This window comes from Paenarthrobacter sp. MSM-2-10-13, assembly GCF_011605365.1.
Classification (GTDB): Bacteria; Actinomycetota; Actinomycetes; order Actinomycetales; family Micrococcaceae; genus Arthrobacter.
Genome location: NZ_JAAOXO010000003.1, coordinates 57672 through 173014 on the forward strand (window position 1 = coordinate 57672; position 115343 = coordinate 173014).

104 protein-coding genes and 2 tRNA genes (2 of these 106 cut by a window edge) are annotated in these 115343 nt (G+C 62.7%); 40 read left to right on the plus strand and 66 right to left on the minus strand.

Going from position 1 to position 115343, the window contains the following annotated elements; genetic code table 11:
- The 7 genes from HAV21_RS08625 to HAV21_RS08655 form a co-directional block, all read right to left on the minus strand.
- On the minus strand, positions 1-2286 hold the 5' portion of the coding sequence (locus tag HAV21_RS08625) for a LuxR family transcriptional regulator (protein WP_166841415.1). The gene continues 375 nt to the left of window position 1, outside the view; only the first 2286 of its 2661 coding nucleotides appear in the window; its start codon is at positions 2284-2286; the stop codon falls past the left edge of the window.
- A 41-nt stretch (positions 2287-2327) separates the two neighbouring features.
- Positions 2328-5060 carry a LuxR C-terminal-related transcriptional regulator gene (locus tag HAV21_RS08630; RefSeq protein WP_243753191.1) on the minus strand — a complete coding sequence of 911 codons (2733 nt, stop codon included), beginning with the start codon at positions 5058-5060 and terminating at the stop codon, positions 2328-2330.
- Positions 5061-5201: 141 nt separating this feature from the next.
- Positions 5202-5786: an aminoacyl-tRNA hydrolase gene (gene pth / locus HAV21_RS08635; protein WP_142939831.1), complete on the minus strand. Its 585-nt coding sequence runs from the start codon at positions 5784-5786 to the stop codon at positions 5202-5204.
- Between the two features lie 119 nt (positions 5787-5905).
- Positions 5906-6481 (minus strand): 50S ribosomal protein L25/general stress protein Ctc, encoded by a 576-nt coding sequence (locus HAV21_RS08640; protein ID WP_142939832.1) that lies wholly within the window; start codon positions 6479-6481, stop codon positions 5906-5908.
- A gap of 319 nt (positions 6482-6800) precedes the next feature.
- The gene (locus HAV21_RS08645) at positions 6801-7781 is read right to left on the minus strand and encodes a ribose-phosphate diphosphokinase (RefSeq protein ID WP_011774071.1); all 981 of its coding nucleotides are present in this window, start codon (positions 7779-7781) and stop codon (positions 6801-6803) included.
- A 2-nt stretch (positions 7782-7783) separates the two neighbouring features.
- Complete coding sequence (gene glmU, locus HAV21_RS08650; protein WP_166841417.1) at positions 7784-9277, minus strand: bifunctional UDP-N-acetylglucosamine diphosphorylase/glucosamine-1-phosphate N-acetyltransferase GlmU; 1494 nt, start codon at positions 9275-9277, stop codon at positions 7784-7786.
- Positions 9278-9400: 123 nt separating this feature from the next.
- A tRNA-Gln gene (locus HAV21_RS08655) sits at positions 9401-9472 on the minus strand.
- Positions 9473-9761: 289 nt separating this feature from the next.
- Between HAV21_RS08655 and HAV21_RS08660 the strand changes: the two genes are divergently transcribed.
- The gene (locus tag HAV21_RS08660; RefSeq protein WP_142939843.1) at positions 9762-10361 is read left to right on the plus strand and encodes a TetR/AcrR family transcriptional regulator; all 600 of its coding nucleotides are present in this window, start codon (positions 9762-9764) and stop codon (positions 10359-10361) included.
- A 105-nt stretch (positions 10362-10466) separates the two neighbouring features.
- Positions 10467-10883 carry a VOC family protein gene (locus tag HAV21_RS08665; RefSeq protein ID WP_142939834.1) on the plus strand — a complete coding sequence of 139 codons (417 nt, stop codon included), beginning with the start codon at positions 10467-10469 and terminating at the stop codon, positions 10881-10883.
- A 211-nt stretch (positions 10884-11094) separates the two neighbouring features.
- On the opposite strand, the gene HAV21_RS08670 is transcribed toward HAV21_RS08665, so the two are convergent.
- From HAV21_RS08670 to HAV21_RS08690, 5 genes are all read right to left on the minus strand, one after another.
- Positions 11095-12924, minus strand: coding sequence for an ABC-F family ATP-binding cassette domain-containing protein (locus HAV21_RS08670; RefSeq protein WP_166841418.1), 1830 nt, complete (start codon positions 12922-12924; stop codon positions 11095-11097).
- A gap of 51 nt (positions 12925-12975) precedes the next feature.
- On the minus strand, positions 12976-13968 hold the full coding sequence (locus HAV21_RS08675; RefSeq protein WP_166841419.1) for a 4-(cytidine 5'-diphospho)-2-C-methyl-D-erythritol kinase: 993 nt from the start codon (positions 13966-13968) through the stop codon (positions 12976-12978).
- The gene (gene rsmA, locus HAV21_RS08680) at positions 13965-14846 is read right to left on the minus strand and encodes a 16S rRNA (adenine(1518)-N(6)/adenine(1519)-N(6))-dimethyltransferase RsmA (protein WP_142939837.1); all 882 of its coding nucleotides are present in this window, start codon (positions 14844-14846) and stop codon (positions 13965-13967) included. The genes HAV21_RS08675 and rsmA overlap by 4 nt, the downstream gene beginning before the upstream one ends.
- Positions 14847-14872: 26 nt before the next feature.
- Entirely contained in the window at positions 14873-16042 is a 1170-nt protein-coding gene (locus HAV21_RS08685; RefSeq protein WP_142939838.1) for a resuscitation-promoting factor, read from the minus strand.
- 290 nt (positions 16043-16332) lie between these two features.
- Complete coding sequence (locus HAV21_RS08690; RefSeq protein WP_142939839.1) at positions 16333-17229, minus strand: TatD family hydrolase; 897 nt, start codon at positions 17227-17229, stop codon at positions 16333-16335.
- A 197-nt stretch (positions 17230-17426) separates the two neighbouring features.
- Here HAV21_RS08690 and HAV21_RS08695 point away from each other — a divergent pair, with 197 nt between their 5' ends.
- The 3 genes from HAV21_RS08695 to HAV21_RS08705 are packed head-to-tail and all read left to right on the plus strand — an operon-like array spanning position 17427 to position 22499.
- Entirely contained in the window at positions 17427-18515 is a 1089-nt protein-coding gene (locus HAV21_RS08695) for a MoxR family ATPase (protein ID WP_142939840.1), read from the plus strand.
- A 13-nt stretch (positions 18516-18528) separates the two neighbouring features.
- A complete protein-coding gene (locus HAV21_RS08700) occupies positions 18529-19992 on the plus strand; it encodes a DUF58 domain-containing protein (protein ID WP_166841420.1) in 1464 nt (487 codons plus the stop codon).
- On the plus strand, positions 19989-22499 hold the full coding sequence (locus tag HAV21_RS08705) for a DUF3488 and transglutaminase-like domain-containing protein (RefSeq protein WP_166841421.1): 2511 nt from the start codon (positions 19989-19991) through the stop codon (positions 22497-22499). Before HAV21_RS08700 ends, HAV21_RS08705 begins: the two co-directional genes overlap by 4 nt.
- 137 nt (positions 22500-22636) lie before the next feature.
- On the opposite strand, the gene HAV21_RS08710 is transcribed toward HAV21_RS08705, so the two are convergent.
- Positions 22637-24118: an NAD-dependent succinate-semialdehyde dehydrogenase gene (locus HAV21_RS08710; protein WP_142939845.1), complete on the minus strand. Its 1482-nt coding sequence runs from the start codon at positions 24116-24118 to the stop codon at positions 22637-22639.
- A gap of 160 nt (positions 24119-24278) precedes the next feature.
- Positions 24279-25148 carry a 16S rRNA (cytidine(1402)-2'-O)-methyltransferase gene (gene rsmI, locus HAV21_RS08715; protein ID WP_208096577.1) on the minus strand — a complete coding sequence of 290 codons (870 nt, stop codon included), beginning with the start codon at positions 25146-25148 and terminating at the stop codon, positions 24279-24281.
- 133 nt (positions 25149-25281) lie between these two features.
- On the opposite strand from rsmI, the gene HAV21_RS08720 reads away from it, so the two are divergent.
- From HAV21_RS08720 to HAV21_RS08745, 5 genes are all read left to right on the plus strand, one after another.
- Positions 25282-27120 carry a phospholipid carrier-dependent glycosyltransferase gene (locus HAV21_RS08720; protein ID WP_166841422.1) on the plus strand — a complete coding sequence of 613 codons (1839 nt, stop codon included), beginning with the start codon at positions 25282-25284 and terminating at the stop codon, positions 27118-27120.
- Positions 27121-27133: 13 nt separating this feature from the next.
- A complete protein-coding gene (locus HAV21_RS08725; protein WP_166841423.1) occupies positions 27134-28966 on the plus strand; it encodes an AMP-dependent synthetase/ligase in 1833 nt (610 codons plus the stop codon).
- Positions 28967-29119: 153 nt separating this feature from the next.
- Positions 29120-29590: a hypothetical protein gene (locus tag HAV21_RS08730; protein WP_142939848.1), complete on the plus strand. Its 471-nt coding sequence runs from the start codon at positions 29120-29122 to the stop codon at positions 29588-29590.
- Positions 29591-29603: 13 nt separating this feature from the next.
- Positions 29604-30287, plus strand: a complete 684-nt coding sequence (locus HAV21_RS08735; protein WP_142939849.1) for a hypothetical protein — start codon at positions 29604-29606, stop codon at positions 30285-30287.
- 669 nt (positions 30288-30956) lie between these two features.
- A complete protein-coding gene (locus HAV21_RS08745) occupies positions 30957-31847 on the plus strand; it encodes a sporulation-delaying protein SdpB family protein (protein ID WP_223942608.1) in 891 nt (296 codons plus the stop codon).
- Between the two features lie 54 nt (positions 31848-31901).
- On the opposite strand, the gene HAV21_RS08750 is transcribed toward HAV21_RS08745, so the two are convergent.
- Together HAV21_RS08750 and HAV21_RS08755 are read right to left on the minus strand one after the other, a co-directional pair.
- Complete coding sequence (locus tag HAV21_RS08750; protein WP_347877626.1) at positions 31902-33077, minus strand: TIGR01906 family membrane protein; 1176 nt, start codon at positions 33075-33077, stop codon at positions 31902-31904.
- A 139-nt stretch (positions 33078-33216) separates the two neighbouring features.
- A complete protein-coding gene (locus tag HAV21_RS08755) occupies positions 33217-34212 on the minus strand; it encodes a stage II sporulation protein M (protein WP_347877627.1) in 996 nt (331 codons plus the stop codon).
- A 106-nt stretch (positions 34213-34318) separates the two neighbouring features.
- Between HAV21_RS08755 and HAV21_RS08760 the strand changes: the two genes are divergently transcribed.
- A complete protein-coding gene (locus HAV21_RS08760; RefSeq protein WP_166841424.1) occupies positions 34319-35122 on the plus strand; it encodes an RDD family protein in 804 nt (267 codons plus the stop codon).
- Positions 35123-35166: 44 nt separating this feature from the next.
- Here the strand turns inward: HAV21_RS08760 and HAV21_RS08765 are convergent, their stop codons facing one another.
- The 5 genes from HAV21_RS08765 to HAV21_RS08785 all read right to left on the minus strand — a co-directional run bounded on the left by HAV21_RS08765 (position 35167) and on the right by HAV21_RS08785 (position 39799).
- Positions 35167-35988: a pentapeptide repeat-containing protein gene (locus tag HAV21_RS08765; protein ID WP_166841425.1), complete on the minus strand. Its 822-nt coding sequence runs from the start codon at positions 35986-35988 to the stop codon at positions 35167-35169.
- 187 nt (positions 35989-36175) lie between these two features.
- Positions 36176-37396 carry an Ig-like domain-containing protein gene (locus tag HAV21_RS08770; RefSeq protein WP_243753192.1) on the minus strand — a complete coding sequence of 407 codons (1221 nt, stop codon included), beginning with the start codon at positions 37394-37396 and terminating at the stop codon, positions 36176-36178.
- Between the two features lie 131 nt (positions 37397-37527).
- A complete protein-coding gene (ahcY, locus tag HAV21_RS08775) occupies positions 37528-39006 on the minus strand; it encodes an adenosylhomocysteinase (RefSeq protein ID WP_166841427.1) in 1479 nt (492 codons plus the stop codon).
- A gap of 42 nt (positions 39007-39048) precedes the next feature.
- Positions 39049-39267 carry a Trm112 family protein gene (locus tag HAV21_RS08780; protein ID WP_142939858.1) on the minus strand — a complete coding sequence of 73 codons (219 nt, stop codon included), beginning with the start codon at positions 39265-39267 and terminating at the stop codon, positions 39049-39051.
- Positions 39268-39421: 154 nt separating this feature from the next.
- Positions 39422-39799 (minus strand): DUF3499 domain-containing protein, encoded by a 378-nt coding sequence (locus HAV21_RS08785; protein ID WP_250821481.1) that lies wholly within the window; start codon positions 39797-39799, stop codon positions 39422-39424.
- A 164-nt stretch (positions 39800-39963) separates the two neighbouring features.
- On the opposite strand from HAV21_RS08785, the gene HAV21_RS08790 reads away from it, so the two are divergent.
- A complete protein-coding gene (locus HAV21_RS08790; RefSeq protein WP_142939859.1) occupies positions 39964-40482 on the plus strand; it encodes a metallopeptidase family protein in 519 nt (172 codons plus the stop codon).
- A gap of 116 nt (positions 40483-40598) precedes the next feature.
- On the opposite strand, the gene HAV21_RS08795 is transcribed toward HAV21_RS08790, so the two are convergent.
- From HAV21_RS08795 to HAV21_RS08805, 3 genes are read right to left on the minus strand one after another with little or no spacing between them, the layout of a single operon-like run.
- Entirely contained in the window at positions 40599-42302 is a 1704-nt protein-coding gene (locus HAV21_RS08795; RefSeq protein ID WP_166841428.1) for a DUF5719 family protein, read from the minus strand.
- Entirely contained in the window at positions 42295-45690 is a 3396-nt protein-coding gene (locus tag HAV21_RS08800; RefSeq protein ID WP_166841429.1) for a glycosyltransferase family 2 protein, read from the minus strand. Before HAV21_RS08800 ends, HAV21_RS08795 begins: the two co-directional genes overlap by 8 nt.
- An 11-nt stretch (positions 45691-45701) precedes the next feature.
- On the minus strand, positions 45702-46244 hold the full coding sequence (locus HAV21_RS08805) for a WhiB family transcriptional regulator (RefSeq protein WP_142939862.1): 543 nt from the start codon (positions 46242-46244) through the stop codon (positions 45702-45704).
- Between the two features lie 376 nt (positions 46245-46620).
- Here HAV21_RS08805 and HAV21_RS08810 point away from each other — a divergent pair, with 376 nt between their 5' ends.
- Positions 46621-47316, plus strand: a complete 696-nt coding sequence (locus HAV21_RS08810; RefSeq protein WP_166841430.1) for a TIGR03089 family protein — start codon at positions 46621-46623, stop codon at positions 47314-47316.
- A gap of 2 nt (positions 47317-47318) precedes the next feature.
- On the opposite strand, the gene HAV21_RS08815 is transcribed toward HAV21_RS08810, so the two are convergent.
- Positions 47319-47885: a GtrA family protein gene (locus HAV21_RS08815; protein WP_166841431.1), complete on the minus strand. Its 567-nt coding sequence runs from the start codon at positions 47883-47885 to the stop codon at positions 47319-47321.
- 180 nt (positions 47886-48065) lie between these two features.
- Between HAV21_RS08815 and HAV21_RS08820 the strand changes: the two genes are divergently transcribed.
- The 5 genes from HAV21_RS08820 to HAV21_RS08840 are packed head-to-tail and all read left to right on the plus strand — an operon-like array spanning position 48066 to position 53693.
- Positions 48066-49253 carry a 5-(carboxyamino)imidazole ribonucleotide synthase gene (locus HAV21_RS08820; protein WP_166841432.1) on the plus strand — a complete coding sequence of 396 codons (1188 nt, stop codon included), beginning with the start codon at positions 48066-48068 and terminating at the stop codon, positions 49251-49253.
- Positions 49250-49813: a 5-(carboxyamino)imidazole ribonucleotide mutase gene (gene purE / locus HAV21_RS08825; protein ID WP_166841433.1), complete on the plus strand. Its 564-nt coding sequence runs from the start codon at positions 49250-49252 to the stop codon at positions 49811-49813. The genes HAV21_RS08820 and purE overlap by 4 nt, the downstream gene beginning before the upstream one ends.
- Positions 49814-49827: 14 nt before the next feature.
- Positions 49828-51450 carry an LCP family protein gene (locus HAV21_RS08830; protein ID WP_166841434.1) on the plus strand — a complete coding sequence of 541 codons (1623 nt, stop codon included), beginning with the start codon at positions 49828-49830 and terminating at the stop codon, positions 51448-51450.
- Between the two features lie 53 nt (positions 51451-51503).
- Complete coding sequence (gene manA / locus HAV21_RS08835) at positions 51504-52754, plus strand: mannose-6-phosphate isomerase, class I (protein WP_166841435.1); 1251 nt, start codon at positions 51504-51506, stop codon at positions 52752-52754.
- A 3-nt stretch (positions 52755-52757) separates the two neighbouring features.
- Positions 52758-53693 (plus strand): peptidoglycan bridge formation glycyltransferase FemA/FemB family protein, encoded by a 936-nt coding sequence (locus HAV21_RS08840; RefSeq protein WP_142939869.1) that lies wholly within the window; start codon positions 52758-52760, stop codon positions 53691-53693.
- A gap of 151 nt (positions 53694-53844) precedes the next feature.
- Here the strand turns inward: HAV21_RS08840 and glpX are convergent, their stop codons facing one another.
- On the minus strand, positions 53845-54867 hold the full coding sequence (glpX, locus tag HAV21_RS08845) for a class II fructose-bisphosphatase (protein WP_187697249.1): 1023 nt from the start codon (positions 54865-54867) through the stop codon (positions 53845-53847).
- A gap of 200 nt (positions 54868-55067) precedes the next feature.
- On the opposite strand from glpX, the gene HAV21_RS08850 reads away from it, so the two are divergent.
- The 5 genes from HAV21_RS08850 to HAV21_RS08870 all read left to right on the plus strand — a co-directional run bounded on the left by HAV21_RS08850 (position 55068) and on the right by HAV21_RS08870 (position 60506).
- Positions 55068-55769, plus strand: coding sequence for a DUF4245 domain-containing protein (locus HAV21_RS08850; RefSeq protein ID WP_223942082.1), 702 nt, complete (start codon positions 55068-55070; stop codon positions 55767-55769).
- A gap of 68 nt (positions 55770-55837) precedes the next feature.
- Positions 55838-56452: a carbonic anhydrase gene (locus HAV21_RS08855; protein ID WP_142939872.1), complete on the plus strand. Its 615-nt coding sequence runs from the start codon at positions 55838-55840 to the stop codon at positions 56450-56452.
- A gap of 87 nt (positions 56453-56539) precedes the next feature.
- The gene (locus HAV21_RS08860; RefSeq protein ID WP_166841437.1) at positions 56540-57967 is read left to right on the plus strand and encodes a class II fumarate hydratase; all 1428 of its coding nucleotides are present in this window, start codon (positions 56540-56542) and stop codon (positions 57965-57967) included.
- A gap of 185 nt (positions 57968-58152) precedes the next feature.
- On the plus strand, positions 58153-58839 hold the full coding sequence (locus HAV21_RS08865) for a TetR/AcrR family transcriptional regulator (protein ID WP_166841438.1): 687 nt from the start codon (positions 58153-58155) through the stop codon (positions 58837-58839).
- Complete coding sequence (locus HAV21_RS08870) at positions 58836-60506, plus strand: MDR family MFS transporter (protein ID WP_166841439.1); 1671 nt, start codon at positions 58836-58838, stop codon at positions 60504-60506. Before HAV21_RS08865 ends, HAV21_RS08870 begins: the two co-directional genes overlap by 4 nt.
- A gap of 2 nt (positions 60507-60508) precedes the next feature.
- Here the strand turns inward: HAV21_RS08870 and HAV21_RS08875 are convergent, their stop codons facing one another.
- Together HAV21_RS08875 and HAV21_RS08880 are read right to left on the minus strand one after the other, a co-directional pair.
- A complete protein-coding gene (locus HAV21_RS08875; protein ID WP_142939876.1) occupies positions 60509-60985 on the minus strand; it encodes an NUDIX domain-containing protein in 477 nt (158 codons plus the stop codon).
- A 126-nt stretch (positions 60986-61111) separates the two neighbouring features.
- Positions 61112-61663, minus strand: coding sequence for a prepilin peptidase (locus HAV21_RS08880; RefSeq protein ID WP_166841440.1), 552 nt, complete (start codon positions 61661-61663; stop codon positions 61112-61114).
- 61 nt (positions 61664-61724) lie between these two features.
- On the opposite strand from HAV21_RS08880, the gene HAV21_RS08885 reads away from it, so the two are divergent.
- Entirely contained in the window at positions 61725-62486 is a 762-nt protein-coding gene (locus HAV21_RS08885) for a hypothetical protein (protein ID WP_166841441.1), read from the plus strand.
- A gap of 32 nt (positions 62487-62518) precedes the next feature.
- Positions 62519-63163 (plus strand): GNAT family protein, encoded by a 645-nt coding sequence (locus HAV21_RS08890; protein WP_166841442.1) that lies wholly within the window; start codon positions 62519-62521, stop codon positions 63161-63163.
- A gap of 127 nt (positions 63164-63290) precedes the next feature.
- Here HAV21_RS08890 and HAV21_RS08895 read toward each other — a convergent pair whose 3' ends face one another.
- Together HAV21_RS08895 and HAV21_RS08900 are read right to left on the minus strand one after the other, a co-directional pair.
- A complete protein-coding gene (locus HAV21_RS08895) occupies positions 63291-64685 on the minus strand; it encodes a PhoH family protein (protein WP_142939880.1) in 1395 nt (464 codons plus the stop codon).
- Positions 64686-64922: 237 nt separating this feature from the next.
- On the minus strand, positions 64923-65684 hold the full coding sequence (locus HAV21_RS08900; RefSeq protein WP_142939972.1) for an isoprenyl transferase: 762 nt from the start codon (positions 65682-65684) through the stop codon (positions 64923-64925).
- Between the two features lie 150 nt (positions 65685-65834).
- On the opposite strand from HAV21_RS08900, the gene HAV21_RS08905 reads away from it, so the two are divergent.
- The gene (locus HAV21_RS08905) at positions 65835-66476 is read left to right on the plus strand and encodes a hemolysin III family protein (RefSeq protein ID WP_166841443.1); all 642 of its coding nucleotides are present in this window, start codon (positions 65835-65837) and stop codon (positions 66474-66476) included.
- 7 nt (positions 66477-66483) lie between these two features.
- Here the strand turns inward: HAV21_RS08905 and HAV21_RS08910 are convergent, their stop codons facing one another.
- Both HAV21_RS08910 and mca read right to left on the minus strand, forming a co-directional pair.
- Positions 66484-66768 carry a hypothetical protein gene (locus HAV21_RS08910; RefSeq protein ID WP_166841444.1) on the minus strand — a complete coding sequence of 95 codons (285 nt, stop codon included), beginning with the start codon at positions 66766-66768 and terminating at the stop codon, positions 66484-66486.
- A 106-nt stretch (positions 66769-66874) separates the two neighbouring features.
- Entirely contained in the window at positions 66875-67780 is a 906-nt protein-coding gene (mca, locus tag HAV21_RS08915; protein ID WP_166841445.1) for a mycothiol conjugate amidase Mca, read from the minus strand.
- A gap of 73 nt (positions 67781-67853) precedes the next feature.
- On the opposite strand from mca, the gene HAV21_RS08920 reads away from it, so the two are divergent.
- Entirely contained in the window at positions 67854-68312 is a 459-nt protein-coding gene (locus HAV21_RS08920) for a DUF4307 domain-containing protein (protein ID WP_142939884.1), read from the plus strand.
- 154 nt (positions 68313-68466) lie between these two features.
- Entirely contained in the window at positions 68467-68961 is a 495-nt protein-coding gene (greA, locus tag HAV21_RS08925) for a transcription elongation factor GreA (RefSeq protein ID WP_142939885.1), read from the plus strand.
- Positions 68962-69116: 155 nt separating this feature from the next.
- Here greA and HAV21_RS08930 read toward each other — a convergent pair whose 3' ends face one another.
- The 4 genes from HAV21_RS08930 to HAV21_RS08945 form a co-directional block, all read right to left on the minus strand.
- A complete protein-coding gene (locus HAV21_RS08930) occupies positions 69117-69734 on the minus strand; it encodes a rhomboid family intramembrane serine protease (RefSeq protein WP_142939886.1) in 618 nt (205 codons plus the stop codon).
- Between the two features lie 14 nt (positions 69735-69748).
- The gene (gene ilvA, locus HAV21_RS08935; protein ID WP_142939887.1) at positions 69749-70987 is read right to left on the minus strand and encodes a threonine ammonia-lyase; all 1239 of its coding nucleotides are present in this window, start codon (positions 70985-70987) and stop codon (positions 69749-69751) included.
- Positions 70988-70990: 3 nt separating this feature from the next.
- Entirely contained in the window at positions 70991-72271 is a 1281-nt protein-coding gene (locus tag HAV21_RS08940; protein WP_142939888.1) for an AI-2E family transporter, read from the minus strand.
- Positions 72272-72376: 105 nt separating this feature from the next.
- Entirely contained in the window at positions 72377-73345 is a 969-nt protein-coding gene (locus tag HAV21_RS08945) for an aldose 1-epimerase family protein (RefSeq protein ID WP_166841446.1), read from the minus strand.
- Positions 73346-73425: 80 nt separating this feature from the next.
- On the opposite strand from HAV21_RS08945, the gene galT reads away from it, so the two are divergent.
- From galT to HAV21_RS08960, 3 genes are all read left to right on the plus strand, one after another.
- Entirely contained in the window at positions 73426-74574 is a 1149-nt protein-coding gene (gene galT / locus HAV21_RS08950; RefSeq protein ID WP_166841447.1) for a galactose-1-phosphate uridylyltransferase, read from the plus strand.
- Entirely contained in the window at positions 74571-75731 is a 1161-nt protein-coding gene (gene galK, locus HAV21_RS08955) for a galactokinase (RefSeq protein ID WP_166841448.1), read from the plus strand. Before galT ends, galK begins: the two co-directional genes overlap by 4 nt.
- A 63-nt stretch (positions 75732-75794) precedes the next feature.
- The gene (locus tag HAV21_RS08960; RefSeq protein WP_166841449.1) at positions 75795-77033 is read left to right on the plus strand and encodes an acetyl-CoA C-acetyltransferase; all 1239 of its coding nucleotides are present in this window, start codon (positions 75795-75797) and stop codon (positions 77031-77033) included.
- 103 nt (positions 77034-77136) lie between these two features.
- Here the strand turns inward: HAV21_RS08960 and HAV21_RS08965 are convergent, their stop codons facing one another.
- Entirely contained in the window at positions 77137-78048 is a 912-nt protein-coding gene (locus tag HAV21_RS08965) for a Bax inhibitor-1/YccA family protein (protein ID WP_142939893.1), read from the minus strand.
- Positions 78049-78360: 312 nt separating this feature from the next.
- Between HAV21_RS08965 and HAV21_RS08970 the strand changes: the two genes are divergently transcribed.
- From HAV21_RS08970 to HAV21_RS08985, 4 genes are read left to right on the plus strand one after another with little or no spacing between them, the layout of a single operon-like run.
- Positions 78361-79758 (plus strand): branched-chain amino acid ABC transporter permease, encoded by a 1398-nt coding sequence (locus HAV21_RS08970; RefSeq protein WP_142939894.1) that lies wholly within the window; start codon positions 78361-78363, stop codon positions 79756-79758.
- A gap of 9 nt (positions 79759-79767) precedes the next feature.
- Positions 79768-80736, plus strand: coding sequence for a branched-chain amino acid ABC transporter permease (locus HAV21_RS08975; RefSeq protein ID WP_142939895.1), 969 nt, complete (start codon positions 79768-79770; stop codon positions 80734-80736).
- A complete protein-coding gene (locus HAV21_RS08980; RefSeq protein WP_142939896.1) occupies positions 80733-81716 on the plus strand; it encodes an ABC transporter ATP-binding protein in 984 nt (327 codons plus the stop codon). The genes HAV21_RS08975 and HAV21_RS08980 overlap by 4 nt, the downstream gene beginning before the upstream one ends.
- Positions 81713-82486 carry an ABC transporter ATP-binding protein gene (locus tag HAV21_RS08985; protein WP_017198706.1) on the plus strand — a complete coding sequence of 258 codons (774 nt, stop codon included), beginning with the start codon at positions 81713-81715 and terminating at the stop codon, positions 82484-82486. Before HAV21_RS08980 ends, HAV21_RS08985 begins: the two co-directional genes overlap by 4 nt.
- A gap of 79 nt (positions 82487-82565) precedes the next feature.
- Here HAV21_RS08985 and HAV21_RS08990 read toward each other — a convergent pair whose 3' ends face one another.
- From HAV21_RS08990 to HAV21_RS09110, 25 genes are all read right to left on the minus strand, one after another.
- Positions 82566-83504 (minus strand): lipid kinase, encoded by a 939-nt coding sequence (locus HAV21_RS08990; protein WP_166841450.1) that lies wholly within the window; start codon positions 83502-83504, stop codon positions 82566-82568.
- 123 nt (positions 83505-83627) lie between these two features.
- A complete protein-coding gene (locus HAV21_RS08995; protein WP_142939898.1) occupies positions 83628-84983 on the minus strand; it encodes an ABC transporter substrate-binding protein in 1356 nt (451 codons plus the stop codon).
- Positions 84984-85206: 223 nt separating this feature from the next.
- Positions 85207-85280 (minus strand) — tRNA-Leu (locus HAV21_RS09000).
- A gap of 21 nt (positions 85281-85301) precedes the next feature.
- Positions 85302-86222, minus strand: coding sequence for an N-acetyltransferase (locus HAV21_RS09005; protein WP_166841451.1), 921 nt, complete (start codon positions 86220-86222; stop codon positions 85302-85304).
- Positions 86223-86327: 105 nt separating this feature from the next.
- Positions 86328-87782: an FAD-dependent oxidoreductase gene (locus HAV21_RS09010; protein ID WP_142939900.1), complete on the minus strand. Its 1455-nt coding sequence runs from the start codon at positions 87780-87782 to the stop codon at positions 86328-86330.
- 38 nt (positions 87783-87820) lie between these two features.
- Positions 87821-89227, minus strand: a complete 1407-nt coding sequence (locus HAV21_RS09015) for a S8 family serine peptidase (RefSeq protein ID WP_142939901.1) — start codon at positions 89225-89227, stop codon at positions 87821-87823.
- Positions 89224-90189: a Ppx/GppA phosphatase family protein gene (locus HAV21_RS09020; protein ID WP_142939902.1), complete on the minus strand. Its 966-nt coding sequence runs from the start codon at positions 90187-90189 to the stop codon at positions 89224-89226. Before HAV21_RS09020 ends, HAV21_RS09015 begins: the two co-directional genes overlap by 4 nt.
- The gene (locus HAV21_RS09025) at positions 90186-90869 is read right to left on the minus strand and encodes a DUF501 domain-containing protein (protein WP_347877629.1); all 684 of its coding nucleotides are present in this window, start codon (positions 90867-90869) and stop codon (positions 90186-90188) included. The genes HAV21_RS09020 and HAV21_RS09025 overlap by 4 nt, the downstream gene beginning before the upstream one ends.
- 69 nt (positions 90870-90938) lie before the next feature.
- Positions 90939-91745 carry a septum formation initiator family protein gene (locus HAV21_RS09030; RefSeq protein WP_166841453.1) on the minus strand — a complete coding sequence of 269 codons (807 nt, stop codon included), beginning with the start codon at positions 91743-91745 and terminating at the stop codon, positions 90939-90941.
- Positions 91746-91893: 148 nt separating this feature from the next.
- Positions 91894-93174, minus strand: coding sequence for a phosphopyruvate hydratase (gene eno / locus HAV21_RS09035; protein WP_142939905.1), 1281 nt, complete (start codon positions 93172-93174; stop codon positions 91894-91896).
- A gap of 116 nt (positions 93175-93290) precedes the next feature.
- Positions 93291-93980, minus strand: a complete 690-nt coding sequence (locus tag HAV21_RS09040) for a MazG nucleotide pyrophosphohydrolase domain-containing protein (protein ID WP_166841454.1) — start codon at positions 93978-93980, stop codon at positions 93291-93293.
- Positions 93958-95100 (minus strand): adenosine deaminase, encoded by a 1143-nt coding sequence (locus tag HAV21_RS09045; RefSeq protein WP_142939907.1) that lies wholly within the window; start codon positions 95098-95100, stop codon positions 93958-93960. The genes HAV21_RS09040 and HAV21_RS09045 overlap by 23 nt, the downstream gene beginning before the upstream one ends.
- 28 nt (positions 95101-95128) lie before the next feature.
- Entirely contained in the window at positions 95129-95821 is a 693-nt protein-coding gene (locus HAV21_RS09050; protein ID WP_142939973.1) for a DedA family protein, read from the minus strand.
- 192 nt (positions 95822-96013) lie between these two features.
- Positions 96014-96664: a DedA family protein gene (locus HAV21_RS09055; RefSeq protein ID WP_142939908.1), complete on the minus strand. Its 651-nt coding sequence runs from the start codon at positions 96662-96664 to the stop codon at positions 96014-96016.
- Positions 96665-96753: 89 nt separating this feature from the next.
- The gene (locus tag HAV21_RS09060) at positions 96754-98064 is read right to left on the minus strand and encodes a thymidine phosphorylase (protein ID WP_166841455.1); all 1311 of its coding nucleotides are present in this window, start codon (positions 98062-98064) and stop codon (positions 96754-96756) included.
- Positions 98061-98465, minus strand: coding sequence for a cytidine deaminase (locus HAV21_RS09065; RefSeq protein WP_142939910.1), 405 nt, complete (start codon positions 98463-98465; stop codon positions 98061-98063). The genes HAV21_RS09060 and HAV21_RS09065 overlap by 4 nt, the downstream gene beginning before the upstream one ends.
- A gap of 2 nt (positions 98466-98467) precedes the next feature.
- The gene (locus HAV21_RS09070; protein WP_166841456.1) at positions 98468-99757 is read right to left on the minus strand and encodes an ABC transporter permease; all 1290 of its coding nucleotides are present in this window, start codon (positions 99755-99757) and stop codon (positions 98468-98470) included.
- Positions 99754-101109 (minus strand): ABC transporter permease, encoded by a 1356-nt coding sequence (locus tag HAV21_RS09075; RefSeq protein ID WP_166841457.1) that lies wholly within the window; start codon positions 101107-101109, stop codon positions 99754-99756. The genes HAV21_RS09070 and HAV21_RS09075 overlap by 4 nt, the downstream gene beginning before the upstream one ends.
- On the minus strand, positions 101102-102619 hold the full coding sequence (locus tag HAV21_RS09080) for an ABC transporter ATP-binding protein (RefSeq protein ID WP_142939913.1): 1518 nt from the start codon (positions 102617-102619) through the stop codon (positions 101102-101104). The genes HAV21_RS09075 and HAV21_RS09080 overlap by 8 nt, the downstream gene beginning before the upstream one ends.
- A gap of 134 nt (positions 102620-102753) precedes the next feature.
- The gene (locus HAV21_RS09085; protein WP_166841658.1) at positions 102754-103821 is read right to left on the minus strand and encodes a BMP family ABC transporter substrate-binding protein; all 1068 of its coding nucleotides are present in this window, start codon (positions 103819-103821) and stop codon (positions 102754-102756) included.
- Between the two features lie 283 nt (positions 103822-104104).
- A complete protein-coding gene (locus HAV21_RS09090; protein ID WP_142939914.1) occupies positions 104105-105124 on the minus strand; it encodes an NADP-dependent oxidoreductase in 1020 nt (339 codons plus the stop codon).
- On the minus strand, positions 105121-105552 hold the full coding sequence (locus tag HAV21_RS09095) for an organic hydroperoxide resistance protein (protein ID WP_142939915.1): 432 nt from the start codon (positions 105550-105552) through the stop codon (positions 105121-105123). The genes HAV21_RS09090 and HAV21_RS09095 overlap by 4 nt, the downstream gene beginning before the upstream one ends.
- 54 nt (positions 105553-105606) lie before the next feature.
- Complete coding sequence (locus HAV21_RS09100) at positions 105607-106041, minus strand: MarR family transcriptional regulator (RefSeq protein ID WP_166841458.1); 435 nt, start codon at positions 106039-106041, stop codon at positions 105607-105609.
- Between the two features lie 121 nt (positions 106042-106162).
- Positions 106163-107368 carry an amidohydrolase gene (locus HAV21_RS09105; protein WP_166841459.1) on the minus strand — a complete coding sequence of 402 codons (1206 nt, stop codon included), beginning with the start codon at positions 107366-107368 and terminating at the stop codon, positions 106163-106165.
- Between the two features lie 110 nt (positions 107369-107478).
- Positions 107479-108612: a mannose-1-phosphate guanylyltransferase gene (locus tag HAV21_RS09110; RefSeq protein ID WP_142939918.1), complete on the minus strand. Its 1134-nt coding sequence runs from the start codon at positions 108610-108612 to the stop codon at positions 107479-107481.
- A 254-nt stretch (positions 108613-108866) separates the two neighbouring features.
- Between HAV21_RS09110 and sdhC the strand changes: the two genes are divergently transcribed.
- The 5 genes from sdhC (at position 108867) to HAV21_RS09135 (ending at position 113333) form a co-directional block, all read left to right on the plus strand.
- The gene (sdhC, locus tag HAV21_RS09115) at positions 108867-109247 is read left to right on the plus strand and encodes a succinate dehydrogenase, cytochrome b556 subunit (protein ID WP_011773978.1); all 381 of its coding nucleotides are present in this window, start codon (positions 108867-108869) and stop codon (positions 109245-109247) included.
- Between the two features lie 3 nt (positions 109248-109250).
- Positions 109251-109727, plus strand: a complete 477-nt coding sequence (locus HAV21_RS09120) for a succinate dehydrogenase hydrophobic membrane anchor subunit (RefSeq protein ID WP_142939919.1) — start codon at positions 109251-109253, stop codon at positions 109725-109727.
- 100 nt (positions 109728-109827) lie between these two features.
- Entirely contained in the window at positions 109828-111627 is a 1800-nt protein-coding gene (sdhA, locus tag HAV21_RS09125; protein ID WP_142939920.1) for a succinate dehydrogenase flavoprotein subunit, read from the plus strand.
- Positions 111627-112409 (plus strand): succinate dehydrogenase iron-sulfur subunit, encoded by a 783-nt coding sequence (locus HAV21_RS09130; RefSeq protein ID WP_142939921.1) that lies wholly within the window; start codon positions 111627-111629, stop codon positions 112407-112409. Before sdhA ends, HAV21_RS09130 begins: the two co-directional genes overlap by 1 nt.
- A 147-nt stretch (positions 112410-112556) precedes the next feature.
- A complete protein-coding gene (locus HAV21_RS09135; RefSeq protein ID WP_166841460.1) occupies positions 112557-113333 on the plus strand; it encodes an alpha/beta fold hydrolase in 777 nt (258 codons plus the stop codon).
- Positions 113334-113386: 53 nt separating this feature from the next.
- Here the strand turns inward: HAV21_RS09135 and HAV21_RS09140 are convergent, their stop codons facing one another.
- The 4 genes in view from HAV21_RS09140 to trpS are tightly spaced (at most 13 nt apart) and all read right to left on the minus strand, a layout consistent with a single transcriptional unit that may run on beyond the window.
- Positions 113387-113539, minus strand: a complete 153-nt coding sequence (locus HAV21_RS09140) for a glycine zipper domain-containing protein (protein ID WP_166841461.1) — start codon at positions 113537-113539, stop codon at positions 113387-113389.
- A gap of 13 nt (positions 113540-113552) precedes the next feature.
- Positions 113553-114638, minus strand: a complete 1086-nt coding sequence (locus HAV21_RS09145) for a YihY/virulence factor BrkB family protein (protein ID WP_166841462.1) — start codon at positions 114636-114638, stop codon at positions 113553-113555.
- A complete protein-coding gene (locus HAV21_RS09150) occupies positions 114565-115242 on the minus strand; it encodes a 2'-5' RNA ligase family protein (protein ID WP_166841463.1) in 678 nt (225 codons plus the stop codon). The genes HAV21_RS09145 and HAV21_RS09150 overlap by 74 nt, the downstream gene beginning before the upstream one ends.
- Before the next feature lie 4 nt (positions 115243-115246).
- Positions 115247-115343: the final stretch of a tryptophan--tRNA ligase gene (trpS, locus tag HAV21_RS09155; RefSeq protein ID WP_166841464.1), read on the minus strand. It continues 1028 nt past the right edge of the window; the window shows 97 of its 1125 coding nt (coding positions 1029-1125); the start codon falls outside the window, past its right edge; it ends in the stop codon at positions 115247-115249.

Genomic DNA, 115343 nt, shown 5'->3' on the forward strand with positions numbered 1-115343 from the left:
CAGCCCTTGGCCCTCACCGCGCAACTGCGCCGCCGCCAGGGACTGCCAGCCGGTTGCCCAGCTTCCTGCCATCGACGACGCCGTTTCCTGGATTGACTCCAAGGCCTGGACGTCCCCGGCTTCAGCCCTGAGGACCAGGTTTTGGAGCAGAATGCCCGGCAGCCGATGAAGATGACCCGATTCCGGTAGACCACTAAGTTTCGGCAGCCCGGTGCCCTTGCTGAGAAGTTCCTCGCCAGCAAGGCGGAACAGCTCCGCAAGGGCCTCAACGTAGGCACCACCGGCGGCAGCACCACACTGCTCGCTCTCCAGTCGGCTGGCCAGCGATGCGTTGCCGGACCTGGCCGCCGCGTAGAAGGCAAGGGCCGTTCCAAGGCTTCGCAGCTGCAGCGGGTCCCTGACGCGGAGAGCCTCGACGGCGGGCGTCAGCAGTTCCTCGGCCTTCTCCAATCGGCCCTGACGCAGCAATGACAAGCCTTTGAGCGCCTCAAGATCACCGCCAAAATAGATCAGCCCCCTGGCCGTGGCAGCACCGTACCGGTCCAGGGCAGTCCCGGCTGCCTCCCAGTCTCCAGCCTCCAAGGCGGCAAGCGTGTAGCGCAGCAGCACGAAGTCGCTGATGTAGAGAATCTCATGGTGGTGCTCGTCCAACAGCAGCAAAGCTTCACGCCCGGCGTCCAGCGCCTCCACGGCTTGGCCCTCCACCGTCAACAGCTCGCACTGCATCGCACGAAGGAATATCCGGTTCAGGGCAAGATCGGGGCCATCCGTTGCAAACTTCTCGGCAAACCGGTCCAGGCCCTCGCGGAGTTCCTCGTAGTGGCCGTCACTGGCCAGGACCGCCAATTCCACTGCCCGGACGTGCCCTTCGACCCGTTGGAGCACAGAATCCGACGACTCCCGCTCACCCATCAGGGCTTTTGCCGCGGCCCAGGCATCAGCCACAATGTCAGCCGGCGAGTCTCCCGCGGCGGCGCGCGCGGCAGCCCACAGCAGGCCTGCGCCCACGGGGCCGGCCGCGTCAGCATCCAGGAACCCGGAACCTTCCTCCAACAGTCGGACGGCACCGCGGTAGTCGCCGTCGTTGTATTTGACCATGGCCATGACGGCGCGTGCCCGCGGGCGCAACTCCTCCGAGCGGACCTTGGCAGCCGCCGCTAATGCCAGCGGGTACTGGAGCGTCTTGGCGGCCAGGAAGGCTGCCTGCAGCAGCCGTTCATCATCGACGTCGGCACCACAGTCCAGGGCCCAGCCCACCATGCGCAGCAGGCCCTCCTCCGTGGACGGTTCTCCTGGAAATTGCTGCACCATGCGCTGGCGGATCTGCAGGCTGCGGGCGGGCGAAACGATCTGCCGGAGCGCCTCACCGTACATGGGGTGCCACATCCTGAGGGGCCCGCCGGGTCCGTTGGCAGAGACCACAAGCCGGTTATCCATCAACGCCCGTACGGTGTCCCTGCCTACCAGCGTATCCAACACCGCGGCGGGGACGGGCTCGGATAAGGCAATGACGTACATCGCCTCCCGTTCGGCTTCGCTGGTACGCAGGACCCTGTTGCGGACTACATCAGCAAGGCTTTCCCCGTCCCCGGAAAGTGCACGGGTCAGGAGCCACACTCCGTTCCGACGGACCAGGTTTCCATCAGTCCTGGAGTCCTCCAGGAGGCAGTGAAGCAGCAAGGGGTTGCCCTCGGACATGGCGTGCAGGGCTTCGGCCGCACTGGACATGACCGCTCCCCCAAGGGTCTTTTCCGCCAGCTCCGTAACAGTGACCTGATCCAGCGGATGGAGCTCCAAGCGCTCTGCCAATCCGTCATACCAGAGTTGCAGCAACGCCGCAGGCAAGCCGGGCCTGGGCCTGCTGGTGGCTACCAGCCGCGCCCATCCGGCGGTGACCAGCTCGGCCAAAATCTGGGTGCTACCTTCATCGAGATCGTGGGCATCGTCCACGATCAGCAGCAGGCGGGCACCTTCCCCGCCACGCCGTTGCTCGAACTGGGACCAGAACTCACGCAGGATCGCCACAGGCGAGGTTGCCTGCTCCACGGGAAGATCCAGGAGATAGGGAGCCAGGACTCCATAGGGAACCGCGGACAAAGCAGGGCTCCCGTGAACCTGCATCACCACCATCTCCCCAGCCAGGCGGGCGGCGATTTCGGCTGCCAGGGCGGTCTTGCCAATTCCGGAATCGGCAACCAGAAGCACAGCCCCGGCGCCTTCCTGCCTCAGGATCTCCATGGCCAGTTCGAGTTCCGCGTCCCGGCCTACAAGGTGCTCAGCCCTCATGGGCAACCCGCGCCGGGGCTACGGAAGTTGCACGCCGCAGTTCACAGCAGCCCATTGAGCTCGCCCCGAGACGATACGCCGAGCTTGGTGAACACCTGGTACAGATGACCTTCTACAGTTCGCACAGACACCCCAATATCCATCGCGATTTCGCGGTTGCTGACACCCTTTCCCGCGAGTTTAGCAATCTGGCGTTCCCGTTCGGTCAATACCGGCGCGTCGCTGCGTGGCTGGATCGGTAACGCCGGGACGGAATGCTCCAACCTTTCGAGCCGCAGCTGTGCCGTTCGGGCCGCCGTGGTCTCGCCGGCGTCCCTGGCGAAGTCAAGCGCCATGGCCACGCAGCGGGCTTCAACCACCAGCAGATCCAGTGCCGCTGCGGCGTCTGCTGCCGCAAGCAGCGAGCGCGAGCTCTTCGTCAGGGCGCCGCGTGCAAGGTCACCGGAGATCTTGGCCAACGGTCCTTGGCGTCGGCCGGCAATGTCTTCCAGCAGCCGGTATTCCTCATCCGTGCCTTCCACTGTGGCCCCAAAAAGGTTGATGCCGGCGGTGGTGAACCGCTGCTGCTCCATGTCGTTCCGCACCCGGGCCAACAGACGTTGCTTCACGTCCGGGTCTCCCATCCAGCGCCCGGCCATCTCTGCACAAAACTCAGCCACGGATTCGGAGAAGAAGGTCCCCACTCCCCTGCAGGTGCGGAACAAGTCAAGGTATCGGCCGGCCTCCACGGAATTGCCCAATTGAGCATAGGCAAAAGCGGTGGCTGCGTAAGCAACCTTGTTCATGTTCATACTGGGCCGCAGTTCGAGCTGGGCGACGGCCGATCGCAGGGGTTCAATTGCGCTGGCTGGCTTACCTGCGTATGCGAATGCGAGCCCAATTCCCAGTTCGGTGAGCGCGCCCCTGTATTGGAGGCGTGAGGAGCCCGAGGGCGTGCGGCGCATCAGTTCGATACATTTGCGCCATTGGCCGGACAGCAGGAGCACCAGGAACGCATGCTTGGCGAAGGATTCCTCCAACTGTGCCGGGCGGTCCACGTCCCCCAAGTGCCGTGAAACGGTTCGAGCAAGTTGTTGCGCCTCCAGTTCCCTGCCCAGCATGCAGCGGGCCTCAATCAGGAAGAAGGAGGATTTGAGCCAGTGTTCAGGGTCCTCCGAGGAATCCTTGGCCTGCTCGGCTTCCAAGTCCTCAATCATGGCGGCGTACTCACCAGTGAAGGTTTTGTACTCGTAATTACATAGCTGCAGGCGGTTACGCGCCTTTGCCATGGCCTGCGCGGGATAGTCCTTGGCCTTGGATTCGAGCGTCTCCAAGCAGGCGGCGATCACTCCCGGCACCATACCGGACCGTCCGTCGATCCACGTCATTGCCTGGCATTTTGCTGCGGTGACTTCAGCGAACTCCAAGGGGTCCAAGGCACTCATGCGGGATTCGGGCACTTCATCCAGGGCCTGGGCCGCATGCAGTGGCAGGTCCAGCATAAGGTAGGCCGCAGCCTTCAGACGCTGTCCGGGCACCCATTCACTGTCCTGAGGGTCCAACGACAGGGTGCATTGGATAGCGAAGTTGGGATCGTAGTCATCCAACGCCGCCCGCCCGGCCGCAAGCGCATGCGCGGGCGACGGCGCCGGCTCATCCTCGGACGCGTGCATCCATGCCGCATAGCTCAAGAGATCCTGCGGCGCCAAGGCCTGCAGCTCGGGTTCTTTGGGACCGTGCAGCATCAGGCGCAGCTCACGCATGCGGCGGGTGCTCAGCCAACCCCGGACAACTTCTCCTACATACGGGTCCCGGAGCGAGACCCAGTGCTCACCGGTCTTTTCTATCGTCAGCAGTGCCGCCTCTTCCATGTCCACCAGGACGTCGGCGCCGAAGATCGCTGCAAGATCCAGTAACGTTGCGCGCTGCGCGCAGGCCAGGATTTCGACGACGGTCCTGCTGGCTTGCGGTTCGCGCGCCAGCCTGGAACGGACAAAGTCCTCCACCACCGTGGCACCCTCAAGATTGATCCGATCACGCAGTGTCCAGACGGAGTCGTTGAGGACCAGGTTGCCCGAATGCCGCTGCTCCTCAAGAAGAGCATGCAGGAGCATGGGGTTGCCGCCCACGGCCGAGTGCAGCGAACCCACCAGGGTTGAAGAAACGTAATGGCCTAGAACCGAGCCGAGGACCTGTTTGGTCTGTTCCTCGCTGAGGGTGTTCAGATGAACCTCGCCCAGCACTCCTTCAAGGACCAGCCGGTGGAAATCGGCGGGGAGGTCACTGGCGCGTTGGACGGTGGCGATGACTTTTGCGGTGCCGGTAGCCATAAGGTTCAGCAGCACCCCGGTGCTCATGGGATCCATGCCGCCGGCGTTGTCCACGATGAACACGGTCTCCCGGCCGGCGGCCTCTGACCTGATCAGGTTGGTGACCGCGTGCAGTATGCCGGTGGGCGAACCCACGGCCCCCGAAGGCAGCCGGGCAAGCAGGAAGCCAAGGCATCCGTAGGGGGTCTGACCGCTGGCTACAGTGTTACGCAGCTGGAGGCTGTGGACTTTGGGGCCGAGTGAGGACACCACGGCCCTCGCCAGGCCCGACTTTCCGATCCCCCGCTCCCCCGTGAGGACCACGCCGTAGGAATCGGGTGATTCCAGATGCTTGCCCGCCTTGGACAAATCGTGGCTCCGGGCCAACAGCGACCATGTTTGACGGTCTGTTGGGCCGCCCAACAGATCGGGAGCCGCAGCCCTCGCTGCGCCTCCACCGCTCCTGTTTAGCAACTCCGCCGACATCCGCATCCTTAGCTACACATTCGCGGTAGTCCCCCACCGCTTACCTGCGTACCATGCACACTACCGTCGGGCGCCCGCAGTTTGTAGGGCTAAAGGTCCTCGGGACCGTCAGGCTTTCCTCAGGCTTTCCTCAAGATTTGCTCAAGCTTTGGCGGGGTGGTGCTTCTGTTGCGCCGCGAGCAGGCCCTGGTCCATGAGCAGTTCCACGGCGTCAGCTGCCTCGTCCAGGAGAAACGGCAGTTCCTTCTTCTCCGCGGTAGCGAAATCGCGGAGAACGTAATCGGCTGTCTCCATCCGTCCTGGTGGCCGGCCAACGCCTACTCGGACGCGCAGATAATCCTTGGTGGCGAGTGCTTTTGAAATGTCCCGCAGGCCATTGTGGCCGCCCTCGCCACCGCCAAGTTTTAGCTTGACTGTGTTAAAAGGGATATCAATCTCATCGTGGACTGCGATGACATGGTCCGGGGCAATGTCAAAAAAGTTGCACAGTCCTGCAACGGGTCCACCAGAGACGTTCATGTACGTCATGGGCTTGGCAAGCACCACGCGAGGACCCCCGATACCGAGTCGCCCCTCAACCACCTGGGCCCGGGCTTTGTGCACCTTGAACTTCCCACCCATGCGGGAAGCAAGTTCATCCAGCACCATCTGGCCAACATTGTGCCGATTGTTGCTGTACTCACTGCCGGGGTTGCCGAGGCCAACAATCAGCCAAGTGTCAGTCATGGTCTCATCCTAGGAGTGTGTGCGGGTTCAGCCGAAACGGTGGACGGCAAAGAAGAAAGTGGCCGGGAACCCAAGGGTGCCCGGCCACTGAACGGCGTAAGCCTCAAACAGTCAGAAGACTACTCGGCAGCAGCTTCCGTGTCTTCTTCTTCTTCCGAGCCAGCGGCTTCAGCGATGCGGACAACCAGGGTGTCGCCTTCGGTGAGCAGGGTGGAACCCTTCGGCAGGACCAGGTCAGAGGCGTGGATGCTCTCGCCGGCCTTGAGGCCTTCGATGCTGACCTCGACGGCGGTGGGAACGTGGGTTGCTTCAGCTTCGAGGGAAACCGTGGTGGCTTCGAGGCTGGCAACGGCACCCGGAGCAACTTCACCGGAAACGTGGACGGCGATGTCGACGGTAACCTTCTCGCCGGCCTTCACGGTCTGGAGGTCAACGTGCTCGATGATCTGCTTTACGGGATCGCGCTGGATGTCCTTGACGAGCGTGAGGTGCTGCTCGCCGTCGACGTCGATCGCGAGGAGGGCGTTGGAAACGCGCACTGCCAGCGTGGTGGCACGGCCCGGCAGGTTGATGTGGATCGGCTCTGCGCCGTGACCGTAGATGACAGCCGGGATCTGGCCGGCCATACGTGCACGGCGGGCGAAACCCTTGCCGAATTCGGTGCGCAGTTCTGCGGTGAGCTTCTGCTCAGACATGTGTACTCCTTGATTACTGTGTCACCCGGAAAGTCCGGGCTGGTCTATCAGCAAGGGCGGAGGTCTGGAGATCTTCTACGCCCGGCTGAGATCGGCCGCCGAGCAGCCGTTCCGCCTGTGTTGAAGGAGATGCAGACCCAGTCGATAACGGAGACTCGCAACCCTGATCCACATAATGCGGACCGGATGTGCTCTCCCTCGCCAAGGTATCCCCAGAAGTTTAGCAGCGGATCGCACTCTTTCTGAAAACGACCAAAGAAAACGGGCCACCCGCACGCCCGAAGGCGGCAGATGGCCCGCTTAAGTCAGCAGTCCGGCGTTAGGCTTTGCCGTCGAACAGGCTGGTGACCGAACCGTCGTCGAACACTTCACGAATGGCGCGCGCAATCAAGGGAGCGATCGACAACACCGTCAGCGACGGGAAGCGCTTCTCAGCCGGGATGGGCAGGGTGTTGGTAACCACAACTTCACGGGCACCGGAGTCGGCAAGGCGCTGGGCTGCGGGATCGGAGAAGACAGCGTGGGTGCAGGCAATGATGACGTCCTTGGCACCGGCGTTTTTCAGGACCTGGACGGCACCGGAGATAGTTCCACCGGTGTCGATCATGTCGTCGATCAGCACGCAGGTGCGTCCCTCAACCTGGCCAACAACGGTCTTGGAAACGGCCTGGTTGGGGACGGTGAGGTCGCGGCTCTTGTGAACAAACGCGAGCGGGGCGCCGCCCAGGCGCTCTGCCCACTGCTCTGCAACCCGGACTCGGCCGGTGTCCGGGGAAACAACAGTGATGTTGTCAGCTTCCACCTTGGTGCGGATGTAGTCAGCCAGCAGCGGGATGGCCATCAGGTGGTCAACGGGGCCGTCGAAGAAGCCCTGGATCTGCGAGGTGTGCAGATCAACGGACATGATGCGGTCCGCGCCGGCAGTCTTGTAGAGGTCGGCAACCAAGCGGGCGGAGATGGGCTCGCGGCCACGGCCCTTCTTGTCCTGGCGGGAGTAAGGGTAGAACGGGGAAACTACCGTGATCCTCTTGGCCGAGGCCCGCTTGAGGGAGTCGATCATGATCAACTGCTCCATCAGCCAGTTGTTCAACGGAGCCGGGTGGGCCTGGATGACGAAGGCATCGGTGCCACGGACGCTCTCGGCCGAACGGACGTAGATTTCCCCGTTGGCGAAGTCGTAGGCGTCGATCGGCAGGAGCTCGGTCTCCAGCTCCTTCGCGATTTCCTGCGCCAGCTCCGGATGCGCCCTTCCGGCGGCGAGAATCAGTTTCTTCTCGCCGTGTGCGGTAATTTCGCTCATGCCTATTTGCCCTCTTCTGTGGTTGCCGGGGATTGTGAGGATGTGGAGGCGGACGTCAGCTCGTGCGCAGCCTCAGCCAGCTTTGCGGAGTCAGTGCCCGGACGGTTGGCAATGACCCAACCTTCAGCGTTCCGCTGTGCGGCCAGGCTCAGGGCCAGTGCGCCCGCGGGAACATCCTTGCGGATGACGGCCCCGGCGCCGCTGTAGGCTCCGTCGCCCACGGTCACGGGAGCTACGAAGACCGTGTTGGAACCTGTACGGACGCCCGAGCCGATCACCGTGCGGTGCTTCTTCTCGCCGTCGTAGTTGGCCGTGATGTTGCCGCAACCGATGTTGGTGTCTTCGCCGATCTCGGCATCACCGGCATAGCCCAGGTGGGACAGCTTGGAGCCGCGGCCAATGGTGACGTTCTTGGTTTCGTAGAACGCACCGATCTTCCCGGTCTCGCCAAGGACAGTGCCGGGGCGCAGATAGGTGAAAGGCCCCACGCTCGCCTTGGCGCCAATCGTGGAACCGGATCCGTGCGTGCGGATCACCTTCGCACCCTCACCCACGTTCACGTCGGTCAGCGTCGTATCGGGACCCACGACGGCGTCACGCGCCACTGTGGTTGAACCGTGCAGTTGCGTGTTGGGCAGCAGGCGGACGTCTTCGTCAAGGGTGACGGTGGCGTCGATCCACGTGGTGGCGGGGTCCACCACGGTTACCCCTGCGCGCATCCAGGATTCGATGATGCGGCGGTTGTGCTCGGCACCCAGGGCAGAGAGCTGGATGCGGTCGTTCGCCCCTTCAACCTGCCAGCGGTCTTCAGTGACGACGGCGGCCACCCGGCCGCCTGCGTCGCGGGCCAAGCCCAGGACGTCAGTTAGGTACATCTCGCCCTGCGCGTTGTCTGTGGTGACCTTCGCCAGGGCAGTGCGCAAAACGGCGGCATCAAAAGCGTAGATGCCCGAGTTGACTTCGCGGATGGTCCGTTCGGTTTCGCTGGCATCCTTGTGTTCGCGGATACCGGTGACGGTTCCGTCGTCGGCGCGCAGGATCCGGCCGTAACCGGTGGCGTCGTCCAGCACTGCGGTCAGCACTGTGACAGCGTTGCCCTCAGCCTCGTGGGTTGCCACCAGTTCGCCAAGGAGCTGGCCAGTCAGCAGCGGAACATCGCCGTAGGTGACCACTACCGTGCCGGAAAGCTCGGCGTCGGCATCCAAGGCCTTGAGCGCTACTTCCACTGCGCGGCCGGTGCCGGGAACGTCGTCCTGGTCAACAATCAGCGCTTCCGGGTCAAGCCCTGTGACATGCTCGGCTACGCGGTCACGCTCATGGCGGACCACCAAGGCCAGCTTCAGGGGATTAATGGCACGTGCGGCAAGAAGAGCGTGGCCCACCATGGAGCGGCCGCCGATTTCGTGAAGGATCTTGGGAGTCCGCGACTTCATGCGCGTTCCGGCACCTGCGGCCAAAACGATCACCGCTGCGGGACCGATGGTTTCGGGGCTCACGTACTGGCTCTCCTTGCTCGGTATGTCCCGGGTAACCCGGCTTCGGAATGCTGCAATCCAACAATGGACCCAGGCACCGTGAGAGCCGCTACAGGTACAGAGAAGGAGCGCATTTTCCGACCGTTCCGCCCATAGGATTCGAACCTATACTCCACGGCTCCAAAGGCCGGGGTGCTGCCATTACACCAGAGCGGACCGTGCATGCTTTCGTCCCCCGAATCTTGCGGCCCGGAGGGTTTCCCGGATCACCGGGATGCACACACAAGAAACTAGTTTGCCATGACCACCCTGTGCTTCGCGACTTGACCGCCCCGCGTCTGCTCCGTGACTGGTTCCTCCACCCTCAGGCAGCCCGCCCATCAGCCCTTCCCCAGCCTACTTAGGGCATGATGGTCAGGTGAGCAACCGCACTGAACTCCCCCGGCCGGCTGCTGTGTCCGAGGCCGCAGCACGCGCCACCATTGCTCCGGCAGCGCGCGTACGAATGACCGGGCAGCAGCGCAAATCACAGCTCATAGGCATAGGACGCGCACTCTTCGCCGCCCGGGGCCTGGACGGCACCACCATCGAGGAAATCGCCGCCTCAGCCGGCGTTTCAAAACCCGTGATCTACGAGCACTTCGGGTCCAAGGAAGGCCTGTACCGGCAGGTGGTGGAGACCGAGTTCCGGATCCTTTTGGATTCCATCACCGAGGCCCTCAGCACTGAAGCCAAGCCCCGGGTACTGGTTGAACGCGCCGCCCTGGCCCTTCTGGGATACATCGAAGACCGCACGGATGGTTTCCGGATCCTCATGCGTGATGCCCCGCCCTCGCAGCCCGAGGGCGCCTTCTCCACTCTGCTCTCCCACGTCACCGCCCGCGTGGAACATCTTCTCTCCGACGAATTCGCGCGCCGTGGATTCAGCGCTTCAGACGGAGCAATGTATGCGCAGATGCTTGTCGGTATGGTGGCGATGACCGGCCAGTGGTGGCTCGACAGCCGTACGCCGGACAAGCGCGCCGTTGCCGCGCACCTGGTCAACCTGGCTTGGAACGGCCTGACCGGGCTGCAAAAAGAACCCGGGCTCCGCAGCGAAGGCTAGGTCTATTCCGCGCCCCTTACACCCAACCGTCTCTCACATCCCACCCCCAAAAACCCAACCGTCTCTCACATCCCTCGCGCCCTGGCACTTTTGTAAGCTTGGTTCATGACGGCGCCCCAGCTCTACATCAGTTTTCCCGGCTCAGCTCGAGATGCTCTTGGCTTTTACGCCGAAGTCTTCGGTGGTGAACTGTCCCTGCATTCGTACCGGGACTTTGGACGCACGGACGGGCCACCGGAAGCGATTGCCCACGGAGTCCTCAGCGGAGTCGTCTCCCTCAGCGGATCTGACGCAGCGGCGGGCGAGAAGACCGTACAGATCGAAGGGGCCATGCTCTCGTTGCTTGGAGCAGCCGATCCCCACGTTCTCCACGAATGGTTCGACAAACTCGCCGAGGGCGGCCGGATCGTGGACCCGCTCGCGCCAAAACCGTGGGGTGCATCAGACGGCCAGGTTGTGGACCGCCACGGCCTGCGCTGGCTCATAGGCTACGAGCCGGCGTCGTCAACCGACGGGATGTGAGAGAAGGATCGCCCCAAACCCGCGGGATGTGAGAGAGGGATCGCCCCAAACCCGCGGGATGTGAGCGAGCGTTGGTAATCGGCGGTCAGTGGCGTTTCGCGAAGGAGCGCATCGCGGCGCATCGGGAACCGTAGGTCGCCCCGCGACCGCAGGAGCCCCTATGCGTCGTGTCTAAGCGACGGCGAAACGGCACTGACAGGCCGCAGCACTCCTACTCGCCGAGGATTTCGGCGGCCTCCAGCCACTCCAGCTCCAGGCCCTCTTTCTCCTCGAGCAGCTCCTGCAGCTTGGCGTTGAGCTCCCCCAGGGCATCGAAGTCGCCGGATTCGGACTTAGCGGCCATCTGGGTGTGGAGCTTTTCTTCCTGCTGTGAGATCTTGCCGAGCTGACGGTCGATCCTGTTAAGGTCCTTGCGGGCTTCGCGCTTTTCGGCTTCGCTGGCACCGGAAGAGGCGGCAGTGGACGAGGACCCGGTAGCGGCTGTCGGAGCACCGGAGCCGCCCCCAACGGCGCCCGAGGCCAGTGCAGCTTCACGCAGTTCCAGGTATTGATCCACGCCGCCGGGCAGCCCACGGAGTTTGCCGTCGCCCAAGAGTGCCATCTGGTTGTCGGTGACACGCTCCAGCAGGTAACGGTCGTGGCTGACCACCACCAGCGTTCCCGGCCAACCATCCAGAACGTCCTCGACGGCGGCAAGGGTGTCGGTATCAAGGTCGTTGGTGGGCTCGTCGAGCATCAGTACGTTGGGCTCCCCCACCAGCAGGCGCAGGAGTTGAAGCCGCCGGCGCTCACCGCCGGAAAGGTCCGAAACGGGGGTCCACTGCTTCTCTTTGGTAAACCCGAGTTGCTCCACCAGCTGGCCGGCGGTGAATTCCTTGCCGCCCACACTGAAGGACCGCTTCTCGCGCTCGATGACCTCAATGACGCGAAGATCGGAGACGTCGTCCAGTTCCTTAACGTCCTGGGTCAATACGGCCGTGACCACAGTCTTACCGCGCTTGACCTTGCCCGAGCTCGGTTGGATTTCGCCATTAAGCAGTTTCAGCAGGGTGGATTTGCCGGCGCCGTTGACGCCCACCAGCCCCAGCCGTTCGCCCGGGGCCAGACGCAACGTGATGTTGTCAAAGAGCTTCTGCCCCACGTTGCCGTCCAGGAAGTCCAGCGTCACGTTCTCAAGGTCAAGCACATCCTTGCCCAGGCGTGCGGTGGCCATTTTACTGAGGGCAACGGAGTCGCGGGGGTCGGGAACATCGGCAATGAGGTCATTGGCAGCCTCGATGCGGAACTTGGGCTTGGCGGTTCGGGCGGGAGCGCCGCGCCTCAACCACGCAAGTTCCTTCTTGACAAGCTGCTGGCGTTTGCTTTCGACGACGGCGGCGGTGCGGTCGCGCTCGGCGCGCGCCAAGACGTAGGCGGCGTACCCGCCGTCGAACATGTCCACCATGGCGTCGTGGACTTCCCAGGTGTAATTGCAGACTTCGTCCAGGAACCAGCGGTCGTGGGTAACTACGAGGAAGGCGCCCTGGTTGGCGCGCCAGCGTGTCTTGAGGTGCCGGGCCAGCCAGGCGACCCCTTCGACGTCGAGGTGGTTGGTGGGTTCGTCCAGCATGATGACGTCGTGGTCTTCGATGAGGAGCTTGGCCAGCGCGACGCGGCGCTTCTGGCCACCGGAGAGGGCGTGGACGTTGGCGTGCCAGTCCACATCGCCCACCAGTCCGCCCATGACTTCGCGGATCTTGGGATTGGCCGCCCATTCGTGGTCCGCGCGGTCGCCGACGATCGCAGCGCCCACTGTCAGGTCGCCGTCGAGCACGTCGCCCTGGTCCAGGTAGCCGACGTTGACGTCCCCGCGCTTGGTGACGCGACCGGAGTCCGGCGTCGAGCGGGAGGCGAGCAGGCGCATGAGCGTCGATTTACCGTCGCCGTTGCGGCCCACCATGCCGATGCGGTCGCCATCCTCCAAGCCTAGGGTGACGCCGTCGAGGACAGTGCGGGTCGCGAACGAAACGGTGAGGTTTTCGCCGCCAAGCAGGTGGGCCAATGGGTACTACTTTCTACTGCTGGAATGCGGGGGTACGGGAGCTGGAGGGTACTAAAGGAGGGTATCGGAGATGATCCGGGCGCCGGGAACCGGACCGTGTACGGCCAGGGCATTGTGTCCACGGTGGCCAAGCTCTTCAGCAAGAACCGCGGCTGCGACGGAATCCCGGGCAAGCAGCGCGATGGTGGGACCGGAGCCTGACACCATGCCGGCGAGGGCGCCTCGCGCTTCGCCCAGCCCAATGGTGTCGCGAAGTTGGGGGGCGAGCGTGATGGAGGCCCGCTGGAGGTCGTTGATGAGCACGCGGCTGAGGGTTTCGGGATCGCCGTTCCGCAGGGCCTGGAGGATGGTGGGGTCAACATCAACGGGCTCCGGAATCTCGACGCCTTCGGAATCCCGGAGACCGTCAAGGGTGCGGAATACGTCAGGTGTGGACAGCCCGTAGTCGGCAAAAACCAGCACCCAGTCCATTTGTGCCTTGGCCAGTGCGGGTGAGAGTTCGTCTCCCACACCAAGCCCGACGGCGGTGCCGCCCAGGAGCGAAAACGGAACGTCCGCGCCCAGCTCGGCCGCCAAATGCGCGAGTTCCTCGCGTGAGAGGCCGCTGTTCCACAGTGCGTCGCACGCCAACAGGGTGGCTGCGGCATCTGCGGAGCCGCCGCCCATTCCACCGGCCACGGGCACACGTTTGGTGATTTCCAAGTGCACGCCTGTTGGCTTTTCAGACACTTCGGCCATGATGGCTGCCGCTTTGTAGGCGAGGTTGCGTTCGTCCAAGGGGATATCCACACCGTCAAGGTCCAGTGTGCTGTCCGGGCTGATGCTGACGGTGATTCCTGGAGTCTCTGTACTTGTGGCAGCCACTTCCTCATACAGAGAGACGGCCAAGTACACGCTGGCAACCGAGTGGTAGCCATCAGGCCGCAACGGGCCTACGCTCAGGGAGACGTTGACTTTGCCCGGGGCTTTGACCCGAACTGTGCGGGCGTGGAAGCGCTCCCCCACGAACGGGAGGCTGCTGGGTTTGCGGCCGCCCGGGTTCATGCGCTCACAGGGTGGCGGGCTTCGGCGATCTTGACGTAGGCGTTGATGTCCAGGACCTCGCCGCGTGCGGTGGGGTCAACACCGGCGGCAACGAGGCACCGTTCGGCTTCGGAGGCGCTCCCGGCCCAACCGGCAAGTGCTGCTCGCAGTGTCTTCCGCCGCTGCGCGAAGGCTGCGTCAATGACAGCGAACACTTGTTCACGGGTTGCATGCGTTTCCGGGGGGTCGTGCCGGGTGAAAGCCACCAATCCTGAATGGATTTTCGGTGCCGGCCAAAACACGTTCATTCCGATCACACCCGCCTTGCGCATGTGCCCGTACCAGGCAGCCTTGACCGACGGAACACCGTAGATCTTGGAACCCGGCGTGGCGGCAAGACGGTCGGCAACCTCGTCCTGCACCATGACCAGGCCGTGCTGGAGGCTGGGGAAATGCTGCAGCAGGTGAAGCACCACGGGCACAGCCACGTTGTAGGGCAGGTTGGCCACCAACGCGGTGGGAGGCAGGGGCAGTTCGGTGACCTTCATGGCGTCCGAGAGCACCAGGTGGAAGTTCTCTTCCGCCTCGGGACGCCAGGCCCGCACGGTCTCGGGCAGTTTTTCCGCCAAGACGGGGTCGATTTCGACGGCGACCACGGTCTTGGCTGCGTCCAGCAAGCCGAGCGTCAGGGAGCCAAGGCCGGGGCCAACCTCCAGCACGGTCTCACCATCGGCTATGTTGGCAGCGGCCACGATCCTGCGGATCGTGTTGCCGTCGATCACAAAGTTCTGCCCCAGCGTTTTGGTGGGGCGTACACCGATTTCTTCGGCGAGCCGTCGGATATCTGTGGCACCCATCAAAGGCGCGACGGCGGCGGGTTCGGAATTCGGTTCAGTCACCTAGGTATCGTATCGCCTGTGCGGGGTCAGGCCGCGTGGGCGCATCCCCAGTCGCTGAGGCCGTTCTTTGCGTAGAGGCGGTTTGCGATGTCAATCTGCTGCGCTTTGGTGGCCAGGCTGGCGTTGGGAGCGTAGGCTCCACCACCGTTTGCCAACCAGGTGGGGCTGGAGAACTGCAGTCCGCCGTAGTAGCCGTTGCCGGTGTTGATGGACCAGTTTCCGCCCGATTCGCACTGCGCAATCCTGTCCCACATGGCTTCGTTCGGGGCGCCGGTGGGGCCGCTGGCTGCGGGTGCCGCTGCGGCGGCTGCTGCCTGGGGAGCGGGAGTGGCAACGGGACGGGCCTTGGTGCCGACGCTGATCTTCTCGGGAACCGGCTGGGTGGCGACGTTGCTGGAGACCAGGGTGCGGGAAGCTTCACGGCCGTCGACGAGGACAAGCTTGAAAGTCTTGACCAACGATCCTGCCACGCCTTCCTGGGTCACCTTCTCTTCGCCTTTGAAGAGCTCCGCGCTGTCGCTCTTCACGCTTTCGAAGGGAACTTCTTCTGTGGCTTCGGCGGTCTTGCTGGTGTCCACGCGGGAGACCTTGATTACCATGTCCTGGACGATCGGAGCATTGCCGGGCTGGGAGATGTGGTCGTTGGCGCCCACAGTAATTCCGGTCTCCTTGAGCACGGTGGCGACGTCGGCCGCCGTCGTGGTGGTGCTGGTGTCCTTGCCGTCAGCTACGACGCTGATGGTCTTGGGCGTGGAGATGGAAACGAACGAGCCGGTTACTTCCAACGACGCTTCCTTGGGCTGGGAGATTTCGGAGGAACTGGCTACGCCGAGCTCGCTCACAAGGCCTGCAACATCAGGGGCCGTGGTGTTCACGGTCTTCCGGGCGCCGTCCAGTTCGATGGACACGGCCTTGGCCAGGTTGACGTTCACCACTGAACCGTTGTCGACCTTCGCGTCGAGGGCCGGCGAAACGCGGTCCGCGTCCTTCAGCTCGACCTTGGCTGCCTTGACCACTTGGTCAACAGTGCCGCCAAAGGTCTGGATGGAGCTCACTTTGCCGTCCACGTTGAGGGTGACGGTCTTGTTGTTGCCCACGAAGGCCACAACACCAACCACCAGCGCCGCGACTACCAGCAACTGGGTACCTACTTTGAGGAAGCTGAACTTGCCATCCGTTGTGAAGAACTTGATCACGATCGCCCATTACTCTCAGACCATCCGGGCACGGGGAAAAGCGCAAAAGTAATGCCGACCGCAAAACATCAGGGCCAGGCAACACGCCTGGTCCTGCTCTTGCTGCCGGCATCTGCGCCGCCAAAAAACATTCAACTGATTGCCCCGGAATGAACCGACGCAGTTGTCCGAAGGCCTTCCCCGACCCCGGCTACTTGTTTAACACAGTAACCGATCCGTTATAAACGAACCAAGAAACGTGCATACCGGGTATCCAGCCGGGCTGCTGAACCTGGACGCAAAAGGGCCGTTTATGCCCAGGATCCGTAGGCATTCAAGGTATTTTCGGCCAGGCGGGAACAAAGTTCGGACAAGTCATCTCCTGTCACGTCCGCCATGGACCGGACCGTGTAGGGCACCATATAGCTGGCATTTGGCTTGCCACGGTGGGGATGGGGTGTGAGGAACGGTGCATCGGTTTCCACCAGAATCCTGCTTGGCTCGGCGATGGCGAGGGCGGCGCGGAGGTTCCCGGCATTCTTGAACGTCATTGTCCCGGCGAACGACATGTACCATCCGTTCCGGTTGCATATCCGGGCGAGTTCTTCATCTCCGGAGAAGCAGTGGAAAACCACACGCTCGGGAGCGCCTTCTTCGCGCAGAACCTGGACGACGTCGTCGTGGGCGTCGCGGTCGTGAATCTGCAGCGTCAGGTCAAGCCGTTTGGCGATGTCGATGTGGCGGCGGAACGAGTACCGCTGATGCGCCAGTCCTTCACCGTGGGTCCGGAAGAAATCCAACCCTGTCTCACCGATGGCCCGTATCCGCGGATGCCGGGCCAACTCCTCGATCTCGGCGAGCGCGGATTCCAGCTCCCCGCGGGCCGCGTATTCGGGGGCGTCGTTGGGGTGGATGGCCACGGCGCCCAGTAGCCGGGGATCAGCGTCCACGGCCTGCACTGTGAATCGTGACGATTCGAGGTCGCAACCTACCTGCACGGCTCCCTGCACGCCCACCGCTTCTGCGGAGTCCATGGCATCCCTGACGGAGACCTCGATCAGTCCGTGCCTGAAGTCCAGATGTGTGTGGTTATCCATGACGGCTACGGGGAGGGGCTCCGGTGCCGGCGGGTATTCCCGGCGGGAATCTTTTTCTTCTGCTGCATCGGATGGCGCCCTGTAGGGTGCTGGGGCGAGGGAGTTGCACATGCTTCCACCTTAATCGGACTGCGGTCCTCCTTGGGCAACCACCAAGTTGTACACACTAAATTCCACATGGCACATAAATTCCGGAGCACTATGTCAGCGGCGGCCAATGTCTAGGTAGTCTGGAACGGACAAGCGGTCAACAACAACAGCGTTTAGCGAAGATTGCTGTTGCCGAGGCCACGGCTGAAGGGCGATTCATGGAGTCCAAGCAACAAGTCACCGTTGAGCCTCCGCCCGTCCAGGGCGAGGCTTACAGCACCCTGCCACAGGATGGTTCCGGGCTCAACGGGCATAGGCCGCAGGTCATGGACGCGGAACGGTTCCACGATGCCAGCCAGCGCATCCTGGGTTCCATCAATAAGGTCATAGACGGCAAAGCGGACGCGGCAAAGCTCGCCCTGACGGTCCTCCTGGCCCAGGGTCACCTTCTTTTGGAGGACGTCCCGGGCGTGGGCAAGACCCTGTTGGCCAAGACGTTGGCGAGGAGTGTGGACTGTACGGTCTCCCGAATACAGTTCACCCCTGACCTGCTTCCCTCCGATGTCACTGGCGTGTCCATCTACAACCAGTCTTCCCGGCAGTTCGAGTTCCGCCCCGGAGCCGTGTTCGCGAACATCGTCATCGGTGACGAAATCAACCGCGCTTCGGCCAAAACCCAGTCCGCGCTGCTGGAATGCATGGAGGAGCACCAGGTAACCGTGGACGGCCATTCCTACCAGCTGGGATTGCCCTTCATGGTGGTGGCCACACAGAATCCCATCGAAATGGAAGGCACCTACCCGCTTCCTGAAGCCCAGCGTGACCGCTTCATGGCTCGGATTTCCATGGGCTACCCGGACAAGGACGCCGAAATCGAGATGCTGGAGACGCATCAGGCGTCCTCGCCCTTGGTAAACGTGACTCCCGTGGTGACCGCTGCCGATGTTGCTGCCATGATTTCCACGGTCCAGCAGGTGTACGTCTCCACGGCCATCAAGGAGTACACGGTGGCCATTGGACGGGCCACCCGGGACAGCGCACGCCTTCGCCTGGGCGCCAGCCCTCGGTCTTTGCTGCAATTGTTGCGTGCTGCCAAGGCCACGGCAGCTTTGGATGGCCGCGATTTTGTCCTCCCTGATGACGTGGTGGACGTTGCCGAATCGGTGCTGGCCCACCGGATCATCCTGGATCGCAAGGCCGCGAGTTCGGGCGATACTCCACAGAGTATTCTTCGGGGCATCTTCGCTTCCCTGCCCGTTGCCCAGGAACCGCCCGGCGCATGGCGCAGGGACAGGCATAGCGTTTAGGAGACACGCCCCAATGGCGCTCATGGATCGGCTTCCCAAGCATTTATTCACCAACCGTGGCTGGGGACTCCTGGCAGCCGGGGCCCTTTCCCTGGGGTGCGCCTACGTCATGGGAAGGCGCGATCTCCTGTCCTTGGCGGTCCTGCTGATTCTCCTGCCATTGGTGGCGCTTGCCGGCGTCCGGGTACTCAAACCAAAGTTCCAGGTGTACCGCGAGTTCAACCCGTCCACGGTGGAGACCTCAAGCACCACCACTGTTCGCCTGGCCATTGCCCGTTCTTCATCTGCCACGGGGCAGGTCATCATGGAGGAGCAGTTGCCTCAGCGTTTCGGGGAGCCTCCCGCTTTCCGTTTTCCGGCCAGGTCAGCGTCAGGTGGCACCAGCCGCTACGAGTATCACCTTCGCTCGGGCAAGCGTGGACAGTTCCGGATCGGTCCGGTCACGGCAGAGTTCAGTGACCCGTTTGGTTTGTCTTTGCGCAGGCACGCAATTGACGACGGCGACCTCCTGACCGTGACGCCTGCCGCCGTCGAACTTCCCGTCACGGGCCTGGCCGGGGCGCGGGGCAATGACGGCGTGACGGCAACCCGCATCCGGGCCAATCCCAGCGACGACGACATTATGACCCGCGAGTATAGGCATGGGGACCCCATGCGACGCGTTCACTGGGCCGCTACGGCCCGCCATGGCCAGCTCATGGTCCGTCAGGAGGAGTCGGTAACCACACCGGAAGCGACTCTCATCCTTGACCAAAGGTTCACCGCCTTTGCCTCCGGAAACGGCTCCGTGTTCGGAAGCCGTGACGAAGATTCGGATTTGGTCACCAGTACCAACTTTGAGTGGACAGTTACGGCAGCGATGTCGATCGCCGCACACTTGGCGGAACGAAGTTATTCGTTGCGGCTCCTTGACTCGTTCGGTGGGCCGGCGTTCCACCGTTCGAGGTCGGCCGCGGATCCTGATGCGGAGGAGTTCTCGGGTGCGGGCGGCCTTCAGGCAATCGCCGAGGCTTTGGCGGCCGTGGAGCTGAGCGGCCCCCGGCACGTCAGGCCGGATCACCACCGGGCCGAGAACGGGGACCACAAATCCGGTCCGGAACATAAAGAGGGCACCTCCGGCGCAGCGGGCGCGGAGACTGCGGATTCTCCGTTCAACGACCACCTGATGGACAAACTCTCGGCGCATCGCCTGCGCGGTCCCCTGCTGGCCTTGGTGGGCAACCTGACACTCGCAGAAGCACGGGCGCTCGCTCCCGCGGCCGGGTATGGCGCCAATGCTTTCGCCATGGTGGTGACCGATGCTTCGCGTAACACCGACCAAGTATTGGAGATCCTGCGCCTGGCAGGTTGGAGAGCTGCGGCAGTCACCTCAAAGACCCGGCTGACCTCAGCCTGGTCTGCCTTCGACGAGGGCGGAATCGTGGCGGCAGCCGATGCCGCCATGGATGTCCGGCGTGGAGCGGCGGTGCCCCGATGACAGCTACATCACACCAAGGCTCCCCCAAAGCGCCGACTCAACCCGGCGGTCTTTCCGGCACACCCGATTCCGGCAAGCCCGCACCCGGCAAGCCGCTACGGCCACGGGCCCCGGGGGCCGGACCATACCCGTGGGTCATGGCGGGATCAGTCTCAGTGGCCGTTCTTGGCGCTGCCCTGTCCCTGAATGGAGTCCTGAGGGGCTGGGCCTGGTTCATGCCGCTGATCACCACCGTGGTGGTGGTCGCACTGACGCTTGCTGTACTCCGAGCGCTCCGTGCCCAGCCGTTGTTGGTCACTTTGGCCTCATTTGCCTCGTTGGCCGGCATCCTCAGCTTCATTTTCTGCCGCCAGGAAAGCCTGGCGGGGTTCATCCCCACCACCGGAACCTTCACCGCCGTCGGACGCCTTATCAAACGGGCTGCAGAGACAGTGGTGTCCGAAAGTGCGCCTGTGGCACCCAACGCGGGGATCGTCTTTGTCCTCTGCGCTTGCCTGGGCCTCTTGGTGATCTTGATCGATGCCCTTGCCGTTCCCCTGTCCATGCCGGCCGCCAGCGGCATTGGTCTCCTGGCTGTCATGGTGGTCCCGGCAACCATCAAACCCCAGAGCGTGGGCGTCGCCGGATTCATGGGCGCGGCCGTGGGCTACCTGCTCATCCTCGGGTGCAGCCACTGGTTCGCCCCGGATGCGAGGTTGCAGTCGGGTTCAGGACGCGGAGCCGGGCAGTTCAGGCGCTCGGTGGTTACAGGCGGCCTGGCACTGGCCTTGACCATGACCGTTCCTGTGGTGATTCCCGGGTTCGAGACCGGCACCTTTCCGCAGGGCTCCCGGCTGAGCCCCTGGGGAACCTCCAATGGGCTCAACCCCATGATCACTTTGGGCAACAGCCTCCGCAGCCCCACCGGTTCGGGACGCATCACCTATGCCACCAGTGCCAGCGCTCCCCTGTACCTCCGCTCCGTGACGGTGGAGAACTTCGACGGCGAAACCTGGGCCCCTGATGATCGGGGGGCGGGTCGCCGGGCGGGCGTGGACAGGATCGAGACCGGATATGCGATCCAAGGCGAGGTGGTCAACGCGGTCACGTCGGTCAATGCGGGCCTGTTTTCCAGCCCTTACCTTCCTGCTCCATTTGCCCCCGCCTCAGTAAACGGCCTTAACGGACGATGGACGTGGGATCCATCAACCTTGAGCATCATGAGCACGGAGACCACCACCCGCGCGCAACGGTATGTGGTATTCTCCGCAGCTCCCAAGATCACTGCGCAGTCCCTATCTCAGGCCAATGCCGTTCCGCAGGATATCTCCGAGGACTTCCTGAGGGTCCCCGGGAACCTTCCGGATATCGTGCGCCAAACGGCTGATACCGTCACAGCATCGGCTGGCAGCAATTACGCCAAGGCGCTGGCCATCCAGAAGTACTTGCGTTCAGGCGAGTTCACTTATTCACTTCAGGCTCCCGTCCAGAATGGCTATGACGGCAACGGCCTCTCGGTCCTGGCCGACTTCCTTGCAGTGAAGAGCGGCTATTGCGTCCACTTTTCCTCCGCCATGGCGGTCATGGCACGGGCTGAAGGCATCCCCAGCAGGATTGCGGTGGGCTACGCGCCGGGCCGCCTCACGGGTGAATCGGTGGCCTTGGTGGGTCAGGGATCCTTCCCCGAATACGAGGTTGACGCCCGGGACGCGCACGCGTGGCCTGAGCTGTACTTCGAGGGCCTGGGCTGGGTCCCCTTCGAGCCGACACCGTCCCGCGGCGTTCCTCCGGACTACGCGACGGAAAGTTCGGTAGCCGGCAACTTGAGCACCAACGCGGATGAGAAAGAGGTGCTTACCACCCCCGCCCCCGCTCCCACCCCAGCTGCCCCACTCCCTGGCTTGAATACGCCTGCCGCAAGTTCGGCCGCAGTGAACCCGTGGCCAGCGATCGGCGCCGCAGTGGCCGGGGTCCTGGTGCTTGCTGGATTCCTGTGGTCGCCGAGGTTGAGCCGGACGGTGCTCCGGCGACGCCGGCTCAGCCAAAAGCCTCCGGCCGATTCCGACTTCCCGGGCTATAAGGATCCTGCCCCTGAACTGGCCTGGGCGGAGTTGCAGGATCTCTCCACCGACTACGGCGTGCCGTCAACGCCCAGCGAGACGCCGAGGCATTTCTCCGCCCGGCTGCGCTCCAGCTCCGCCTTGGGGGTCGCGGGAGGACTCGACGACGCCGCGCATGAGGCAGTCGCGTCCCTCACCTCGGACTTCGAACGGCAACGGTACGGCCGAACCATGATGATTGCGCCGTCAGCGGCCGCCCGGATCGCTGTCGTTCGCGAATCGTTGCGGAACAATGCCCGCTGGTTGGTCCGCTTCCGCGCGGACTGGCTGCCGCCGTCGATGATGCAGCGTTGGGTGCATGCCCTCGGCGCACCGTTCCGGGCTGTTGGAAGGTTCGGCACGGCAACGGGGCGGGCGATCGCTTTTTCCTGGCGCAGGCTCAAAGGATTGCTCCCCCAGCGCCGCTAGGTACGGGACCGCTGACCCGGATTCAGACGCAAAGGGCCCGACGCCGGAACTTGTGGTTCCGGGGCCGGGCCCCTGCATGTGTCAACCGTTCTTGTTGCGAGAGCGGCGGACCGGGCTCCTTGGTGGAAAGAGCAGCATTAGTCGGCGTACGGGTCCGCGATACCTACGTACTGGGTGTAGAGGTACTCTTCGATGCCTTCGGAGCCGCCTTCGCGGCCCAAGCCGGACTGCTTGACTCCACCGAACGGCGCGGCGGCGTTGGAGATCACACCGGCGTTGAGGCCGAGCATGCCGGTCTCGATCCTTTCGCTGATGCGCAGGCCGCGGTTGAGGTCCTTGGTGAAGACGTAGGCAACCAGGCCGTATTCGGTGTTGTTGGCCAAGCGAACAGCGTCGTCTTCGGTGGAGAAGGTGATGATGGGCGCTACCGGTCCGAAGATCTCTTCCTGCAGAATGCGGGCATCGGCGGCAACGTTCTTCAGCACGGTGGGCTGGTAGAAGTAACCGGGACCGTCGACGGCGGCACCACCGGTGACTGCTGTGGCACCTCCTGCTACGGCTTCGGAAACCAGGGCGTGAACGCCGTCGCGGGCCTTGCCGTCGATCAGCGGGCCAACCTTGGACTCCGGCTCGGTGCCGCGGGCGGTGGTGAGTGCGCCGATCTTGGCGGCGAACTTCTCCGCGAAGGAATCGGCGATGGACTCGTGCACAATGAAGCGGTTTGCTGCGGTGCAGGCCTCGCCCATGTTGCGCATCTTCGCGGCGATGGCACCTTCAACGGCCTTGTCCAGGTCCGCATCCTCGAAGACCACGAACGGGGCGTTGCCACCCAGTTCCATGGAGGTGCGCAGGACCTTGTCCGCGGCTTCACGGATCAGGGCCTGGCCCACCGGGGTGGAGCCGGTGAAGGAGATCTTGCGGAGACGGTCATCCTTGATCAGCGGGCCCGTGACAGCGCCTGCCGTGGAGGTCTGGATGACGTTCAGGACACCGGCGGGAAGGCCGGCTTCCTGCATGACCTGGGCGAACAGGAGGCTGGTCAGCGGGGTCAGGTTTGCGGGCTTGAGCACCATGGTGCAGCCGGCTGCGACAGCTGGGGCTACCTTGCGGGTGGCCATGGCCAGCGGGAAGTTCCACGGGGTGATCAGCAGGCAGGGGCCCACCGGCTTCTTCTGCACCAGCAGGCGGTTCTTGCCATCAGGTGCTGCGGAATAGCGGCCGGACACGCGGACAGCTTCTTCCGAGAACCAGCGCAGGAATTCGGCACCGTAGGTCACTTCACCACGGGCTTCGGCCAGGGGCTTGCCCATTTCCAAGGTCATCAGCAGCGCGAAGTCTTCGGCACGCTCAGTGACCAGCTCGAAGGCACGGCGCAGAATCTCGCCGCGTTCGCGCGGTGCGGTGCGTGCCCAGTCAGCCTGGGCGGCAGCAGCGGCGTCGAGGGCGGCAGCGCCGTCTTCAGCACCGGCATCGGAGATGCTGAGCAGGACCTTGCCCGTCGCCGGGTCCTCAACATCAAAGGTCTTTCCGGAACCAGCCGGGCGCCACTGACCGTTGATCAGCAGGCCGGTAGGGACGGAAGCCAGCAGTTCGCTTTCGCGTTCAACCGTGACAGTCATGGCGACTCCTTCGTCTTGGGTGCTTTGGAGAATTGCACCACAGGGGTTCGTTGCCGGAAGTGGCTTGAATTACTGCCACGGTACTGCCCCACGAGAAGCAGTGTCTACGCCTTCACGCACTGCCACATGGTCGTCGATTTGTGCAGGTGCACAGCATAGGTCAGCGCGCTGCTAGTACCGCTGAGTAGAGCTCCCGCTTGCTGACCCGGGCCTCCTCGGCCACTGCGGCTACGGCCTCCTTCAACCGGATGCCTTGCGAAATGAGCTCGTTGACCGCTGCGACGTGGTCCTCCGGCTTGCCGGGTTCCTGTTCGGGCGCACCGGCCACCACAACCGCGATCTCGCCACGGACCTCGTTGTTCTCTGCCCACTGGAGCAGTTCACGCAACGTGCCGCGAATGACTTCTTCATACGTCTTGGTCAGCTCACGGCAGACTGCCACGCGGCGATCGGCCCCGAAACGCTCATGAAGTGCCCGCAACATGACCTCAAGCCTGTGCGGGGCCTCAAAGAAGACCATGGTGCGGCGTTCGTCGGCCAGGTCTGCAAGGCGTGAGTTCCTGTCCCCCGACTTTCGCGGCAGGAATCCTTCAAAGCAGAAACGGTCGGTGGGCAAACCGGATAGCGCCAGCGCCGTCAGTACCGCGGAAGGGCCGGGAACCGCCGTGACCGTCAGCCCGGCAGCAACCGCACCCTCCACCAGACGGAAGCCGGGGTCCGAAACTGCGGGCATCCCGGCGTCGCTGACCATCAGGATGGTCTTGCCAGCGCGGACGTGGTCCAACAGTTCACCGGTCTTGGCTACCTCATTGTGCTCGTGGTAGCTGATGACGCGTCCCTTGACTTCAACCCCAAGGGCAGTGACCAGCCGGTGCAAACGGCGGGTATCCTCTGCGGCCACGATGTCCGAGGTGCCAAGGAGTTCAACCAAACGCGCGGAAGCGTCCCCGACGTTGCCTATGGGTGTTGCCGCCAGGACAATCCTGCCCACGCCGGGAGTTGCGCCCGAGGCAGTAGCCGCCTCTTCCAGGTTCTCGTTGAAGGGAGCTTCGTCAGGGGTGCCGCGTTGTTCGTCCACCTGCCAAGCCTAATACCGCGCGGGGTTCAGGGTTGCAGGCGCGGGGTTCAGGGTTGCAGCAAGGATGGAAAGGTAGCATGGGCGGGTGAACCAGTCGCCCGTTCCTGCCACCGCTTCCGGATCCCCGGCAGCGTCCCCAGCGAGCCCGGAACCTGAAGACTCCAAGGCCGCGGAGAACAACGGGCAGTCGGACACACCGAAACCCGCAGGCACGTCGCGCGCCCATCCGGAAGAAGCCCCGCCCGCTGAGACCGGGCCCAGCCGAGGACTGCCCGGCCGGGGTGTGCCCGGCCGAGGCCTGGAGGGGCACCGCTGGATCGCACGGCCGTCCGAGGCCTACACTGCCGCGGCGCTGAAGGAACGTCTGATCGGCGCAACCCAAAGCTGGCGGGACTACCCGGCGTCCCTGCGCTTATGGTTTTGGCTGATCCCTACCCTCACGGCAATCCTGGGCGGCATTCTCCGCTTCTTCCGCCTTGATGCCCCGCACAGCCTGGTTTTCGATGAAACGTACTACGTCAAGGACGCCTACTCCTATGTGGTGAGCGGCTACGAACGCAGTTGGCCGGCCAACGCCAATGACTCCTTCATCGCCGGCAACCCGGATGTTCTCCTCAACACTCCCGAGTACGTTGTCCACCCACCGGTGGGCAAATGGATGATCGCGTTCGGGATGTGGCTGTTTGGCGGCGATAACCCCTTCGGCTGGCGGTTCAGCGCAGCTCTGGCGGGCACGGTGACGGTCTTCCTCGTTTCGCTCATTGCACTGAAGCTGTTCCGCTCACACACCCTCGGGGCGGTTGCCGGTCTCCTGCTGGCCATCGACGGCCATCACCTGGTGCTTTCCCGGACGTCCCTGCTGGACGTGTTCCTGGCCCTGTGGATCCTGGCCGCTTTCGGCGCCTTGCTCATGGACCGCGACGACGGCCGACGCCGTTTGGCGTCACGGCTTGCCGCGCAAGCGGCTGCTTCGCCGGGCGGCCTACCCACACCCACCCAGCTGGTCACCGGTCCCTGGCTGGGCATGCGGTGGTGGCGGCTGGTTGCAGGGCTTTGCCTCGGCCTTGCCGTGGGCACCAAATGGTCTGCCCTGTTCTTCGTCGCGGCTTTCGGCATCATGACCGTGCTGTGGGATCTGAACGCCCGCCGTGTCGCCGGGATCCGGAGCTGGTTCAGTGCCGGCATCATCAAGGACGGCCTGCCGGCATTCGTGACCATCATTCCCATCGCTGCAGTCACCTACGTGGCCACGTGGACGGGCTGGTTCCTCTCGAAAGACGCCTATTACCGGCAATGGGCTGCCACCAACCCTGCCCCGGGCTGGGATTGGCTGCCCAACTCCGTGCGCTCCCTGGCCCACTACCACCTTGAAGCTTACAAATTCCATCAGGGCCTGAGCTCGGACCATCCGTATGAGTCCAGCCCCTGGACGTGGCTCATCATGGGCCGTCCCACCTCGTTCTACTACCAGACTCCCAAACCGGGCACTCCCGGCTGCCTGGCTGAGACATGCTCTTCGGCCATTCTGCCCGTGGGTAATCCGGTGGTTTGGTGGGGTGGAACCATCGCGTTGGTGATCCTCTTGTTCTGGTGGGCGGGCCGCCGCGACTGGCGGGCCGGTGCCATCCTCGCCGGCGTGGCAGCCGGGTACCTTCCATGGTTCATGTACCCGGAACGCACCATGTTCATCTTCTACGCCGTGTCCTTCGAACCCTTCCTGGTTCTGGGCCTGACATATGTGTTGGGGTTGGTGCTGGGACGCAGCAGCGACCCCGTCTGGCGGCGACGGTCCGGCCTCTACATTGTGGCTCTGGTCATGGTGTTAGCCGTGCTGGCAACGGCATTCTTCTATCCGGTGCTCACGGCGGAGGTCATCAGCTACCAGGAGTGGCGGATGAGAATGTGGATGCCATCATGGATCTAGGAGGAGTCAAGTAGTGAGGGAAGCAAGCACGGACCTTCTGGTCGAGGCGGACCCGGATACCAACGTGACGGACCTTCTTCTGGAACGCTGCCATAAGGATCCGTTCGGAAACCTGTATGCGCATAACACGGCGAACGGTTGGTTGAACGTCTCCGCTGCGAGGTTCCTTGGCGATGTTACCGCCCTGGCCAAAGGCTTGATCGCAGGAGGACTCAACCCTGGAGATCCTGTAGCGGTGTTGTCCCGCTCAAGCTTTGAATGGACTTTGGTGGACTTCGCCATCTGGATGGCCGGCGGAGTCACGGTGCCCATTTATGAGACGTCGTCGGCAAGCCAGATCGAGTGGATCCTGGCCGATTCCGGAGCCCGACGCATCTTTGTGGAGGACGCCGCCAAAGCAGATCTCGTCCATACACTGGTGGAGCACTCTGCCGTCCTGGGCGAGGACCCCGTGGCCATCATTCGGATGGAGCACGACGGCGACGCACCCAACCTGACCAGCGTCTCCGCCGTCGGGATCGGCGTCATGGACAACGAACTGGAACGCCAGCGCAGCGCAGCGAACCTGGCCAGTGTCGCCTCCATCGTCTACACCTCCGGAACAACGGGCAAGCCCAAGGGCTGCGAAATCACCCACGGAAACTTTGTCCTCGTGGCGCGGAACGTCATCCCGTTCCTCCCCGAGCTCCTCATGCAGCAAGGCGCGCGGACATTGATGTTCCTGCCCTTGGCGCACGTCCTCGCCCGCGCAGTCCAGGTAGTCTGCCTCACTGCCGGCATTACTCTGGGACACAGCGCCGGCGCCAATGGACTAATGGCAGACCTGGGATCCTTCAAGCCCACTTTCCTGCTCGCCGTACCGCGTATTTTCGAGAAGGTCTACGCCGGCGCCAGCCACAAAGCGGCCATGAGCGGAAAATCCGCGCTCTTCTCGGCAGCGTCCGCCACCGCGGTTGAGTATTCGACGGCGGTGGACCTCGCCGCCCGTGGCGAGGGGCAGGGGCCGGGTTGGCTTCTGGGCATGAAGCATTCGTTGTTCAACAAACTCCTCTACCCCAAGGTGAGGGAGCTGTTCGGCGGCAATGTAGGTTACACAGTTTCCGGTGCCAGTCCCCTGAGCCTGCGGGACAACCACTTCTTCCATGGAGCCGGTGTTCCGGTTCTTGAGGGCTATGGGTTGACGGAGACTACTGCGCCCTGCACGGTCAACACACCCACTATGTCCCGGATCGGGACCGTGGGGATTCCGCTTCCGGGGACCACCATCAGGGTGGCCCGGGACGGGGAGGTGCTGGTCAAGGGCATTGGTGTCTTCAAGGGCTATCACAACAATGAAGAGGCCACCCGGGGTGCCTTCGTTGACGGGTTCTTCCGCACGGGAGACCTGGGCGAACTCGACGCCGACGGCTTTCTGACCATCACCGGACGGAAAAAGGACCTCTTAGTGACCGCCGGAGGAAAGAATGTGGCGCCGGCTCCGCTGGAGGAGAAACTGCGCGAACACCCCTTGGTGGGGCAGGCCGTGGTGGTGGGCGATGGCCGGCCGTTCGTCGCCGCATTGCTTGGCCTGGACCCTGACGGGCTTGCTGACTGGTGCGCGGAGAACAAGGTGGCAGCCATGTCCCCCGACGAAGCCGCCGCTGATGACCGGGTGAAGGCAGCGGTTCAGTCTGCAGTGGACGAGGCCAACAAACTCGTCTCGGCTGCTGAATCCATTAAGAAGTTTGCCTTCATCACGGCGGAGCTCAGCGTCGAGTCCGGGCACCTGACGCCCTCGCTCAAACTGAAGCGGGCTGCGGTGCTCAGCGACTTCTCAACGGCAGTGGAGAAGCTGTACGAGAAGTAGCGCACCACCTAGGTAGCTCCGGATCACCACCTAGTCCTTCCAACTCAGCACCTAATTCGGCGCCAATCACCACCTAGTTGGACCGATTCCCCTCTAGGTGGCGTTGTTGTCCCCGTAACGTTTCCTCACGAACCAACGTTCAAAGGGGAACTCATGTCAGATCCATCGGCTGGGCCGGCTCGGGCACTCTACTACTCCCGGGTGCGGGCAACACTGCTGCCTCGTTACATCGGGCTCACGATCATAGCGGTCGGCATGCTTTTCGTAGCCCTGTCAATGGCTCAGCAACGCGTCGACTTACTCGTCCTTCCGATCATCTTCTTTCCGCTGGGATCATTTATCGGCTTCATGACGGTGACGGTGAAAGTCGATCTCCAAAACGTCGTGATCACCTTCTGCGACATCGTCAAACGCACCCTACCAAGGGCAGGAATTGCAATTGTGACCACTGATAAAACGGCCGGTCCCAGCGGCTACGGAATCCGATATATGGGACCCGGCGTGGTCGGTTATCTCGTGGGCGGTCCCGAGGTCAATATCGAGACGAAGTCCGGCAAAACCTTCATCGCCAGCACGGACCGTCCCGACGAGCTCATTGCTGTTCTAACCGAAGTAAGCAACTAAAGAGGAGAAGCAATTGTCGAATCGAACTTGGCCATTGTCAGCAGGAGCTGTGGCACTGAGCGCAGCCCTCGCCCTAGGCACGAACGGGGTCGCAACAGCAGCACCCCCAGAAACCCACGCCGTCACGCGCCATATAGTGAAGGATGCTACGTCCGAGGGCAAAGCGCTCTTCAAGGCCATCTACTTTGGCGTGGGACCGCAGGTAGCTGAGGTTCGGGAGAAGCTGGCCGACGACTCCTACGTGTCCTTCACACAGACCGCGTCGAGCCAAGAGGGACAGGATCTGGCAGCGGACGCGGTTGTGGCTGCTATCGAAGCCAAGAATCCCAAATTCTTCGGAACCTTCCACGCAGCCCTGATCAGTGGGGACGTCCTGCGGGTTGATGCAAAATTCAAGCAAGTCCAGAAGGTCATGACGGACCTCCTGAAGTCCGAGCCACAGCAGGTTACGGCATTGGCAAAGTCAGACACCGCGAATCCGTTGGCGGCCGTACCCGTCTTCATTTGGGCCGCAGCTGTGTGGGATGTCGCTGCGGCGGTCAACTACGCTGTCGGTGTCAACGTTGCTGTTGCCGCTGCAGCCGTCGTCGTGGTGTACGCCAAGGTCGCTTTCTGGCCCTCAAGCGCAACCACGGGTTCGCAGCTGGAGAGTGAGAACAGCATCTCCCAATTCACTGCCGCTCTTGCGCAGGACTGATCCGGCCGCGATTGATGACCTGCGAACAAACCGTTGAGGGTGTCCCCGCTACTGGCCGGACACCCTCGACGGGACCATACGTCCTACCAATTCATCTGCTGGCCCCGACGGCCGGCCTTCTGCTTCTGGGAGCATACTCCATCTTTTCGTCCATACCGTCAACGATCCTGACTCTGCCCTACCTGGACCAAATAAAACCGAACGCCGTGTCAGCTATGCCTCAGGGGTGGGCCTTTTTCTCCAAGTCGCCCCGCGATCCTTCCGTTGCTCCTTACCGCGAGGATGCCAGTGGCTCTTTGGAGTCGCTCAGCCGACTCCCAACCACCCGCGTCGAGAATCTCTTTGGTGTTAGCAGGGAAGGTCGCGCCCAAGGCGTTGAGGTCGCTTTGATATCCAGCGGATCCGAGGCCGGAAATTGGATGGATTGCTCCAGCCCTGTAGTTCAGGAATGCGTGGAACTCCTGCGTGACGCACCCTCGATTGCGGTAACCAATGCTGTTGCCTCGCCCACAGTCTGCGGTGATGTGGTGCTTGTGCAAACCACGCCGGTGCCTTGGTCATTCAGGCACCAAACGTTACTGAGGGATAGGGCCGATAAGGCCGTTAAGATGCGTGTGGACTGTCATGGTCGTTAGGCTCCCAACCATCGTCGCGATCCCGCGAATAGCAATGCCATTGGTCTGGTCCCCGTTCTTGGGAATTATACGAAGCCTTTTGGCAGTGGGAACCATGCTGACGTTGGTTTTCACGAGCAACGACGCACTATTCAGGCCGGTTCTTGGTGTGGGCGATTATCCCCTGTGCCGCGGCGTTGAATCATTGGGCTTGTTCTGTGTCATTCCGCGTGAGCAACTGGGTCTATCCAAAGTCCTGGGGATCTTTATCCTGTTGCTGGTGATCTCCGGAGTCTTGCCCCAGCTCACCGGTGTCCTGCACGCATGGGTAGCCTTCAGCGTTGCAACGGGCATCTCAATTCCGGACGGCGGCGACCAAATTACGTCGAACCTGGCACTACTACTAGTTCCTATCTGCCTCACGGACCCGAGGATGAACCACTGGCGCAGCGCCCGCTCAGGAGTCCGATTGTTGGCATCCCGGGCTGGAACGGCCGGAGTTTCCCTACTGGCCCTGAAGTTGCAGGTCTCTATCCTCTACTTCTATTCAATGACGGGGAAGATATTCCAAACCGAGTGGGCGGAAGGGTCTGCCCTCTACTACATCGGATCTGGCTTTTTCGGCCCCTCGGGAGCCCTAAAGGACGCTTTCGGCCTGCTGACGGACAATCCCGTGGTATCCCTTGGCATGTCGTGGGGCGCACTCCTGATCGAATTGATGCTCGCCGTTACGTTGCTGACCCCCGACAAGTTCCGCCTCGCCTGGTTCGCTCTGGGCGGTTCGCTCCATGCAGGAATCGCGCTGTTCCTAGGGATCTGGAGCTTCCAAGTAGCTATGCTGGCTGCCCTGTCCCTCCTTACGATTCCGGCTACGTCACCGGTCTATTCGGCAGGATTCCGCCTTCGTCACTTCAGGTTCAAGACGGCTTTCGTAGGGACTCGATAATCCCGAACGAATGCAAACCGGAAATTGGCGGCTTAGTGTCCGTTTAGCTGGCCCCTAACGGCGGGATTCCGAGACTTCCTGGCGAAGGCCAGACGACTCCGACTCCTCGTCTGCTTCCCGCGCGGAAGGTTCAGCCTCGTCCGCGGCCTCCTGCTTGTCCGCAACGCCGCGGCGCCGCTTGGTGGGCCATGTCAGGATGAACGTGACCGTAGCCGCCAGGAATACCAGAGCGCCGATCACAATGCCCGCGTCAATCCAGAACTGGCCCGGGAAAAGCCGGATGAGGGTGTCTTCCAGCGCGAAGGTCCATGTTCCGTTGGCAAAGAAAATCCGGTGGAATTCCGTGAAGAACTGCTGCCAGCTCAGGGCGGCCAGGACAGCTAGACCAATGATGATGACCAGCGTGACAATGGATCCGGCAAAGAGACCTCGACGGATCCCGCCATTGCTCCGCTTACGCAAATACAGGATGGCGATGATGCTGAGGATGATGAGCAGGAGCCCTGCCCCGAAGGAGGACAGGATGACCAGCTTCACGTCGGCCATATGGGAAACTTCGCTGTCCGTGAAGAGCTTCTCCCCGTCCTGATTAACCAAGCCTCCCAGATACCGGGGGCCGGCCCAGTTACTGAGGTAGTCCACAGCGTACGAGCCGTACGTCATTCGGTCGTCAGTGCTGAAGCCGTATCCGTCGCCGGGGAAACCCGGACGGTTGTACTCCACCCACAGGAACAACGGACTGGTGACTGCCCGGACGGCGAGCACCAGGAGAATGATCGGGTACGAAATGGCCAGCAGCACCTGAAAAACCCGAGGCCCTATTGGCTTCACCTTTGCCGCTTGCTCGCGTTCGGCGTTCCGTCGCGCCACTTCGTCTTCCGGCGGGCGGACCTGAAGGGCCGACGTCGGCAACGGTTCAGAATAGTGCGCCGGCGCCTTGCTGGTGGAGGCTTCGGCAAGGGTGTCCGCGAACAACGGGGTTTCAGTACCGGCGTCGGCAGCTTCAGCAGCTTTGCGGTCCGCGCGGCTACCGGGCTGGCCCTTAGCTGGCGTCGCAGTTGAATCAGCTGAAGATTTTGCTGCCACGGTGGTGGCTCCAGTGGTGGCTGCAGGAGTGGCCTCGGTGGCGCCGCCGGACGTTTTTGGCTTCATCCAGTCGAAGGCCGGTTCGTTGGGGTCCTCGTGGACGGCCGTGTCCGGTTCTTGTGGTTTTTGGCTCTTGTCGCTCACAGCGGGTTCACTTCCGTAGGCATCCACCGGCGATTGCTTGCGGCCGGCTCTCTTGTCTGCATTCGAGCCTACCGCCCGGCCTTACAGAGACACGCGGTGCCACCCCGGCTGCGACCAGATTGAAACGCAACTGTAAGCTCTACGCTGCGATGCTGCGGTACCCGGCGTCGTTGGCATCCATGTCTCCCGTGACGCCCCCGCGGACGGCCTTCCCGCCCAGGACCAGCGTGTACACCCAGTAGCCTGCCAACACCAAGGCGCCGATAGCGATCTTGGCCCATACGGGCAGGGAACTCGGGGTCACAAAGCCTTCCACAATGCCGGAGACGAGCAGGACGAGCACCAGCCCCAAGGCAATGGTGATCAGGGAACGGCCCTCATCAGCCACGGCCTGCAGCCTCGTCCTCGGGCCCGGCCGCACCATGGCCCAAAAAATCTTGAGCCCCGCAGCACAGGCGATGAAAACGGCCGTAAGTTCCATGAGACCGTGCGGAAGGATGTAGCTGAAGAAAATGTCCATCTTCCCCGTCGCAAGGAAAAGTCCCGCAGCGATTCCCAGCCCCTGCGCGTTCATGAACAGGATGAAGGGCACCCAGAATCCGGTAACGCCGAAAGCCACGGCCTGAGCTGAGATCCAAGCGTTGTTGGTCCACACTGCGCCGGCAAAGGAGGCTGCCGGATTCTCGGAGTAGTAGTCAATGAAGTCTTCCTCCACGTACTGCTGCACTCTGGCGTCACTGGAGGCCACAGCCCTCAATGCCTCCGGTGAGGTGCCAATCCACAGTGCATAAGCACCCGCCACCAGGACAAAGGCCAGCCCGCACCACAGGGTCAGCCACCGGATGCGGTAAAACGCCGCAGGAAGTGAAATGACGAAAAACCGCGCCAGATCCTCCATGAAATTCGAGCGGGCCCCGGTGAAACGCGTCCGGGCCTGGGCCAGCGCTGCGGACAAGGATGCGGACAATCCCGTCTCCGGTGCCACAGAACGGATCAAGGAAAGATGCCCGGACACCGTCTGGTAAAGGCGCAGAAGTTCGTCCGCCTCGGCACCCGTCAGCCTGCGCTTGTGCGCCAGGAAATGAAGCCGCGACCATTTGTCTTCATGTACGGCCGAGAAGGCATCAATGTCCACGCCACCACCCTAGCGCCTGTATCCACCGTGCGGTCAGCCCCGCCGCTAGACTCGTTGATGCGGGCGATCACAGCGCCCACAGAATTGGCAAAACTTGGGGGCAGGCATGAGTTCAATCATCACAGGCGAGGCAGTAGTCCTCGAGCTTCGCCCCGCCTCCTTTGCCGCGCGGGCCCTGGGCCTCATCCTGGATGTCATCTCCCAGGTGGTCCTCGCAATACTCCTAATCATCCTCATCGCCTCAGCCTCCCGGGACCTTGACGATGCCGCCATCCGAGCACTGATCCTCAGCAGCGTTGTGTTCTCCGTGGTCATCGTCCCCGTCACGGTGGAGACCCTGACCCGCGGGCGTTCCTTGGGAAAGCTCGCAACAGGGCTACGAATAGTCCGCGACGACGGCGGGTCCATCCGCTTCCGGCACGCCCTCATCCGCGGGCTCCTCGGATTCCTGGAGATCTACCTGACCTTCGGCGGCCTCGCAATCGGCGTGGCACTCTTCAACGACAAATCCAAGCGCCTCGGGGACATCGTTGCAGGCACCTACTCCCTCCGGCAACGAGTACCCTCAAAGCCCCGGATCATTCCCGTAGCCCCGCATCATCTTCAATCATGGGTGGCCATGGCGGACATCGGCAGGGTACCGGATGCCACCGCCCGACGGGCTGGAACCTTTGTACAGCAGGCTTATCTCATGGCCCCGGCCTCGCGCGTCAACATGGCCGCATCGCTCGCATCCGAACTCGCAAGGTACGTGGCACCACCCCCGCCAGCGGGCACCATCCCCGAAGACTACATAGGCGCAGTCCTCGGGGAACGGCGCAACCGCGAACTCATCCGCCTGCGGCAAGCGGAACAGCGGAACGCAACCATAGGCGAGCGACTCAGGAAACTGCCGTTCACTGACAGTTAGCGCCCCGCTACCGACTGACGCCGGGCGGCCGCCACCCGTTTGGCTCACCAGTGATCCGGTTTTGTGAGTCTTGGGGGTAGGAGTGTGTGGGGGTCGCCTTCGGCGGCGTTGATCTGCGGTTGGGTCACATAGAGCGCCCTGGAGAGGTCCGCTCCGTGAAGCTGTGCTCCGCGAAGGTCAGCTCCCAGGAGGTCTACGGCGGTGAGGTCTGACTTCCTCAGATTGGCTCCGATCAGGTACGCGCCGCGGAGATCTGCTCCGCAGAGGCGCTGGTTGGCAAGGTTGGCGCCCATCAGGTCGGCACCTGGCTGGAGGCCGCCGTCGGGCGTTTGCTGGTCTTCTGCGCCGTAAGAGGCGCGGGCGTCTTCGCTGACCTCCATCAGGAGCGCCCGGACCTGCCTGTGGAGTGTCTCGACGTCGGTGGCAAGGACCGTTGACGCGTCACCTTGGGCGGCGGCTACTACGCCCTCAGACAGGTGGTCCGCCGCGGCCGCGAGCTCGGGATCGAAGGTCCGTTGCCGGGCCTCAGCCAGGTACCAGAGCATCTCGTGGAGTTGCCTGACTACTTTGAACACCGCGAACATCGAGGACATGGATGAGGGATCCTGTGTCCAACTGGTCCCGGCGAAAGTGTGTTGGGAGACCACTTGGCCGGCACCGAAACAATCAAAGACCGTGCAGCCGCGGAAGCCCCGGGGCCGTAAGCGTTGGTGAATGGTGCAGGAAAAGTCGTCCGCCATGTTCGGGCACGGCGAAGCGGCAGGTTTGTCGATCGCAAAGTCAGCCGACCGGGCAAATCCGAGCGCGGTACAGCACAGGGCGAAGCAGTTGCCGCAGTCCGGGGTGAGGTTTGGTGAAGGTCTCATGCATACTCCAGGTGAAGAGAATAGGTCCGGTGGAAGGAGCCGGGGAACCCATCAACGGGTTCCCTAGGGGGACACCCGCAATCACCATGGAGGGCAGCGCAAAGAGCGGGGCCGACGAACCGTCAGCGCTGGAGAAATGGGTCAAAGCGCGCAGGAAAGAATCACTGCAATGATGTTAACAGCTGTACTAGCGTTGAGCGTAGCTCGCCCAGGGTATGTTCCAGTCTCCAAAGCCTTCCAGCGGTTCCACTGCCGGTGCTCCGGTGTTGAGGATCTGAACGACGTCTCCGGTCTTCATGTTGTTGAAGAACCATGCAGCGTCCGCAGGCAACAGACCGACGCAGCCGTGCGATACGTTGGCCACACCAATAGAGCTCCACGCGGCTTCGAGAGCCTGGTGAACGTAGACACCGGACCACGTCAGGCGGTTGGCGTATTCAACCACGAGCGGCGGGTAGTATCCCTTGTCTCCAGGCTTCAGGCCGATGGTGCCGGCGTTGAAGTTGGAGTGGCGTTCTTGCTCCATGATGACCGCGTAGCCGGTGGGCGAAAGCCAGTCTTCCCCGCCCAGTGAGACGGGGGCGGTGTGGACCAGCTGGCCGTCGGAGTACACGTTCATGGTCTTGGTTTTGTCGTCTACTACGGCCACACGCTGCGGGCCCGTAGTGAACGTTGAGACGACGTCCGCGTTGCCGATCATGTTATTACCGAAATCGACGCCCAGGAGTTTCATGTCCACGGTGACGGTGGTGCCTGAAGCCCAGAAGGCCTCCGGACGGATCCTGACTTTCTTGTCTGAGTACCAGTGCCAGGCCACAGGCTGACCGGATGAGACGGTAATGGCAACCCGCTTTTCCATGGCCGCTTTGTCCACTACGGGCTCGCTGAAGTTGATTTCAATAGGCTGCCCGGAGCCAGCCGTGGTGCCGTTGCGGGGGTAGATGGACGCGTCGGCCTCGTAAGCTGCGGAAACAGTGGTGAAGGTCTGTGACTTTTTGGTCTCTTTCCCCGCAGTATCAACCACGGTGAAGGAGTAGTTGTATTGGGTTTTGAACTTCAGGACTTCCAGAGTGGTCCAGGTGCTGCCATCAGGGCTGGTCTTGCCTTGCACAGGTGCCCCGCCGCTAACCGGCGCCAGCACCACGTCCTTCAGCTTGCCGTTGACCGCTTTGATCTGGGGTCCCACCACGGGGTTCCACTCCACAGCGCCATCCAGCGGGGTGATGCCCAACTCCACGGGTTTGGCCTCGGCGGTGGGAGCAGGCGAGGGCGCAACGGCCGCTCCTTGCGGAGAGCCTGCCAGCAGTCCGGGCACCGTGACCACGCCGATTCCGCCCACCACAAGTGCTGCGCAGACTCCAATGATGGCAAGGATCTTGCCCTTTTTCCGTGTGGCGACTTCCGTCATGGTTCCCGTCATCCTGTCCCCCGCAAGCATTACTGAACACCCAATTCTAGCCGAAAGGCCGGACACGCTGGTCGCGTGTCCGGCCTTTCACCATCGATTTGGGTATTGCCGGCACCGGCAAGCAGTGAAGCCTAGTAGCGGTAGTGCTCCGGCTTGTACGGCCCTGCAACGTCCAGGTCGAGGTAATCAGCCTGATCCTTGCTCAGTTCCGTCAGCTCAACGCCCAAAGCATCCAAGTGGAGTCGCGCAACCTTCTCGTCAAGGATCTTCGGGAGGACGTAGACCTGATTCTGGTACTCGCGCTCTCCGGCCGGCTGGTCCTTCTTCGTCCAGAGTTCAATCTGCGCAATGGTCTGGTTGGCGAAGGAGTTACTCATCACGAACGACGGGTGGCCAGTGGCATTGCCAAGGTTAAGCAACCTACCCTCGGACAGCACAATGATGGAACGCTCCGAATCCGTGCCGGCCTCGAACACCCATTCGTGCACCTGCGGCTTGATCTCAACCTTCTTGACGCCCGGAATCCTTGCAAGCCCGGCGATGTCGATCTCGTTGTCGAAGTGGCCGATGTTTCCAACGATTGCCTTGTTCTTCATGCCCAGCATGTGCTCGGCCATGATGACGTCCTTGTTGCCCGTGGTGGTGATGAAGATGTCACCTTGGGCGAGCACCGTCTCCAGCTTGGCCACCTGGTAGCCGTCCATTGCAGCCTGGAGGGCACAAATGGGATCAATCTCTGTGACAATGACCCGGGAACCCTGGCCGCGCAACGCCTCGGCGGCGCCCTTGCCGACGTCGCCATAGCCGCAGACAACCGCAACCTTGCCGCCCATGAGGACGTCCGTAGCCCTGTTGATGCCGTCCGGCAGGGAGTGACGGATCCCGTACTTGTTATCGAACTTGCTCTTGGTGACGGAGTCGTTGACGTTGATGGCCGGGAACAGCAGCTTGCCCTGCTCCGCGAGCTGGTAGAGGCGGTGCACACCGGTGGTGGTTTCCTCGGTGACGCCCTCAATACGGGCTGCCAGGCGGGTCCACTTCTGCGGATCAGCGGCAAGGGTCCTGCGCAGAAGATCCAGGATGAGGACGTATTCCTCCGGATCATCTTCAGCGGCAGTGGGGACGGCACCTGCAGCTTCGAAGTCGACGCCCTTGTGCAGCAGCAGCGTGGCGTCGCCGCCGTCGTCGAGGATCATGTTGGGACCCAACTCCGGGTTGGCGTCAGCGCCGGGCCAGGTGAGGATCTGCTCGGCAGTCCACCAGTACTCCTCAAGGGTTTCGCCCTTCCAAGCGAAAACCGGGACGCCCTGCGGGTCCTCGGGCGTGCCCTTACCAACCACGACGGCGGCCGCGGCTTCGTCCTGGGTGGAGAAGATGTTGCAGGAGGCCCAGCGAACTTCCGCACCCAGGGCCGTGAGGGTTTCTATGAGCACCGCGGTCTGGACCGTCATGTGGAGGGAACCGGCGATCCTTGCGCCCTTAAGTGGCTGGGAGGCACCGAACTCCGCGCGGAGCGACATAAGGCCCGGCATTTCGTGCTCGGCTAGACGGATCTGGTGGCGGCCGGCCTCGGCAAGAGTGATGTCAGCCACTTTGAAGTCAAAAGTCATGAAAGTCCTTAGGGGTACCGTGCGGATGTGGAAGAAGGCGCGTCAGGCCTTGGAATCGTGCTGGCCCGACGTTGCCGCATTGGCGGCGGCCAGCAGTTCCGGTGGCAGGAGCAACGGGATGCCGTCCTCAATGGTGTAGCGGAGCTTTACGCCGTCCGCAGCGGCGTCGGTGGAAACCAACTCATCGCCCTCCTGGACCAGCGGTGACCCCGTCACGGGGCAGCGCAGGATGGACAACAGTTCAGGACTGACCTTTGGCATGAATGATGCTCCCTGGGTGGCGCCGGCATGGCGCCGCTGGCGGATATATCTGCAGATTCCAGACTACCGCGCAGGGAGATCGTGTTTTGATCCCGACGACGAATTGCGTCCAGAGCCCGGGAAGCGTGGCACGGAAAGCGGGTGGCGTGAACGATTAAGTCGGTTCCCGGAGGATCCGCAAGTGCCCGCGGCGGGTGCCCTCGGCGCCGGCGGGCGGCTCCATCTGGGCGTGGTTTTGCCGGGCAGGAGTTTCCGCAGGGGCTGAGGCCGCCTCCCGGACCGCGTTGGCAAGTGCCAGCAAATCATCCGGACCCGGTTCCTGCGGCGTTGTGGGCATGGCCAGACGCAGGACTTCCCAGCCACGCGGAACCGTCAGGGACTCTGCATGTTGGGAGCAGAGATCGTAGGCGTGCGGTTCTGCGTAGGTGGCCAGAGGCCCCAGGACTGCGGTTGACTCTGCGTACACGTACGTCAAAGTAGCCACCGCGGACTGGCGGCAGGCTGATCTGGAACACTGACGAATGGCACCCACAACATCCCAGATTAGCGCCAATGGGCGGCTATATTCCGCATTGATGGTCCGTGCCCCGCCAACTGTGCCGAGCATCAAGTGAGAAGTCTCCGGCGTATCACCCGACGCGGCGCGGTGCGGGCCATGAGGTCGCGCTGGCGGTTCCTCGGGACTAAAGTCGATATATGCAGTCACAGCCACATGTTCCCGGGTTCAATATCCGGTGGACTGACGCCGATGGCGATCAGGCCCAGGAACACGCCGGTTCGGAAGTTCGGGGCTTCCGGCGACGCCGGCGCAACCGGCACGGACGGGGACTGCGCGGAGAACTGATGCTCCCCAACCTCCCTGGGTTCCGCACCCGCGCGGAGCGATTCGATGACATGGTGCTGGACTCCGCGGAGCGGCTCCAGGACATGTGGGGCAAGCAACTGGACGGTGTGCTCTTTGCCGTGGACGAAATCCCGCCCAACCTTGAACAGCTTGTCGCCCTGGGAAATACGGCCCCATTGGGCTCCTACACGCCCGGTGGCCGTGGCGAGGCACCCATGATCACGGTGTACCGTCGCGTGGTTGAACAGGGCGTTTCCACCCGTGAGGAACTACAGGACCTCGTCCACGACGTCGTGGTGGAGTACACGGCCGAGATGCTCGGCGTGCCGCCTGAGACCCTGGACCCGGTCTACCGGCGTCGATACCAGTGACGACGGAATAACACCGACGCCGGCAGGCGGGTCATGCTGTCAGCTGGGTCGTGCTGTCGGGCGATTCACATTGTCGGGCGGCTCATGCGATAAGTGCTGTTGCCTGCAAGGTGTGCCTAGTAGCCGACCGAGACCGGCACCTTCTGTAGCCCTGAGGCCGCATCCTGAATTGCCACGACCGAAACGTCTGTGCGTCCTTGTTTTCCGAGTACCAGCGCGCCGTACACCGGATCACCCGACGCGGACACCACATAACCGGCCACCACGGAGTTGCCGGACTTCTCTGGTAGCTCGATCATGGAGGTGGTCCCGCCGGACATATCCACGTCAACGGACTTGCCAACCTTTCCGTCGGCAGTCACCGGAGCGTAGCTGACTGTGCCTCGCCCTTCAGGGACACCAAAGCTCAGGAACTTCTGCCCGCCCCTGGGAACGGCCACCAAGTGCTGGCTACCGAGGCGGGCCGACGACGGAGACCAGGCTAAGTCCGTTGCATCTTCGGCTTTGGTTCCACGGGTGACCCTCGCTGATGCCAGGAAAGAGACATCCGAGCTGGCCCTGACGGTATAGCTGCCGGCTGGGACGCCGTCAAGGTTGAGGGTGGCCACCGTCCCGCCTTTGACCGTCACCACTCCCCCGTTGGGAATTTTGCGTTCTCCGTTGGCACCGTAAAGGCTGACCTGCACCACGGCGTCAGTAGAACCGGGTACGGCGATCTGAAGCGCCGGAACGGCATCCGCGAACCCCGGCTTCGCGGCCAGGGTTTTGACGCCAGACGGGTCTTGAATATCGACGCCGGACATGACCTGAAGGTTCGATGGACCAGCACCCGGCGAAAGGTACTCCACACCACCCGGAGCGATTCCGCGCAACACGCTCTGTTGGATAGTGGCGGCAACGGGGCCTCCCGTGCTGCGCACGTGCACGGCAAGTTGCGATTCACCGGGCGCCAGGCCGGCCAGGTTAACCGAACGGGTGGTGCCGGGAGCTACCAGGAGACCACGGGCCCCGGGCGCCTGGATCTGTCCCTCGTATCCATACAGTTCAAGGTTGACCGTGGCCGGAGTCTCGGAGGCGTTACTCACGTTCAGAACGGCAGTCCGACCAACAGCAGTGTCGGCGCCCAATAACCACGCGTCATTGCCCGGTGGCTGGCATTGAGTTGCCGCCAGGCCCCGGAGATCGCCGTCAGTGGCTGAGTAACTGAGGTTGGCAGCCAGGGACGCCTGCTCGTTTCCCATGGCATCGGCACCCACCACGGCCGGTGACGTCACCGGGCTGATGGACGCTACGCCGGCGGCTAGAACAGGCGGGCCAGCTGTGGGCGGAGGCGTACTGCTGGGTGCCTCTGCGATCCGGGCCACCAGGTCACCACCCAACGCTGCCACACTGCTCCCTGGCACTGTTCCGGCCGGGTTACTGAGCACCACTGCATTCAGGGCGCTGGTGGCCGTGGTGGATACAGGGCTGAAGTCAGCGTCCGTGCCCACCACGGTTCCGTTCACAAGCCGCGCGGGTTCGGGACACACCGCCAGGGCGCGGCCAGCAGGTACGTCAGCCTGGCGGATGTCCACGGAGGTCCCGCCTGAGGGTTCAGGCACCATGGATGTGGCGGCTACTGCCCCTCCGCCGGCGGCAAGGATGACCACTGCTGACAGGACGCCGGTGATGGCTCCCCTATTGGAGCTGCGGCTGCTGGAGCTGCGGCTGCTGGAGCTGCGGCTGGAGCCGGCGCTGCGGCTGGAGCTGGCGCTGCGGGATTTCTTGGGCTCCTGATCTTCAGTGCTTTCGCCGGACACGTTCTTCTGGTCCTCAGACACTGCTGTACTCCTTACGGAGGGAGACTTCGTCCCTCGACATGCCGGTTCGGCTACGGCGTGCGGGCATCGGCACAGCCAACAGGACCGTGAGACCGATGACCACCGCTTGCAGGATCCCGAACCACAGGGCCCAGGGGTTGGCGTACCGGATCTCAAGGTCGCCGCCGCTGGCAGGCAGCTCGAACGCCTGTGACCAACCTGATGTTGTGGCCCGCAGTTGGCGACCATCCATCCAAGCGGTCCAGCCGGGATCGGAGCGTTCGGCGAGGACGATCTTTCGACCCTCATCCCCGGAGGGCACAGTGGCGTCTACGTTTACTTCTTCGGAAGGGAGCGTACTCACAAGAGCACCTTCGGAGTCCACGATACGTACCCTATGCGCTGTATCGGCGGCAGTAGCGGCTTCCTGGTTCCGGGGCGTCACCCGCCACAGCCATCCGGCGTCGGTCTGGCCTACGGCCACCAGTCCTGGGACTGCGTCGATTCTGCTGGCCGTGAGTTGCGCGGCGTTGTCCTCGGCCTTGAGGACGATGAATCCGGCGCCAAGCTGTTCAAGGTCTGCGCGCGGATCCACGCCCGTGCCCGCCACGATGGTGGCGACGGCCCGACGCAAGGATGTGGTGGCAGCGTCATCGTCCGCGATCTCTTCACGTCCTGGTGCGCCAATGATGGTCCGAGCGGAGGCTATGGTGGACAAACTGTCCAACGTGGTCCCGGCTCCACGCATCAGTGACGAGGAGAAGGCCCCCTGTTCACCGCTGGTGATGACCAGGGTTCGCGTGCGCTCAGGCCCCTGTCCGCGGTCTACGGCAGTAGCAGGCAACGTGCCCGTATCTTCCGGCCAAACCTGACGGCGGGCGCCGAGGGACGACGCCTGTTCGGCAGCCCCGGCCGCCACGCTGGATCCAGCAGTCGGAGTGGGCTGGAGGACGTTTTGGGCAGCCCAGGCCGCCATGCCGGCAAGGGGGCCGGCAACCAGGAGTGCCATGGCGACAGCCGAAGCAACGCGCCGCACCTGGACTGGACGCCGGGAACCCTTGGGCATCCTCCGAGGTGCAGCAAAAAGCTTCTCAGCGCCAAGCACGGCAGCACCCAGGAGTAGCATGCCCGAAGCCGACACCGCAGGGCCGGCGAATGGGCCAACAATCACGTTGTTGTTAACCCCGGTGGCCACGTGACCCACCAACCAACTGCTGGCAAGGGTAGCCAAAGCAACCAACCAGAACACCCGGGCCAGTGCGGCGCGTTTTCCGGGAAGGAACAAGGCGGCAACTGCAAGGATCAGAACTGGTGCGACAACAAGCAGAGCCAGCAGTAGTGCCCATGGCACAACGCCCGGACCGAAGACCGCCAAACCGGTCAAACCGCCGTCGATGTCAAAACCGAGCGGCTGGCCGAGAAGCTGCTGCCACAGGGGAGCTGCCTCAAAAGTCAGTGGCAACCCGGGATCGGCCAACAAGGAGCGCGGCCTGTCCAGCACAGATACTCCATACGGCAGGAACAGGGCGACTGTGGGCAGGAGCGACCACCACAGCGTCTTGCCCCGTTGCCCGAGGACCACCGCAGCCAGAACCACCACAACAATGGCAGGTCCCAACAGCGACGGCGCAGAGGCAGTGACCACGGCCATGGCCAGACCGGCAGCGGCGGCAGCAGTCCACGATGGCGTCCCGTTAATTCCGGGCTTGCCGGAGAGCAGGGCAGGACGACGGCTCAGCTGTGTCCCCGCAAGGGCAGGGCCTTGGGCTACGGCGGATCCCGAGGCGCGCAACAGTGCCAGCAGCAACAGCGGCATCATGACATGCGCCACCAGGGACCCGACCCTGCCCTCGTTGATGGAAATCAGCAGTGCAGGAGCACCGGACCACGCCAAGGCGGCCGCAACCCGGAAACGGCGCTTGGTAGTGAGCGCGCCTGCCGCGAACCAGGCGCCAACGGCAGAGAACGGCATGGCAAGGATCAGCAGCCACACCATGGCGGCGTTGCCGTCCCCGCCGCCAAAGAGCGAGAGCAGCCACAACACATAGCCGAACGGATCGCCATGTCCGGGCAGACCTGCTCCCAACGTGATCCACCATGTGGACGCATTGGCCCAAATATCTCCTGGTGAGGCTGAAAGAGGGAGGAGTCCGCCGCCGGTAACAGCGCCTGAGCGCAGCAACCCCAGCAATCCCACGAGCGCGGCGCTGAGTGCCACCAGTGCGGCAACGACGGCACCTGTGCCCACCCAGCCCCGCTCATTGGTGGCCAGAGCGGCGAAGTCATCGGCAGCATCCCCGCTGGGTTCCGGGGCAAGAAGATCGGAGATAGCCGGCGTTTCGTCGGCGGGGCGTATCGCTTCGAGCAACGAGCGCCTGTTGGCACGCACCTCCCGTGAGGGCGTCTGCAGCCCGCGCACAACCGATCTGTGCACCCGTCGCGTCCTGGCCGCAACGCGGCGGCCTTTGGCAATGGCAACGGGTCGAACAAGGGCAGCGATGGTGGCCGTGAACTGCGAGAGGCCATAGCCCGGTTCTTTGACCAAAATGCTCAGCACGAGTCGGATCATGGCGCCGAACAACGCGCCCATCGCCTGGAACGGCACATTCCACCACGGGGTGTGCTTGAGGCGCATGTGGATCTGGGCTTTACGTGCCGCGGAGGATGTGCCCAGGCCATGCGGGCGGTGTTCTACATGGAACATGCGGGCACCTGGGACTACAACTACGCGATTGCCCGCGAGCCAGTTCCGCCAGCAGAAGTCCACGTCATCGCCACTGCCCGGTAACGCGGGGTCGAATCCCTCCAGGAGATCCCAGACATCGCGGCGGATCAACATGCCTGCGGAGTTCACAGCGAAAGTGTCAGTACGGGCATCGTATTGACCTTGATCAACTTCATCGGCGTCGATCAGTGTGAGGCGTTCCGCCCAGCGACTCGTCGAAAGTCCTACATCCACCAGGTGCCGCTTGTTGTCCCAGCCGAGCTGCTTACACCCCGCCACTGTCACTGAGGGCGCGCGTTCAACCGCATGGAGAAGCTCCGCAAGCGCATCAGGCGCGGGGGCGGCGTCATCGTGCAGGAGCCAGATCCATTCGACGGACGTGGTCTTGGCGTCGTTGCCGGCCGGTGCGGCACCGCCATCGGCAGCGTGTGCGGTGTGTCCAGAGGGGGCCAGCTCCTGCAGACCAGCCTGGACAGCGGCCCCGAAACCCGACTTTGCATGGTGGAACGAGGTCACCTTTTTGTGGCCGAAGGCCTCGCTGAGCAACTCCAGTGAGTTATCCGTGGAACCTGTATCAACGCCAATGGCGGCATCTGCCGACCGCGTTTGGTCCGACAATGCCGCCAATGTCCTGGGCAGATAGTTGCCGCCGTCGTGAGAAACCACGACGGCGGTAACATGCACTTCCTTGAGAATTAGACCGCTCGCTTCCTTAGCCGACGACGCTCCCGCTCGGAGAGTCCGCCCCAAATACCGAACCGCTCATCATTGGCGAGAGCATATTCCAAGCACTGCGAGCGGACGTTGCACGCTCCGCAGACCTTCTTGGCGTCCCTCGTCGATCCACCCTTTTCAGGGAAGAAGGCTTCAGGATCGGTCTGTGCGCACAGCGCATCAGTCTGCCAGCCAAGTTCGCCTTCGTCATCGAAGTCCCCCTGAGGAAGGCCGATCCACACCGGTTGCCCCGGAGTCTCAACGGGACGACGCAGCTCCATGGGAGGGTCGTCCAGGTCTTCATCCGGCCCAGCCGGCAGGTCACCAATCAGTGCCTCATGAGCAGCGAGGAGGGCGGTAGCCTGATCCTCCAAAGACTGCTGGACATTCTGGTTGTATCGATCTGCCGCTTCCGGGTCCGCCGGGTCAATGTACCAATCCCCCGGTACTTCCCTCGAACGGTATTTCACCGACGCATGTTCTGCGACGACTGCATCTTCCTGGATACGCAACGCTTGCCCCATGGCGTCCCTCCTGATTTTGCAGCTGCTGCTTGGATGTGTTTCCGATTCCCGGCGACGTTCCGGGTATCTGTGCAGCGGCGTTGATTACTAATTACACGCGTGTAACTACCCACCAGTCAAGCCGCGCCGGGATAATAATCAAGAATCTGTAGAAACGTGGGATGCGCCACGCCCAACATTTTTGTCGAGCCGCCGCGTGTCGTGGCGCAAAATGACAGCCTTGGATCGGCCCGGATGAACTTTCATTGAATTTCCGCGGAAAATTGCATCAGCTTCCGCGGGAGGCCAACGACTGGAGAAAATAGGGTGTGTTGCATTTCACATTAACGATGGCCGGCCCTAAGGAACCTGCCTAACGCCGTGGCAAGATTGACGCATGAGCATCCCGGCAGCGAACCTGATGACCGCCCTACGATCCGGTCGCTCAACCTCACCACGACTCACTTGGTATGGCCCCGACTCCGAGCGGGTTGAGCTATCGGGGCGCGTTCTGGACAACTGGGTAGCAAAAACCAGCAACCTGCTGCAGGACGAACTTGACGCCGAACCAGGGATGTCCATCAGGTTGGATCTGCCGGCGCACTGGAAATCCGTCGTCTGGGCCCTGGCTGCCTGGCAGCTGGGCATGGAGGTGGTCTTCGACCACACCTCAGCCGACCTCCTGGCGACGGACAAGCCCGACGACGGCGCCGGGGCCGGCTTCGAGGCGGTGGTCGCCGTGCCGCTCGCGGCACTTGCGATGCGCTGGCCCGGCGAGCTGCCATCCGGCGTCGTGGACTACGCCGCTGAAGTCCGTTCCCACGGTGACGTCTTCATGGCACACAACGAACCCGAGGCAAGCTTGCCCGCCGTGCGCGGAACCACCGGACTGCCCCATGAAGAACTTATTGATGGCTTTGCTACTCCACAAGAGCCAGGCGTCCGCCTACTGGTCCGCGCCACCGAAGGCTTGGAGCACTGCCTGGCAGCATCCTTGGGCGCTTGGAAGGAGGACGGCTCAGTAGTACTGGTGCATCCGGACTTGGACGTGACAGAACACCTGCTCGAGAACGAGCGCGTCAGCCGTTCGTAGCGTTAGAGATTCTTGACGGAAGGAAATTCGCCCGTTGCAGGGTTCGTCCCTGCCTCGGAACCCGCCTTCGCCTTATGGTGAAGCTCAATGATCTCGTGGTCATGCGAGAACTCGGGTTCGGCGTCCAGCTCTTCGTTGAAGACCCAGAAGCGGTACGCAAAGAAGCGGAAGATGGTGCCCAGGATGAGGCCCACCACGCTGCCTGCGATGAACAGCGAAGGTTTGTCGTTGAGGTCCAGAATGTACTTGGCGAACCACACACAGCCGGATGCAATCAGGAGACCTACAAGGTTCATGATGGCAAACAAAACGGCCTCACGAACAACGTTGGCCTGCTTGCGGTGCCGGAACGTCCAGAAGCGGTTTGCCACCCAGGAGAAAATACTTGCAACAATCGTCGCAATGGCCTTCGCCCACACTTCGCTGCCGTGCATCGGGCCGGAAAACAGCCAGATGAAAACGGCCGAGTCAATGACAAAAGCAACACCGCCGACGGCGCCGAACTTTGCTACCTCACGCCAAAAAAGTGAGGCAAGTCCGCGGATGCGATCTGCAAGTGTGGTGATCATGACCCTCCATGGCCGTTGAAATGTGGGCCGATGGGCCAAGCCCATTTTAGCGCCGATTTCCTTGCGCTGCCTTTGAGGGCGCTGTGAGAAGGCCGATACTGACACACCCCACCGGTAGAAAACCGTCCCATGGGGCGGCAGAATCAGTGATCCTGCCGCCGGTTCGGTAGGCTGAACCTTGTGACTTTTCCAGTAATTGGCGTAGTTGGCGGCGGCCAACTCGCACGAATGATGGCTCCGCCCGCTACCGCACTGGGCTTCGAACTCCGCGTTTTGGCTGAAGGTGAGGACGTTTCTGCCGTGGCTGCAGTGGCCACCGCACCCATTGGCGACTACAAGGACCTGGATGCTCTCCTTGAGTTCGCCAAGGGGCTGGACGTCATGACCTTCGATCACGAACACGTCCCCACACAACACCTCCAGGCCCTTCTTGACGCTGGTGTCAACGTCCAACCGGGCCCGGATGCCCTGGTCAACGCCCAGGACAAATTGGTGATGCGTGCTGCCATTGATCGTCTTGGATTGCCCAACCCGGAGTGGTCGGCTGTCTCCACCGTTGAGGAGCTGGTGGCCTTCGGCGATAGGATCGGCTGGCCCGTGGTCCTGAAGACACCCCGCGGCGGTTACGACGGCAAGGGTGTCAGGATTGTTGACTCCCCGGACGAAGCCTTGGACACGGCAGCCTGGTTCCAGGCCATGAGCCCGCTCCTGGCCGAAGCCAAGGTTGATTTCAGCCGCGAGCTCTCTGCCCTTGTGGCACGCAGCCCCAGTGGCGAATCGCGTGCCTGGCCCGTTGTGCACACCATCCAGGTGGATGGAGTCTGCGACGAAGTAATCGCTCCTGCCCAGAACATCTCCGTTGAAGTGGCGGCCGCTGCCGAGGAAGCCGCCTTGCGAATTGCCAACGAACTTGGCGTCACTGGGGTCATGGCTGCAGAACTCTTCGAAACGCCCGGAGTCGGAGCCGGCTTCCTCATCAACGAACTCGCCATGCGCCCGCACAACACCGGTCACTGGACGCAGGACGGCTCCATCACCAGCCAGTTCGAGCAGCACCTGCGTGCCGTGTTGGATCTTCCTTTGGGCGCTACCGATGCTTTGGCGCCGGTGGTAGTCATGAAGAACTTCCTGGGTGGCGACAACCAGGACCTCTTCAAAGCCTTCCCCATGGCGTTGGCCTTCGAGCCAGCAGCCAAGGTTCACTCCTATGGCAAGTCCGTCCGGCCAGGCCGCAAGATCGGCCACGTGAACCTCGTTGGCAGCTCGGTTTCCGACGTCGACTCCGTCCGCCAGCGCGCCACCGCGGTGGCCAACATCATCCGTGACGGCCGCAAACCGGAACAGACCACCCTTGAGGAGACTGCATGACTTCCGAAAAAACGGCCCCGTTGGTAGGACTTGTGATGGGCTCGGATTCCGATTGGCCGGTCATGGAAGCCGCGGCGGATGCCCTGGCCGAGTTCGGCATACCCTTTGAGGCAGACGTGGTCTCGGCCCACCGGATGCCCACCGAGATGATCCGCTACGGACAGACGGCCCACGAACGCGGCCTGCGCGTCATCATTGCCGGTGCGGGCGGCGCAGCCCACCTCCCCGGCATGCTGGCTTCGGTGACGCCCCTTCCGGTCATAGGTGTCCCGGTCCCCCTCAAAACCCTGGACGGCATGGACTCCCTCCTGTCCATCGTGCAAATGCCTGCCGGCGTTCCCGTGGCCACGGTATCCATCGCAGGAGCACGCAACGCGGGACTTCTTGCCGTTCGCATGCTCGCCTCAGGAACGGATGAACTCGCGTCCAAGCTCCGCGAAGACCTCCTTACCTTTGCCCAGGAACTGAACGACGTCGCTACCAAGAAGGGCGAAAACCTGCGCCACAAGGTGGAACAAGTCTTCTCCCCTGCCAATGCCTCCGCCCGGAGCTCCCGCTAGGAAGGCAGCGGTTGATGACCATGCACAAGTCCACGAATCAGCCCGGTTCCGCCCTGACTGATCCCGTCCGCTATCCGTCCAGCGCGAGTGCGCCGGTGCGGACCAAACGCGCCTTCGTGCTGGTACTCCTCACTCTCTTTGTTCCCGGCAGTGCCCAAATCGTTGCCGGAGACCGCAAACTTGGCCGCATGGCTTTGCGCGTCACCATCACGGTGTGGGCCCTTGCCCTGCTCACGCTCATCGTTGCGCTGGTGAATCGAAGCCTGCTGCTCAGCCTTGCCACCCATCCCGTGGGCTCGTTGTTCATCATTGTGATCCTGGTGGCGTTGGCCTTGGGGTGGGCCTTCCTGTTCCTCAATACTCTGCGGATCATCAGGCCGGCACTCCTGGCACCGGGAATGCGGCCCATCATCGCCGTCGTTCTGGCGGTAAGCACCGTCATCGCCAGCGGATCCCTGGGCTACCTCGCCTACGTGCTGAACGTGAGCCGGAATGCGATCGGCAGCATCTTCAACGCCGGTCCCGCCATCGATCCCGTGGACGGGCGTTATAACTTCCTCATGATGGGAGGCGACGCCGGCGACGACAGGACAGGCCGGCGACCGGACAGCCTCTCCGTCATCAGCGTCGATGCCAAAACCGGAGAGAGCGCCATCATCTCCGTCCCCCGCAACCTGCAAAATGCGCAGTTCAGCGAGGGCTCGCCCATGCGCGAGATTTACCCGGACGGCTACAACTGCGGCGACGAATGCCTCATCAACGCCGTCAACACCGAAGTCACCAACAACCACCAGGATCTCTACCCGGGGGTTGCCGATCCCGGCGCTCAGGCCACGCTCGAAGCGGTGTCCGGCACCTTGGGCATCACCGTCCAAGCTTATGTCTTGGTGGATATGGACGGCTTTGCCAAACTCATCGATGCCATGGGTGGAATCCGTATCAAGGCCGGCGGTTGGGTGCCTATCAGTGGTCCGGTCACTGACGAGGCGAACGGAATCCACGGCATGCCTGACGGCTGGATCCCGGCCGGTGATCAGCACCTGAATGGTTTCCAGGCCTTGTGGTACGGACGTTCCCGCGAGTTCGTGGATGACTACGCCCGCATCGCGCGCCAGCAGTGTGTGCAGCAGGCCATGCTCAAGCAACTCGATCCTGCCACCCTGCTGACCAAGTTCGAGGACATCGCCAACGCCGGCACCAAGGTGGTGGATTCGAACATTTCCTCCACCCAACTGGGCAGTTTCGTTGACTTGGCCTTGAAGTCCAAGAACCAGCCGGTCAAGCGCCTCACCATCGGGCCCCCGGACTTTGACGCGTCCTTCTCCACGGTGCCCGACTTTGACCTGATCCATGCCAAGGTCCAGGAAGTCCTGGCGTCGTCCAACACCCCCAAGGCGGAAGACGCCGTCGTATCCCACGACGACGCCAGTGCCGGTACCGTTGTGGCCGCGGGTCCAACAGCCGGGCTCCTGCCCGCAAGTCAGCTGCCCTCGCCGTCGGCCGATTTCACCCCCGTAACCACCACACCGGACGGCACGCCAATCACCATCGAGTTGCTGAACGGCCTCAAGGCGCAAGGCGATGAGCAAGGCATCCGTAATCTCGTGGCCACCAATGGACAGTGCGCGCCCCTGTAGGCTTGTTCGTCCGCTCCACCCCACGTCCAGCGCAACGATAAGGACCTTCTTTCGTGTACAAGATTGAGAATGTTTTGCGACCCTACGCGTGGGGTTCGACGACGGCCATCGCCGAACTGCTGGGCCGTCCCGCGTCGGGGGGACCCGAGGCCGAGATGTGGATCGGGGCCCACCCGGACTCGCCCTCCGCAGCCGTTCACCCCAACGGTGTTACCCAGCCCCTCGATGCCCTGATCGGCTCGGACCCGGTGCGCTGCCTGGGTTCCGAGAGCATCGCCGAGTTCGGGCCCCGGCTCCCCTTCCTCACCAAGCTCCTGGCTGCCGAGCAGCCTTTGTCCTTGCAAGTGCACCCCAGCCTGGAGCAGGCACGGGAAGGATTTGCCAGGGAGAATGAAGCCGGGATCCCGGCGGATGCCGCGAACCGCAACTACCGCGATGACAACCACAAACCGGAGATGATTTTCGCCCTGACTCCGTTCAAGGCACTGTGCGGTTTCCGTTCGCCGGCTGCGTCCAAGGACATCTTTGAGCACTTGGCCTCTGTCCTTGATTCGGCAGCAGTCGATACCCCCGATGTCATCAGCGGCGTCATCGCAGACCTCGGCCATTCCGATGAGTCCGCAGCGCTGAAGGCCGCCTTCAGCCGGCTGATCCAGGGTGGCAGCGACGTCTCCGACGTGATCCATGACGTGGTTGCCGTCCTGTCCGCCGGTGCACCGTTGGAGCCGCACCGCGAAGCCCTGACCGCAATGCTGGACATCAATGAGGCCTTCCCCGGAGATCCCGGCGTCCTCATTTCCCTCCTTCTCAACCACCTGTCCCTGGAGCCCGGCGACGTGGTCTACTTGCCTGCCGGCAACATCCACGCTTACCTCCACGGATTGGGCGTGGAGGTCATGGCGTCCTCTGACAACGTGCTCCGCGGCGGACTCACGCCCAAATACGTGGACGTCCCCGAGCTGCTGAAGACTGTCCGTTTCGAAGCACTGGGCGTGCCGCGCGTCGAGGCCAGCGGTACGGAATTCGGGCAGGAACTGTACCGCCCGCCCTTCAGGGAATTCCAGCTCCAGCGCATTGAGCTTGCCCCGGGCGCCGAGCCGGTGCCGTTGGCGCAAACCGGGCCCGCCGTCGTCGTGGTGGTATCCGGTTCGGTGATGCTCGACTCCCCCAAGAGCGACCTCCGGCTTGAGCGCGGCGCCGCCGCGTTCATCCCCGATATCGAAGCGCCCGTCAATGTTCACCCAGTGCAAGGTGCCACCGACGTCAGTGTTGCCTTCGCAGTGACCACCGGTCTGGGGAACTGATCCATGGAGTTTTTCCTGCAAACGCCCGCATGGGCGGCAGTCCAGCGTTCCCTGGGACGCCGTGTCCACGAGCAGTCCGGGCCCGGCTGGAGTTTCCTCGCCATTGAGGAAAAGAACCCTGCCGGCAAGGTTATCTATGCTCCCTATGGCCCCGTGGCGGAGTCCGTGGAGGCTTTCGACGCCGCCACGGCGGCCCTGGTTGCCCTGGCTAAGACCGAGAGTGCGGTGTTCGTGCGGATGGAACCCGCTGCGGCGGGGTTTACAGCGTCCGACGCCGGACCTCTCCTGCGCGCCCGCGGCTTGCAGCCGGCGCCGGTCAACCAGCAGCCGGAGCTGAGTTGGGTCGTAGATCTGGAAGGCGACTTCAAGGACGTGTTGGCCGGGATGAAGCCCACCAACCGGAACCTTTACAGGAACATCCACAAGAAGGGCGTGACGTTCCGCGCATCCCAAGATCCGGCGGACATCAAGATCCTTCTGCACTTCCTCCACCTGACGGCTGCCCGGAACGGCTTCAAACCGCAGAGCGACGAGTATCTCACCCAGGTAGCCGCTTCCCTGTTGCCCAATGGGGCGGGAACGCTGTTCATTGCCGAGCTTGAGGGCGAGCCGATCGCGGCTGCCTTCGCCTACGACTCCGCTGATACCCGTGTCTACGCCCACGCTGCCCTGGACGATACCCATCGCAAGCTCAGTGCGGGCATTCCCCTCCTGGTGACCCTGATGGCCGATGCCAAGGAGAAGGGCCTCAAACACGTGGACCTTTGGGGCGTGGCTCCCGAGGACCAGCCGGACCACAAGTGGGCGGGCTTCACCGCATTCAAGAAGTCCTTCGGCGGCCGCGAAGTCTCCTACCCCGGCACCTGGGACCTCCCCGTCAACAAGCTCCGCTACGGGGCATACCAAATGGCACGGAAGCTGCGCGACAAGCTCCGCTAGGCCCCGGCCCCTTCCCAAAAATCGCGCGCAACCGGAAATGGCCGGACGCAGAGAAGGACGGCGAGTATCGCGAAAGCGGCATCAAATCGACGAGGTACGAGGAGATAGCCGCCGAGCGATGCTCGCCGTCCTTCTGTTACGTGCGGAGGGTTTACGGCTTGCGCGCGTACGTCTCCCACTTGGATGCGTGGTGCTCGGCCTCCACGAAGCGGACCGTTCCGGACTTGGAGCGCATCACGATCGACTGGGTCAGCACGCGGTCCTTCTGGTAGCGGACCCCGTGCAGGAGGTCGCCGTCAGTGATGCCGGTTGCTGCGAAGTAGCAGTTGTCGGAGGTGACGAGGTCGTTGGTGGAGAGGACGCGGTCGAGGTCGTGTCCGGCGTCGATGGCCTTCTGCTTTTCGTCGTCCGAGGTGGGCCACAGACGGCCCTGGATGACGCCGCCGAGGGACTTGATGGCGCAGGCGGTGACAATGCCTTCCGGGGTACCGCCAATGCCCATGAGGGCGTCGACGCCGGTGCCGGAGCGTGCTGCCGCGATGGCACCCGCAACGTCACCGTCCATGATGAACTTGGTGCGTGCACCGGCTTCGCGGATTTCTTCCACGAGGGGGCGGTGGCGGTCGCGGTCCAGGATCATGACGTTGAGCTGGTTGACCTTGACGCCCTTGGCTTTGGCGATGAGGTGCAGGTTTTGCTTGACGGGCAGGCGAAGATCCACCATGTCGGCGGCTTCGGGGCCGGTAACGAGCTTCTCCATGTAGAACACGGCGGAGGGATCGAACATGGAGCCACGCTCAGCTACTGCCAGCACCGCGAGGGCGTTGTTGATGCCGAGGGCGGTCAGGCGGGTACCGTCGATGGGGTCGACGGCGACGTCACATTCGGGACCGGTGCCGTCGCCAACCTGCTCGCCGTTGAACAGCATGGGGGCTTCATCTTTTTCGCCTTCACCGATGACCACAACGCCGTTGAAGTGGACGGTTTGAAGGAATGAACGCATGGCATCGACGGCGGCGCCGTCGGCCTTGTTTTTGTCACCGAAACCTACCCAGTGGCCGCCGGCAATTGCCGCAGCTTCGGTAACGCGGACGAGTTCAAGCGCAAGGTTGCGGTCGGGTTCGTCGAGGCCGACGGCGAGCGACGGCGAAATCGTGGAATACTGCTGGGTCATTGGTGCAGGAGACACTTGAACCTCTTCTTCGAGTGACGATTCACGGGACCGGACATGGTTGCACGGGGCAACCCGGGGTTCCTCTATCAACGATCATAGTCGCCGAGTGGTCCGGGAGTCGTTGGATGACCACAGCCCCCGGCACCTGTGGTGAGGTTACCGGATGTGTGTTCCCTGCCCGGATAAGGGATCATGGAGGGGTGAGTGAAACGCAGGACAGGCCCGCAGCAGAGAACCCATCCGAGGCTGCAGCGGCCAATCCCACCGATGCCCAGGCAGCCCCGGATGCCCCCTATAAACCCGTCATTGCGGCGAAAGCTGCCAAGCGGGCCAACGCTTCTGTCATCGGCATGGTCATTGCGTTGCTGGTTTGTGTCCTGGCTTTTCTTCCCATCGTTTTGATGAACCCGGCGCCCAAGGGCGAGGGTTTCCGGCCTGATGTTGACGTCGCGGCCATCGCCCGCAACGCCACAGGTGTGGCGGGATTCACACCCGTCACCCCGGACGTCGGCGACACATTCAAACCCAATTACGCCCGGTGGGAGTCCGGCACTGGAAGCGGCGTGCCTACCTGGGAGATCGGGTTCCTCACTCCCAAGGAAAATTTCATTGGCCTCACCCAGACCAATCAGGCGAACCCCACGTGGGTTTTGCAGCAGACAGAGAACCTCCCTGTGACCGGAACCCGTAACGCTGGTGGCCAGGAGTGGGAACTGCGGGACTCCGGCAAAGAAAAGCGGAGCATGGTCCTGGAGTATCGCGGCACCACCATCGTCCTGAGCGGCACGGCTAAGCTCGATGAGTTCGCAACCCTGGCCGCCGCCGTCGTGAAGTCCGCAGAGCAGGCACCGCCTGCCAGCGTTCCGGCTACCGCAACGTCGTCTCCGCAGCCCTCCGCCTGAGAAGCCGTCCGGTTTATCACGCGCAACACTTTCACGGACTGCGGTGTCCGCGTCGTAAAGTAAGGCTCGTGCCTACTTACCTGACTCCAGCCCTGGCGTGGCGCCGTCTCCGCGAGGGCAACGAACGTTTTGTTTCCGGCGAATCCCTGCACCCCAACCAGGATGCTTCGCGACGCTCTTCTCTGATTGAGAACCAGAACCCGTTTGCCGTGATCTTCGGCTGCTCGGATTCCCGGCTCGCTGCAGAGATCATTTTTGACCTTGGCCTCGGTGACGCCTTCGTGGTGCGCACCGCCGGCCAGGTTATTGACGATGCCGTCCTGGGTTCACTCGAATACAGCATCAGCGAACTCCGTGTTCCATTGATCGTCATCCTCGGCCATGACAGCTGCGGTGCGGTCAAGGCCACCAAGTCGGCCGTGGAAACGGGCGAGATGCCTCCGGGCTTTATCCGCGACCTCGTGGAGCGCATTACACCGTCGGTCCTGACGGCCAGGCGCAATAACCAGGACGACGTCAACGACATGGTGGTGGAGCACGTGAAGCAGACCGCTGCCCGCCTGGCTGACAGCTCACGTGTGATTTCGGACGCCATCGACGACGGCCGCGTTGCCGTGATCGGCCTGTCCTACAAGCTGGACGAAGGCCGCGCGGCCCTCGTTTCCGGGATCGGCAAGCTCTAGGAGGACGTGCTCCGGCCTCAGGGCCGGAGCACGTAGCACTCCCCTCCGGGTTTTCTGTGAGGCGTCCAATCGCCATAAGCTAGCCCCATGACTTCCACCACTGAGTTCCGTATTGAACATGACACGATGGGCGAAGTTCGCGTCCCCGTGAACGCCCTGTACCGCGCCCAGACGCAGCGTGCTGTGGAGAACTTCCCGATCTCCGGCAAGACGCTTGAGCGCACACACATTGAGGCCCTGGCCCGCGTGAAGAAGGCAGCTGCACTGGCGAACGCCGAACTGGGGGTGCTCGATGGTGAGCTCGCCGAGGCTATCGCTGCCGCTGCCGATGAGGTTGCCACCGGTAAGTACGACGGCGACTTCCCGATTGACGTCTTCCAGACCGGCTCGGGCACTTCTTCGAACATGAACACCAACGAGGTCATCGCCGAGCTTGCATCGCGCGCCCTCGCGTCCGCCGGGAGCGACAAAGTTGTCCACCCGAACGACCATGTGAATGCCTCACAGTCCTCCAACGACGTCTTCCCCACGTCCGTGCACGTTGCCGCCACCTCGGCCCTGATCAACGACCTCATCCCGGCCCTGGAATACCTGGCAGCGTCCTTGGACCGCAAGGCAGTTGAGTTCAAGGACGTCGTGAAGTCCGGCCGCACGCACCTCATGGACGCCACGCCGGTCATGCTGGGCCAGGAGTTCGGCGGCTACGCCGCCCAGGTCCGCTACGGCATTGAGCGCATCAACGCAGCACTCCCCCGCGTTGCTGAAGTCCCCCTTGGCGGCACTGCTGTGGGCACCGGCATCAACACCCCTGCCGGTTTCCCGGAGCGTGTGATCGAACTGCTGGCAGCTGACACCGGCCTGCCGCTGACCGAGGCCCGCGACCACTTCGAAGCACAGGCTAACCGCGATGGCCTGATCGAGGGTTCCAGCCAGCTGCGCAACATCGCGATCTCTTTCATGAAGATCAACAACGACCTCCGCTGGATGGGCTCCGGCCCCAATACCGGCCTTGGCGAAATCGCCATTCCGGACCTCCAGCCGGGCTCGTCCATCATGCCGGGCAAGGTCAACCCGGTCATCTGCGAAGCGTCCATCATGGTCTGCGCGCAGGTGATCGGCAACGACACCGCCATCGCCTGGTCCGGCACCAACGGCGCCTTCGAACTCAATGTGGGCATCCCGGTCATGGCGGCCAACCTGCTCGAGTCCATCCGCCTGCTGGCCAACACCAGCCGCGTCATGGCGGACAAAATGATCGACGGCATCACCGCCAACGTGGAGCGCGCACGCTTCCTGGCCGAGGCTTCCCCGTCCATCGTGACCCCGCTGAACAAGTACATCGGGTACGAGAACGCTGCCAAGATCGCCAAGATCGCCGTCAAGGAAGGCCTCACCATCCGCCAGGCCACCGAGAAGCTCGGCTTCGTCGGCGAGGGCGAAGGCCAGGTTTCCGAGGCTGACCTCGACAAAGCCCTGGACGTCACCACCATGACGGCCCCGGCCCACAAGGCCTAGCCCTAAGGTTCAATACCTGAAGCACGACGACGGCCGGTACCTTCCGCACGGAAGGTGCCGGCCGTCGTCGTACCCGGAGTTTTTGTACAGCTAACGCCCCTAAGGCGCCCCCTAAGGGTCATTAGCTGTACAAAAACTCCACTGTCTTTTTGCACTATTGAGATAAGAGTGCAAAACTTTACTTTGTGAGCAATAGTGCAAATATCGACGGCGGCCTCCGCGAGCGCAAGCGGGCTGCCACGCGGACGGCGATCACCGCCGTCGCGCGTTCCATGACCGCTGAGCATGGCCTCAACGGTTTTACGGTTGAGGAAGTTTGCGAGGCGGCGGGGATTTCGCGCCGGACCTTCTTCAACTACTTCCATTCCAAAGAAGACGCCGTGATCGGCTCATTTTCGGATGAGTTGCCGACGGATGCGCTCGAAATATTCAACCAGAACACTTCCCGCACGCCAGACAGCATTTCCGGAACCCTTCTTGCTGCGCTGCATGTCCTCACAGTGACCCTGATGGAGCGCTCCTCCATCAGCCGCGCAGAGGTTCAGCAGTTCATCGCGGCCATCACTGCCGAGCCGCAGCTCCTGGGGCGGCTCACTCTTGAAGGTGAGGCCCGCGAGCGCCAATTTGCGGAGCTGGTCGCCGCCCGTGAGGGTCTGGACCCTCATCATCCCGAAGTCATGACGGCAACGGTGTTGTTCGGGGCAGTATCCAAGAAGACCGCGCAGCAGTTCTTCTCGGAGGACAACGAGCGCCCCTACCGCGGGATCCTCGAACAGAACCTCAACGCCGCACGCAAACTCTTTGCCCAGCCGCTGGCCACGAACCACCAACTGGGCCCCAACCCCCTTGAATCCTCGAAGGACCCCGCATGAGTACACTCTCCAAGGCAGCTGAACCTCTGCTGTTGACCCAGAAGCGAATCTGGATCATCTTCTCGGCGCTGATTGCAGGCATGCTGCTGTCCAGCCTTGACCAAACAATCGTCTCCACTGCCATGCCGACGATCGTGGGCAAGCTGGGCGGCGTTGAGCACCAGGCCTGGATCACCACGGCCTATCTCCTGGCAACCACCATCGTGATGCCCATTTACGGCAAGTTCGGTGACATCCTGGGCCGGCGAAACCTGTTCCTTGTAGCTATTGCCCTGTTTACCCTCGCCTCCGTAGGCTGCGCGTTTGCCACCGATTTTTGGGGCTTCGTCATCTTCCGCGCCATTCAGGGCCTGGGCGGCGGCGGACTCATGATCCTTTCGCAGGCCATCATCGCCGACATCGTTCCTGCCAAAGAACGCGGCAAGTACATGGGCCCGTTGGGCGCCATCTTTGGTCTCTCCGCCGTGGCCGGACCCCTGCTGGGTGGGTTCTTCGTTGACCACCTGACCTGGGAATGGGCTTTCTACATCAACATCCCCATCGGCATCGCCGCGTTCATCACCGCTTGGTTCACCCTGACGCTGCCTAACAAGAAGGCCGAGAAGAAGATCGACATCCTCGGTGTCCTGTTCCTCTCCGCTGCCACCACGTGCCTCATTTTCTTCACCGACTTTGGTGGCAAGAAGGATGAGGGCTGGGACTCGCCCCTTACATGGGCGTTTGGCGCCGGCATGGTCCTGGCTGCGGTTCTCTTTGTGATGGTCGAGCGTCGCGCCGAGGACCCCATCATTCCGCTGAGCCTGTTCAAGAACCCCATTTTCATTAACGCAACGGCCATCGGCTTCACGCTGGGCCTGGGCATGTTCGCGGCCATCGCCTTCGTTCCTACGTTCCTGCAGATGTCATCCGGAACCTCCGCTGCCGAATCCGGCCTGCTGATGCTGCCCATGATGGTTGGCCTGATGGGCACGTCCATCTACTCCGGCATCCGCATTTCCAAAACCGGCAAGTACAAGATGTACCCCATCCTGGGTGCAGCGCTCACCATCGCTGCCATGCTGTGGCTGACCACGCTCACGGCGGCAACCCCCATCTGGGTTATCTGCGTTCAGCTCTTCATCTTCGGCGCGGGCCTTGGACTGATCATGCAGGTCATCGTCCTGGTGGTGCAGAACTCTGTTCCGGCGGACCAGATCGGTACGGCTACCAGTACCAACAACTACTTCCGTGAAGTAGGCGCTTCACTGGGCGTGGCCGTCTTCGGAGCAATCTTCACCAACCGCTTGGCGGAGTCCCTCACTGAGGCCTTCACAGGGGCCGGGGCCTCTGCCGAGCAGGCCTCGCAGTCCACCAGCACGCTGGACCCCCAGGCCTTGGCACAGATGCCTGAACAGCTGCGCGATGCGATCGTCAACGCCTATGCCAATTCACTGGCACCGGTGTTCTGGTACCTGGTTCCGTTCATCGCCATCGCGCTGATCCTGGCCATTACTCTGAAGCAGATCCCCCTCTCCGATACCGCCGGCATGGTGGCACGTGGCGAGGCTGTGGGCGGGGACGAAGCTGACCGTCTGGAGGCACAACGACTGGAGACTGCGCGTTTGGAAGCCGATCTGGCGGCGTCGGAGGGATTCGACAAGGATCGTGCTGACGCGGGACACCAGTAACGCTAGTCCTCCACTTGGTACGCCACGGGGCCTTCGGGCTCCGTGGCGAGCCTGATGGCCTCAAGGTTTCCGGCGCTCATGTCCGGAAGCTCGTCCAACGCGAACCACCCCACTGCCAGTGATTCGTCATCGTTGACCTGCGCCTCGCCGGAGATGTACCGGCACCGGAACGTGATGTCCAGGAAGTCGCACACGTCGCCGTTGGGGAAGGTCACCGGCCCCACAACTCCGACGCCGATGATGCGCTCAGTCTCGGCCACCACCGCTGTTTCCTCGAAGATTTCCCGCACGAGCCCGGGTGCAGGATGCTCTCCCGGTTCCAGCATTCCGGTGATGAGCGTCCAATGGCCGTTGTCGGCGCGTTGACCCAACAACACCCTGCCATCGTCATCAAACACCACTCCCCGCACGGCCGGCAGCCAGAGGGGGTCGTTACCGATCTTCTCCCGTAATCTGAGCACGAACTCGGGTGCACCCATGGTGTCAGTTTTCCTTCAATTCGATGGTGGCCTTGCCTAAAGCATGACCCAGCACGGTTAACACCGAGAAGACGGGGAGCGTTGCAATTTGGCCGCAGTTAGCCCGGAACGAGCGCTTGCATGGTTTCACGCTGGAAGGATCAGCATTGCGGCAGCCGCGCCTGCCAGCATGAACGGGCCGAACGGGATGGCCGAGCTCAGCGTGCCTCGCCGGGCCACCAGGATACCCAGGCTCCACAGCCCTCCCAACAGGAAGGCCGCGAACGTCCCCGCAAAAATGTGGCTCCATCCCAGGTAGCCCAGATAGAGGCCCAGCACTCCGGCCAGCTTCACGTCGCCGAAGCCCATCCCCGGCGGGTGAACGAGCCGCAGCACGAAGTAGAAGAGCCAGAGCACGGCACCGCCGGCAATCACACCCAGGCCGGGCACACCAAAGAGCACAGCCGCCGATGCGCCCTCCGTGGGTGCATCGGCGAAGTACGCCAGCAGGGCCGCAGCCAGCAAGAGCGTCCCGGCGACCGCATAGGCCGGGAACACGATGCGATCGGGCAACAAGTGGCTCCGGACATCTATCACCGTCAACCGCACTGCCGTGACCACGAAGTACACGCACGCGGCCACCACCAGCCAAAAGCCGAGCGGGCTGTCCGTCCAGAGGTCTGAGAGTCGTCGAATCACCTTCGGATGCTATCCCGCTTTGGCCGTCCGGCCCGCTTGAACGCTTGGGTAAACTGTGGATATGGGGCGCTATAGTGCAGCAGGACCGGATTTTGACTTGTCCTCCACGTTCCGCAATCTTTGCCGTTCTTCGCCGTGGAAGTGGACCAGCCTCCGCTTCGAGTACCTTGAACGGTCCGCGCCCAAGGCCACCTTGGTCCGGGCATGGCTCAGGCGCCCGGGTGCACTGCGCCTCGAAACCCCGGACGGCCAACTTCTGCACAGCACCACCGGCATCAACGACTCCCGGGATGATCTTTACGTCAGTTCCACGCGCCGTTCGTGGCTTCTGCCGGCTCATCTTGTGACGCCCGTTTATGACGACGCCGGCCTCGTCCGCCGGCGTCCCGAGGCCGCCTACGGGGAACCCTCCTTTGGGAATGGCCGCCTCGCCGCCGCGCTGGATCCCGTGGAACTTGCCGGCAAGGCACCGGTCCCCCTGGAATTCCCGGACACCAACCCCGTCTTCCTCGAGCAACCCCGCGAGGTGGACCATGAGGGCCGGCTGGCCCTGGAAACCATCGTCACGCCCAGCCGCACGTACGTCCCCTCGGACCCAACGGAACCCTTGGCACACCCCGGCCGGACCATGATCAGGATCGACACCGCCACCGGCGTTTGCGTCGCCAGTGAAAGCCTGGACGGAGACTCCGCAGGCAAGGGCCACTGGCTCAGGATCCTTGCCGTGGACGAGTACATGCTGGACGACCTTTTCCTGGCGGAATCGATGAACCTCACGGACGTCCGGCGCCACATCTCCTGGGACATAGGCCCCGCCGCCTAAGAGCCACACGCCATCCGCGCTAAGCTACGGCGATGACATCGCTGGCAGAAATATGGCCCCCGTTCGGACTCACCCTCACCACCCCGAGGCTGACCCTCCGTCCCGTTCTGGACGACGACATCCCGGCCGCCGTGGCTGCGGCCCGCTCCGGCGTGCACCGACCCGGCAAGAGCCCATTCAGCGTGCCGTGGGCAGAACTTCCAGAGGACGAGCTCGCCCCGAACATGGCCCAGTGGTACTGGCGCTGCCGGGCGAACTTCACGCCTGAGTCTTGGACCCTGCTCCTAGGAGTCTGGAACGACGATGAGCTCCTGGGCGTCCAAGACATCGGTGCCAAGAACTTCAACACCCTCAAAACAGTCAGCACGGGCTCATGGCTCAAGGAGTCCGCACAGGGCCAGGGCTTCGGCAAGGAGATGCGTGCCGCCGTCGTCAGCTACGCCTTCGATTACCTGAATGCGGAAGTAGCCGCCTCCGAGGCAGCCGTCTGGAACCAACAATCTCTGGGCGTCTCCACCGCCCTGGGCTACGAACTCAACGGCATCTTCCGCGATGGCTGGGGCGAAAAAGTGGAAGAAGTCCAAAGGGTCCGCCTCACCCCCACCACCTTCAAACGCCCCACCTGGACCCTCACAGTACAAGGCCACGAAGCCTTTTCCCAATATATAGCCATCTAGCAACTTCCGGCGGGGCGCCTGACAAGGCGAAGGCCAGGCATCCGGCAGCGTGCGTCAAAAGCGAGGAACGAGCTAGCACGCAGAGGATGTCTGGCCTTCGCCGTAGGTGGGCAAAGCGTCGATGGGGTTAGATTTCAGCCCCTTCGAGCAACTCCGTCACCAGGGCCGCAATAGGCGACCTCTCGGACCGGGTCAGCGTGATGTGCCCGAACAGCGGGTGGCCCTTGAGCGTCTCCACTACAGCTGCGACGCCGTCATGCCGCCCTACGCGGAGGTTATCGCGCTGGGCGACGTCATGGGTGAGGACAATTTTGGAGTTTTGTCCGATGCGGCTCATGACGGTCAGGAGCACATTCTTCTCGAGTGATTGCGCTTCATCCACAATCACGAAGGCATCGTGCAGGGATCGTCCGCGGATGTGGGTCAAGGGCAGGACTTCGAGCATGCCGCGGTCCATGACTTCTTCCACGACTTCCTGGCTGACCAATGCCCCGAGGGTGTCGAACACGGCCTGCGCCCACGGGTTCATCTTTTCCGATTCGGAGCCAGGGAGGTAGCCGAGTTCCTGGCCGCCTACCGCGTAAAGGGGGCGGAACACCACCACTTTGCGGTGTTCCTGGCGTTCCAGGACGGCTTCCAGGCCCGCGCAGAGGGCTAGTGCGGACTTGCCGGTGCCTGCGCGGCCACCGATGGAGACGATGCCCACGGCGGGGTCCATGAGGAGATCGATGGCCAACCGTTGTTCTGCTGAACGTCCGTGGAGTCCGAAGACGTCACGGTCGCCTTTGACGAGCCGGACCTGCTTGTCTGCCCCAACCCGGCCCAGCGCGGAGCCGCGGTTGGAGAGGAGAACGAGTCCTGTGTTGACGGGCAGTTCCGCGGCTGCGGGGATAAAAGCTGGTTCGTGACCGTAGAGGGTAGTGATTTCTTCCTCGGTGGCGTCCACTTCGGCCATGCCCGTCCAGCCGGAGTCTTTGACGAGTTCGTTGCGGTACTCGTCAGCTTGAAGTCCCATGGCAGAGGCTTTGACGCGCATGGGGAGGTCTTTGGACACGACGGTTACGTTGTGGCCCTCGTTGGCCAGGTTCTTGGCGACAGCCAGGATGCGGCTGTCGTTGTCTCCCCCACGGAATCCCGCGGGCAACACTTCCGGGGAGATGTGGTTCATTTCCACCCTGAGCATTCCGCCGTCTTTGCCGATGGGGATGGAATGGTCCAGTCCGCCGTGTTCGATTCTGAGGTCATCCAGGAGCCTCAGCGCTTTCCGGGCAAAGTAGCCCAGTTCGGGGTCGTGGCGTTTCCCTTCCAGTTCGCTGATGACCACGATGGGGACAATCACCTCGTGTTCGGCGAAGCGCAACAGTGCGTGTGGATCGGATAGCAGGACGGACGTATCGATCACGTAGCTGCGGCCTGTGGCGGATGGTGTGGTCCGCCCTTGTGGTGAGACCCGCTTGGCGCGAGAGGTAGCTGCACTTTCCCCGTCGGAAACCATTGCGGGCAGTTGCTCAGAAATAGCCACATCGACTCCAGCCCCGGGCAGTTCGCCCGGCCTAATGGTGAAGCGGCTCGGCCGGAAGGCCGGGCGTGGCCTCCCATGTAACTGGTGCGATAGTCCGCTCCATATACTGGCCTCCCCGATCAGCGGGCGGTTTTGCCTGCTGATGGGATTAACGTAATCCTCAGCACATTCATTTCCGCAGTCCACGCCCGGCAAGTCGCATGTCCGACTCGTTAAATTTTGGTAAACCGGGGTCGCCTACGCGCCGAACCGCCGCTGGCGCCCGGCATAGTCCCTGAGCGCGCGGAGAAAATCGACCTTCCGGAAGGCCGGCCAGAGAGCTTCGCAGAAGTAAAACTCGCTGTAGGCGCTTTGCCACATGAGGAAGCCTGAGAGCCGCTGCTCGCCTGAGGTTCGGATCACCAGGTCCGGATCGGGTTGGCCGCGGGTGTAGAGGAACCTGGAGATGTCGTCCACCGAAAGTTCATTTGCGACGTCGGACATGCTGCGTCCTTTGGCGTCGGCGTCGTGCAGGAGTTCGCGTACGGCGTCGACGATTTCGCGGCGGCCGCCGTAGCCCACGGCCACGTTCACGTGGATTTTTTCGTGGACGGGGGTGCGGGCGGTGAGTTTGTTGAGGCGCTCGGCCAGGTAATCCGGGAGGAGTTCCGGTGCGCCCATGGCGTGGACGGAGACGTCTTCGTCTTCGTCAAGGCGGTCCATGGTGTTGGCGATGATGCCCATGAGCAGGTCCAGTTCTTCGCCGGAGCGGCTCATGTTGTCCGTGGAGAGCATGTAGAGGGTGACTACCTTGACGCCGAGTTCCTGGCACCAGCCGAGGAACTCGTGGATCTTGTCGGCCCCAGCCTGGTGTCCTTGGCTGGTGGGCGCATTGAACTGCCGGGCCCACCGACGGTTTCCATCCACCATGACGCCGATATGCCGCGGGATTCTGTCTTGCTTGAGGGAACGCAGTAGCTTGCGCTCGTAGAAGCCATAGAGGAAACCGGGCAGCTCCACCGGACTCACCTGACTTCCTTACTTGTACGACGACGGCGCACATCCAAGGCTACCGTCCCCAGCTGCCACCCCGGTGCAGTCGCCGGTCAAATTCGGCCCGCTCTTTGTTACCAGTGGGTAACTTACCGAAACGTAAGTTATTCTTGTCCCATGGCTGAGATCCTTGACACCAAGCCCCTTTGGCGTGGCTGGATCCACGCCGTCGCCGCTCCCTTCGCACTCGCTGCAGGGATAATCCTGGTGACCGTCGCCCCTACCCCGGACCGCAAGATCACGTCAGCCATTTACGCGTTGACGGGCTTTCTGCTGTTTGGCGTCAGCGCCGTTTACCACCGCGGAAACTGGTCACCCAAGGTCCGAATGCTGCTCAAGCGGCTGGACCACACCAACATCATGCTGGTGATCGCCGGTAGCTACACGCCCCTGGCGTGGTCCCTCCTGGAGCGCTCACAGGCCGTGACCCTGCTCTGGCTGGTGTGGTCCGGAGCCATAGTTGGCGTTCTCTTCCGCATTCTGTGGACGCACGCTCCCCGCTGGCTCTACGTTCCGGTCTATATCGCCTTGGGCTGCGGAGCTTTGTTCTATCTGCCCCAGTTCTTCACTGCCAACGCCCCTGCAGCGATACTCATTTGCGTGGGCGGCGCGCTGTACATTGCCGGCGCTGTCTTTTACGCCATCAAGAGACCGAACTTCAGTGCCCGGCACTTCGGCTTCCACGAGCTCTTCCATGCCTTCACGGTGCTGGCCTTCGCCGCGCACTTCGTGGCGATCATGATGGCAGTGCTGAGCTAGGCCGGATTCAGCGGCCTCGAGGGCCGCTTTCGCCGCTCTCCTCAGCCGAGCTGCCGGCGTCGTCTCCAGCTTCGGCAGCCAGGCGCGCTTCCTCAACCTGTGCGCGGTAGCGGACCCGCCGAATCCTGCGAACCATGTCCACAATCAAAAACGTGGTCAGAATCACAATGAAGGCCGTGAGGACGAAGCCCCACGTACCGGGCGTCACCTGATCCTCGGACAGGCCAGGCCGCAGCGTGCCCGTGGGATCAGGCGACGGAGTGACGGTCAGGGCAAGAATCAAGTGATGCACTTTCAAACCTTCTATGGGAGCTGATGCGTGCCGACTGGCAGCGCGTGGCCGGTAAGCCGGCTGGTCACACAGTAATTTCTACGAGCGATAGAAACTACCGGCTTTCCTATCTTATCCCCGCGAACAGGTCCTTTTCCGGCAGCTCTGAAGGGACCCGGGACTTGATCAGGGTGTAGTCCTCCCATGGCCACGTCGACCGCTGCAGATCCGGTGACACTGCGAAGAAGAAGCCGAGGGGGTCGATCTGGGTCCTGTGTGCACGGAGAGCGTCATCCCGGGCCTCAAAGAAATCACCGCATTCAACCTGGGTGGTGGTCCGGTGCCCTGCCTCCGGTGCAGTGTGGCCTTCTGCGTCGGTTTCCAGCCACGCAGCCAGCCGCTCGGCGTAGGGAGATTGCAGGCCCGCTGCTTCCAACGCAAAATGCAGCGCACGGAACCGATCCGGGCTGAAGGCGCGGTCGTAGTAGAGCTTGCTGGGCGCCCATGGCTCACCCATGCCCGGGTAGCGCCCGGCATCGCCAGCGGCCTCAAAAGCTTCCACGGCAACCTTATGGGCCATGATGTGGTCCGGGTGCGGGTAACCACCGTTTTCGTCATAGCTGAGGATGACGTGCGGCTTGAAGTTACGCACCAGCCGCACCAAGGGCGCAGTGGCGCGCTCCAGCGGCTGCAAGGCAAAGCAACCGGGCGGCAGCGGCGGGAGGGGGTCACCTTCGGGAAGGCCCGAGTCCACAAAGCCCAGCCAACGCTGCTGGATTCCCAGTACGGCGGCTGCGTTTGCCATCTCGATGCGACGGGCGCCGGCCATGTCCCGCTTGGGGTGGGGGGCCTCTTCCATGGCAGGGTTCTGGATGTCTCCGCGCGAGCCATCCGTGCAGGTGGCAACCATGACGTCCACTCCGGCAGCGGCGTACATCGCCATGGTTGCAGCGCCCTTGCTGGACTCATCGTCCGGGTGGGCGTGGACGGCGAGCAGCCGGAGCTGCTGGTCGGAACTGCTGGACGCTGTCACGTGACGGCTCCTCTTTCATGGATCGAGCTTGGGGGCGGTGATGGGGCGCCGGGATCGGCACTAAACTGGATGGGTGACTTCAGAGGACCTATCGGCCACCCGAGTACCGGCAAGCTCCAGCCTAGCCAATCGTTACGGCGGTCAAAAGCGCGCCATGACGCGCAAGACCAAGCGGAACATCGTCATCGCCGCCTTGGTCCTGGGGATTGGGTTCGCCGCCTACGTGGCAACGGGCTCCGCGCAGGCCCCGGTCACGTTCAAGGACATTGGGTACAGCACGGTGGACGACACCCAGGCAGAGGTTGATTACCAGGTCACAAAGTACCCCGGAGCTACAGCCAAATGTGCCATCAAGGCCTTGGATTCGAAGTTCGCGGTGGTGGGCTGGAAGGTAGTGGAAATCGGGCCCAACGATCCCCAGGATGATCCCGACGGCGGCAGCACCACCGCGCAGCGAACTGTCCTAAGGACCGAGTCCCCGGCTGTCTCGGGAGTGGTGGACAACTGCTGGATCGTGGACAGCGGCAAATAGCATCTCGTGTGAGCCAAGACTCAACCGGTTTGGGTTCGTCCAAAGGATTTACTACAATGGATGAAACCTTCACCCCGTTAAGTTGGTTACTGAGTATCACGAGTGGCCACCTCGGCGGGGTCTTTTTGCATTGTCAGATCTAGAGGAGAAATCCGTGTCTACCACCAACAGCGCCACTGCAGCTTGGCTCACCCAGGAAGCATTCGATCGCTTGACGGCTGAGCTGGACCACCTTTCCGGCGCTGGCCGGGCGGATATTGTCCAGAAGATCGAAGCTGCCCGCCAGGAAGGCGACCTCAAGGAAAACGGCGGCTACCACGCAGCCAAAGAGGAGCAGGGCAAGATCGAGGCACGTATCCGCCAGCTCACCGCCCTTCTGCGCGACGCCCATGTGGGCGAGGCCCCGGCAGATGACGGAATCGTTGAGCCCGGCATGCTGGTTATTGCCCGCATCGCCGGTGACGAAGAGAAGTTCCTTTTGGGTTCGCGTGAAATCGCCGGTGACTCGGACATTGACGTCTTCAGCGAGAAATCGCCCCTGGGCGCAGCGATCATCGGACACAAGGAGGGCGACAAGCTGAGCTACATCGCTCCCAACGGTAAGGAAATTCCGGTGGAGATCGTTTCGGCCAAGCCGTACGCAGGCTAAGCGGCGGCTCACCCGGCCTGAGAACACGACGCCGGTCCACCCCTTTTCGGGGTGGACCGGCGTTTTTCGTGTGCTCACCCAACTGGTCGTCGTGCACTCAGTTGTGTAGGGGCACGCTGGTAGGGGTGGGGGCGGTTGGGTTAGTGGCGGTTGGGTTAGAGTACGGCGGGCTTGGGCTTGGGACGCAGCAGGATAGCAGCAACGACGCCGCCTATTGCCCCGCCGAGGTGCGCCTGCCACGAGATGTAACCCATGACCGTGGGAAGCACGCCGAAGAGGATGCTGCCGTAGGCCATGAACAGCACCACGGAGAGCAGGATTTGCCACCAGCTGCGGTTGAAGAATCCACGCACCAGCAAGAACGCGAAGAACCCGAACACCAGTCCGGATGCCCCCACGGTCACCCCTCCCCCGCCGATCAGCCACACCGCCAGCCCTGACCCGAGCCAGCTGAATGCCAACGCCGTGATGAACACGCGGATGCCGGACAGGAACACCAGGAAGCCGAAGATGATCAGCGGCAGCGTGTTGGACAGAAGGTGGTTGAAGTTGGCGTGCAGCAGCGGAAAGGTCAGGATGTCCAGTACCCCGTCAATGGAGCGGGAGCGCAGACCAAAGGTGGAGTTCAGTCCGTGGCGCATCAAGGTATTGAGGATCTCTATGACGTAGAGCAGGACAACGAAGCCGCCCATAAAGAGCAGGCCGCCTTTCGCCCGCCCGGCCAAAGATTCGCGCGCCTCTTCCTTTGATTCCTCAGGCATTCCAAGCACCATGGGCGCCCCTTCCGTCAGTGCACCACGATCGGCTGGAAGCCCTCGGCCCGCAGTGCACCGAGAACCTGCTCGCCGTGTTCGTGGCCTTTGGTTTCCAGGTTGATAGTGATGGAGACGTCCCCCATGCTGATGGAACCACCCAAACGGGTGTGGTCCAGGCCGGTGACGTTGGCATCGTTTTCAGCGATGATGCGGGCTATGGTGGCCAACGAACCCGGCCGGTCATCGAGCATCATGCGGACCGTCATGAAACGGCCTGCGGCCGAGAGACCGCGCTGGATGACTTTGAGCATGAGCATGGGATCGATGTTGCCGCCGGAAAGCACGACGGCGGTGTTCCCCGGGTTGTCGATCTTGCCGTCCATCAGTGCGGCTACTCCGACCGCCCCGGCTGGCTCCACCACCATCTTGGCGCGCTCGAGGAGGAAGATCAGGGCACGGGCGAGCGAGTCCTCGCTCACGGTGACTACGTCGTCAACAAGCTCGCGGATGATGCTGAAGGGCAGTTGCCCCGGACGTCCTACCGCAATGCCGTCGGCCATGGTGGTGACCTTTTTCAGTGGCACCAAGGCATCGGCGGCAAGTGAGGGCGGGTAGGCGGCGGCGTTTTCTGCCTGTACGCCGATCACCCTGATCTCGCGGCCAAGTTCCTTGGCCCTGGCCTTGATGGCCACAGCTACGCCTGCCAGCAGCCCGCCGCCGCCAACACCCATGAGGATGGTGTCTACGTTGGGGATCTGGTCCAGGATTTCGAGCCCGATGGTGCCCTGTCCGGCAACAACATCCACGTTGTCAAAGGGGTGGACAAACACTGCGCCTGTCTCGTTGGCGTAGCGTTGCGCTTCCGCCAAGGCCTCATCCACGTTGTGGCCGTGCAGGACCACCTCGGCGCCGTGGCTCCTGGTGGCCGCCAGCTTGGGCAGGGCCACACCCAGGGGCATGTAAATGCGGGCGTTGATGCCCAGGCTCTTGGCCGCCACTGCTACACCTTGGGCGTGGTTACCGGCTGAGGCCGCCACGACGCCGCGCTTCTTTTCCTCGTCCGTCAGGCGCGCCATGCGCACGTAGGCGCCGCGAACCTTGAAGGAGCCTGCGCGCTGCAGGTTCTCACACTTGAAAAAGACGTTGCCGCCCACGAGGCTGCCCAGCGCACGGGACGACTCCACAGGAGTCTTGGTAATAATGCCCTCGAGGAGCTCCTGCGCCTTGAGGACATCGTCCAGCGTGACGGGCAGGGTTTCGAGGGTATTCACTGACTATTCTCCTTTGTTGGTGTCGGCTTGAGGCTCCTCAACAGAGGCGCTCCCCGAAGCCTTGGTCTTGCCGGTGACGCCTTTGGCGAGGCGCGATTCGGGCCGTGGGAGGTGGACCTCCTTGAAGTTGGCATCACTGTCCGGCCCCGCCGAAGCGGCAGCCGGCTGGAGTTCCACACCGCCCAATCCTTCATCATGTTCCCACGTCCGGCCCGCAATGTAGCGAACTGCCGTGTTTACTACGGCGAGCAACGGAACCGCGAACAGGGCTCCGGGGATGCCGGCCAGGTACGATCCGGCGGCAACTGAGAGGATCACTGCCACCGGATGAAGTGCCACGGCCTTGCCCATCACCAGGGGCTGCAGGATGTGGCTTTCAAGCTGCTGCACCACCAGCACGATTGCCAGCATGATCAGTGCGTTGATGGGCCCGTTGGCCACGAGGGCGAGCAGGACCGCGATGGCACCGGTCACCAAGGCACCCACCACCGGAATGAACGAGCCGATGAACACCAGCACCGCCAAGGGCAGGGCCAACGGGACCTGGATGATGGCTGCGCCGACGCCGATGCCCACAGCATCCACGAACGCGACGAACATTTGAATTCGCACGTAGCTGACCATGGACGTCCAGCCCCGGCGCCCGGCGCCGTCAGTGGCCCTCCGTGCGCTCCTGGGCAGGAGCCGGACCATGAAGGCCCAGATCCGGGGTCCCTCCAGGAGGAAGAAGATAAGTATGAACAGTGCAAGGACAAGACCGGCCGCGAAGTGACCGGCGGTGCTGCCGAAGGACAACGCACCGCTGAGGATGCTGCTGCTGTTGTTCTGGAGGGCGTCCGCGCCGTCGGAAATGTACTGGTCAATCTGGTCTGCGGTCAGGTGCAGCGGCCCATCGGCCAACCACGTCTGAATCTGCTGGATGCCTGCCAGCGCCTCCTGCCAGAGGGCACCAAAGCCTGTCACCAGTTGCCTGCCAACCAGCGCGAGGGCACCGCCGATCACGCCAATGAAGCCCAGCACTGTGATGGCAACCGCTCCCCCGTTGGGTACCTTGCGGTTGCGCAGCCACTTCACTACCGGGTGCAGCAAGCCGGCCAACAGCGCAGCAACCATCACCGGGATAATGAGGAAGCTAACTTTGCCCAGCAGCCATACAAGGGCGCCGATCATGAGCAGGATCAGACCGGCCCGCCAGGACCAGGCTGCTGCAATGCGCACCCCATACGGGATGTCTTCGGCAATTTGGCGGTCAGAACGTGTTTTGGCGTCCGGTGTTGGCGTCATGAACCCATAATTCCGCAGGGCGCGCCGTATGGGAAACCGGCTCTCACTTCCGGGACATTTCCAAGCCCGTCGGAGCCATTCCCAGGCTTTTCCGAGTCTAGGGAGCTATAGGGAGGCTGCGATTCCCCAACGCATGGTGAATGCCTCGCCGGGTGCCAACCACCGGAGGCCATCACCGCTGTTGAAGGCGTTGGCCGGCCCGGTCATGGGTTCAAGGGCAACGGCTTTGGAACGGCCCGGGAAGGTGTCGGTGACGAAGACGTGAACATATTGGCAGTTTTCGTCCTGCTCCAGGCTCACACTGCGGCCATCCGGTGCGGTCAGCGTATGGCGCGCCGAGCCGCCGTCGAACGCCAGGTCAGTCAAGGCGACGTCCACCAGCAGGCCGCCTACTCGGGCACCACCGGAGAGGTCGTACTCACCGTCCGCAGGCGCGGTGCTGCGCGGAATGAGGCGCTCGTCCGCCACCAGCCGGGTGGCAGCCCGGACGGTCAGGACCAGGTCCTCGGGGGCTACATCGCCGATCCGCAGGTACGGGTGCGCGCCCAGGACGAAGGGGGCATTGCTTTGGGAATCGTTGATCAGCGTCTGGGAGACGCGGAGATCAAGGTTCTGGTCCAGTTCGTAGCGCACCTGGTGCCGCACCAGGAACGGGTAGCCGTGCTGGGGAAATACTGTGGCTTCCAGCGTCACGAAGAACTCGGATTCGTCCACCAGCACGTACCCGGTGTTGCGCAAGAGTCCGTGGCTGGCGTTGTTGCGTGAGGCCTCGGTGATGTCCAGTTGCTGCTTCTTGCCGTCCAGGTACCAGATCCCGTCCTCTACCCTGTTGGCCCACGGCGCCAGGGTGATACCCGTAGCACCGGGGGCAATGTGGTCGTCGCCGTAGCTTTCAGTCAGCTCGACGCCGCCACGGGAGTAGAGTCGCAGGCCGGCGGCGAGCTCGGTAATGACGGCGAGCGCATCGCCCCGGCGGAGCTCGAACTGGCGGCCCGTGGCGAAGCGGCGGGACTCGGACTGATGGGCGTTATCGGCTGGCGACGGGGAGACAGACATGGCAATACCGTACTGCATTGCCTGACCTTCACGACGAGATGAATGTTAGCTTTTGTTAGAAACTATGCGTTTTTGGTCACTTGTGAAATACTGAACCTATGAGCCGCATCACCAGCACCCGCCTCGCGGACAGCCGAGAGCTGATCTACTTCGACGACCCCGGAACGCCGGAGCGAACACCGGATTCCCTGGTGGACCACCGCGAGCTTCCTGCCCGTGGCGAGCCAGGCGAGGTGCGCTACGACGCTTTGTCCGGTGACTGGGTGGCGGTAGCTGCCCACCGCCAAACCCGTACGCACCTTCCCCCTGCTGATCAGTGCCCCATCTGCCCCACCACGGCTGCTAACCCTTCGGAAATCCCGGCATCGGACTATGACGTGGTGGTGTTCGAGAACCGCTTCCCTTCATTGGGTCCGGCCGTGGGTGATATCCCCCCGCTTCCTGCACCCGGGCACTCCGGCCACAGCCTCAAGGGCCCGGCGTACGGCCGCTGCGAGGTTGTCACCTTCACACCTCAGCACACCGGCTCCTTCGCTGAACTGGGCGAAACACGTGCGCGTACGGTCATCGAAGCGTGGGCCCAACGCACTGAAACTCTGAGCGCCCTCCCCGGCATCCAGCAGGTGTTCCCGTTCGAGAACCGCGGCGCGGACATCGGCGTCACCTTGCACCACCCGCACGGCCAAATTTACGCTTACCCCTACGTGACCCCCCGCGCCGCCCAGCTCGGTGCGGTAGCGCGAAAGTACTACGACGACGTCGACGCGAAGGAAACGCTCGGGGCCTCCCTCCTCAAGGCCGAACGTGAGGACGGCAGCCGCATGGTCCTGGAGGCCAAGCACTTCAGCGCCTATGTGCCGTTCGCTGCGCGCTGGCCTTTGGAAGTCCACCTCGTTCCGCACCGCAGCGTCCCGGATCTTGCCGCGTTGACGGGCGAAGAACGCGATGAGCTCTCGCACGTCTACTTGGACCTGTTGAAGCGGCTCGACGCCCTCTACCCCACCCCCATGCCGTACATCTCTGCCTGGCACCAGGCACCCTTGGACCCTGCCCTTCGCCCTGCAGGCCAACTGCACTTGCAGCTCACCTCTCCCCGCCGTGCTGCCGATAAGCTGAAGTACCTGGCCGGTTCCGAGGCCGCCATGGGCGCGTTCATCAACGACACCACCCCCGAGGCAGTGGCGGAACGGCTGCGTAGCGTCGCCGCACAACCTTCGACTATGACTCTGGAAGGCACACGAGCATGACCACCACTACCGAGACCAGCGTCCTCGCCGCCCGCTTCCAGGAAACGTTCGGCGCAGCTGCCGACGGCGTGTGGCAGGCACCGGGACGGGTTAACCTCATCGGCGAACATACGGACTACAACGAGGGCTTTGTGCTGCCCTTCGCTATCGACAAGACAGCAAAGGTGGCCTTGCGCGTCCGAGACGACTCGAAGGTGCGCATGCTGTCCACCTTCGGCGGCCACGGAATCGTGGAAGCCGACCTGGCGGACTCGGAACCCGGGTCAGGTGAAGGGTGGTCACGCTACCCCCTCGGCGTCGCTTGGGCGCTTAAGGAACGTGGCGTCACGGTGCCTGGCTTTGACCTCCTGCTCGACTCCGATGTTCCCTCCGGCGCTGGTTTGTCTTCCTCCCACGCAATCGAGTGCGCCGTCATCTCGGCCCTCAACGAGTTGACTGGCGCCGGTCTGGCTGCCGAAGACCTGGTGCTCGTTACCCAGCGCGCCGAAAATGTGTTCGTAGGCGCGCCTACGGGCATCATGGACCAGTCGGCTTCCCTGCGTGGCGCCAAGGGGCACGCCGTTTTCCTGGACTGCCGCGACCAGCATGTGGAGCTGGTCCGGTTCGACGCAGAAGCGTCCGGCCTGGTCCTGTTGGTCATTGACACCAAGGTGTCGCATTCACACGCCGACGGCGGTTACGCCTCCCGGCGCGCGTCCTGCGAGTTGGGTGCCGAGATCCTTGGCGTCAAGGCACTGCGCGACGTCGGCGTGGAGCGTTTGGAGGAAGCCTCCGGGTTGCTGGACGAGACGACCCTCCGGAGAGTCCGCCACGTGGTCACCGAAAATGATCGCGTACTTCAGACAGTGGAAACCCTGGACTCCCAGGGCCCTGCCGCGATTGGTGCACTGCTGGATGCCAGCCATGTCTCCATGCGCGACGATTTTGAGATCTCATGCCCGGAACTCGACCTCGCCGTGGACACATCCCGGGCCAACGGCGCCATCGGTGCACGCATGACCGGCGGCGGCTTTGGCGGATCAGCCATCGCACTGACTCCGGTGGGCCAAGAGCAGCAGGTTCGCGACGCCGTCGTGCGTTCTTTCGCGGAGGCGGGCTTCACCGCACCTGACATCTTCACCGTTACCCCGGCAGAAGGCGCCCTGCGCCTCGCCTGACGCGTTCAGTTCCACCGCGCGAGCGCCCGGCGTCCCAGCGGATGCCGGGCGTAAGCTGGGGCCATGACTGAGGCTGTCATCGTAGCAACTGCAAGAAGCCCGATTGGCCGGGCCTTCAAGGGTTCCCTCAAAGACGAACGTCCGGATGACCTGGCCACCGCCATGGTGCAGGCCGCCCTCGCAAAGGTTCCGGGCTTCGATCCCGCCGCCGAGGACGGGCAGGGCCTGGACGACATCCTGCTGGGCTGCGCTGAACCCAGCGGTGAGGCCGGATCCAACATGGCACGGGTGGTTGCCGTCCTGGCGGGTTTGGACCGCGTACCCGCAGCAACTATCAACCGCTTCTGTGCCTCCAGCCTGCAAACCTTGCGGATGGGCTTCCATGCCATCAAATCCGGGGAGGCGCACGCGATCGTGTCCGCCGGGGTGGAGAGTGTGTCCAGGTACCAGAACTGGGCAGGGGCCGGCGAAACGGATTCCTCTAACCACAACCCTCTTTTCGAGGCAGCGGCCCAGCGTACTGCGGCGCGCGCGGCCTCCAACATCCCGTGGACCGACCCGCGTCTCGGCGGGCGGCTACCCGATATCTATATCTCCATGGGCCAGACCGCCGAAAACGTGGCCACAAGCTACGGAATCAGCCGGGCCGAGCAGGACGAGTGGGGTGTCCTGAGCCAGAATCGCGCCGAAGCCGCCATCGCCTCAGGGTTCTATGCCCGCGACATCACGCCCTACACGCGCAAGGACGGAGTTGTGGTGGAGCGCGATGACTCGCCCCGGGCCGGGGTCACCTTGGACGCCGTCTCCGCGTTACAGCCTGTGTTCCGTACGGAGGGGACCGTGACTGCAGGTAATGCCTGCCCCCTGAACGACGGTGCCGCGGCTGTGGTGGTCATGAGTGACGCGCGCGCCCGCGAATTGGGCCTGCAACCGCTGGCGCGGGTGGTGTCAACCGGCGTCAGCGCCCTCTCCCCGGAGCTTATGGGCATGGGTCCCGTGGAATCGACCCGGCGGGCCCTCGTCCTGGCAGGACTGACCATGGACGACATCGACCTCGTGGAGCTCAACGAAGCCTTCGCCGTGCAGGTGGTGGCGAGCGCCCGCGAGCTGGGAATTGATCCATCGAAGCTGAACGTCCATGGTGGCGCCATCGCTTTGGGCCATCCCTTCGGCATGACCGGGGCCCGGATGACCAGCACGCTCCTCAATGGGCTCAAAGAACGCGACGGAACCCTGGGCCTGGCCACACTGTGCGTGGGCGGAGGCCAGGGCATGGCCGTGGTTTTTGAGCGCTTGAGCTAGCCGACAGGTCTTCAGGTGGCGAGTGGTTGGATCTGACCCCTCAGCGACACAAAAATGCCCCCGAAGACTCTTCGGGGGCATTTCGCGTTGGAGCTGTTGGTAACTAGTCGTCGCCTCGAAGGATTGCCAGCAGGCGGATGATTTCAACGTAGAGCCACACCAAGGTGACCGTCAGGCCGAATGCCGCAACCCAGGAGTACCGCTCCGGGGCGCCTGCACGGACGCCTTCCTCGATGCTGGTGAAGTCCATGATCAGCGAGAATGCGGCCAGGCCGATGGCCAGGATACCGATGAAAACGCCCAGCGGGATGCCGAAGAACTCAACGCTTGTGCGCAGGCCGAAGGGCTCCTGCACAACACCGGTCCACGACATCACCAGGTTGATCAGTGCGAAGACCGCGTAACCGATAGTGGCGATCATGAAGAAGCGCACCATCTTGGGGGTGGCGCGGACCTTGCCGCTCTTAAAGAGCACCAGGGTGACGCCGAAAACTGCCAGCGTACCGATGACAGCCTGAAGGCCGACACCGGGGTACATGCCATCCAGGACTCGGGTAAGTCCGCCCAGGAACAGGCCTTCAAGGCCGGCATAGGCGAGGATCAGGGCCGGTGAAGGCTGCTTCTTGAAGGTGTTGACCAGGGCAAGGACGAAGCCGCCCAGTGCACCAACGATCATCAGCATGGTGGAGAGGCCGGGAGCAACGAAGAGAGTGACGCCGGCACCGATGATCAGCACAACGAGGCAGGCGACGGTCTTCATGATGACGTCGTCATAGGTCATGCGGCCGGTGTCGGCCGGGCCTGCAGCAGGCTGGTTGTACATCTGCTGCAGCTGCTCGTTGGTCATGTTCTGCTGCTGGGCGGACCATGCTGCGTGGCCGTCCATGACCTGGCTCGGTGCACGGCCGGGTGCTTGGTTGAACTGCTGGCCGTACGGGTTCTGCGGTACAGGCGGGGCCTGCTTTGCTCCACGGAAATTCTTTCCGTTGAAGACTGGGTTTCCGCCAAGTGCCATTGCGGGTGTCCTCCTGAAAAAGGGCTAGTGATAATTCACGGTACCAATTACCACGTGCGCGCGGCAGGGAAAGTTCCCTTGTTCACCCAGACGAAACTCAACCGTGACAAGAAAAGGACCAGCGGCTGCTCCCGGAGGTTTGCGAGCATTGGTGCATCACAAGTTGCCTATAGCTTCACAGTTGTTATCTGATCGCGATCTTCCCAGCCCCGAACTGGGCGTTTATTGCCTCCACCGGGCGGTAACATAGGCCACACATGGGTGACTTAGATCACAAACGAGGCAGCTAGGCAAGAACAATTCACAAGCCCCATGACCGTTCGCACCGGCTGCAATGGCGCAGCCGGGACCACCCCCACTGTGGAGGTTTCCATTTTGAGAAGCACACTGCGCGACCCGTCCATGAGACGGTCCAAGGGACTGCAGAGAGTTGTGGGGGCGCTGTTCGCAGCCCTCATTACCGCTCTGTTGATCGCCGCCCCTTCGGCACAGGCAACCACCCCCTCGCCTTCGCCGTCACCGACGTCGTTCCAAAACAACATCAGCGGGTTCCTCCGCGACGATGCCCGGGCCCCCATATCCGGAGTCAAGATCAAAGCCACGGGCAACGGATTCGAAGGTGAAGCCACCTCCGGTGCAAACGGAGCCTGGACCATCGGCGTTCCCGTCCAAGGTACTTACACCATTGAGCTGGATACCTCCACGTTGCCGGAGGGAATCGCACTGGCCGAGGGACAGGACAATCCCCGTGATGTCACCTTCAGCCAAACATCCAACTTGTCGGTGATCTTCGCCTTTGGCGAGGGCATTGTGGTGCAGCAACAGGACTTCGGCCAAAACCTCCTCAATCGCCTCGTTGCGGGTCTTAGCTTTGGCCTCCTCCTTGCACTCGCCTCAGTTGGCCTTTCCCTGATCTTCGGAACCACCGGCCTGACCAACTTCGCCCACGGTGAGATGGTGACGCTGGGCGCGGTACTGGTGTTCATGTTCAATGCCTTCGGGCTACCCTTCTGGCTGGCGATCCTGCTTGCCCTGGTGGGCGGCGGTCTCTTCGGATACGTCCAGGACGCAGGGCTTTGGCGGCCCTTGAGGAAGCGTGGCTCCGGCCTGGTCCCCATGATGATTGTCAGCATCGGCCTGGCACTGGCAATCCGCTACGTCATTCAGTTCTTCTTCGGCGGCGCAACACAACAGCTGCCTGGCGCGCAGAGTGCTGAGATCCAAATCGGACCTGTGTCGATTTCTCCGAATAATCTGTGGTCCCTGATTATCAGTGCCGTGGTGATCGCTTTGATCGGCATCGTCCTGCTTAAGACCCGCCTCGGCAAGGCGACCCGCGCCGTAGCGGACAACCCCGCACTGGCAGCTGCCTCCGGCATCGACGTTGACTCTGTGATCCGCATTGTCTGGATTGTGGGCGGCGTCCTCGCTTCCCTCGGCGGCATCCTGTGGGCGTACTACCGTCCAGGTGTCACCTTCGACATGGGCTCGCAGATCCTGCTGCTCATCTTCGCCGGCGTGACCCTGGGTGGTTTGGGAACCGTCTTCGGCGCCCTGATCGGCTCCATCGTCGTAGGTATCTTCGTGGAACTGACTACCGTGTTCGGCCTGCCCGCCGACCTCAAGTACGTCGGTGCGCTGTTCATCATGATTGTTGTTCTTCTGTTCCGACCGCAGGGTATCCTCGGCCGGCGTGAGCGTGTGGGTTAGGAGCGGGCCATGGACTTCGGATTTATTCTCTCCAGCGCCCTTGGCGAATTGTTCAGCCCAACGACGGCGGCTTACGCACTTGCCGCTCTGGGCCTCGCGGTGCACTTTGGCTACTCAGGGCTGTTGAACTTCGGCCAAGCCGGCTTCATGGCCGTGGGTGCCTACGGTTTCGCCATTTCCACCCTGACGTTCGACGCACCGTTCTTCCTGGCTTTGATCATTTCTATTCTCTGCTCGGTCATCTTCGCGTTCATCCTGGGTATACCTACTCTGCGGCTCAGGGCGGACTACCTGGCCATTGTCACCATTGCAGCGGCAGAAATTGTCCGCTACGTAGTCACCACCAATCAGCTCACCAGCGTCACAGGCTCCGCCAACGGCCTGGCAGCGTTCGAGAACACCTTCTATGCCATGAACCCCTTCCCCGAGGGTTCCTATATGGGCATGAACAACCGCGACTTCTTTATCCGCGTGGTGGGTTGGGGACTGGTCATTGTGTGCTGCGTCCTGGTGTGGCTCCTCATGCGCAGCCCATGGGGCCGTGTCCTAAAGGGCATCCGCGAGGACGAGAACGCCGTCCGCTCCCTGGGCAAGAACGTCTACGCCTACAAGATGCAGGCCCTGGTCATTGGTGGCGTGCTGGGCGCCTTGGCGGGCATGATCTTCACGCTCCCCCGCGGTGCCGTCCAACCGTCCAACTACGGCACGGAACTGACATTCTTCCTGTGGACCTGCCTCCTGCTCGGCGGCATGGCCACTGTCCTGGGGCCGGTTATTGGAGCCATGATCTTCTGGGTTGTGCTCTCACTGACGCAGAGCTTGCTCTACGGCCTCATCGAATCAGGAATCATTACCTGGCTGACCACCGTCCAAGCTGGCCAGTTGCGCTACATCCTGGTGGGTGTTGCGCTGATGCTGCTGATGATCTTCCGCCCGCAAGGCGTCTTCGGCAATAAGAAGGAGCTTGCTTTCGCATGAGTGAGACCAACGAAAACAACATCGACTACATGACCGATTCGCGGCCTATCGCCGTCGGGGAAAACACCCCCGGCTGCAAGAAGCGCGATCCCATTGTGGTGGCTGAGGACGTCACCCGTTCCTTCGGCGGCATCAACGCCGTGGACGTTGAATACCTCGAGATCCCGCGCCACAAGATCACCGCTTTGATCGGTCCCAATGGCGCAGGGAAGACCACGCTGTTCAACCTGCTCACTGGCTTTGACACTCCCAATACAGGTAAATGGCAGTTTGAAGGCAACAGCCTGGCAGGGGTCTCCTCTTACAAGGTGGCCCGCATGGGCATGGTCCGCACCTTCCAGCTGACCAAGGTGATGGGCAAGCTGACCGTTATGGAGAACATGCGGCTCGGCGCGGCGAACCAGCCCGGCGAGCGACTCTCCAAAGCCCTGTTCAAGGGCATGTGGGGTGGACGCGAAAAGGAAATTACGGCCCAAGCCAACCTGCTGCTGGAAAAGTTCAAATTGGACGCCAAGAAGGACGACTACGCAGCATCCCTCTCCGGTGGCCAGCGGAAGCTCCTGGAGATGGCGCGTTCCTTGATGGTCAAGCCCAAACTGGTGATGCTCGATGAGCCCATGGCCGGCGTGAACCCGGCCCTGACGCAGTCGTTGTTGGACCACATCAAGAACCTCAAGGCGGAGGGCATGACCGTTCTGTTCGTCGAGCACGACATGAACATGGTCCGCCACATCGCCGACTGGGTAGTGGTCATGGCCGAAGGCAAGGTTGTTGCCGAAGGACCTCCGGGCGAGGTCATGAAGAACCCCGCTGTCATCGATGCCTACCTTGGTGCGCACCACGATGTGGACCTGGGCGACGCCGAAGGCATCAAGGAACTCGAGGCTGAACTGGAAGCTGACGAAGAGTCCGTGGTGGGAACCGAAGATGCAGGCATCCTGTCCGAAATCGAAGAAACCAAGAAGGAGGACGGGAAATGAGCAGCAGCATCAGCGAAATGCCCGCCTCGGCGGCCGCCCCGGCCGGTGATTCCGTCGTCAAGGTCACTAATCTCGTGGCCGGTTACATTCCCGGCGTCAACATCCTCAACGGCTGCAGCATTGAGGCCCGCAAGGGCGAACTCATTGGCATCATCGGGCCTAACGGCGCCGGTAAGTCCACGCTCCTGAAAGCCATGTTCGGTTTGGTGAAGGTCCACTCCGGCACAGTGGTGGTCCGGGGCCAGGACCTCACCGGGTTGAAGGCCAACAAGCTGGTTACCCAGGGCGTGGGCTTCGTGCCGCAAACCAACAATGTTTTTGCCACGCTGACCATTGAAGAGAACCTGCAAATGGGCATGTTCCAACGGCCCAAGGACTTCTCCGAACGCTTCGACTTTGTGACCAGCCTCTTCCCTGAACTGGGAAAGCGGCGCGCCCAGCGTGCAGGGTCCTTGTCCGGTGGTGAGCGCCAGATGGTGGCCATGGGCAGGGCACTAATGATGGACCCGGCCGTGCTGCTCCTTGACGAGCCGTCGGCAGGCCTCTCCCCCGTCAAACAGGACGAGACCTTCCTGCGTGTCCACGAGATCAACCGCGCCGGTGTTTCAGTGATCATGGTGGAACAGAATGCCCGCCGTTGTTTGCAGATTTGTGACCGCGGATACGTCCTGGACCAGGGCAAGGACGCGTACACCGGCACGGGGCGCGAGCTCATGAAGGACCCCAAGGTCATCCAGCTTTACTTGGGTACTCTGGCGGACGAGGTCTAGCTGCGTCAGCCCCGAAGGCCTGGTTCCGGTGTCGCTCCGGAGCCGGGCCTTCGGCGCGTCCAGGGACGTTCAGGAAAGCTCAGGGGCGTCCCTCAAATGTGGCGCTGGTGCTGTCCTTCGGCACCACCACATGCACCGCGTTGCGTTGAACAGTGAAGTCGGTGGGTGTCCCGGTGGTGATCTCGCCGTCGAGGTTCACCGGCAGTGGCGGGGTGGTCACCAGCCTGACCCTTTGGCTGGTGACATGGTGCACTCGCTCGTTCTCCACAAATTTGCCGTTCTTGAGCGAGCGAGCGATTTTTGCTTGCTCACGCAGGGGAGCCATCAGGATTGCGTAGATGTCCAGGGTGTGGTCATCAATCCCTGCGGTGGGAGAAACTGCATTGCCGCCGCCGTAGTAGCGTCCGTTCCCTACAGCCACCTGCAACAGGTTCTCCAGCTCCACAGGCTGATGGTCCCCCTCCGGGAACTCCAGACGGGCGTGGAATGGCTTGTGCTTGGCATAGGAGCGCACCGTAGCCACTCCGTAGGCCATGGGTCCAATGAGCCGCTTGAGACGCGGACTGAGGGCTTGGGTAACGGCTACGGACAGGCCGGCTGAAGCCACGTTGAGGAAGGGCTGCCCATTAGCCCGGCCGAGGTCTATATCCACTATTTTTCCCTCGGCGAGGGCTTTGCAGGCCTCACCCAGGTCCTTGGGGATCTCCAGCGTCCGGGCAAGATCGTTGGCGGTACCCAGTGGAAGCACACCCAACGCCACGTCCGTACCCGCCACCAGTCCTGCGGCGGAAGCAACCGTTCCGTCTCCTCCCCCCACCGCCACAAGGTCATGCCCTCCAGTGACCGCCCGTTCCAAAGTCCGGTTGAGGTCCCCGGCCTCGTCCACCGTATACATGGCCGAGACCGGAAGCCCTGCCGCGTCCAGGCTCCGGACCACCAGCTCCCGGGCAGCAGAGCCTTTGCGTGAACCGGTATTGATGACCACCGCGATGGAGCGGGCTTCCCGGGTTAGCTTCATGTGGACATGGTAGGTCCACCGCCTGTGTGAAAGCCTTATTGAAGCTTGGGGAGACGCACAACGGGCCCCCTTCCTGATGAGGAAGGGGGCCCGTCGCTAAAAGCGGCCTAGTTGGCGTTCAGCTTAGAGCTTGCCGAACTCTTCGCGGACCGGCTTGTAGGTGTTGTCGTCCTGGTATTCGTAGATACCGATGTATGCCTCGGTGGGGTCACCGGCATCGGAGAAGGTTACCGGACCGGACTGTCCGTCGTAGTCAATATCCTTGCCCTCGCGGAGCAAGGTGACACAGGACGGGAAGTTCGTGCACTTCTCGCCACCTTCAGAGACTTCCTTGAGCTTGGCTGCGATGTCCGTGCCCTTGGTGCTCTTGGCTGCCTCAGAGGCCAGCGCGATCAGGTTCACGGCGTCGTAGGACTCACCTGCGTAGCTGTAATCCTTCAGCGCGGGATCGATTGCGAGGAGCTTCTTCTTGAAGTCGTCCTTGGCGAACGTACCGGGGATGGTTCCCTGTGCGCCCTTCATGGTGCCGGCTTGGAAGTCCTTGCTGTAGTCCGAGGTGTTGCCGTCAACCATGAACAGCTGCGTGGGCTTGACGCCCTTGCCGGTCATCAGCGGGACGATGCTCTTGGCTTGGTCGAAGGTAATCAGTGCGATTGCATCCGGCTTGGCTGCGAGGACCTTATCCACCTGGCTGCTGAACTGCGAATCGCCCTCGTTGAAGAGCTCTTCAGCAACAACCTTGCCGCCGGCTGCCTCGAAGGCTTCCTTGACGTTCTTCTGCAGGCCGGTTCCGTAAGCGTCGTTGAGAACGATCATGCCAACGGTCTGGGCGCCACAGGTGGCCATGTAGTTGCCCAGGACCTTGCCCTGGAGCACATCGGAGGGTGCGGTGCGCCAGTAGAGGCCCTTGTCATCCCATGTGGTGAAGTCAGGCGAGGTGTTTGCCGGAGAGAAGTGGATGACGCCGGCACCGGTGATCTGGTTGATGACCGTCTTGGAAACGCCGGACGAGGCCGCACCGATCACTGCGCTCACACCTTGGCCCAGCAGGGCCGTGGTGGACTGCGTGGCGATGTCCGTCTTGGTGTCGCCGGAGTCGCGGTGGGTTACTTCCACCGGCGCACCCAGAACGCCACCGGCGTCGTTGACTTCCTTGATACCGAGGTTGACGCCGGCAATTTCGGGCGGGCCAAGGAACGCCAGCGACCCCGTTGTCGGCAGGAGCGATCCAAGCTTAAGCGGCGTAGCCGTCGTTGTGGTCGAGGGAGGTACTGGTCCCGTGTTGGTGGCAGCCTGGCTGTTGCCGGCTCCCGCCCCGCCGCTCGGTGCCGGGCAGGCGATACCTGCCGCGGCGGCGGAAGAAGACCCAGTCTGGGTGGGCGTCGAAGACCCACCACAAGCTGTGGCCAAGAGAGCGACCCCAATGCCAAGCGCTGTTAGCTTGGCGGCTCGGGGCGCCGCTGGGGAAAGATCAAACATGCGTTGTCTCCTCGATCGAAAGGTGCGAACTGCCTTTGATGCGATTACTCAGGTGTTCCTGATTAGGACTCAAACTAGTGCAATTACCCCCGGAACATAAGTGATTCAGGTCACATCCCTATAACACTCGTTGCCTGTGGGGAATCTCCGAGGTGGCTGGGAAAATGCGCTGAGGAGAAGAACGATGCACTGGAAGGGAGAAAGAGCTCTCACCTTGCCGCTGTGCCCCAGGTGGGACTCGAACCCACAACACGCGGATTTTAAGTCCGCTGCCTCTGCCAATTGGGCTACTGGGGCGCCCGGACAATGGTATCTCAGCTAGAGCCTGTTAAATGGCGCGGCGTAGCGGAAGGTGCCGCTGGCGCCGTCGGGCCACCCTGGAAGTGGCAACAACTGGAAGTGGTCTCCCCACGCAGCCTCGGGCGGTTCAACGCCTAACGAAGTAGCCGGAACATAGCCGAAACGCGGGTAATACAGTGGGCTGCCAAGCAAAGCGATCCCGGGCTCTCCAAGGGCCGTGGCGCGTGCCGCCGTTTCGCGCATCAACGCAGAACCCACTCCACGCCGCTGGAACGGTGGAAGCACGCCTATGGGGCCCAGTGCAAGGAGCTCCAGCTGGTCCACCCAGCCCCTGGTGCTGATGGCGTGCCCCACTATCTCCCCACCCATCTCAGCTACGATGCTGAGCTCCGGAATGTATTCGCTGCACTCAAAGAGCTCCTTCAGGAGCCCCACCTCAATGGGCGTACCTTCAACAGGTTGGCCGGTCACCGGTGAGACGGAAAAGGCCCGCGCAGTGAGTTCCAGGATCTCGGCCCGGTCCTCGGGCTGTTCGGAGCGCAGGACCACGCCGCGTGCCAGAAGCCTCAGCACATCCATGGCCCTGCCCGCGTCCGCCGATGGCACCAGGAGGTGATCGTGGTGGAACCCGGCAAGGACATTGCAGCTGATGCCCGCGTGCGTCAACGCCGCGCTGACCGCTGCGGTCAGGCCCACGGCCTCCAGTGCCGAATGGACCTGCAGTGTGATCCAGGTGGCCACGAAATCGTAGCTAAGGCCCAACGAGTCCGCTTCGTCGCGGTGAAGGACAACAGTCAGGCCCTCAGCCTCCCGAACGGCCGCCTCGATGCCGCCCTCCAATGGCCGGCCGTGCGGCCACAGGGCGTACACGTACTCGCCGTCACGGGCTACGGGATGAAGGGATTCCAGGAGGGTCTTCAGATCGGTTTCACCGGACATGAAGACAGTCTAGGGGCAGCCGTGCAGCGGCACTTCTTAAAACGCAGACGGTTAAACGCCGACGGCGGCCGCCCCCTCAAGGGGACGGCCGCCGTCGAGCGTGTACTACTTGGCGTCAGCAGTTACCGGAGTCTTGACTTCCTGGGCAACCGGCTTGGCTTCCACCGGTGCCGGAGCGGCAGCGGGCTTGGGAGCCGGAGTAGCCGCAGCCACGAAGGCACCGCGCGGGTTGTCCAGGTCCATCAGCTGCGTGGTGTCGCGGCCTGCGAAGAAGGCCAGGATCCAACCGAAGATCACACGGAACTTGCGCTCCACCGTGGGCATGGCCATGCCGTGGTAACCACGGTGTGCCAGCCAGGCGAGGCCGCCCTTGAGGCCGATGCGGCCGAGCAGGTTGATGTTGGCAACACCCTTCCACTCGCCGAATCCGGCTACGGCACCGAGGTTCTTGTGCTTGTAGTCGTGCAGCGGCTTGTCCCAGCGGGAAGCCCAGAGGTTCTTTGCGAGCTTCTTTGCCTGACGAAGTGCGTGCTGGGCGTTGGGGACGCAGGTGCCGTCCGGCAGGCCCTTGCCCGTGAGGTCCGGAACGGCGGCGATGTCGCCGGCGGCCCAGGCGTTCTCCACAATGCCTTCATCGCCGGCGATGCGGAGGTCCGGGAGGACGCGAACGCGGCCACGCGGTTCCAGCGGGAAGTCGGTGGAACGGATCATCGGGTTGGCCTGCACACCGGCAGCCCACACCAGGGTGTCTGCTTCAACTTCGCCGGCAGAGGTCTTGTCAGGGAGGTTGATCAGCTTGAGGTTGCCCTCGGCGCTGTCCAGGGAAGTGTTCAGGAGTACTTCGATGCCGCGGCTGCGGAGGTGCTCCACAACCCATTCGGCCTGCGAAGCGGTGACCTCGGGCATGATGCGGCCCATGGCTTCGACCAGGATGAAGCGGACTTCCTCCTGGCGGATGCGCGGGTTGTTCCGCACAGCTGCGCGGGCGAGGTCTTCCATTTCGGTGAGGCATTCGATGCCGGCAAAACCGCCACCGACAACTACGAAGGTCAGTGCCTTGGCGCGTTCTGCGGGGTCAGTCATGGTGGAAGCGGATTCGATGCGCTCCAGCACCTTGTTGCGCAGTGCAACGGCTTCTTCGATGGTCTTCAGGCCGATGCCCTTGTCCGCGAGGCCCTTGATGGGGAATGTGCGGGTGATGGCGCCGGCTGCGATCACGACGTCGAAGTACGGGATCTCGAAGTTTTCGCCGCCATCGGAGGGGGCGATCACCGCTGTGCGGTTTGCGTGGTCGATGCTGGTGACGCGGCCCTGGATGAGCTCAGTCTGCTTGAGGTGCTGACGGTGGGAGACGACGGCGTGGCGTGCCTCGATGTTGCCGCCGGCAACTTCCGGAAGGAAGGGCTGGTAGGTCATGTACGGCAGTGGATCAACGACGGTGACGATTCCGCCTGCGTTCGCGATCTTCTTCTGCAGTTTGAGTGCTACGTACAGGCCGACGTAACCGCCGCCGACGACGAGAACCCGGGGACGGTCAATGAGCTCTGGGGTGGTTGCCATGATTCCAGAGTACAGCACTTTGTGAAAATCTTCACTAACTACGTCCGGGTGGGTGGATCCACCTTTACAAGGGCACCCGTTTCGGCCTCTTCGGGCACTGCGGGCGGGTTCTTTGAGACCCTTCGCAACTGGATCGCCGCACCTGAGACCAAGGCAATGAACAGGGCGCCAAAACCAAGCACGACGGCGGCAGGAAGGGCGTCGTCCATGGTGGCCGGCGTCTTCGCTACGGGAACAGTCGGATCGGCCAGCGTGGGTGCGGCACTGGTGGGGCTTGCCACGGGCGCCGGCTCGGGCTCGCTGAAGACACCACGCCGGTGGACGCGGATCCAGTCCCCGATGGAACCCAGCGGGTTAGTGCTGGTGACGGGTACGTCATTCTTCAACGCGGCTTCGGCGTTAAGGATGCCGTAGCCGTAAATTGGGTCCTTGCCGGGAGCGCCGGCGTCCTTGGCAGTGCTGACGATCCTGTTGATGACCTGGGTAGCGCTCATTTCCGGCCACTTGGAACGGATCAGTGCCGCCACACCCGACACGATGGGGGCCGCTCCGGACGTCCCAGCCCACTCGGCATAGGAACCTCCGGGGATGCCGCCCACCAGCTTTTCGGCCGGGGCAGCCACTCCAATGCTGATGCCCTGGGACGAGGAGTCAACGCTGGCGCGGCCCTCGCCATCAAGGCCTGCCACGGTGAGGACACCAGGAATGGTGGCCGGGGCGCCAACTTGAATATTGCCTCCAACGCGGTTTCCGGCGGCGGCAACAATCACCACGTCCTTCTGCTCCGCGTAAAGGAACGCTGCATCCCAGCTCTGCGGCCAATCCGGCGAGGTACTGCCCAGGGAAATGTTGATGACCTTGGCACCGTTGTCCACGGCCCAGCGGACGGCCTCCGGTATCTGCTCCTGGTCTGTCTTGCCGCCGGGGTTGGGTGAACCCAGCCAGGTTGAGATGGCCAGAATCTCCGCTTCGGGCGCAACCCCGGTGATGCCGTCCGGTCCCCCGGCAGGCGGAGTGGTTGGCGGCGGAGGCGGTGGGGCAGGTGACGCCGAAGCGGACGCTGAGGGCGACGGGGGCGGCGTGGGTGTTGTGTGGCCCCGCCCGGCCAGCATGGTGGCCACCAATGTGCCGTGCTCGGTGTTGGCACCGATGCTTTTTTGTCCGTTCGGAGCCCCGGCATTGGAGACGTCCGTTCCCCCGACCACAACTCCCTTGAGGTCCGGGTGGCTTCCGTCAACACCGCTATCGATGATGGCTACCTTGACTCCAGCACCCTTGGACACCTGCCAGGCGTTGATGACTCCAGATTCCTTGAGCCAGTACTCCTTGTCCCGCCACGCGTCAGCGTTGGCCGCCGGAGCCGACAACAGCGCACCGGCCAGCGTCGCACCGGCCAGCATGGTGGCAAGCGCAGCTGACAGGGCGCGCCGGTGCCGCTGTGTCATCGGCTGTCCCGGATACTCAGGGCAATGCCGTCCAGGATGTCATGTTCGCTGGAGACGGCCGCTTGGATGGTTCCTTGGCTGACAGTCGCCAAACGGTCCAGGATCCGGCGCCACACCAACGCTCCGGCGCCGATAACGTCCACGCGGCCCGGATGCATGTAGGGAAGCGCCGCGCGCTCGTCCCGGGTCATTTCCAGCAGGTTGGTGCACGCATCGGTGATGGTTTCCAGGTCCAGCGACGCACCGTGGATCCGGTTGGGCTGGTATTCGTCCAGGCCCAGCGCGTGCGCGGTGATGGTGGTGATGGAACCGGCAACGCCCACCACTGCCGTGGCGCGGGCCAGCGGTACCGTCTGCGCGGCAAGATCAAACGCGGCATCGACGTCGGCCTCCGCTGCGGCGATTTGCGCAGCGGTGGGCGGATCGCTGCGAAGGTGACGTTCGGTGAGCCGCACGCAGCCGATGTCCACGGAGCGTGCTGCGATGACGCCAGTGGAGTCGCCCAGAACGAACTCAGTGCTGCCGCCACCGAGGTCCACCACCAAGATTGGGTCCGCCCCCGTGGCCGGCAGGACACTGCTGGCCCCGGCGAAGGACAGCGCAGCTTCCTCGTCACCGGAAATGACCTCTGGCTCAACGCCCAGGAGCTCCCGGATGCCGTCCACAAAGACCTGCCGGTTGCGGGCGTCACGCGTGGCGGACGTCGCTGCGAAGCGGATACGCCCTGCACCGTGCTCCGTGATGAGTTCCGCGTAGTCACGTGTCGCAGCGAAGGTGCGTTCCAAGGCCTCAGGGGCCAGTTCACCCGTAGCATCGACGCCCTGGCCAAGCCTGACCACCCGCATTTCACGCACGACGTCAGTCAGGGGACCGGTCGCAGCGTTCTCTGATGCCGCAGAAGCATCAGCAATGAGGAGGCGGATGGAGTTGGTTCCGCAGTCAATGGCAGCAACGCGGCTCATGCAGTACCTTCCTGCTCGCCGTGGGATTCGCTCTTGGATTTCCGCACGGGCGCGGGACGCCCCACGATGTCCGGCAGTCCTTGCGGACCATGGCGGCTCAAGTCCTGCGAAGGGGCCTCGCCGGCTGTGTCCCAGGCGCCATCGCAATAACAGCGGTCCTTGGTCCACCACTCGGTGATCGAGGCCAGTGCCTCGTCCCCCAGCGGGTTGATGCCCGGTCCGGCAGCCAACGAGTGACCCACCAGGACATGGAGGCATTTCACGCGGGTGGGCATGCCGCCCGCGGAAATGCCGTCGATCTCCGGCACCGCTCCGGTGCCGGAGCGGCCGGCGATCTCGTTGCGGGCCTGGAGGTAGGCATCATGGGCGCCACGGTAGGCACCGGCCAGTTCCTGATCCGCAGTCAAGCGCTCATTCATCTCGTTCATCAGCCCACCAGCTTCAAGCCGCGACACCGCGGAAGTAATGACGGGGTGGGTGAGGTAGAACGTTGTGGGGAAAGGTGTTCCGTTGCTGAGCCTGGGAGCCGTAGCCGCCACCAAGGGGTTCCCGCAGACGCACCTGGCCGGGATCTCCACAACATCCCGGACCGGCCTGCCCAATTGGCGGCTCAGGACCTCGAGATCGTGTGCTGATGGCTGGCGGGATCCCTGCGGCACGGCTGCCGTGTTCTGTTCCACTTGCGCTACCAACCTTCCTGCCCCTTTTTGTCACGTCCCATGCGGACACGACGGCGGCGGGCACCGCGTCTAGTCAGTTGCCGATCGTCTGATTGACTCCCAGAGAGCATCCACCCAGGGCAGATTCTCCGGGTTGGCCGACGATCCGGAGCCGGTGCGGCCACCCGGTGTGCCGGCGGCTTCTTCTCCCCCAAACACCCAGTAACCTGTTTCACCCGGCATAACCATGTTAATGCGGTCCCGGGCCTGTTGTTTCACGTAGTTGGGGTCCTGCCACCGGGATAGCTGTTTGTTCAGCTCAGTTTGCTCAGCCTTCCGCCCGGCAATTTCTGCCTCCAGCGCGGAAATTTCGGCACGTTTCTCCAGGAAAATCTTCACGGTGGGGGCCAGCAGGATAGTGATGGCAATCATCACCACGGCCAGCGCAAGCATCCGGCCGGAGAATGCTTTTGCCGGTACGGGATCGAGGTCGCGGTCTTCCTTGGCAGGGCCCGACTTTCCGGAGCCCTGGTCCTTGCCCGGAGATTTAGTGTCCACACCCTTGGATGTAGTCCCCGTTGGCTTCCTGCCGGCGGAGTTCTTGCCAGCGCCGGGGGCTTTGCTCCCCACCGCGGGAGTCGATGCGTTCGACGGTGCACGCTCGCCGCCAAACTCGGCCTTGATGACCTCCGCGCCCTTGGATCCAGCCTGGGATCCCTTGCCGGAGGCGACGTGGGAGCTTGCGCCTTCCCCGGACGGGCGGGAACCACTGGCGGATGGGCTACCACCGGAAGGTTGGCTACCACCGGGAGCTTGGCTGCCACCGGCGGGGCGGCTGCGGCTGGGCGTGCTGCCAAGGGCGTCGGCCCTGGGTACCTTTGGACGACGGGTGGCCATGACACTCCTGTAATGCCCGGTGCTTGCCTGGCGGGTTGCTGCGCTTGCTGTTGCTGACCTGGCCCGCGTTAAGCAGAACCGGAGTTAAACAGAACCGGCGGCCATGGTCTTTCCACCATAGCCACCGGTTAGCTGTTTTCGCTGAAGGCTAGCCCTTGAAACGCGGGAACGCGCTGCGGCCGGCGTAGCGTGCAGCGTCGTCGAGTTCTTCTTCGATGCGCAGCAGCTGGTTGTACTTGGCCACGCGCTCGGAGCGGGCCGGGGCACCGGTCTTGATCTGGCCCGCGTTGGTGGCAACCGCGATGTCAGCAATGGTGGTGTCCTCGGTTTCGCCGGAGCGGTGCGAGGTGATGGTGGTGTAACCGGAGCGCTGGGCCAGGGACACGGCGTCGAGCGTTTCGGTCAGGGAACCAATCTGGTTGACCTTGACCAGCAGGGAGTTGGCCGTGGCGGCGTCGATGCCCTGCTGCAGGCGGACCGGGTTGGTGACGAAGAGGTCATCGCCCACCAGCTGAACCTTGTCACCGATGGTGTCGGTGAGGGTCTTCCAGCCTTCCCAGTCGTTCTCATCCAGCGGGTCTTCGATGGAAACCAGCGGGTAGTCGGCAACGAGCTCAGCGTAGTAGGCGCTCATCTCGGTGGCGGAAAGTGCCTTGCCTTCGAACTGGTAGGCACCGTCCTTGTAGAACTCGGAGGATGCAACGTCCAGCGCAAGGGCGATGTCCGTTCCCGGGGTGTAGCCGGCGTTCTTGATGGCTTCGGTGATCAGGTCCAGTGCAGCGCGGTTGGACGGTAGGTTGGGGGCGAAACCACCTTCGTCGCCGAGGCCGGTGGAGAGGCCCTTTTCCTGAAGGACAGCCTTGAGGTTGTGGTAAACCTCAACGCCCCAGCGCAGGCCTTCGGAGAAGGTCTCGGCACCGATCGGGGCGATCATGAATTCCTGGATGTCCACATCGGAGTCGGCGTGCGAGCCGCCGTTGAGGATGTTCATCAGCGGAACGGGCAGCACGTGGGCGTTCGGGCCACCCAGGTACTTGTACAGCGGAAGGTCAGCAGAAGCTGCAGCAGCGTTGGCAACGGCCAGGGAGACACCCAGGATGGCGTTGGCGCCGAGCTTGCCCTTGTTGGGGGTGCCGTCCAGGTCGATCATGGCCTGGTCGATGCTGCGCTGGTCGGTGGCGTCGAAACCAATCAGGGCCGGGGAGATCTCGTCGATGACGGCGTCAACAGCCTTCTGGACACCCTTGCCGAGGTAACGGCCTTTGTCGCCATCGCGGAGTTCAACGGCTTCGTGCTCGCCGGTGGAGGCACCGGAAGGAACTGCTGCGCGGCCGATCTGGCCGTCGGAGAGCAGGACCTCAACTTCTACGGTCGGGTTTCCGCGGGAATCAAGGATCTCGCGTGCGTGGATGGCATCGATAAGCGCCATGGATGTGCTCCTTATGGGCAAATTACAGGAATGAGGAGGGAAATTCTCAACGTCCTCGTCGCTACTAGCGTAGTCCAGAGTGGCTTAGGTTACGGCACGGCTTCCAACTGTTCACGTCATGAAGGCCGCGCCTGGGTGTTCTGAAACGATCGAACAGCGGCACGGAGGGCCCGTTCGGCGTCGAGTCCTTGCTCCCGGGCGCCGGCAACGACGGCGAGCAGCAACGCGCCGAGCTCCTCTTCCGAGTCCGGGACGACAGGAAGTACGACGTCGGCCGAGCGGGTTCTGGTGTCAACCGGCAGAACTGCGCGGGCCGCCCGGTCCAGGGACTTCTGCGCCGCTGCCAACGCAGGAAGGTGCGGCGGGATGCCTTCGAAGGGATCTTTCCGCTCCGGCTTCTCGGCGCGTTTGGCGGCGTCCCACTTGATGATGATTTCCTCCACGCTGGCCGGAAAACTGTCCTGCAGGGATCCGTCGGCTTTGAAGACGTGCTGATTTCGCCGGACCATCTTGTCGTTGATTTCCCGGGCTACGTCCTCGAAGTCAAAACTGCCGCGCTCCTCGGCGAGCCGGGCGTGAAGTACTACTTGAAGCAGCACATCGCCCAGCTCGCCGCGGAGCTCGTGGTCCCTGTCGAGGGAGTCGCCGGCCTCAATCGAGTCCACCACTTCATAGGCTTCCTCGATCAAGTACTCAACCAGCGATTCGTGGGTCAGCGCACCCATCCAAGGGCAGTGCTCACGCAGGGCGGCAACGGTCCCCAGCAGCTCCGCCAGGCCGTTGTTAGCCGAGATTGGCGTAGGCATCGTTGATGTACTCAACCAAGGCTTCGCGCTCGTCCAAGGGCAGGAAAGCTGCTTCTGCGGCGTTGAGCGTCAGTTCGAGCAGGTCATCGAGGTCGTAATCGAAAGTTTCCACCAGGAGCTCAAACTCATCCGTCAGGGTCACACCGCTCATGAGGCGGTTGTCCGTGTTGATGGTGACGTTGAAGCCCAGCTGGAAGAGCATGTCCACCGGGTGGCTTTCAATGCCCTCGCCAAAGCCGGAAATGGCACCGGTCTGGAGGTTGGAGGAAGGGCAAATTTCCAAGGCAATTCCGCGGTCACGGACCCAAGCGGCCACGCTGCCGATAGTCACCATGCCGATGGTGTCCTCGCCGTCGTCGTCGGAGTTGTCCTCGAACTCCACCGAGATGTCCTCGGCGATCCGCACACCGTGGCCCAGGCGCAAGGCGCGCCCATCCACCAGGGCGGACTGGATGCTGTCCAATCCGGCGGCCTCACCGGCGTGGACTGTGGCCGGGAAGTTGTTCTCTGCCAGGTAGGTGAACGCGTCCTTGAAGCGGGAGGGCAGGAAGCCGTCCTCAGCGCCTGCAATGTCGAAGCCGACGGCGCCGTTGGCGCGGTGGCGGACAGCGAGCTCGGCGATTTCCTGACCGCGGTCGGCGTGCCGCATGGCAGTGATGAGCTGCCCTACCTGGATCTGCTGGCCGCGTTCTTCAGCGGATTCCATGCCTGCCTCGAGGCCGGTCTGCACCGCTTCCACAACCTCGTCCAAGGTCAGGCCCTGCTGCAGGTGCTGTTCAGGTGCCCAGCGGACTTCGCCGTACACCACGCCGTCCTCGGCCAGGTCTTCCACGAACTCCTTGGCGACCCGGAACAGGCCTTCCTTGGTCTGCATGACGGCCACGGTGTGGTCGAACGTTTCGAGGTAGCGAACCAGCGAACCGGAGTCGGCGGATTCACGGAACCATTCGCCCAGTGCCACGGGATCGGTGGAGGGCAGGGTGTGGCCGGCGGCTTCGGCCAGCTCGATGATGGTGGCCGGGCGGAGTCCTCCGTCCAGGTGATCGTGGAGGGAAACCTTGGGCAGGGACTTCAAATCGAAATCAAGGGCAGGGGCAGCGTCAAGAATAGGCTCAGTCACGTACTAACTGTAGGGGGACGGCAGATGCTTAGCCAGCGGGTTTGGAGAGGTCGACGCCGGCGGCTGCCTTTTGCGACAAATCCGACGGTTCTGCTGCGGGCACCGCAGCCTCTGCAGCCGCTTCACGGGCGGCATCCTTCTTCTCAAGGTACTTGTGCCACCAACGCAGGGCGTGATCGACCACAATTCCCAGGATCACGGCAAACGCGACGGCGATCCCCACGCCCAGCAATGGATTGTTGTGGACCCATTGACCCGCCAGCAAGCCAATGCCGATGGAATACGCAACCCAGGTGATGCACGCGAAAGCGTCCAGCCAGAAGAAAGTGCGGTGGCGGAAACCGGTTTGTCCGGCAACGTAGTTCACAGCTACGCGACCCCAAGGGATGTACCGGGCCGTGAAGATAAGGACCGCGCCGCGCTTGTCCAACTCGTACTGCGCCCAGGCAAACATCTTCTGGACCTTGGGCCTGCGCATCCACTTCCAGCGGGTGAGGCCGATTTTCCGGCCCAGCATGTAGGCCATATTGTCCCCGGCCATGGCGCCCACCAGTGCGGTGGCTCCCAGAATCCAGAGGTTGGGTTCTCCGCTGTGAAGGGACAGCGCCGAGAGGCCAACAATGGCTGTTTCGCTGGGAAGGATGGTGGCAAATCCGTCAATGAAGAAGAAGACCAGGAGTACCGGGTATATCCAGGGCTGCCCGGCTGCATGCTCGAGCATTTGGTTCAAAAACTCCACGCGACGGTAGCTCCTAGACGAGTATGACTTGACGATGTGACCGAAGTCGCTCTAGTGTCCCACGGCCGGGACGTCGTTCGCTACGTCCCAGCCAAGGGATCACACGCTTAACGCTATAGGTGCTGATAAGGTGCCGTCGTCAACCGCCGGGCTGATCTTCCGGGGCAGGAAGCGTCATACCGTGGGTGGAGTCGGGGCGTCTTCCTCCGGGATGTTTTTGCCGTCCAAGGGAACCGATCCCCGGACTTTACTGATGATCCGATCAATGATGATTCCCAGGATCACGGCCACAACGATCGCTATGACGGCGCCCAGCAGATGGTTGTCCTCGAACCAGACACCAAAGAAGTAGCCAAGGATCACCGAATACGTGGCCCAGAGGACGGCGGACATGGCAGTGAGGGCCACGAAGCGTCGGTGGTGGAAATGCGTGGCGCCGGCTGTCAGGTTCACAGCCACCCTGCCAATGGGGATGAAGCGGGCCACCATGATGAGCGAGGCCGACCGCCGTCGAAGTTCCTTGCCTGCCCAACGGAAGGCGCCCTGCATCCGCTGCGTGCGCATCCAACGCCAGCGCTGGATGCCGATGCGTCGGCCGATGATATACGCAATGTTGTCGCCGGAGAACGCTCCCAGGGCTGCCATCAAACCCAGCAGCCACACGTTGGGCGAGCCGCTGCTTCCGGAGACGGCGCTCAGGCCCACCACCACGGATTCGCTGGGGATGGGCGGGAAGAAGCCATCAATGACACAGCAGGCCAGCACCAGGAACAACACCCATGGCTGCTCGGCTGCTGCGAGGATGAAATCGTTGATGCCCTGCACGGTTTCCTTACGGTAGCCGGCTCCCGCACAGGCGCCGGATGACTGGTGTTCCGGGCTGTTCCGTGGGGAACAGCCCGGAACACTTAAGCCTAGGCGATGCGGTCGATGATGAGCTGATGCGCCGGGCGTGAACCCTCGGGCGCGATCACTACGGCGTCCTGCAGCGCTTCCTTGGCCCGTGCGAACTTCTCCGGGGTGTCCGTCAGGAGCGTCATCAAGGGCTCTCCCGCACGGACCAGCGCACCGGGCTTGGCGTGCATCCGCACTCCCGCGCCGGCCTGCACCTGGTCTTCCTTGCGGGCACGGCCGGCGCCGAGGCGCCAGGCGGCGACACCGACGGAAAGCGCATCCAGTTCCACCAGGACACCGTCTGCGGGTGCGTAAATAACCTCGGATTCCCTGGCCACGGGCAGAGCGGCCCGGGGATCTCCCCCTTGTGCTTCGATCATCCGGTTCCAGACGTCCATGGCACGGCCGTCCTTCAAAGCAGCTGCGGGGTCGGCGTCGTGGATGCCGGCACCGGCCAGCATCTCCTCGGCCAAGCGGACGGTCAGTTCGACGACATCTTCCGGACCCCCGCCGGCAAGGACCTCCACCGATTCCTCCACTTCGATCGCGTTTCCCGCGGTCAATCCCAACGGCGTGGACATATCCGTCATCAGAGCGACAGTGTGCACACCTGCGTCCTTGCCCAGGGCCACCATGGTCTCGGCAAGTTCCCGGGCACGGGCTTCGTCCTTCATGAACGCTCCCGAACCCACCTTGACGTCCAGCACCAGGGAGCCCGTTCCTTCGGCGATCTTCTTGCTCATGATCGAGGAAGCGATGAGCGGGATGGCTTCAACAGTTCCGGTGACATCACGCAAGGCATAGAGCTTCTTGTCCGCCGGAGCGAGCCCGGAGCCTGCGGCGCAAATGACCGCACCCACGTCCTGGAGCTGGGCCATGATTTCGTCGTTGCTCAGGTTGGCCCTCCACCCGGGAATGGCTTCAAGCTTGTCCAGTGTGCCGCCCGTGTGGCCCAGTCCGCGGCCCGAGAGCTGCGAGACCGCCACGCCAAAAACGGCTACCAGCGGGGCCAGCGGAAGGGTGATCTTATCCCCCACCCCACCGGTGGAGTGTTTGTCGCTGGTAGCCTTCCGGCCGCCGTCGGGCGTTGTCAGCGACGAAAAGTCCATCCGCTCGCCCGAGGCGATCATGGCGGAAGTCCAGCGGGAAATCTCAGCACGGTCCATGCCGTTGAGCAGAATGGCCATGTTCAGTGCCGCCATCTGTTCCTCGGCGATCACCCCGCGGGTGTAAGCGTCTATGGTCCAGTCGATCTGCTCGGGAGTGAGCGTGCCCTTGTCGCGCTTGATGGAAATGATCTGGACGGCGTCGAAGGCTTCGGTGCTGGTCACGTGGTTTCCTCCAGATGTTCAGGACCAAACGCATCAGGCAGCACCTGGTCCATGGATTTGATTCCCTGAGTTGTCATGAGCTGCATTCCGGGTGCCCTGAATTCGTAGAGCAACTGGCGGCAGCGCCCGCACGGCATGAGGATATTTCCTTGGCCGTCCACGCAATAAAACGCGGCGATCCTGCCACCGCCGGTCATGTGAAGCTGGCCCACCAGTGCGCATTCGGCACACAGGGTCAGGCCGTAGCTGGCGTTCTCCACGTTGCAGCCACTGACGATCCGGCCATCCTCGGTGAGGGCCGCAGCCCCCACCGGGAACTTCGAGTAGGGCGCGTAGGCGTTCTTCATGGCCTGCTGGGCTGCCGCCTCCAGCGTCTGCCAGTCAATATCATTTGCGGGCATCGTCAACCCTTCACGTACGGTATGCCGCTTGCGGCCGGTGGCCGCGACTTACCCACCAAACCCGCGACGGCGAAGATGGTCACCAAGTACGGCAGCATGGCCATGAACTGGCTCGGAACCGGGGTACCAATGATGCCAAGGATCGACTGCAGGTTGTAGGCGAAGCCGAACAGCAGCGAAGCCAGGAAGGCTCCAATCGGATTCCAGCGGCCAAAGATCAACGCAGCCAAGGCAATGAAGCCGCGGCCACCGGAGATGTCCTTGGTGAAAGAGTCGATGGTCACCAGGGTGAAAACAGCGCCACCGATACCCGCGATGGCACCACCCAAGGTGACGTTCCAGAAGCGGGTGGCGTTGACGTTGATACCCAGGGTGTCAGCAGCCTGCGGGTGCTCGCCCACGGCGCGGACACGCAGTCCCCAGCGGGTCTTGAACAAACCGAACCACACCACGGCCACGGCAATGTACATGAGGTAACCAGCGATGGACTGCTCGAACAGGATGGGCCCGATAATGGGGATGTCCGAAAGCAGCGGGATCGGCAGGATATCCAGACGTCCCGGGGTGTTGAACTGTTCCTTGTTGGGCACCATCAAGGTCCCATACAGGAAGCCGGTCAGGCCCGAGACCAGCACATTGAGGACCACGCCCACGATGATCTGGTTGACCAGGTACTTGATGCTGAAAACAGCAAGGACCATGGACACGGCAGCACCGGCAGCAGCTGCTGCGATCAGCCCGATGTAAGGGCTTCCCGTCATGGTGGCCACCAGCGCGGCGGTGAAGGCACCACCCAAAAGCTGGCCTTCAATGGCGATGTTCACCACGCCCACACGTTCACAGAGCACGCCTGAGAGGGAACCGAAAACCAAAGGCACCGCCAGCGTTACTGAACCGGCAACGAGGCCGGCCAACGAGATGGAGGGTTGGCGTGCGCCTGCCACGATCCAGACGAGCAGTGCAAAGACAAAGACCACGGCGAACGCTATGGGCAGCCACTTGGGTGACCGCTCCCCCTGGGTCCAGAGGTAAATCGAGTAGGCGGCCATGGCCAGGAGCAGAATGCCGAAGACGATCCCGCCCACCTGGCCGGGAATCATGAGAGCCGGCACAGCGACGGCGTCCCCGGCGTCGCTGATTTTCATCTCGGCGGTTTGGTCCGAGCCCAGGAAGCCGAAGAAGACCAGGGCTACAAGGGCCAGGATGCCCAAGGACAGGGGGACCTTCATGGAAGGCCTGAAGGCGGGCAAAGTGGTGGATCCCGGCTTCGGAGCGGTGGTTGTCGCGCTCATTTGGCACCTCCGGAGGCGTTGGCGAGGGCAGCCTTGGGAGCCGCTTTGGATGTCTTGGCCTTCTTCTTGGGCTCAAGGCGGAAGATGGACCTGATCAGTGGCGGTGCTGCGATGAAGAGGACAATCAGGGACTGGACCACCAACACGATGTCGATGGGCGTTCCGGTCTGGATCTGCATCTGCACCGCGCCAGCACGGAAGGCACCGAACAGCAGGCCGGCGAAGAACGTGCCCCACGGCGTACTGCGGCCCAGCAACGCAACAGTGATCGCGTCAAAACCGATCTGGGCAGCGACGCCACCGGTCAGCACCTTCTCGGTACCGGCCACCTGGGCGATGCCACCAAACGCGGCAAGCGCACCTGCCATGGCCATGACAAGGATGGTGGCGCGGGATACCTTCACGCCAGCCGTCCGCGCTGCGATGGGGTTCGCCCCTACGGCGCGGAATTCGAAGCCGATGGTGGATCGGTTCAGCAGCCACCACACGCCAAAGGTCAGCGCAATGGCTATCAGGAAGCCAAGGTGGAGCCGGGATCCCGGAATGAGGACGGGGTAGGTGGCGGACTCGTCCAGGCGGGGCGAGATGGGGCTGTTGTCCCCGGGCCGCCGGAACGCAGCCGTATTCAGGAGGAAGTCCAGCAGGAACAGGGCCACGTAGTTCAGCATGATGGTCACGATCACCTCGTGCGCACCGGTCCTGGCCTTGAGGATTCCGACGATTGCGCCCCAGAGTGCACCGCCCAGGACGCCCATAATGATGACCACCAGCAGGTGCAGCCCGAACGGCAGGTGCCAGGCGAACCCGACATACGCCGCGAGGGTTGCACTGATGATGATCTGGCCTTGGGCGCCGATGTTGAACAGGCCGGCACGGAAGGCCAGGGCAACACCCAGCCCCGCGCAAATGAGGGGTGTAGCCACCGTCATGGTTTCGAGCAGGGGCTGCAGTCCCTGCCGGGGGTTGAAGACCGAGCCCTGGAAGAGCGCAACGTAGCTCTCGGTCATGGCTGACCACAACGCACTGAGGAAGTCCGTGGGCCTCGCGAACAAGTAGCCCGCAGTCTTGGCGACCTGCGCATCCGTGCTGGCGATCAGCAGGCCACCCAGGAACAGCGCCACGATGACCGCAAGGACGGAGACGAATCCGTTCCCCATGACGATCCGGCGGACTACGCTGCCCTGGTGCGTACCAGCGTCCCCGCTTTGGGAGGACACCGGCACGATGGAGGGCTCCATCGCGCCCCCTGCGGTATCGAGTGAGACATCTGCGGCCCGGAGATCAGCGGTGGATTGGTCCTCAGCTGGCTGGGCCGGATTTTGCTCGTTGTTGGACTGGTTGTTCTCAGTCATCGGAGCCTCCTTCAGGGCCGACGCCGGCCATCATCAAGCCAAGGGTGTCGCGGGGCGTTCCACCCGGGACGATGCCCACGAGTTTGCCCTTGTAGAGCACTGCAATCCGGTCGGCGAGTTCAACCACTTCATCAAGCTCAGTGGAGACGATCATGACCGGCGTTCCGACGTCGCGCTCGGCCACGATGCGCTTATGCAGGAATTCGATGGACCCTACGTCCACGCCGCGGGTCGGTTGACTGGCAATGAACAACCGCAGTGGCCTGGACAATTCACGGGCCATCACCACTTTTTGCTGGTTGCCACCGGACAACGTTCCCGCAGCAGCCCCGGCAGAGGGAGTGCGGATGTCGAACTCGTCGATTTTTGCCTTGGCGTTTTCCATCACCTTGGCAGGTTTCATGCCAATTCCGCTGGCAAAAGGTGCCTGGTCGTAGAGGTCCAGGATCAGGTTCTCTGCCACCGAGAAAGGACCCACCAGTCCATCGACGGTCCGGTCTTCCGGGACGAAACCCACGCCCGAGCGCAGGACATCCTTGACTGGAAGGCCCAGCAATTGCTTGCCGTCCAGCGTCACTGAACCTGTGACGTGCTCCTGCACGCCAAGGATGGCTTCGGTGAGTTCGGTTTGCCCGTTGCCCTGGACACCGGCGACGGCGAGAATCTCGCCTTGGGCGATGGAGAAACTGATTCCGTCCACCACATTGGTTCCGTTGGCGGCACGGACCGTGAGGTTTTCGACCACAAAGGTGGTTTCCTTCGGCTGTGCCGGGGCCTTGTTCAGGCTCAGGCTCACCGGGCGGCCCACCATCATGGAGGCCAGTTCAGTGGCTGAGGCCGTGGGTGGCGCGTCACCCACCACTTTGCCGCGGCGGACCACGGTAATGACGTCGGAGACAGCTTTTACTTCGCGCAGTTTGTGCGAGATGAACACAATCGATGTGCCGCCGGCCTTGAGCTGACGCATGATGTCCAGGAGTTCATCGGTTTCCTGAGGCGTCAGCACAGCAGTGGGTTCGTCCAGAATCAGGACCTTGGCTTCGCGCACCAGAGCTTTGATGATTTCCACGCGCTGCTGGACGCCCACTGGCAGTTCCTCCACCAAGGCATCGGGATCGACGTCGAACCCGTATTTATCGGAGATTTCCCGGATTTTCTTGCGGGTCTCCTCAATGCTCAGCACACCGCCGAATGTGGTTGGTTCGGCTCCGAGTGCCACATTTTCTGCCACGGTGAAGACGGGAACCAGCATGAAGTGCTGGTGCACCATGCCGATGCCGGCTGCCATGGCGTCGCCGGGTCCACGGAAGGTGACCGGTTGGTCGTCCACCAGGATCTGGCCTGCTGTGGGCTCATACAGCCCGTACAGCACGTTCATGAGGGTTGACTTGCCGGCACCGTTTTCACCGAGGAGGCAATGGATCTGGCCGGATTCGACCACGAGGTCGATGTCTTGGTTGGCGTAGAAGGTCCCGAAGGCTTTCGAGATCCCCTTCAATTCGAGTTTCACAACTCCCACCGTTCTGTGAGTCCGAGGGACAGCCGAACAGCTCCAAAGCCACGAGCTTTGGGTTCAGCCTAGTCAGGGCAAAAACGCGCCGCCAGTACCGGGGCTCGGTACTGGCGGCGCGTCCAGGAATTGAATTATTTCTTGGGGCTCGCTGCCGATTCGACAACCAGCTTGCCGGAGACGATGTCCGCCTTGAGAGCATCGAGCTCGGACTTGGTCTCTGCGGTGACAGCGGAGTCGAAGTCGTGGAACGGAGCGATGGCAACGCCATCGTTCTCCAGGGTGCCCACGTAGGCTGCGTTGTTGAACTTGCCTTCGGTATCGTCCTTGACCACTGCTTCGACGGCTTCGCCCATCTGCTTGACCACGGAGGTCAGCATCAGGTCCTTGTACTCAGGAGCGGTCAGGTAGCCATCGGAGTCAACCCAGATGAGCTTGACGTCCTTGCCGGCAGCCTTGGCTTCCTTCAGCGCAGCACCGGCACCCTTGCCCACCGGTCCGGCCACGGGCATGATGATGTCCGCGCCCTGGTCCAACAGGTTGATGGTGACCTGCTTGCCGGTGTCCTGCTTCTCGAAGTCGCCCGTGAAGGAGCCATCCTGGGTGGTCTTGTCCCAGCCGACTACCTGGACAGTCTTGTTTTTGGCCTTGTTGTAGGCCTGAACACCGTCGTAGAAGCCATCCATGAAGATGGTGACCGTGGGGATCTTAATACCGCCGAAGGTACCTACCTTGCCGGTCTTGGTGGTGGCCGCGGCCGCATATCCTGCGAGGTAGGCCGCCTGTGCCGTGTCATAGACAATCGGCTTGACGTTGGCGATCGGGGTCTCGTACGTGTAGTCCACGATCGCGAAGTGCTTGTCCGTGTTCTTCTCCGCGGCGGCCTTGGTGGCGTCGCCCAGGAGGAAGCCCACCGTCACGGTGAGGTTGCAACCGGCCGAGATCATGCCGTTCAGGTTGGTCTCGAAATCGCTGTTGGCCTTGGATTCGGCCGACTTTACGGTGATGCCGAGGTCGGTTTCAGCCTTCTTGAGGCCCTCGAAGGAGGACTGGTTGAAGGACTGGTCATCGAATCCGCCGGAGTCAGAGACGATGCAACCCACAAAGTCGCTCTTGGTGGCCGTGCCGGAGCCGGCGTCGGGAGCCTGGCCACAGCTGGTCAGCAGGAGCGCGGCTGCACCGAGGGTGGCAACACCGGCCATTGAACCGCGCTTCAGGGTGGCACGCAGTGGTTTCTTCAATTTTCCTCCAGGAAGAAAGTGATGGCGCTACGACGGATGGTCAATGAGTGTCCGTTTCCTATACCTGAGGCAGAAACTCTGTTTTCACTGATGCTCGCAGCTGCGCCGAAGCGCATTGATGAAACCAACACTAGTGGCCTGGAACACACCCAGCTACCACAAATGATCCCTCCAGGTCAGATTGTTGACCTTTTGTTACCAAGCAGTAGCCGGGTGCGCAAGTCACATGGCGCTTGGCTCTGAATTAGAGCCGGACCAGCATCTTGCCGGTGTTGGCACCGTCCAGAAGGTCCATGAATGCCTGCGGCGCATTCTCCAGACCGTCAACGATCGTCTCGTCATAGCTCACTGAGCCATCGGCCAACCAGCCGGCCATCTTCTGGGCGAACTCGGCAGCGTGCTGACGCTGGCCGCCCACCAGGAATCCGCGCATGGTCAGCTGCTTGCCGATTGCCTGCATGAGGTTGCGGGGAGCTGCGGGAGGCTCGGTGGAGTTGTACTGTGCGATCGCACCGCACATGGCAATGCGCCCGCCCACAGTCAAGGTTGCCAACGCAGCCTCAAGGTGCTCGCCACCAACGTTGTCGAAGTACACGTCGATCCCGCGCTCCCCTGCTGCTTCACGCAGCTGGTCAAGGACCGGACCATCGTTGTAGTTGAAGGCGGCGTCGAAGCCGAGCTCCAGCAGGCGGGCAACCTTTTCCGGCGATCCGGCACTGCCGATGACCCTGGAAGCGCCCATGGCCTTGGCAATCTGGCCCACCATGGAACCCACGGCACCTGCGGCGCCGGAGACGAACACAACTTCGCCTTCCTTGAACTCCGCCACTTTGAGCAGACCGGAGTAGGCAGTGAGGCCGGTCATGCCCAAGGCGCCAAGGAACGCGGAGGTGGGAGCAAGCCCACTGGGGACCGGGGTGGTGGCTGCGGCATCCACTACTGCGTGCTCGCGCCATCCGAGTGAATGCACGACGACGTCACCCACCTTGTGCGCGTCCGAACGGGACGCGATCACCTCGCCCACTGCACCGCCGTCGAGCGCTGCATCGATCTGGAACGGAGCCGAGTACGACTTGACGTCGTTCATGCGCCCACGCATGTAGGGGTCAACGGACATGAATTGGTTCTTGACCAGGATCTGTCCGTCGCCGAGCTCAGGCAGCTGGGCCTGGGTGAGCCGGAAGTTATCTGCCACCGGGCGGCCCTTGGGGCGGGAAGCCAGCTGAATTTCGCGGGTTTCTACGGGCATGGAAACGGCGCTCATGCTGCGAACTCCACGAGCTTGAGGTCTACGGCCATGTTGCCGCGCGTGGCGTTGGAGTAAGGGCACACCTGGTGCGCTTTGTGCATGAGTTGCTCAGCCGTCTCGCGGTCCAGGGCAGGCAGGGCGATTTCCAGTTCGGCAGCGAGGCCGAAGCCTTCGCTGTCGGTCAGCGGGCCGATGTGGATCCTGGCGGCGACGGCCGAATCGGTCAGGTCAACGCGCTCCTTACGCCCTACCAACCGCAAGGCGGAGTGGAAGCAGGCTGCGTAACCGGCGGCGAAGAGCTGCTCCGGATTGGTGCCTTCGCCGTTTCCGCCGAGCTCCTTGGGGCTGGCAAGTGCGACATCCAGCTTGCCATCATTGGTGCGGGCGTTGCCGTCGCGGCCTTCGCCGGAGGCCAGTGCCTCAGCAGTGTAGAGAGTCTTCATGGTGTTTCCGTTCTCTTAGGGAAGGGATGTCCCGGGATTTTCCGGGAGGTCTGTTCAGAGTGAGCTGTTCAGCGCTGCCGTGAGCTTGCCGAGCGTGGCGTGCAGCTGCCCGATTTCCTCGGCCGAGAGGCCGGCAGCGTCAGCGAGGCGCTGGGGTACAGCCTGGGCGTTGGCGCTCAACGCGGTGCCTGCGTCGGTCAGGACTACATCCACCCGGCGCTCATCCTCGGCCGAGCGGTGGCGTTCCACCAGTCCCATGGCCTCCAGGCGCTTGAGCAGGGGGGACAACGTTCCGGAATCCAAGCCCAGTTCCGAACCAAGGTCACGGACACTCCGTGGCTCCTGCTCCCAGAGGACCAGCATCACCAGGTACTGCGGATAGGTCAGGCCGAGCTCCTCCAGCACGGGGCGGTAGACCGCCGTCGCCGCTTTGGACGCCGAGTACAGCGCAAAGCAGACCTGATGGCGGAGGCGGGGTGCATCACTCATGACTAAAACGATAGTGCACAATTCAATTGTGCACAACTCATCTCATCCACAAGAACCCAACTGAGGCAGTTAAGCGCGTTTTGAGGGGTCAAAACGCGCTTAACTGCGGACTTAGTTGGGTTTACTGCTCGAGGTCGCGGATGGTGCGGAGGGCGGCGGCGGTCAGGACGCGGATGGCGTATCCGAGGGCGCGCTCGTCAACAATGAAGTCACCGCGGTGGAGGTCGTACTCTTCGCCGCCAGGAGTGTGCGTGCCCAGGCGCATCATGGCACCCGGAATGTCGGCAAGGAACCAGGCGAAGTCCTCGCCACCCATGGACTGCGGCGTGAGGACCACTGCGTTCTCACCCAGCTCAGCGCGGGCAGAGGCTTCAATGAGGGCGGTCTCATGCTCAGAGTTCACCACGGGCGGCACACCGCGGGTGTGTTCCAGGTGCACATCAACGCCGTAGGGCGCGGCAACCTGCCGGACCACGTCGTCCAGCAACTCCCCCGCGCTATGCCAGGCATCACGGTCCAGGCAGCGCATGGTCCCGGCCATATAGCCGGAGCCCGGTATGGCATTCGGCGCGGAACCAGCGGAAATTTGGCCCCACACCACCGACACACCGCTGCGGACATCCACCCGGCGGGAAAGCACTGCCGGCACATTGACCGCAATCTGGGCCAACGCGAACACAAGGTCCTCGGTCAGATGCGGCCGTGATGTGTGGCCGCCGCGGCCGGAAAGCTCAATTTTGATGGTGTCCGAGGCCGAAGTGATGGCACCAATGCGGGTGCCGATCTGCCCCACATTAATCCTCGGATCGCAGTGCAGCGCAAGGATGCGCGGCACGCCCTCAAGCACACCCTGCTCAATGCAGGACAGGGCGCCGCCCGGCATGGTTTCCTCGGCCGGCTGGAAGATGATCCGTACCGTGCCACCCAGCGGGTTGTTCTTGTGCATCCGCTGCAGCGTCAAGGCGATGCCCAGCATGGCGGTGGTGTGGACGTCATGCCCGCACGCATGCGTAACGCCATGGTTCTTCGACGCGAAGGGCAGGCCGGTTTCCTCAATGATCGGCAATGCGTCGATGTCCCCGCGAAGGGCAGTGGCAATGGGGCCCTCACCCACGTCAACCGTCAGTCCGGTCTCATCCAGACGCCGCGGCTTCAGCCCGGCTGCTTCCAGCCGCTCCACGAGCTTGTCCGTGGTGCGGAATTCCTTAAAGGACAACTCCGGGTGCGCGTGGAGGTCCCTCCTGAACTCGATCAGTCCGGGGAGCAGTTCATCAACCCAAGGACTCACAACGGGAGCGGGCTCGGTTTCAGTCGTGTAATTGCGCACGTCACAACTCTAGCCATGCGCGGCACCTGAAGAACGAAAGCCACCTCTTGGTTACGCTGCGTTCAGACGCAGGACAACCAAAGAGGTGGCTCACGGTATAAGCAGAAGTACTACAGCACGTCCGTATCGCCGCTGGCCTTCAAGGCGTCAACAGTGCCCTTGACCAGTTGCGCGTGTTCCTTGGTGGTGACAAGGAGCGCGTCCGGCGTGTCCACAATGACCACGTCCTTGATGCCGATCAAGGCAATAACGCGCTTGGTATCGGAGACCACCACGCCGCTGGCGTTCTCGGCGAACACACGGGCCCCCTCACCCAGCACCGTCACTTCGTCGACGTCGCCTGCGTTGTTAAGGCGGCCGATCGCGGCGAAGTCGCCAACGTCGTCCCATCGGAAAGTACCAGGCACGACGGCGACATCGCCGGCTTCCGCTGCTGGCTCCGCCACAGCGTAATCAATGGCGATTTTCGGCAGTGTTGGCCACACGCGCGAGGTCACTTCGGCGCGCTGCGGCGTATCCCAGGCCTCAGCGATTTCCTGAAGGCCCTTGAACAGTTCAGGCTGATTGGCCTCAAGGTGCCGGAGCATAAGCGCCACGGGGGCAACGAACATGCCCGCGTTCCAGACGTAATCCCCTGCCTCGACGTATTTGTTGGCCACTTCCTGGCTGGGCTTTTCCACGAACTCCGCAACAGCAAGCGCGTTCGGGGCGCCTTCCACGTTCAGGGCCGCACCGGAGCGGATGTAACCGAATCCGGTAGAGGGGTGGGTGGGCTTGATGCCGATGGTGACAATCTTGCCAGTGGCCGCGGTAAAGATTGCCTCGCGCACGGTCTCCAGGAAGAGATCGTCCGGGCTGATGACCTGGTCTGCAGCGAACGAACCCATGATGGTGTCAGGATCGCGGCGGTAAAGGATGGCGGCGGCAAGGCCGATTGCAGCGCCGGAGTCCTTGGGCTCGCTCTCCAGCACCAGTTCGTCGTCACCTATTTCGGGGAGTTGGCGGCACACGGCGGCGCGGTGCGCCTCACCGGTAACAACAAGGACCCGTTCACCGGCCAGCGGTTCCAGGCGGTCATAGGTAGCCCTCAACAACGTGCTGCCGGAACCGGTCAGATCGTGGAGGAACTTGGGCGCAGCGGCACGCGAGAGTGGCCATAGCCGGGTCCCCACACCGCCCGCCGGAATAACCGCATGGAAGCGGTTCAATGGCGATTCCGGGTATTTCGCGTCTTCTGTACTCACCGCAACACTTTATCCTGTGCCGGCGGGAAGCCCTGCAGCAGGACACACGTGTGGCGTTCGTCTCAGCCAGTTCCCAAAAATCGCCTGAATATCGGCAGGAAACATGGAATTAACAAGGAGAGAAGCCCGTCCTAAATTGAATATGCTGTTAGCGAAGCCTAGATTTAGGCGTGAGCTACGAGTGCTCTCGCAGCAGGCGTTCCCCCCGCGTGGATCCCATGCCAGCGCCGCTGTGTTGCAGGAAGGTTTAATCAGTGCCGACAAAACCAGCTGGCACCTTGTACCGCGGCCGTGAAGGCATGTGGTCCTGGGTTGGACACCGCATTACAGGTGTAGTGATCTTTTTCTTCTTGTTGGTCCATGTGCTGGACACCTCATTGGTGCGCGTGTCCCCTGAGGCCTACACCGCCGTCATTGGCGCCTACAAGAACCCCCTCATGGCCCTGGGTGAAACGGGCCTGGTCGCCGCGATCATCTTCCACGCCTTCAACGGCCTGCGTGTGATTGCCATCGACTTCTGGAAGAAGGGCGCGAAGTACCAGCGCCAGCTGCTGTGGGTCGTGCTTGCACTGTGGCTTGTCACGTTCGCAGGCTTCGCTATCCGCCACCTTTCCCTCGCGCTGGGAGGCCACTAAGCCATGACAACCATCGAATCCCCACGCAGTGGAAAAATCGGGAGCGGCAAGATCGCACCGAAGTACAACCGCACCGGCACCAGCCGTGGCAACTTCGAAATGATCGCCTGGCTCTTCATGCGCCTCTCCGGCATCGTCCTGGTGGTGCTGATCTTCGGCCACCTGTTCGTGAACCTGCTGGTAGGCGAGGGCATCCATGCAATCGACTTCGGTTTCGTAGCCGGCAAGTGGGCCGATCCTTTCTGGCAGTTCTGGGACCTGGCCATGCTGTGGCTTGCCATGCTGCACGGCACCAACGGTGTCCGCACCATCATCAACGACTACGCCGAGAAGGATTCCACGCGCTTCTGGCTGAAGATGGTCCTCTACGCGGCCACCCTGGTCATCATCATCCTTGGCACGCTGGTGATCTTCACCTTCAACCCGTGCCCCGTCGTCGACGGCGTTCAGTTGCCTGGCGGTTTCTGCCCGGCCCCGTAGCGGCGCCTTCCGGGTTACTCCCCCGAGTGAACCGGTTCGCCTGACGTAGCGGAGCAGCCTCCGCCGACCATCTGAATTTTTGAAAGAGAGAGCATCTGGTATGCAGGTCCATAAGTACGACGTCGTCATTGTCGGTGCAGGTGGCGCCGGCATGCGCGCCGCGATCGAATCCGGTCAGCGAGCACGCACCGCGGTACTGACCAAGCTCTATCCCACCCGCTCGCACACAGGTGCAGCCCAGGGTGGAATGTGCGCAGCACTGGCCAACGTCGAAGAGGACAACTGGGAGTGGCACACCTTTGACACCATCAAGGGTGGCGACTACCTGGTTGACCAGGATGCCGCCGAGGTCATGGCGAAGGAAGCCATTGACGCCGTGTTGGACCTGGAAAAGATGGGCCTTCCGTTCAACCGCACGCCCGAGGGCCGGATTGACCAGCGCCGCTTCGGTGGCCACACCCGTGACCACGGCAAGGCTCCAGTCCGCCGTGCATGTTACGCAGCTGACCGTACCGGTCACATGATCCTTCAGACGCTGTACCAAAACTGCGTCAAGCACAACGTTGAGTTCTACAACGAGTACTACGTCCTTGACCTGCTGATCGTCGAAGAAGACGCAGTGCGCGAAGACGGTACCCCGTACAAGCAGAAGCGTGTTGCCGGCGTTGTCTCCTATGACCTCGCCTCCGGTGAACTGCACGTCTTCCAGGCCAAGTCCGTAGTGTTCGCCTCGGGTGGCGCCGGCAAGGTCTTCAAGACCACGTCCAACGCCCACACCCTCACGGGCGACGGCATGGGCATTGCGTTCCGCCGCGGTATCCCCCTGGAAGACATGGAGTTCTTCCAGTTCCACCCGACCGGCCTTGCCGGCCTGGGCATCCTCCTGACAGAGGGTGCACGTGGTGAAGGTGCCATCCTGCGTAACTCCGAGGGTGAGCGCTTCATGGAGCGCTACGCCCCCACCATCAAGGACCTTGCACCCCGTGACATCGTGGCCCGCGCCATGGCCAACGAAGTGCGTGAAGGCCGCGGTTGTGGTCCTAACAAGGACTACGTCCTCCTGGACCTGACGCACCTTGAGCCTGCCCACATCGAGGCCAAACTTCCGGACATTACGGAGTTCGCCCGCACCTACCTTGGTGTGGAACCGTTCACGGATCCCGTCCCCGTGTTCCCCACCGCGCACTACGCCATGGGCGGCATCCCCACCAACATCACCACTGAGGTGCTCCAGGACAACGACACCATCGTCCCGGGCCTCTACGCAGCCGGTGAAGTTGCTTGTGTCTCCGTACACGGTTCCAACCGCCTCGGCACCAACTCGCTCCTGGACATCAACGTCTTCGGTAAGCGCGCCGGTATCGCCGCTGCGGAGTACTCCAAGACAGCTGACTTTGTTGAGCTCCCCGAGGACCCCGAGGCAATGACCCGTGGCATCCTCAGCGGCTTGCTGGAAGGCAACGGCACCGAGCGTGTGGCGCAGATCCGCAAGGAACTGCAGGACACCATGGACGCCAACATGCAGGTGTTCCGCACCAAGGAATCCCTGGAGCAGGTCCTCCGCGACATCGCTTCCTTCGAAGAGCGGTACAAGCACGTCACGGTTCAGGACAAGGGCAAGCGCTTCAACCTGGATCTCCTGGAAGCAGTGGAGCTGGGCTTCCTCCTGGACATGGCCAAGGTCATGACCGTTGGTGCACTGCACCGTGAAGAGTCACGTGGTGGCCACTACCGCGAGGACTTCCCGGACCGCAATGACGAAAAGTTCATGAAGCACTCCATGGCTTACCTGGACACTTCCGTCACCGTCGACTCCTCGGCGGAATCTGTTGCGGGCATCCGTCTTGAGACGAAGCCCGTGATCTTTACCCGTTACGAGCCGATGGAGCGTAAGTACTAATGACCACCGAAATGGCAGAGCCCGCTTCCAAGATCGAGCTCCCGGCAAGCGTTGCCGGCGACGGTGAAATCCCCACATTCCACATCACGCTCCGCGTGCGTCGCTACGATCCCGAAATCTCGGAAGAGGCACGCTGGGATGATTACAAGCTGACCATGTACGGCACGGACCGCGTGTTGGATGCCCTCCACAAGGTCAAGTGGGAGATTGACGGCAGCGTTTCCTTCCGCCGTTCCTGCGCCCACGGCGTGTGTGGCTCGGATGCCATGCGCATCAATGGCCGCAACCGCCTCGCCTGCAAGACGCTGCTGAAGGACCTGGACACCTCCAAGCCCATCACCGTCGAGCCGATCAAGGGCCTCCCCGTGGAGAAGGACCTGATCGTGGACATGGAACCCTTCTTCCAGTCCTTCCGCGAAGTCATGCCGTTCCTGATCAACAAGGGCCACGAGCCCACCAAGGAACGTCTGCAGTCCGTTGAGGACCGTGAGCGCTTTGATGACACCACCAAGTGCATCCTTTGCGCTGCCTGCACCTCGTCCTGCCCGGTCTTCTGGACCGACGGCCAGTACTTTGGTCCGGCCGCGATCGTCAACGCCCACCGCTTCATCTTTGATTCGCGCGATGACGCTGGCGACATGCGCCTTGAGATCCTGAACGACAAAGAAGGCGTGTGGCGTTGCCGCACCACCTTCAACTGCTCCGAAGCATGCCCCCGCGGCATCCAGGTAACCCAGGCAATCGCCGAGGTCAAGCAGGCCATCCTGGCCCGCAAGATCTAGTTCAGCAGTTTCTTTCAAGAACAGCACGACGACGGCGCCGCTCACCACTGATGGTGAGTGGCGCCGTCGTCGTTAATCCAGTGCCGTACCAGTCCACAGACGCCCATCCACCACCGCAACCGGTGCTGGCAAGACAAGGAGACCAGCGTGTCACGCTCTGAGAAGATCAGCTTCACGGGAAGCACCGGCGACACCCTGGCCGGCATCATCGACGTCCCGGAAGGTCCTGTCCGCGGCTGGGGCTTGTACTCGCATGGCCTGACCCTTGGCAAGGACAGCCCTGCAGCATCGCGCATCTGCAAGGGCCTGGCGGACCAGGGAATCGGCATGCTTCGCTTTGACAACCTGGGGCTGGGTGGCTCTGCCGGTGAGTGGTCGGCTGGATCCTTCAGCGTCAAGGTGGCCGACACCATCCTCGCTGCCGGGTTCATGCAGGAGCAGGGCCGGGGCATTTCTTTGCTGGTGGGCCACTCGTTCGGGGGTGCCGCTGTATTGGCCGCAGCGCGCGACATTCCCGGACTCAATGCCGTGGTGACGGTTGCCGCGCCCTACGAACCCAAGCATGTGGAGCACATGTTCGACACCGAGATCGAGGACATCCTCCGGGATGGCAGCGCCGTGGTGGACCTTGGTGGACGCCCCATGGAGGTTCGGCGCCACTTTGTGGAGGACGTGGAACGCGCTGACCTGCGTGACTGCATCCGCACCCTGCACAAGCCCTTGATGGTGATGCACTCCCCCACTGACAACACCGTGGGGATCGATAACGCCAGCGAAATTTTCCAGACTGCCCGCCATCCCCGGAGTTTCATCTCCCTCGAGGGAAGCGAGCACCTCCTGACCGGTAAGGGCCAGGCAGCACGGGTAGCGCGCATCATCGGTGCGTGGGCAGACCCCTACATGGAAGTCCGCGACTCCAACTAAAGGCCCGCACCCGTCCAAGTAGGTAGCAGCAGAGCGGGGGCCAAGCACCTCCGCTATCCTCGTCGGGGGCCCATAGCTGCGCCTACCAAGGCACCCAGGCCAACCCCAATGAGGATGCCCAAAAAGGGTGACTTGAACACCAACTGGCCTACGATGAGTCCGGCCGCAGCTCCGAGGAGGCAAGCGATCCACAGTGGGTTGTTCATGGCGGCCTCCAGATCAGGTGCGGGGCGCTACTCGACGCGAGCCGAGGACTTTCTTCCGCGGGGAATCCCCCGACTCCGTGTCAGCCTCGCGGATTGCTGACCATGACGCCGAGACGAGATACACCTGGCTCACAAGGTTGAACCAGATCAACAATCCGATGATGATGGCAAACGACGCCAGCACCGGATTGTTTCCGGAACGTGCCAGAAGTTCGGTGCTGAAGAACTGCAGGACCGTGGTGCCGACACCCGCCAGCACCACTCCCTCCAGGAACGCGCGGCGCCCCAGCTTCAGGCCACCGGCAATCCTGAACAGCACGGCCGCCGTCGCGCAGTTCAGCAGGAGCGGAACCACAATCTTCACGGTGGCCGCTATGGGCTCGGTGATGCCCTCGTCCAGGTTGAGCAAAGCGATGAACCAGTCGGCCGCCGTACCAAAGACGAGCGAGACGCCTGCGCTGATGACAAGGATGACGCCGAGGAGCAGCAAGGTGCTGGCATCAATGAGTTTTTGAAGGATGGGGTTGCGCACCAAAGGGTCAGCTTCCATGACCCCCCGGAGCCCTTCCCTGATGCTGGCGATCCAGCCAAGGGACACGAAGATCGTCACAACCGCTGCGATGAGGGCTGTCCATCCAAGTCCGGACGGGTTGAGCAAGGATTGTGGATCCACCAGTCCTTCGCCGCCGTCCACCTGCAGGAGTCCGGGGGCAGCCGCTGCAACACTGTCGATGACGGCGTCCTGCAGGGCAGGGTTGCCACCCAACACGATCCCTGCGATGGCGAAGCCGGTGGTGAGCAAACCAGTCACGGAGAAGAACATGTTGAAGCCGATACCGGCCGCCAGGAGTGGCCCGTGCTGGCGCGTGTAGTGCTGAAAGGAGCGCAGGGCACGGATCGTGTTAAGCCTGGCGAGGACGAGCGCAAAGAATGCGCCGGCTTTCTTTGGCAGTCCCCCGCCCGTGCGCTTCGCAGAGCCCCATTCCTGCCTCTTGCGGAGAAGCTGGAGTTTGAGTTTTGCCAGCTCAGTGGGCAGCGGAGGAACGTCCGCCTCTGTGGCTTGGATCCGTTTGTTGTTCCTCGTCAGTATCGCCGCCAAAATCGAGCTCTTCCCGTAGCTGCCAAATTCCATTGGTGTCGTGCTCGTAAAGTCCCATGCTAACCACAGGGAAGGTCGCGCGGTAATCTCTGAGAACCGTTTCGGCCTCGTCAAGGTTTTCCTGGGCAACATCGTGAGCCACAGTGACGTGCGGGTGGTACGGGAAAGGGAGCATCCGTTCAAGCGGACCGCTTTGAAGTTTCTCGTGCAATTGCACGCACTCTTCAAAGCCTTCTTCCACGTTAACGAACACCACCGGCGAGATGGGACGGAAAGAACCCGTGCCGGAAATGGTGATGTTGAACGGCTCCTGAGTCCGCGCAACTTCCCTGACGTGTTCGCGGGTAGCGGCCCAGTCCTGGGTGGGTGTGGTAGTGATCAGGGTGATGTGCGCAGGAATGACCTCTGCCATCGGATCGCCGAAAGAGGCCCTCCATTCCTGGAGTTCACGGGCGATCTCGGGCGGGAACCCCAGGATGACACCGACGCACATGGTGTCACCGGTGCCGCAATCGGTCCCGGTAGCAGCGGGCTGGCGGGAGTCGTCCGGACCGGCACCCTGACGGGTGCCGGTGGTGACATTGAGCTGGCCAGCGGAGCACATGGGCTTAGCGGACTCCCTGGATTCCGTGGGAGGCCTGGCCGCGGTACGGCAGGAATCCGACCTTGGAGTAGACGTCCGCGAGGGTTGCGGCAGCGATTTCA

What these genes read in the sequence shown, in the direction of transcription:
- HAV21_RS08630 (WP_243753191.1), bottom strand. Translation starts at nt 5,060, where the DNA reads ATGTCGGCGGAGTTGCTAAACAGGAGCGGTGGAGGCGCAGCGAGGGCT.
- pth (WP_142939831.1), bottom strand. Translation starts at nt 5,786, where the DNA reads ATGACTGACACTTGGCTGATTGTTGGCCTCGGCAACCCCGGCAGTGAG.
- HAV21_RS08640 (WP_142939832.1), bottom strand. Translation starts at nt 6,481, where the DNA reads ATGTCTGAGCAGAAGCTCACCGCAGAACTGCGCACCGAATTCGGCAAG.
- HAV21_RS08645 (WP_011774071.1), bottom strand. Translation starts at nt 7,781, where the DNA reads ATGAGCGAAATTACCGCACACGGCGAGAAGAAACTGATTCTCGCCGCC.
- HAV21_RS08660 (WP_142939843.1), top strand. Translation starts at nt 9,762, where the DNA reads ATGACCGGGCAGCAGCGCAAATCACAGCTCATAGGCATAGGACGCGCA.
- HAV21_RS08665 (WP_142939834.1), top strand. Translation starts at nt 10,467, where the DNA reads ATGACGGCGCCCCAGCTCTACATCAGTTTTCCCGGCTCAGCTCGAGAT.
- HAV21_RS08675 (WP_166841419.1), bottom strand. Translation starts at nt 13,968, where the DNA reads ATGAACCCGGGCGGCCGCAAACCCAGCAGCCTCCCGTTCGTGGGGGAG.
- HAV21_RS08690 (WP_142939839.1), bottom strand. Translation starts at nt 17,229, where the DNA reads ATGTGCAACTCCCTCGCCCCAGCACCCTACAGGGCGCCATCCGATGCA.
- HAV21_RS08695 (WP_142939840.1), top strand. Translation starts at nt 17,427, where the DNA reads ATGGAGTCCAAGCAACAAGTCACCGTTGAGCCTCCGCCCGTCCAGGGC.
- HAV21_RS08700 (WP_166841420.1), top strand. Translation starts at nt 18,529, where the DNA reads ATGGCGCTCATGGATCGGCTTCCCAAGCATTTATTCACCAACCGTGGC.
- HAV21_RS08705 (WP_166841421.1), top strand. Translation starts at nt 19,989, where the DNA reads ATGACAGCTACATCACACCAAGGCTCCCCCAAAGCGCCGACTCAACCC.
- HAV21_RS08710 (WP_142939845.1), bottom strand. Translation starts at nt 24,118, where the DNA reads ATGACTGTCACGGTTGAACGCGAAAGCGAACTGCTGGCTTCCGTCCCT.
- HAV21_RS08730 (WP_142939848.1), top strand. Translation starts at nt 29,120, where the DNA reads ATGTCAGATCCATCGGCTGGGCCGGCTCGGGCACTCTACTACTCCCGG.
- HAV21_RS08745 (WP_223942608.1), top strand. Translation starts at nt 30,957, where the DNA reads ATGCCATTGGTCTGGTCCCCGTTCTTGGGAATTATACGAAGCCTTTTG.
- HAV21_RS08760 (WP_166841424.1), top strand. Translation starts at nt 34,319, where the DNA reads ATGAGTTCAATCATCACAGGCGAGGCAGTAGTCCTCGAGCTTCGCCCC.
- HAV21_RS08765 (WP_166841425.1), bottom strand. Translation starts at nt 35,988, where the DNA reads ATGAGACCTTCACCAAACCTCACCCCGGACTGCGGCAACTGCTTCGCC.
- HAV21_RS08770 (WP_243753192.1), bottom strand. Translation starts at nt 37,396, where the DNA reads ATGACGGAAGTCGCCACACGGAAAAAGGGCAAGATCCTTGCCATCATT.
- ahcY (WP_166841427.1), bottom strand. Translation starts at nt 39,006, where the DNA reads ATGACTTTTGACTTCAAAGTGGCTGACATCACTCTTGCCGAGGCCGGC.
- HAV21_RS08780 (WP_142939858.1), bottom strand. Translation starts at nt 39,267, where the DNA reads ATGCCAAAGGTCAGTCCTGAACTGTTGTCCATCCTGCGCTGCCCCGTG.
- HAV21_RS08790 (WP_142939859.1), top strand. Translation starts at nt 39,964, where the DNA reads ATGCAGTCACAGCCACATGTTCCCGGGTTCAATATCCGGTGGACTGAC.
- HAV21_RS08805 (WP_142939862.1), bottom strand. Translation starts at nt 46,244, where the DNA reads ATGGGGCAAGCGTTGCGTATCCAGGAAGATGCAGTCGTCGCAGAACAT.
- HAV21_RS08810 (WP_166841430.1), top strand. Translation starts at nt 46,621, where the DNA reads ATGAGCATCCCGGCAGCGAACCTGATGACCGCCCTACGATCCGGTCGC.
- HAV21_RS08815 (WP_166841431.1), bottom strand. Translation starts at nt 47,885, where the DNA reads ATGATCACCACACTTGCAGATCGCATCCGCGGACTTGCCTCACTTTTT.
- purE (WP_166841433.1), top strand. Translation starts at nt 49,250, where the DNA reads ATGACTTCCGAAAAAACGGCCCCGTTGGTAGGACTTGTGATGGGCTCG.
- HAV21_RS08830 (WP_166841434.1), top strand. Translation starts at nt 49,828, where the DNA reads ATGACCATGCACAAGTCCACGAATCAGCCCGGTTCCGCCCTGACTGAT.
- HAV21_RS08840 (WP_142939869.1), top strand. Translation starts at nt 52,758, where the DNA reads ATGGAGTTTTTCCTGCAAACGCCCGCATGGGCGGCAGTCCAGCGTTCC.
- glpX (WP_187697249.1), bottom strand. Translation starts at nt 54,867, where the DNA reads ATGACCCAGCAGTATTCCACGATTTCGCCGTCGCTCGCCGTCGGCCTC.
- HAV21_RS08860 (WP_166841437.1), top strand. Translation starts at nt 56,540, where the DNA reads ATGACTTCCACCACTGAGTTCCGTATTGAACATGACACGATGGGCGAA.
- HAV21_RS08870 (WP_166841439.1), top strand. Translation starts at nt 58,836, where the DNA reads ATGAGTACACTCTCCAAGGCAGCTGAACCTCTGCTGTTGACCCAGAAG.
- HAV21_RS08875 (WP_142939876.1), bottom strand. Translation starts at nt 60,985, where the DNA reads ATGGGTGCACCCGAGTTCGTGCTCAGATTACGGGAGAAGATCGGTAAC.
- HAV21_RS08885 (WP_166841441.1), top strand. Translation starts at nt 61,725, where the DNA reads ATGGGGCGCTATAGTGCAGCAGGACCGGATTTTGACTTGTCCTCCACG.
- HAV21_RS08890 (WP_166841442.1), top strand. Translation starts at nt 62,519, where the DNA reads ATGACATCGCTGGCAGAAATATGGCCCCCGTTCGGACTCACCCTCACC.
- HAV21_RS08905 (WP_166841443.1), top strand. Translation starts at nt 65,835, where the DNA reads ATGGCTGAGATCCTTGACACCAAGCCCCTTTGGCGTGGCTGGATCCAC.
- HAV21_RS08930 (WP_142939886.1), bottom strand. Translation starts at nt 69,734, where the DNA reads ATGGTGCTTGGAATGCCTGAGGAATCAAAGGAAGAGGCGCGCGAATCT.
- HAV21_RS08940 (WP_142939888.1), bottom strand. Translation starts at nt 72,271, where the DNA reads ATGACGCCAACACCGGACGCCAAAACACGTTCTGACCGCCAAATTGCC.
- HAV21_RS08945 (WP_166841446.1), bottom strand. Translation starts at nt 73,345, where the DNA reads ATGCAGTACGGTATTGCCATGTCTGTCTCCCCGTCGCCAGCCGATAAC.
- galT (WP_166841447.1), top strand. Translation starts at nt 73,426, where the DNA reads ATGAGCCGCATCACCAGCACCCGCCTCGCGGACAGCCGAGAGCTGATC.
- galK (WP_166841448.1), top strand. Translation starts at nt 74,571, where the DNA reads ATGACCACCACTACCGAGACCAGCGTCCTCGCCGCCCGCTTCCAGGAA.
- HAV21_RS08960 (WP_166841449.1), top strand. Translation starts at nt 75,795, where the DNA reads ATGACTGAGGCTGTCATCGTAGCAACTGCAAGAAGCCCGATTGGCCGG.
- HAV21_RS08965 (WP_142939893.1), bottom strand. Translation starts at nt 78,048, where the DNA reads ATGGCACTTGGCGGAAACCCAGTCTTCAACGGAAAGAATTTCCGTGGA.
- HAV21_RS08970 (WP_142939894.1), top strand. Translation starts at nt 78,361, where the DNA reads ATGACCGTTCGCACCGGCTGCAATGGCGCAGCCGGGACCACCCCCACT.
- HAV21_RS08975 (WP_142939895.1), top strand. Translation starts at nt 79,768, where the DNA reads ATGGACTTCGGATTTATTCTCTCCAGCGCCCTTGGCGAATTGTTCAGC.
- HAV21_RS08980 (WP_142939896.1), top strand. Translation starts at nt 80,733, where the DNA reads ATGAGTGAGACCAACGAAAACAACATCGACTACATGACCGATTCGCGG.
- HAV21_RS08985 (WP_017198706.1), top strand. Translation starts at nt 81,713, where the DNA reads ATGAGCAGCAGCATCAGCGAAATGCCCGCCTCGGCGGCCGCCCCGGCC.
- HAV21_RS08990 (WP_166841450.1), bottom strand. Translation starts at nt 83,504, where the DNA reads ATGAAGCTAACCCGGGAAGCCCGCTCCATCGCGGTGGTCATCAATACC.
- HAV21_RS08995 (WP_142939898.1), bottom strand. Translation starts at nt 84,983, where the DNA reads ATGTTTGATCTTTCCCCAGCGGCGCCCCGAGCCGCCAAGCTAACAGCG.
- HAV21_RS09005 (WP_166841451.1), bottom strand. Translation starts at nt 86,222, where the DNA reads ATGTCCGGTGAAACCGATCTGAAGACCCTCCTGGAATCCCTTCATCCC.
- HAV21_RS09010 (WP_142939900.1), bottom strand. Translation starts at nt 87,782, where the DNA reads ATGGCAACCACCCCAGAGCTCATTGACCGTCCCCGGGTTCTCGTCGTC.
- HAV21_RS09015 (WP_142939901.1), bottom strand. Translation starts at nt 89,227, where the DNA reads ATGACACAGCGGCACCGGCGCGCCCTGTCAGCTGCGCTTGCCACCATG.
- HAV21_RS09020 (WP_142939902.1), bottom strand. Translation starts at nt 90,189, where the DNA reads ATGAGCCGCGTTGCTGCCATTGACTGCGGAACCAACTCCATCCGCCTC.
- HAV21_RS09030 (WP_166841453.1), bottom strand. Translation starts at nt 91,745, where the DNA reads ATGGCCACCCGTCGTCCAAAGGTACCCAGGGCCGACGCCCTTGGCAGC.
- eno (WP_142939905.1), bottom strand. Translation starts at nt 93,174, where the DNA reads ATGGCGCTTATCGATGCCATCCACGCACGCGAGATCCTTGATTCCCGC.
- HAV21_RS09040 (WP_166841454.1), bottom strand. Translation starts at nt 93,980, where the DNA reads ATGCCTACGCCAATCTCGGCTAACAACGGCCTGGCGGAGCTGCTGGGG.
- HAV21_RS09050 (WP_142939973.1), bottom strand. Translation starts at nt 95,821, where the DNA reads ATGCTCGAGCATGCAGCCGGGCAGCCCTGGATATACCCGGTACTCCTG.
- HAV21_RS09065 (WP_142939910.1), bottom strand. Translation starts at nt 98,465, where the DNA reads ATGCCCGCAAATGATATTGACTGGCAGACGCTGGAGGCGGCAGCCCAG.
- HAV21_RS09070 (WP_166841456.1), bottom strand. Translation starts at nt 99,757, where the DNA reads ATGAGCGCGACAACCACCGCTCCGAAGCCGGGATCCACCACTTTGCCC.
- HAV21_RS09075 (WP_166841457.1), bottom strand. Translation starts at nt 101,109, where the DNA reads ATGACTGAGAACAACCAGTCCAACAACGAGCAAAATCCGGCCCAGCCA.
- HAV21_RS09085 (WP_166841658.1), bottom strand. Translation starts at nt 103,821, where the DNA reads ATGGCCGGTGTTGCCACCCTCGGTGCAGCCGCGCTCCTGCTGACCAGC.
- HAV21_RS09090 (WP_142939914.1), bottom strand. Translation starts at nt 105,124, where the DNA reads ATGAGCGCCGTTTCCATGCCCGTAGAAACCCGCGAAATTCAGCTGGCT.
- HAV21_RS09095 (WP_142939915.1), bottom strand. Translation starts at nt 105,552, where the DNA reads ATGAAGACTCTCTACACTGCTGAGGCACTGGCCTCCGGCGAAGGCCGC.
- HAV21_RS09100 (WP_166841458.1), bottom strand. Translation starts at nt 106,041, where the DNA reads ATGAGTGATGCACCCCGCCTCCGCCATCAGGTCTGCTTTGCGCTGTAC.
- HAV21_RS09120 (WP_142939919.1), top strand. Translation starts at nt 109,251, where the DNA reads ATGACAACCATCGAATCCCCACGCAGTGGAAAAATCGGGAGCGGCAAG.
- sdhA (WP_142939920.1), top strand. Translation starts at nt 109,828, where the DNA reads ATGCAGGTCCATAAGTACGACGTCGTCATTGTCGGTGCAGGTGGCGCC.
- HAV21_RS09130 (WP_142939921.1), top strand. Translation starts at nt 111,627, where the DNA reads ATGACCACCGAAATGGCAGAGCCCGCTTCCAAGATCGAGCTCCCGGCA.
- HAV21_RS09140 (WP_166841461.1), bottom strand. Translation starts at nt 113,539, where the DNA reads ATGAACAACCCACTGTGGATCGCTTGCCTCCTCGGAGCTGCGGCCGGA.
- HAV21_RS09150 (WP_166841463.1), bottom strand. Translation starts at nt 115,242, where the DNA reads ATGTGCTCCGCTGGCCAGCTCAATGTCACCACCGGCACCCGTCAGGGT.